General features: G+C 67.8%; 81 protein-coding genes and 15 pseudogenes (2 of these 96 only partly in view). 47 read left to right on the top strand and 49 right to left on the bottom strand.

All coding sequences use genetic code 11. From position 1 onward, the window contains the following. Positions 1–310, bottom strand: a pseudogene (locus BLV72_RS03420) (integrase core domain-containing protein); it reaches 781 nt to the left of the window's first position. A 132-nt stretch (positions 311–442) separates the two neighbouring features. Here BLV72_RS03420 and BLV72_RS03410 point away from each other — a divergent pair. Both BLV72_RS03410 and BLV72_RS03405 read left to right on the top strand, forming a co-directional pair. Next, entirely contained in the window at positions 443–736 is a 294-nt protein-coding gene (locus tag BLV72_RS03410; protein ID WP_208905513.1) for a hypothetical protein, read from the top strand. Beyond that, the gene (locus BLV72_RS03405) at positions 721–1,128 is read left to right on the top strand and encodes a hypothetical protein (RefSeq protein WP_167746291.1); all 408 of its coding nucleotides are present in this window, start codon (positions 721–723) and stop codon (positions 1,126–1,128) included. The genes BLV72_RS03410 and BLV72_RS03405 overlap by 16 nt, the downstream gene beginning before the upstream one ends. A 241-nt stretch (positions 1,129–1,369) precedes the next feature. On the opposite strand, the gene BLV72_RS03400 is transcribed toward BLV72_RS03405, so the two are convergent. Together BLV72_RS03400 and brxD are read right to left on the bottom strand one after the other, a co-directional pair. Further along, entirely contained in the window at positions 1,370–3,508 is a 2,139-nt protein-coding gene (locus tag BLV72_RS03400) for a DEAD/DEAH box helicase (protein WP_093460199.1), read from the bottom strand. After that, positions 3,508–4,829: pseudogene (gene brxD / locus BLV72_RS03395) on the bottom strand (BREX system ATP-binding protein BrxD). The gene BLV72_RS03400 and the pseudogene brxD overlap by 1 nt, the downstream one beginning before the upstream one ends. Positions 4,830–5,091: 262 nt before the next feature. Here brxD and pglW point away from each other — a divergent pair. Genes pglW through pglZ form a run of 4 tightly spaced genes read left to right on the top strand, consistent with a single transcriptional unit; the run spans position 5,092 to position 19,891 of the window. Further along, the gene (gene pglW / locus BLV72_RS03390) at positions 5,092–9,612 is read left to right on the top strand and encodes a BREX system serine/threonine kinase PglW (protein WP_093460198.1); all 4,521 of its coding nucleotides are present in this window, start codon (positions 5,092–5,094) and stop codon (positions 9,610–9,612) included. After that, positions 9,609–13,232 (top strand): BREX-2 system adenine-specific DNA-methyltransferase PglX, encoded by a 3,624-nt coding sequence (gene pglX, locus BLV72_RS03385; RefSeq protein ID WP_093460197.1) that lies wholly within the window; start codon positions 9,609–9,611, stop codon positions 13,230–13,232. Before pglW ends, pglX begins: the two co-directional genes overlap by 4 nt. A 15-nt stretch (positions 13,233–13,247) precedes the next feature. Further along, the gene (gene pglY / locus BLV72_RS03380; protein ID WP_093460196.1) at positions 13,248–17,087 is read left to right on the top strand and encodes a BREX-2 system ATPase PglY; all 3,840 of its coding nucleotides are present in this window, start codon (positions 13,248–13,250) and stop codon (positions 17,085–17,087) included. After that, a complete protein-coding gene (pglZ, locus tag BLV72_RS03375; protein WP_093460195.1) occupies positions 17,087–19,891 on the top strand; it encodes a BREX-2 system phosphatase PglZ in 2,805 nt (934 codons plus the stop codon). Before pglY ends, pglZ begins: the two co-directional genes overlap by 1 nt. 1,162 nt (positions 19,892–21,053) lie before the next feature. Here the strand turns inward: pglZ and BLV72_RS03370 are convergent. From BLV72_RS03370 to BLV72_RS03355, 3 genes and pseudogenes are all read right to left on the bottom strand, one after another. Then, positions 21,054–21,263 (bottom strand): annotated as a pseudogene (locus tag BLV72_RS03370) (transposase); the annotation flags it as partial. A gap of 482 nt (positions 21,264–21,745) precedes the next feature. Then, positions 21,746–21,985: a hypothetical protein gene (locus BLV72_RS03360; RefSeq protein ID WP_093460193.1), complete on the bottom strand. Its 240-nt coding sequence runs from the start codon at positions 21,983–21,985 to the stop codon at positions 21,746–21,748. 1 nt (position 21,986) lies between these two features. Further along, a complete protein-coding gene (locus BLV72_RS03355; RefSeq protein WP_237298759.1) occupies positions 21,987–22,520 on the bottom strand; it encodes a flavin reductase family protein in 534 nt (177 codons plus the stop codon). 176 nt (positions 22,521–22,696) lie between these two features. Here BLV72_RS03355 and BLV72_RS03350 point away from each other — a divergent pair, with 176 nt between their 5' ends. From BLV72_RS03350 to BLV72_RS03340, 3 genes and pseudogenes are all read left to right on the top strand, one after another. Then, a complete protein-coding gene (locus BLV72_RS03350; RefSeq protein ID WP_203348397.1) occupies positions 22,697–23,134 on the top strand; it encodes a nuclear transport factor 2 family protein in 438 nt (145 codons plus the stop codon). Between the two features lie 62 nt (positions 23,135–23,196). Next, the gene (locus tag BLV72_RS03345; protein ID WP_093460192.1) at positions 23,197–24,360 is read left to right on the top strand and encodes an LLM class flavin-dependent oxidoreductase; all 1,164 of its coding nucleotides are present in this window, start codon (positions 23,197–23,199) and stop codon (positions 24,358–24,360) included. A gap of 245 nt (positions 24,361–24,605) precedes the next feature. Beyond that, positions 24,606–25,104 (top strand): annotated as a pseudogene (locus tag BLV72_RS03340) (integrase core domain-containing protein); the annotation flags it as partial. A 47-nt stretch (positions 25,105–25,151) separates the two neighbouring features. Here the strand turns inward: BLV72_RS03340 and BLV72_RS03335 are convergent. Further along, positions 25,152–25,571 (bottom strand): PIN domain nuclease, encoded by a 420-nt coding sequence (locus tag BLV72_RS03335; protein WP_014059307.1) that lies wholly within the window; start codon positions 25,569–25,571, stop codon positions 25,152–25,154. After that, positions 25,568–25,780, bottom strand: coding sequence for a type II toxin-antitoxin system VapB family antitoxin (locus BLV72_RS03330; RefSeq protein WP_014059306.1), 213 nt, complete (start codon positions 25,778–25,780; stop codon positions 25,568–25,570). Before BLV72_RS03330 ends, BLV72_RS03335 begins: the two co-directional genes overlap by 4 nt. Positions 25,781–27,463: 1,683 nt before the next feature. Here BLV72_RS03330 and BLV72_RS03325 point away from each other — a divergent pair. Further along, positions 27,464–27,760, top strand: a complete 297-nt coding sequence (locus tag BLV72_RS03325; protein ID WP_093460191.1) for a hypothetical protein — start codon at positions 27,464–27,466, stop codon at positions 27,758–27,760. A gap of 383 nt (positions 27,761–28,143) precedes the next feature. Here the strand turns inward: BLV72_RS03325 and BLV72_RS03320 are convergent. Continuing rightward, a pseudogene (locus tag BLV72_RS03320) lies at positions 28,144–29,240 on the bottom strand (integrase core domain-containing protein). A gap of 123 nt (positions 29,241–29,363) precedes the next feature. Beyond that, a pseudogene (locus tag BLV72_RS03315) lies at positions 29,364–30,475 on the bottom strand (ISAzo13 family transposase); the annotation flags it as partial. Positions 30,476–30,666: 191 nt separating this feature from the next. On the opposite strand from BLV72_RS03315, the pseudogene BLV72_RS49515 reads away from it, so the two are divergent. Continuing rightward, positions 30,667–30,934: pseudogene (locus tag BLV72_RS49515) on the top strand (integrase core domain-containing protein); the annotation flags it as partial. A gap of 327 nt (positions 30,935–31,261) precedes the next feature. Here the strand turns inward: BLV72_RS49515 and BLV72_RS03300 are convergent. From BLV72_RS03300 to BLV72_RS03275, 5 genes are all read right to left on the bottom strand, one after another. After that, positions 31,262–32,020, bottom strand: coding sequence for a hypothetical protein (locus tag BLV72_RS03300; RefSeq protein WP_093460190.1), 759 nt, complete (start codon positions 32,018–32,020; stop codon positions 31,262–31,264). An 11-nt stretch (positions 32,021–32,031) separates the two neighbouring features. Continuing rightward, positions 32,032–36,513: a putative T7SS-secreted protein gene (locus tag BLV72_RS03295; protein WP_093460189.1), complete on the bottom strand. Its 4,482-nt coding sequence runs from the start codon at positions 36,511–36,513 to the stop codon at positions 32,032–32,034. Next, positions 36,510–37,064 carry a hypothetical protein gene (locus BLV72_RS03290; protein WP_093460188.1) on the bottom strand — a complete coding sequence of 185 codons (555 nt, stop codon included), beginning with the start codon at positions 37,062–37,064 and terminating at the stop codon, positions 36,510–36,512. The genes BLV72_RS03295 and BLV72_RS03290 overlap by 4 nt, the downstream gene beginning before the upstream one ends. Next, a complete protein-coding gene (locus tag BLV72_RS03285; protein WP_093460187.1) occupies positions 37,051–37,401 on the bottom strand; it encodes an SseB family protein in 351 nt (116 codons plus the stop codon). The genes BLV72_RS03290 and BLV72_RS03285 overlap by 14 nt, the downstream gene beginning before the upstream one ends. 1,442 nt (positions 37,402–38,843) lie before the next feature. Further along, entirely contained in the window at positions 38,844–39,419 is a 576-nt protein-coding gene (locus tag BLV72_RS03275) for a TetR/AcrR family transcriptional regulator (protein ID WP_093460185.1), read from the bottom strand. A 176-nt stretch (positions 39,420–39,595) separates the two neighbouring features. Between BLV72_RS03275 and BLV72_RS03270 the strand changes: the two genes are divergently transcribed. Both BLV72_RS03270 and BLV72_RS03265 read left to right on the top strand, forming a co-directional pair. Further along, entirely contained in the window at positions 39,596–40,621 is a 1,026-nt protein-coding gene (locus BLV72_RS03270; RefSeq protein ID WP_093460183.1) for an NAD(P)-dependent alcohol dehydrogenase, read from the top strand. Continuing rightward, positions 40,618–41,877 carry an NADH:flavin oxidoreductase/NADH oxidase family protein gene (locus BLV72_RS03265; RefSeq protein ID WP_093460182.1) on the top strand — a complete coding sequence of 420 codons (1,260 nt, stop codon included), beginning with the start codon at positions 40,618–40,620 and terminating at the stop codon, positions 41,875–41,877. Before BLV72_RS03270 ends, BLV72_RS03265 begins: the two co-directional genes overlap by 4 nt. 592 nt (positions 41,878–42,469) lie before the next feature. Here BLV72_RS03265 and BLV72_RS03260 read toward each other — a convergent pair. Then, positions 42,470–43,567 carry an integrase core domain-containing protein gene (locus tag BLV72_RS03260; protein WP_093460180.1) on the bottom strand — a complete coding sequence of 366 codons (1,098 nt, stop codon included), beginning with the start codon at positions 43,565–43,567 and terminating at the stop codon, positions 42,470–42,472. 615 nt (positions 43,568–44,182) lie between these two features. Continuing rightward, a complete protein-coding gene (locus tag BLV72_RS03255) occupies positions 44,183–46,258 on the bottom strand; it encodes a glycoside hydrolase family 36 protein (protein ID WP_093460179.1) in 2,076 nt (691 codons plus the stop codon). 430 nt (positions 46,259–46,688) lie between these two features. Between BLV72_RS03255 and BLV72_RS03250 the strand changes: the two genes are divergently transcribed. The 6 genes from BLV72_RS03250 to BLV72_RS03225 all read left to right on the top strand — a co-directional run bounded on the left by BLV72_RS03250 (position 46,689) and on the right by BLV72_RS03225 (position 53,067). Beyond that, positions 46,689–47,477 carry a GntR family transcriptional regulator gene (locus BLV72_RS03250; RefSeq protein WP_043236804.1) on the top strand — a complete coding sequence of 263 codons (789 nt, stop codon included), beginning with the start codon at positions 46,689–46,691 and terminating at the stop codon, positions 47,475–47,477. Positions 47,478–47,675: 198 nt separating this feature from the next. Then, positions 47,676–48,971, top strand: coding sequence for a D-tagatose-bisphosphate aldolase, class II, non-catalytic subunit (locus tag BLV72_RS03245; RefSeq protein WP_093460177.1), 1,296 nt, complete (start codon positions 47,676–47,678; stop codon positions 48,969–48,971). Continuing rightward, positions 48,968–50,131, top strand: a complete 1,164-nt coding sequence (locus BLV72_RS03240; RefSeq protein WP_093460176.1) for an SIS domain-containing protein — start codon at positions 48,968–48,970, stop codon at positions 50,129–50,131. The genes BLV72_RS03245 and BLV72_RS03240 overlap by 4 nt, the downstream gene beginning before the upstream one ends. Before the next feature lie 49 nt (positions 50,132–50,180). After that, positions 50,181–51,173, top strand: coding sequence for a BadF/BadG/BcrA/BcrD ATPase family protein (locus BLV72_RS03235; RefSeq protein ID WP_014059471.1), 993 nt, complete (start codon positions 50,181–50,183; stop codon positions 51,171–51,173). After that, positions 51,170–52,120, top strand: a complete 951-nt coding sequence (locus BLV72_RS03230; protein WP_093460174.1) for a DMT family transporter — start codon at positions 51,170–51,172, stop codon at positions 52,118–52,120. The genes BLV72_RS03235 and BLV72_RS03230 overlap by 4 nt, the downstream gene beginning before the upstream one ends. 95 nt (positions 52,121–52,215) lie before the next feature. After that, positions 52,216–53,067: a class II fructose-bisphosphate aldolase gene (locus BLV72_RS03225; protein WP_059149134.1), complete on the top strand. Its 852-nt coding sequence runs from the start codon at positions 52,216–52,218 to the stop codon at positions 53,065–53,067. 355 nt (positions 53,068–53,422) lie between these two features. On the opposite strand, the gene BLV72_RS46430 is transcribed toward BLV72_RS03225, so the two are convergent. Both BLV72_RS46430 and BLV72_RS03215 read right to left on the bottom strand, forming a co-directional pair. After that, entirely contained in the window at positions 53,423–53,596 is a 174-nt protein-coding gene (locus tag BLV72_RS46430) for a hypothetical protein (RefSeq protein ID WP_208905512.1), read from the bottom strand. A 219-nt stretch (positions 53,597–53,815) separates the two neighbouring features. Then, positions 53,816–54,070, bottom strand: a pseudogene (locus BLV72_RS03215) (integrase core domain-containing protein); the annotation flags it as partial. Between the two features lie 119 nt (positions 54,071–54,189). Here BLV72_RS03215 and BLV72_RS03210 point away from each other — a divergent pair. From BLV72_RS03210 to BLV72_RS03200, 3 genes and pseudogenes are all read left to right on the top strand, one after another. Then, positions 54,190–55,246, top strand: a pseudogene (locus tag BLV72_RS03210) (integrase core domain-containing protein). A gap of 176 nt (positions 55,247–55,422) precedes the next feature. Beyond that, complete coding sequence (locus tag BLV72_RS03205; RefSeq protein ID WP_093460173.1) at positions 55,423–55,938, top strand: ArsR/SmtB family transcription factor; 516 nt, start codon at positions 55,423–55,425, stop codon at positions 55,936–55,938. Between the two features lie 3 nt (positions 55,939–55,941). Next, positions 55,942–57,036 (top strand): serine hydrolase domain-containing protein, encoded by a 1,095-nt coding sequence (locus BLV72_RS03200; RefSeq protein ID WP_093460171.1) that lies wholly within the window; start codon positions 55,942–55,944, stop codon positions 57,034–57,036. 225 nt (positions 57,037–57,261) lie between these two features. Here the strand turns inward: BLV72_RS03200 and BLV72_RS03195 are convergent. The 7 genes and pseudogenes from BLV72_RS03195 to BLV72_RS03165 form a co-directional block, all read right to left on the bottom strand. Continuing rightward, positions 57,262–57,648, bottom strand: a pseudogene (locus BLV72_RS03195) (integrase core domain-containing protein); the annotation flags it as partial. Between the two features lie 7 nt (positions 57,649–57,655). Then, positions 57,656–58,753: an IS630 family transposase gene (locus BLV72_RS03190; protein ID WP_244320625.1), complete on the bottom strand. Its 1,098-nt coding sequence runs from the start codon at positions 58,751–58,753 to the stop codon at positions 57,656–57,658. Between the two features lie 87 nt (positions 58,754–58,840). Next, on the bottom strand, positions 58,841–60,466 hold the full coding sequence (locus BLV72_RS03185; RefSeq protein ID WP_093460168.1) for an alpha-amylase family protein: 1,626 nt from the start codon (positions 60,464–60,466) through the stop codon (positions 58,841–58,843). Positions 60,467–60,471: 5 nt separating this feature from the next. Then, the gene (locus tag BLV72_RS03180) at positions 60,472–61,308 is read right to left on the bottom strand and encodes a carbohydrate ABC transporter permease (RefSeq protein WP_093460167.1); all 837 of its coding nucleotides are present in this window, start codon (positions 61,306–61,308) and stop codon (positions 60,472–60,474) included. Continuing rightward, a complete protein-coding gene (locus tag BLV72_RS03175) occupies positions 61,305–62,294 on the bottom strand; it encodes a carbohydrate ABC transporter permease (RefSeq protein WP_093460165.1) in 990 nt (329 codons plus the stop codon). The genes BLV72_RS03180 and BLV72_RS03175 overlap by 4 nt, the downstream gene beginning before the upstream one ends. 1 nt (position 62,295) lies before the next feature. After that, positions 62,296–63,597: an ABC transporter substrate-binding protein gene (locus BLV72_RS03170; protein ID WP_093460164.1), complete on the bottom strand. Its 1,302-nt coding sequence runs from the start codon at positions 63,595–63,597 to the stop codon at positions 62,296–62,298. An 85-nt stretch (positions 63,598–63,682) separates the two neighbouring features. Then, complete coding sequence (locus BLV72_RS03165; RefSeq protein WP_093460162.1) at positions 63,683–64,927, bottom strand: aminotransferase class V-fold PLP-dependent enzyme; 1,245 nt, start codon at positions 64,925–64,927, stop codon at positions 63,683–63,685. 240 nt (positions 64,928–65,167) lie between these two features. Here BLV72_RS03165 and BLV72_RS03160 point away from each other — a divergent pair, with 240 nt between their 5' ends. Continuing rightward, positions 65,168–65,866: a FadR/GntR family transcriptional regulator gene (locus BLV72_RS03160; RefSeq protein ID WP_093460161.1), complete on the top strand. Its 699-nt coding sequence runs from the start codon at positions 65,168–65,170 to the stop codon at positions 65,864–65,866. A gap of 75 nt (positions 65,867–65,941) precedes the next feature. Here BLV72_RS03160 and BLV72_RS49510 read toward each other — a convergent pair whose 3' ends face one another. Both BLV72_RS49510 and BLV72_RS03150 read right to left on the bottom strand, forming a co-directional pair. Continuing rightward, positions 65,942–66,346, bottom strand: coding sequence for an integrase (locus BLV72_RS49510; protein ID WP_244320624.1), 405 nt, complete (start codon positions 66,344–66,346; stop codon positions 65,942–65,944). A gap of 872 nt (positions 66,347–67,218) precedes the next feature. Then, a complete protein-coding gene (locus tag BLV72_RS03150; protein ID WP_093460159.1) occupies positions 67,219–67,824 on the bottom strand; it encodes a dihydrofolate reductase family protein in 606 nt (201 codons plus the stop codon). A gap of 30 nt (positions 67,825–67,854) precedes the next feature. Between BLV72_RS03150 and BLV72_RS47740 the strand changes: the two genes are divergently transcribed. Next, positions 67,855–68,022, top strand: coding sequence for a hypothetical protein (locus BLV72_RS47740; RefSeq protein WP_167746290.1), 168 nt, complete (start codon positions 67,855–67,857; stop codon positions 68,020–68,022). Positions 68,023–68,207: 185 nt separating this feature from the next. Here the strand turns inward: BLV72_RS47740 and BLV72_RS03145 are convergent, their stop codons facing one another. Genes BLV72_RS03145 through BLV72_RS03135 form a run of 3 tightly spaced genes read right to left on the bottom strand, consistent with a single transcriptional unit; the run spans position 68,208 to position 72,792 of the window. Next, entirely contained in the window at positions 68,208–69,818 is a 1,611-nt protein-coding gene (locus BLV72_RS03145; protein ID WP_093460158.1) for an N-acyl-D-amino-acid deacylase family protein, read from the bottom strand. 50 nt (positions 69,819–69,868) lie between these two features. Next, positions 69,869–71,296, bottom strand: coding sequence for a Na+/H+ antiporter NhaC family protein (locus BLV72_RS03140; RefSeq protein ID WP_093460156.1), 1,428 nt, complete (start codon positions 71,294–71,296; stop codon positions 69,869–69,871). After that, on the bottom strand, positions 71,287–72,792 hold the full coding sequence (locus BLV72_RS03135) for a type III PLP-dependent enzyme domain-containing protein (protein WP_093470113.1): 1,506 nt from the start codon (positions 72,790–72,792) through the stop codon (positions 71,287–71,289). The genes BLV72_RS03140 and BLV72_RS03135 overlap by 10 nt, the downstream gene beginning before the upstream one ends. A 145-nt stretch (positions 72,793–72,937) precedes the next feature. Here BLV72_RS03135 and BLV72_RS03130 point away from each other — a divergent pair, with 145 nt between their 5' ends. Then, complete coding sequence (locus BLV72_RS03130; protein ID WP_208905511.1) at positions 72,938–73,771, top strand: Lrp/AsnC family transcriptional regulator; 834 nt, start codon at positions 72,938–72,940, stop codon at positions 73,769–73,771. Beyond that, complete coding sequence (locus BLV72_RS48650) at positions 73,771–73,962, top strand: hypothetical protein (protein WP_208905510.1); 192 nt, start codon at positions 73,771–73,773, stop codon at positions 73,960–73,962. Before BLV72_RS03130 ends, BLV72_RS48650 begins: the two co-directional genes overlap by 1 nt. Positions 73,963–74,052: 90 nt before the next feature. On the opposite strand, the gene BLV72_RS03125 is transcribed toward BLV72_RS48650, so the two are convergent. Next, on the bottom strand, positions 74,053–74,640 hold the full coding sequence (locus BLV72_RS03125) for a helix-turn-helix domain-containing protein (RefSeq protein WP_093460155.1): 588 nt from the start codon (positions 74,638–74,640) through the stop codon (positions 74,053–74,055). Here BLV72_RS03125 and BLV72_RS51855 point away from each other — a divergent pair. From BLV72_RS51855 to BLV72_RS47735, 3 genes and pseudogenes are all read left to right on the top strand, one after another. Then, a complete protein-coding gene (locus BLV72_RS51855; RefSeq protein WP_167746261.1) occupies positions 74,579–75,070 on the top strand; it encodes a hypothetical protein in 492 nt (163 codons plus the stop codon). The two genes, BLV72_RS03125 and BLV72_RS51855, sit on opposite strands and share 62 nt — an antisense overlap. 266 nt (positions 75,071–75,336) lie before the next feature. Next, positions 75,337–76,926 (top strand): annotated as a pseudogene (gene cimA, locus BLV72_RS03115) (citramalate synthase); the annotation flags it as partial. A 388-nt stretch (positions 76,927–77,314) separates the two neighbouring features. Then, on the top strand, positions 77,315–77,458 hold the full coding sequence (locus tag BLV72_RS47735; protein WP_167746289.1) for a hypothetical protein: 144 nt from the start codon (positions 77,315–77,317) through the stop codon (positions 77,456–77,458). Between the two features lie 81 nt (positions 77,459–77,539). Here the strand turns inward: BLV72_RS47735 and BLV72_RS03110 are convergent, their stop codons facing one another. From BLV72_RS03110 to BLV72_RS03100, 3 genes are read right to left on the bottom strand one after another with little or no spacing between them, the layout of a single operon-like run. Further along, positions 77,540–79,084 carry an FtsX-like permease family protein gene (locus BLV72_RS03110; RefSeq protein ID WP_093460152.1) on the bottom strand — a complete coding sequence of 515 codons (1,545 nt, stop codon included), beginning with the start codon at positions 79,082–79,084 and terminating at the stop codon, positions 77,540–77,542. After that, a complete protein-coding gene (locus BLV72_RS03105) occupies positions 79,081–79,803 on the bottom strand; it encodes an ABC transporter ATP-binding protein (RefSeq protein ID WP_093460150.1) in 723 nt (240 codons plus the stop codon). The genes BLV72_RS03110 and BLV72_RS03105 overlap by 4 nt, the downstream gene beginning before the upstream one ends. Continuing rightward, positions 79,800–80,342: a PadR family transcriptional regulator gene (locus BLV72_RS03100; protein ID WP_280143001.1), complete on the bottom strand. Its 543-nt coding sequence runs from the start codon at positions 80,340–80,342 to the stop codon at positions 79,800–79,802. Before BLV72_RS03100 ends, BLV72_RS03105 begins: the two co-directional genes overlap by 4 nt. 133 nt (positions 80,343–80,475) lie before the next feature. Between BLV72_RS03100 and BLV72_RS51850 the strand changes: the two genes are divergently transcribed. Continuing rightward, positions 80,476–80,943, top strand: coding sequence for an alcohol dehydrogenase catalytic domain-containing protein (locus tag BLV72_RS51850; RefSeq protein ID WP_167746288.1), 468 nt, complete (start codon positions 80,476–80,478; stop codon positions 80,941–80,943). Beyond that, positions 80,841–81,479, top strand: a complete 639-nt coding sequence (locus tag BLV72_RS03090; protein ID WP_167746287.1) for a zinc-binding dehydrogenase — start codon at positions 80,841–80,843, stop codon at positions 81,477–81,479. The genes BLV72_RS51850 and BLV72_RS03090 overlap by 103 nt, the downstream gene beginning before the upstream one ends. Before the next feature lie 191 nt (positions 81,480–81,670). Here BLV72_RS03090 and BLV72_RS47170 read toward each other — a convergent pair whose 3' ends face one another. The 3 genes from BLV72_RS47170 to BLV72_RS03075 all read right to left on the bottom strand — a co-directional run bounded on the left by BLV72_RS47170 (position 81,671) and on the right by BLV72_RS03075 (position 83,191). Next, positions 81,671–82,003, bottom strand: coding sequence for a hypothetical protein (locus tag BLV72_RS47170; RefSeq protein WP_143059735.1), 333 nt, complete (start codon positions 82,001–82,003; stop codon positions 81,671–81,673). Next, the gene (locus BLV72_RS03080; RefSeq protein WP_093460144.1) at positions 81,969–82,262 is read right to left on the bottom strand and encodes an AAA family ATPase; all 294 of its coding nucleotides are present in this window, start codon (positions 82,260–82,262) and stop codon (positions 81,969–81,971) included. Before BLV72_RS03080 ends, BLV72_RS47170 begins: the two co-directional genes overlap by 35 nt. Before the next feature lie 320 nt (positions 82,263–82,582). Then, on the bottom strand, positions 82,583–83,191 hold the full coding sequence (locus BLV72_RS03075) for a TetR/AcrR family transcriptional regulator (RefSeq protein ID WP_093460143.1): 609 nt from the start codon (positions 83,189–83,191) through the stop codon (positions 82,583–82,585). Positions 83,192–83,223: 32 nt separating this feature from the next. On the opposite strand from BLV72_RS03075, the gene BLV72_RS03070 reads away from it, so the two are divergent. Beyond that, positions 83,224–84,540 (top strand): M14 family zinc carboxypeptidase, encoded by a 1,317-nt coding sequence (locus BLV72_RS03070; protein WP_244320621.1) that lies wholly within the window; start codon positions 83,224–83,226, stop codon positions 84,538–84,540. A 7-nt stretch (positions 84,541–84,547) separates the two neighbouring features. Here the strand turns inward: BLV72_RS03070 and BLV72_RS51440 are convergent. The 5 genes and pseudogenes from BLV72_RS51440 to BLV72_RS03040 all read right to left on the bottom strand — a co-directional run. Further along, positions 84,548–84,783: pseudogene (locus tag BLV72_RS51440) on the bottom strand (IS630 family transposase); the annotation flags it as partial. Positions 84,784–85,152: 369 nt separating this feature from the next. Beyond that, positions 85,153–85,239, bottom strand: a pseudogene (locus BLV72_RS51845) (integrase core domain-containing protein); the annotation flags it as partial. A gap of 115 nt (positions 85,240–85,354) precedes the next feature. Beyond that, positions 85,355–86,648, bottom strand: a pseudogene (locus BLV72_RS03050) (membrane-associated oxidoreductase). Between the two features lie 140 nt (positions 86,649–86,788). Then, entirely contained in the window at positions 86,789–87,181 is a 393-nt protein-coding gene (locus BLV72_RS03045; protein ID WP_093460140.1) for a hypothetical protein, read from the bottom strand. Beyond that, positions 87,178–88,047, bottom strand: a complete 870-nt coding sequence (locus BLV72_RS03040) for an IS5 family transposase (protein WP_093470109.1) — start codon at positions 88,045–88,047, stop codon at positions 87,178–87,180. The genes BLV72_RS03045 and BLV72_RS03040 overlap by 4 nt, the downstream gene beginning before the upstream one ends. A 391-nt stretch (positions 88,048–88,438) precedes the next feature. Between BLV72_RS03040 and BLV72_RS03035 the strand changes: the two genes are divergently transcribed. Beyond that, on the top strand, positions 88,439–89,107 hold the full coding sequence (locus BLV72_RS03035; RefSeq protein WP_244320619.1) for an HD domain-containing protein: 669 nt from the start codon (positions 88,439–88,441) through the stop codon (positions 89,105–89,107). Between the two features lie 332 nt (positions 89,108–89,439). Here BLV72_RS03035 and BLV72_RS51840 read toward each other — a convergent pair whose 3' ends face one another. Continuing rightward, positions 89,440–89,799, bottom strand: coding sequence for an RNA polymerase sigma factor (locus BLV72_RS51840; protein ID WP_425288349.1), 360 nt, complete (start codon positions 89,797–89,799; stop codon positions 89,440–89,442). A gap of 237 nt (positions 89,800–90,036) precedes the next feature. Between BLV72_RS51840 and BLV72_RS49495 the strand changes: the two are divergent. Further along, positions 90,037–90,555: pseudogene (locus tag BLV72_RS49495) on the top strand (SDR family NAD(P)-dependent oxidoreductase). 88 nt (positions 90,556–90,643) lie between these two features. Here BLV72_RS49495 and BLV72_RS47730 read toward each other — a convergent pair. After that, positions 90,644–90,787 (bottom strand): hypothetical protein, encoded by a 144-nt coding sequence (locus BLV72_RS47730; RefSeq protein WP_167746286.1) that lies wholly within the window; start codon positions 90,785–90,787, stop codon positions 90,644–90,646. A gap of 473 nt (positions 90,788–91,260) precedes the next feature. On the opposite strand from BLV72_RS47730, the gene BLV72_RS03015 reads away from it, so the two are divergent. After that, positions 91,261–91,977, top strand: a complete 717-nt coding sequence (locus BLV72_RS03015) for an HAD family hydrolase (protein ID WP_167746285.1) — start codon at positions 91,261–91,263, stop codon at positions 91,975–91,977. 417 nt (positions 91,978–92,394) lie between these two features. Here the strand turns inward: BLV72_RS03015 and BLV72_RS03010 are convergent, their stop codons facing one another. The 4 genes from BLV72_RS03010 to BLV72_RS02995 form a co-directional block, all read right to left on the bottom strand. Continuing rightward, the gene (locus BLV72_RS03010; protein ID WP_244320617.1) at positions 92,395–93,492 is read right to left on the bottom strand and encodes a VOC family protein; all 1,098 of its coding nucleotides are present in this window, start codon (positions 93,490–93,492) and stop codon (positions 92,395–92,397) included. 862 nt (positions 93,493–94,354) lie between these two features. Continuing rightward, positions 94,355–95,410 carry an ROK family protein gene (locus BLV72_RS03005; RefSeq protein WP_093460133.1) on the bottom strand — a complete coding sequence of 352 codons (1,056 nt, stop codon included), beginning with the start codon at positions 95,408–95,410 and terminating at the stop codon, positions 94,355–94,357. After that, positions 95,407–96,528: a sugar phosphate nucleotidyltransferase gene (locus tag BLV72_RS03000; protein WP_093460132.1), complete on the bottom strand. Its 1,122-nt coding sequence runs from the start codon at positions 96,526–96,528 to the stop codon at positions 95,407–95,409. The genes BLV72_RS03005 and BLV72_RS03000 overlap by 4 nt, the downstream gene beginning before the upstream one ends. A 4-nt stretch (positions 96,529–96,532) precedes the next feature. Continuing rightward, positions 96,533–97,774, bottom strand: a complete 1,242-nt coding sequence (locus tag BLV72_RS02995) for a sedoheptulose 7-phosphate cyclase (RefSeq protein ID WP_244320616.1) — start codon at positions 97,772–97,774, stop codon at positions 96,533–96,535. Positions 97,775–99,471: 1,697 nt separating this feature from the next. Between BLV72_RS02995 and BLV72_RS02990 the strand changes: the two genes are divergently transcribed. From BLV72_RS02990 to BLV72_RS02930, 12 genes are all read left to right on the top strand, one after another. Beyond that, positions 99,472–100,410 carry an SDR family oxidoreductase gene (locus BLV72_RS02990; RefSeq protein WP_228052439.1) on the top strand — a complete coding sequence of 313 codons (939 nt, stop codon included), beginning with the start codon at positions 99,472–99,474 and terminating at the stop codon, positions 100,408–100,410. A gap of 93 nt (positions 100,411–100,503) precedes the next feature. Next, complete coding sequence (locus BLV72_RS02985) at positions 100,504–101,997, top strand: trehalose-6-phosphate synthase (RefSeq protein ID WP_093460128.1); 1,494 nt, start codon at positions 100,504–100,506, stop codon at positions 101,995–101,997. Between the two features lie 23 nt (positions 101,998–102,020). After that, the gene (locus BLV72_RS02980; protein WP_093470107.1) at positions 102,021–103,295 is read left to right on the top strand and encodes an aspartate aminotransferase family protein; all 1,275 of its coding nucleotides are present in this window, start codon (positions 102,021–102,023) and stop codon (positions 103,293–103,295) included. Further along, positions 103,292–104,293 (top strand): alcohol dehydrogenase catalytic domain-containing protein, encoded by a 1,002-nt coding sequence (locus BLV72_RS02975; protein WP_244320615.1) that lies wholly within the window; start codon positions 103,292–103,294, stop codon positions 104,291–104,293. The genes BLV72_RS02980 and BLV72_RS02975 overlap by 4 nt, the downstream gene beginning before the upstream one ends. Positions 104,294–104,456: 163 nt before the next feature. Next, the gene (locus tag BLV72_RS49490; RefSeq protein ID WP_244320614.1) at positions 104,457–104,942 is read left to right on the top strand and encodes an SPASM domain-containing protein; all 486 of its coding nucleotides are present in this window, start codon (positions 104,457–104,459) and stop codon (positions 104,940–104,942) included. 89 nt (positions 104,943–105,031) lie between these two features. Beyond that, complete coding sequence (locus tag BLV72_RS47165) at positions 105,032–105,514, top strand: hypothetical protein (protein WP_143059734.1); 483 nt, start codon at positions 105,032–105,034, stop codon at positions 105,512–105,514. Between the two features lie 1,132 nt (positions 105,515–106,646). Beyond that, on the top strand, positions 106,647–108,485 hold the full coding sequence (locus BLV72_RS02955; RefSeq protein WP_093460124.1) for a glycoside hydrolase family 15 protein: 1,839 nt from the start codon (positions 106,647–106,649) through the stop codon (positions 108,483–108,485). A gap of 525 nt (positions 108,486–109,010) precedes the next feature. Beyond that, a complete protein-coding gene (locus BLV72_RS02950; RefSeq protein WP_093460122.1) occupies positions 109,011–110,279 on the top strand; it encodes a glycosyltransferase in 1,269 nt (422 codons plus the stop codon). Between the two features lie 152 nt (positions 110,280–110,431). Further along, the gene (locus BLV72_RS02945; protein WP_244320613.1) at positions 110,432–111,646 is read left to right on the top strand and encodes an MFS transporter; all 1,215 of its coding nucleotides are present in this window, start codon (positions 110,432–110,434) and stop codon (positions 111,644–111,646) included. A gap of 842 nt (positions 111,647–112,488) precedes the next feature. Next, positions 112,489–113,880: a phosphohexomutase domain-containing protein gene (locus BLV72_RS02940; protein WP_093460121.1), complete on the top strand. Its 1,392-nt coding sequence runs from the start codon at positions 112,489–112,491 to the stop codon at positions 113,878–113,880. Between the two features lie 14 nt (positions 113,881–113,894). Continuing rightward, positions 113,895–115,253, top strand: a complete 1,359-nt coding sequence (locus BLV72_RS02935; RefSeq protein WP_093470103.1) for an ABC transporter substrate-binding protein — start codon at positions 113,895–113,897, stop codon at positions 115,251–115,253. Between the two features lie 24 nt (positions 115,254–115,277). Beyond that, positions 115,278–115,343 carry the 5' portion of a carbohydrate ABC transporter permease gene (locus tag BLV72_RS02930; RefSeq protein ID WP_093460119.1) on the top strand. It continues 1,308 nt past the right edge of the window, so the window shows 66 of its 1,374 coding nt (coding positions 1–66); the start codon lies at positions 115,278–115,280; its stop codon lies off the right edge, out of view.

The raw sequence follows: 115,343 nt of genomic DNA, 5'->3' as shown, positions 1-115,343 counted from the left end.
CGCGTCGCTTGGGTACGCAGGTCGTGGCATGGCGTCGCCTGAGCAGATTGCGATGCCAGCGCAACACTGTGTCGGGGCGGACCAGCAGCAGAAGGTGCCGCAGTCTGTCTTTGGGGAGGTGGTGGAGCAGGCCGGCGAGGATGGCGCGGTCGCTGTCGGTGAGGGCCGGTTTGCCGACCTGGCGCTGGAGGACGAGCAGTTGGTGCCGGAGTACGAGGATCTCGATGTCCTTGTCTCTGTCGCTCATCGGCAGGAGGCGTAGGAAGGCAAGGGCGTTGGTCGCGGTGAGGTAGGCCAGGCGCAGCAGCACGACAGATCATGATGCCGCCAGGACCCTGAGCGGGTGAAGGCACCCGGCGTGAAGGTCGAGGAGAACTGGAGATCCGCGATCAGTCTCCCGATCTGCGTGGATGATTTATCGGCACCCGCAGTGCCACCATGGGTGGCACCCCTGGTCGCCCCGGCGGTCGACCTGTCCATCCTCGGCCTGCTGCTCGGTATCCGGTACCTCGCCCTGCACGGTGCACCGGTGGACCAGTTGCGTCCGGCCCGGCGGTTGCTGGTGCTCTCCAGCGGCATGACCCTGGCACTGAACACGGCCGACCCGCTGATCGCAGGAGACCTGGGCAAGGCCGCCTTCGACGCGGTCGGCCCAGTCCTTCTGATCGGCTGGGCCGAGGTCGGACCCGGACTCCTCCACGCACTCGCCACCACAGCGACGTGGTCAAGGAGCTGACGGCCCGTGGGTGTAAGCGGGTGATGACCGGCGTCTACCTTGAGCAGCCCGGCCCACACTCCACGCCCGACAACCCCGTCCTGGTGTCGATCCAGGTGTTCCCGTTCCCAGATGCGGCCACGGCCGAGGACATGTACAACTACATCAACGGCGGCGCACGCTGGAATCTCACCACGTGGTGCACCCAGAGCGGGGTGGGCGCCAAGCCGTGTATCCCCGGCATCAGCCACGGCTTGCGTTACGAGTCCAACCAGATTTCTCACCGTTATGTGATTGCTGCCGTGGCTGACCGCACAGACCTCAGCAACGACCGCTCCATCGCCCCCTGGCTCAGCTCGGCAGCAGGCGAGGCAGCCAACTCGGCTGGCCCACAGAACCAGAGCGGCCAGTGAACTCGTTTCATCCTGATTCATGCAGGTCGGCGGGGCTGGCGTGAGTCTCGTCAGGGGCGCTCGTGCTGGTCAGGGGCTGCTCTTCAGTCCGTGATCGTCTGCGGGCCGCGGAGGGTCTCGCTTCGAGTGAGGACCAGGAGGGCCCGGCCGAGGTGGGTCGCCTGCTCGGGGGGAGGCGGGCAACCTGCAGCACATGACGTACGTCGTGCGGAGCCTGCCCGGCGGTTGAGCCGCCGCCCCGTCACTGCCGTGTCTCCCAGCGCACCGCCTCGTCAAGGACAAACCGGGCCCCGTCGAAGTCCGCCAGACGGGCGGCGACGGTGCGTGCGGCGAGGTGCTCGGGCAGGGCGGCCGAGAACTTCAGGCCCTGTACGGCGCGGGGGTTGACCTCGGGTAGGACCAGGCGGTCGGCGAGGTCGGCGCGGGCAGCCTGCCAACTCTGCGGTGTCGTTGCCGCACTGAGGCGGATCCGGGCGTCGTCGGGCTGTTGTACGGGGTCGGCGAGGGCCCCGAGGGAGGCGATGAGAGTGGCGTTGGCGCGGAAACCGGCCCAGGTCCACCACTCGAGTTTGTCGCCCTCGCGGAGCAGGAGTGTCCCGTGCGCGTCGACGTGCGCGGCGCGGTTCTCGCGGAGTTCGGCGAGGCGTGCTTGTGCGCGCCGGGTGAGGCGGACGGGCGGGTTCGCGCCGAGGAGTACGTCGCGCATGGCGCGGGTGAGCGGGAAGGAGAGGCCGCTGAGCCCGTAGCTGTCCCAGCGGGCGCGGCCGCCGCCTTCGGCGGGTTCGACGAAGGCACGTCTGCGGTTGAAGTCGACATGGCCGACCTGCCAGCTGCGTCCGCCGAGGAGCAGCAGGCGCGGCCCCTCACGCTGTTCGAGCAGAAGCCGGGGGTCGATGGTGCCGAGGTCCTTGCGGCCGAAGTAGACGGTGAACTGCGGCGGGGCGGTGAAGGCCGCGGTGAGGGCCATGAAGTGGCGGCGGCCGAAGTGCTTCTCGGCCTGGGGGCCGATGAAGAGGAGCCCTTCGTCGGTGTCGAGGAAGCCCCCGCCGACCAGGTACTTCATGATCGGCGTCGCGCTCCTGTCGAAGGGGGCGAGACCGTTCCACTCCTCGTGCCAGGTGCGGTCGCCGAGTGTGTGCTGCTGCAGGGCCGCGGCGAGAATCTGCTGGGCGACGAGGTGGCGCGGCTGTGGCGGCGGGACGACGGGCTCGATCCAGTGGCGGCCCCACAGCAGGAGCAGTGCTGCGGCTTTCAGGAGGGCGGCCTCTTCGGTGGCGAGGAAGAGGGCATTGCGTATGGTCCCGGTGCGCCGTCCCGTGCGGCCCAGGCGTTGCAGGAAGGCGGCGACGGTGTCAGGCGCGCCGATCTGGATGACCCGGTCCAAGTCACCCACGTCGATGCCGAGTTCAAGGGTCGAGGTGGAGACGATCACGCAGTCGCGGGCCTCGGCGAAGGCTTCTTCGGAGCGGCGCCGCTCGTCGAGGGAGAGGGAGGAGTGGGAGAGATGCGTCGTCACGCCGCGGAGGCGGAGTTTTTCACCGAGTTCCTCGACCGATGCGCGGGAGTCGCAGAAGACGAGACGCTTTTCGCCGCCGTGGAGGAGGGAGATGAGTCTGGCCGCGTTGTCGAGGGAGCCCACGTAGTCGAGTTCGATGTCGCCGGGTGGTGGGGTGTTTCCTTCGGGCGCCTTGAGATGAACGCCGGGTGCGACGACGCGGCCCGTGCGCTCGTGTGGTTGTGCCCCTTGCAGCCAGTGCAGCAGGTCCTCGGGGTTGCCGACGGTGGCGGACAGACCGATGCGCTGGATGCGCCGCCCTACGAGGCGCTCGAGGCGTTCGAGCACGGCGAGCAGGTGCCAGCCGCGGTCGTCCGATGCAAAGGCGTGCACCTCGTCGACGACCACGGCCCGCACCCCGCCGAGTATGTGCTTGTGGTCGGTCTTCTTGCTGATGAGCTGCGCTTCGAGAGATTCGGGGGTGGTCAGGAGGATGTCGGGGCTTTCGACCCTCATCCGCTTGCGGGCGGATTCCCTGGTGTCGCCGTGCCACAGCCCTGCCGTACGGCCCAGCCATCCCGCGTAGGTCTCGAGGCGCGGTTCGAGGTTGTTGAGGAGAGCTTTGAGGGGGGCGAGGTAGAGCACCGACGTGCCCTGCCAGTCGCTGTTTTCCATGGCCGCGAGCAGCGGGAAGGAGGCCGCCTCGGTCTTGCCGCCCGCGGTAGGGGCGAGCAGCACGGTGTCCTCGCCGTCCATCAGCGGGTCGATGGCGGCCTTCTGCAGGGGGCGCAGGTCGGGCCAGCCGAGGGTGTTGACGATGTGGTGCAGGAGTACGGGATGCAGGCGATCCACCGCATCTGGGCGCTCCGCCCGGTCCGATGCCATCACAGCTCCAGGCCGATGTCGTCGGCGGCCGCCGCGTTGCGTTCTACATCCGTCAACTCGTTCCGGGAAACGGTGAGTTGGTAGTGGATCCGCGGGTCGAACTCCTCGAACTGGTCGATCCGGTCGAGGACGTCCCCGACGAGCTTCTTCAGGAAGATCCGCGGGGCGACGCCGACCTTCCCGCCCAGGTGCCCGCCGACGGCCTTGGCGAGGTCGCCGATGTAAGCCTCGTCGGCCACCTCCCGGATCCGTACCGGATCGCCTGCTCCGGCGGCGTACAGGTCCCGGACCTTAAGCCCGAGCTGGACGAGGCGCTCCCCGGTGAAGCCCGGCAACCGGATCTGTACGGCGCGCGGGTTGTCGAAGCGCGGGTCGGTCGAGAAGTCGGTGGCGAGCCGCTGCGCGAGGGGGCGAGTCGCTGCACACCCTGCGGCCCGTCGTAGAAGGCCGGGGTGCCGGTGATCACCAAATAGAGGCCGGGGAACCGTCCGGAGTGCACCTCGTCGATGAGCTGGCGCAGCGCGTTGAGGGCCTTGTCGCGGCCGTCGGAGCGGACCCGCTGCAGCGTCTCCACCTCGTCGAGTACGACGACGAGGCCGGCGTGACCGGTGTCGCGCAGGACAGTGAGGAGTCCTTGGAGGAAGCCGAGGGCTCCGAAGTGGTCGAGGTCACCACGCACCCCGGCCGCCTTGCGCGCCGCGGCGGACACGTGTGGCTGGCCGCCGAGCCAGGCGAGGACGGCGGCGGCCGATGTATCGTCGCCGGCTTCGAGCGCCTGTCGGTAGCCGCGCAGCGCGGCGGCGAAGGCCGGCGCGTGCCGGGAGACCTCGGCGAGCCGTGCCGACATCAAACGGTCCACGGCGTCGGCGAGCGCGTCCTTGGCGACACCGTCGGCAAGGGCGTCCTCCTCCAATGCGTAGAACCAGCCGTCGACAACCTGCTGAAGCGCGCTGGGTGGAAAGGCCGCGGTGGTGAGCCGCTCGATGAGCCGTCGGTAGACGGTTTCGAGCTTGTGCAGCGGCGTCTCGTTCTCCGACACCTGGATCTCGCAGACGGCGAACCCGCGGGCCTTGCCGCGCTCGGCGAGCCACCGGGTGAAGAACGTCTTGCCGGAGCCGTACTCGCCGCGCACCGCTTTGAAGACAGAGCCGCCGCCTGCGACGGTTTCCAGCTCCTCGTCCAAAGCGGGGGTGAACCGGTCGAGGCCGGTCGCGAGCAGATCGAGCCCCTGCTCGGGCACGGCTCCCCGCCGCAGTGCGTCCACGACGCCTCGTCGCCGTACGGCGCTGACCTGACCACGTACGTCATTCACGGGCACCATCCTCGCAAACCTGACCCTCCTGCTGCCCGGGAGTCGGTGTGCGCGAGGAGTTCGGTACCGCGATCGCAGGGCCGAAAGGCCCCTGTGCGCGATGAGCGGAAAAGGGCTGGGGGATGGCGATCGCGCCCGTACAATCCAATAAACTAACAATCCATCAGGGTGGGCTGTCGGGACGGCGGACACGAGCTGCTCGGTGCAACCGTTCACCACCCACCGGGGTCAGCCCTGATGGCAGAGCGCGGGGGATCGGAGAGCCAGGCTGATGAAGAAGGGTCGCTGGACGGCCGTCGCTCCTTCCGAGTACCCCCACGAGCAGGCGGCCCTCGAGAGGATCCTCACGCCTCTGCGGGACGACGGTCCGTGGCGGGCGTGGTCCAACTTCACCTTCGTCAGCCAGACGGGTCACGTTCGTGAGGTCGATCTCCTGGTCGTGACGCCGGGTGGCGTGCACATGATCGAGCTGAAGAGTCTGCACGGCCGGGTGGAACGGCGTGGCGGCCAGTGGGTGCAGATCCCGCCGGGGAACCGACGCGGGTACGGGAAGGGCCTCGGCGATCCACTGCGCCTCACCAACCAGAAGTCCAAGGAACTGGCTTCCCTGCTGCGCAGGTACGGCGCGAAGGTGTACATCACCGAGGGTGTGTGCTTCACCGAGGACGGCCTCGACCTGGCGCTGCCGCCGCACGAGTTGAACGCCCACATCTACAACGGCATCCCGGCCCTCCTCGCAGAGCTCCAGCTGCCGCCGCGCGAGGACCGGTTCAGGATCTCGTCCCAGGGCAGCGTCGACATCGGCAGGACGCTCGCGAAGGTCGGTATCCAGCAGGTTGTCCGGGAGGCGAAGGTCGGCCCGTTCATCCTGGACAAGCGGCCCTTCGACACGGGTGCCACCTGGGCCGATTACGCGGGCAGACACGAGCAGCTGTCCGAGACCGTGCGGGTACGGGTCCATCTGCGGCCCCGTAATTCGAGCAGCGAGGCGCGCAAAGCGCTGGTCGAGGCGGCGAAGCGGGAGGCCGGCACACTGAAGCGGATCCACCACCCCGGTGTGGTGCGCATCCGGGACTACTACCCCTCCGACCATGAAGCGGGCCCGGCGCTCACCTTCGATCACCATCCGGAGCGGCTACACCTGGACGAGTTCCTCGACCGGTGGGGCGGGAAGCTGGACCTGGAGGATCGGCTCGCACTCGTCCGCCAGATCGCCGAGGCGATCAAGTACGCGCACGCCAAGCGGCTCTATCACCGCGCCCTCACCCCACGCTCGATCCATGTCATCCCCCGCTCCAAGGGCGCGGCAGGGCGTGAACTGAGCGAGGAGGAGCGCTGGCGGCGGCCCTTGGTGCAAGTCTCCGACTGGCAGCTGGCCTCGCGTACGATCACCTCCAGTGGAGTGACCCTGGAGCCGTCCACGGTGTCGGGCGGAAGCGTCGATGACGCCTCGGACCCTTACTTGGCGCCGGAGTTGACCGCTCCGAAGGCCGATCCGGCGCGCATGGACGTGTACGGCATCGGCACGCTCGCCTATCTGCTCACCACCGGCAGCGCTCCCGCCGCGACCCGCGCGGAGCTGCAGGCTCGCGCGGAGAGGGGCGAGCGGCTCGCCCCGTCGGCGGTCAAGGACGGCATCCCGCCGTTCCTGGACGACCTGATCGATGCCGCCACCGCCCAGCAGCCGGACCAGCGGCTGGACGCGGTGGGCGACTTCCTGGAAATGCTGGCGGCGGTCGACGAGGACCTCCGGCCCGCCGCCGTACCGGACGACGAGCAGCCCCGGCAGGAGGAGCCCGCCGACGACCTCGATCCGCTGGAGGTCCCGCCCGGCACGCTGTTGCAGGGACGTTGGCGGGTACGCCGCCGCCTCGGTACCGGCTCGACGGCGCGCGCCCTCCTCGTACTCGACGAACAGCAAGGGAAGAACGACGCGTTCGCGGTGCTGAAGGTGGCGCTCGACGACGACAAGTCGGAGGCGTTGCAGCGCGAGGCGGAAACCCTCGGCCGACTGCGGGACTCGAGCATCATCCGGCTGCTCGTGCCCGGCACGTTCACCGTGGGCGGGCGTACGGTCCTGGCCACCGAGTACGTCGGCAACATCAAGGCCGAGGCCGACGACAAGCGCGACGACCGCACCGCGCGGGACGAGACCATGGCGCGCGTCCTGGGCCGCCAGGGCCGCCTCACCATGGACGACCTGGAGCGCTACAGCGACAACCTCTTCAACGCCCTCTACTACCTGGAAGGCGAGAGCGTCTGGCATCGCGACATCAAGCCGGACAACATCGCGATCCGGATCCGTCCCAACGGCACCAAACAGGCTCTGCTCCTCGACTTCTCGCTGGCCGCCGTCTCGGCCCGCGAGACCGGCGCGGGCACATCCGGTTATCTCGACCCGTTCGTCGGCACGGTCATGCGGAACCTGTACGACGACGCCGCGGAGCGGTACGCGCTCGCCACGACGCTGCACCAGATGGCGTCGAACGAGCTGCCACAGTGGGGCGACGGGTCCGTCACCCCGCGGATGACGGACCCGAAGGAGTGGCCGTACCCGACGATCGCGTCGGAGGGCTTCGAGGACGAACTGCGCGACGGGCTCACCGAGTTCTTCCGCAAGGCGTTGAACAGGAATGCGAAGCAGCGCCACAAGGACCTGCGGGACATGCGGACGTCCTGGCAGAGGGTGTTCCAGGACGCGCAGCGGCTGGCCGCCAGCGCCGGACACGAGTCGCTGAGGCGGCAAGGACAGAGCTCCGCACCGGACGGCGAAGCCGACACCGCCGAGCTGCGCGACCAGCTGGCCGAGGTCGCCACCCGTGACACTCCTCTGGTGCGTGCGGGTCTGACGCCGTCCGCGTACTCGATCCTGCGGGACATGAAGCTCACCACGGTCGGTGAGTTCCTCGACCGGGCCAGCCAGACGTTCATCAATCGGCCGGGGCTCGGCGCCCGGACGCGTACGGAGATCCAGCGCCGGCAGAAGGAGTGGCGTGCCCGCCTTGGCTCGCGGCCCGAGCCGGAACCGGAGCCGCAGTCGTCGCCGGAGGAGAGGACGCCGCTCGAGGCGCATCTCGAGCGCATCGTCGGGGTGGTCTCCGACACCCAGGACATCGACCATCTCCTGGCCCGGATCGTCCCGCCTGCCGCCGGCCGGACCAAGCGGCTGCACGACGTGGCCGTGCAGCTGCTGCGTGCGCCCGGCGCCGACGGGACGCTACCGGACCTTCCGGTGTGGCCGCGGCAGTACGACGCCGCACAGGCCGTCGGATTCGCCAACCAGGCGTCGATCTCGGGCGACTTGAAGAAACTCCGCAAGCGCTGGGCGGAGGACGAGGGCCTGCTGGAGGCGCGAGCGGCGGTTCTGGAGCAGCTCCGCGTGCTCGGCCGGGTCGCCTCCGTGGACGCCCTCGCCGGCTGGCTGCTCGGCACCCGCGGTTACTCCCTGGGAGACCCGGAGGTACGCAGGGCCGCCGCCTTCGCCGTGCTGCGTGCGCTGATCGAACGCGAGCAGCACCTGCCCGGCGACGACAGGGCTTTCCTGCACTTCGCCCCGTACAAGGCGACCGATCCGGTACGCCGCGCGGGCTTCCTCGCGCTGGAGGTCGACCCCGACAACGAAGCCGACGGCCCCGACACCCCGGCCGCACCCGCGCTGCTGAGCTATGTGAAGCGGCTCGGCGACGCCGCCGACCGGCTCGCGGGACGGGACTCCCTGCCCGGCTCGAGCACGGTCCTCGCCGAGCTGAGTGCCGTGAGGCTGCCCGAGGGTGACTTCTCCTGGGACGACCGGCGCGTCGCCAACCTCGCCGCCCAGGCGAGCCAGAACGCCGCGCTGTCGCCGCGGCTCGAGATCTACCCGCGCGACCTGGGCCTTGTTCGCGCCCTGCGGCTCACCCAGGCGGGTCTGGTCCGCATCCTGCCGGGTCTGCCCGAGAAGCAGCAACCAGGGCTGCCCCTGCGCGAGGTCCTCGAACGGGTCAATGACCGCTTCCCTGCTCTGGCGGCGCTCGCCGGGATGAAGGACAGGCCCGAGGAGCTGCTCAAGGCGCTGCGCGAGGCGGGGTTCGACCTCAAGTACGTAGCCGACAAGAAGGCGTTCCTGCCCCGGAAGTTCGAGGCGGTCCAGTCGTACACCTCGGCCCTCAGCGGCAGCGGTTCCGGTACCGGAGGTCCGCTGGATCGGGAGTCGACCGCGGCGCGGGCCGATGCGCAGCTGGCGGGCGCCGCGCGGTGCGACGGGTTCCGGGTGCTGACCGTGCGCGCGCGCAGCGCCCCGGTGGTGGGACGGGAGCTGCACCGCCAGTACGGGGCGCGGGCGGTGTCGGTGACCGAGTTGTTCCTGAAGGGGCTGCGGGGCGACCTCACGCCGGGGCGCGCGATGCCGAAGTGGGAGGTCGTCGTCAAGGCGGACGCCCTCCCGGCCGGGCAGCGGCCGACGGGGTTCACGAACCTGGTGGCGGCGGTGTGGCAGGCCGTACAGGGAGCGTTGGAAGGGGAGTTGGCAACGGGATACGAGGCTGACGCCGCCGACCGGACCCCCGTCCTGCTCACCGACGCCGCCGTCTTCGCCCGTTACGACGGCATGCACGTCCTCGACCGGCTGACCGCACTGGCCAGGCGCGGGGGTCGCCCCCTGTGGGTCCTTGTCGCCCAGGACGACGAGACCGCCGTCCCGAAGCTCGCCGGACGCCCCGTCCCGTACCTCGAGGCCCAGCAGGAGTGGATTCCCGTTCCCAAGTCCTGGACCCGCATGCACGAACCGAACGCCCTCGAAGGAGCCACCGCGTGATCGACCGCAAGACGCTGCTGTCCGACCTGCAGGCACAGGTCAAGGCGGCGGAGACGGATCTCGAGGGCCAGGTGAAGCGGGAGGACGCGGTACGCGACCGGCTCCGTGCCGAGTACGAAGCATCGAAGAAGGTCGGCCGTACGGCGGCGACCTGGCAGTCCTGGCTCGGCGAGCGCATCACACAGGTGGCGGTGGCGTGGGTGCTCGGAACCGTCTTCGTACGGTTCGTCGAGGACAACGGCCTGGTGCCGGAGCCGTACATCACCGCGCCCGACATCGCCCGGCGCGAGGTCGCGCAGGCGCGGTACGACGAGTACGTGGACAAGGCCGAGGACCCCACGTACCGGGGCTGGTTCGAGCGCTCCTTCGAGGAGCTTGCGGAAGGGCCGGCGGGGGCTCTGTTGTTCTCGGACCACAATCCGCTGCGGCAGATTCCGCTCTCGCACGAGGGGGCGGGGGCGCTGCGGGACTTCTGGCAGCGGACGCGGGACGACGAGGCGGGGACGTCGGTACTGGTCCACGACTTCACGGACCCGCTGCCGGACGACGGCGACGGGACGGAGGGGTGGGACACCCGGTTCCTGGGCGACCTGTACCAGGACCTGAGCGAGGCCGCCCGGAAGAATTACGCGCTGCTGCAGACCCCGGAGTTCGTGGAGGAGTTCATCCTCGACCGAACGATGAACCCGGTGGTACGGGAGCGGGGCGGCGTCGAGGGCCTGAAGATGATCGACCCGACATGTGGGTCGGGGCACTTCGTGCTCGGCGCTTTCCGGCGACTGGTGCGGGAGTGGGCCGCGCGACGGCCGGAGCTGGACGCGCATGCGCGGGTGCGCGGGGCGCTGGAGTCGGTGCACGGGGTGGACATCAACCCGTTCGCCGTGGCGATCGCGCGGTTCCGGCTGCTGATTGCGGCGATGGCGGCGGCCGGGGTGCGGACGCTGGGGGAGGCTGCAGGCTATGACTGGCCCATGCAGTTGGCGGTGGGTGACTCCCTCATCAAGCCGCGGCAGGTGACGGACCAGCTGTTCACGGCCGAGGCCGACCCGTTGGCCGAGTTCAAGTACGCGACCGAGGACATTCAGGAGCGCCCGTACCTTCTGGATGAGGGCCGGTACGACGTGGTTGTGGGCAACCCGCCGTACATCACGGTCAAAGACAAGCAACTCAACAAACTCTACCGGGAGTTGTACGACGCCTGCCAGGGAACGTACGCGCTGTCGGTGCCCTTCGCTCAGCGCTTCTTCGAGCTGGCAAAGAAGGGCGGGGGTGACGGCAAGGGGTACGGCATGGTCGGCCAGATCACGGCCAACTCTTTCATGAAGCGAGAGTTTGGTACGGATCTAATCGAGTCTTTCTTCCGTGACAAGGTGGAACTGACCGAGGTCATCGACTCGTCCGGCGCGTACATCCCGGGGCACAGCACCCCGACGGTGATTCTCATTGGCCGCGACCGCGACTGGACGCAGGGGCGTGGCGACACGATCCGTACCGTGCGGTCGGTGCAGGGCGAGCCTTCAACTCCGGAGAATCCGGAGATGGGATTGGTCTGGCGGGCGATTGTTGACCAAATTGATTACCCTGGAGTCAAGAGTGACTGGGTTTCGACAGCAGACCTCTCGCGCGATCGATACTTTTCCGAGGCGCCGTGGATTCTAGTTGACGGTGGACGGGAGCTATTTGAAGGTGTGTACGCACTAAGTCCAGCAAAGCTTGCGTCTCGAGTCCTGCGCATCGGATATTACGGGGATACGCATGCAGACGATGCGTTTATGTACCCGTCTCACTCTCTGCAAGGGTGTGCCGAGGGGGAATTCGTCGAGCCCATTGTGACCGGATCGACGGTTCGCGATTACGTATTCAAAACCGGAGATCTCGTCATTCACCCGTACAGCGATCGACGCAAGCTGGTTGACATCAGCAAGATGCCTTCCATCGCAAAGAGACTGTGGTCGCAGCGCACCGAACTGGGAAATCGCTCTATGGGTGGTGGCAAAACATACTTCACTCAGGGACGTTCATGGTGGCAATGGCACCAGATCCCCAAAGACTCGGAAGCGAGCAGTTGGTCAATCGCCTTCGGTGAGGTGGCGACACACAACCACTTCGTTCTTGGTAGGGGTGGTGAAGTGTTCAGTCGAACTGCGCCACTCGTCAAGCTGCGTGAAGAAGCAACCGAGGAAGAACACCTTCAGTTGCTCGGTGTACTCAACAGCTCCACAGCTGCTGTGTGGCTGAAACTGGTGTGTTACTGCAAAGGGAACGCCACTGCCTCCAGCGGCATCGCCGACCAACCGTGGTCATGGAACTACCAGTTCAATGGGGTGAACGTTAGCGATTTTCCCCTCCCGCCGGTGTACCCCACTGCTCTAGCTGTCGAACTTGACGCCCTCGCCCAGCAACTCGCCGCCACCACCCCCACCGCCGTTGCCACTGCAGCCACCCCCACCGCCGCATCCCTCCGCGAAGCCCGCGCCACGCACGAAGCCACTCGCGCCCAAATGATCGCCCTCCAGGAGGAGTTGGACTGGCAGGTCTACTCCCTCTACGGCCTCACCGATATCGACCTGCGCCCTGCCAACCCGGCCGACGTCCCGCCTCTCGCCCTCGGTGAGCGCACTTTCGAGATCGTGCTGGCCCGTGCCATCGAGCGCGGCGAGGCATCCTCCGAGTGGTTCACGCGGCACAACTCCACACCCATCACCGAGATCCCTGCCCACTGGCCCCAGGCCTACAAGGACATCGTCAACCAGCGCATCGCCATGATGGAGTCGAACTCCGCCATCGGCATGGTCGAGCGCCCCGAGTACAAGCGGCGCTGGGCCACCGACGGCTGGGACGCCATGCAGAAGCAGGCGCTCCGTGCCTGGCTGCTGGACCGGATCGAGGCCAAACGTGAGCTGTGGTTCGACGGTGCCGACCAGCCCACGCTCATTTCCCTGCCCCGGCTGACCGACCGCCTCCAGGAGGACGACGACTTCGCCGCCGTCCTCAGCCTCTACGCGCCCCGCGCCGACTTCGCGGAGACCCTCGCCGAGTTGTTCAGCGACCAGCACGTCCCGGCCGCCGCCGCCCTGCGCTACAAGCCCGCCGGCCTCAAGAAGCGCGCCGACTGGGAGCGGACCTGGGAGAGGCAGCGTGAGGAGGACGACGCCACCTCCGAGGAAGAGAAGCGGAAGATCCGTGAGGCGACCGCCGTGCCGCCCAAGTACACCTCCGCCGACTTCCTGCGCACCAGCTTCTGGGCTCAGCGCGGCAAGCTCGACGTACCCAAGGAACGCTTCATCTCCTATGGTGCGCAGAACGTACAGACCCCCACCCTCCTCGGCTGGGCGGGCTGGGACCACCTCCAGCAGGCGCAGGCCGTCGTCGGCTACCTCAACGAGAACCAGCTGACGCAGGACGAGCTCGTCCCGTACCTCGCCGCCCTGCTCGAACTCCAGCCGTGGCTGGACCAGTGGCACGGCGAGTACCTCCCCGACTTCGGCCAGTCGGCGGCGCAGGCGTACCACGACTTCCGTCTCGCCCTCCAGGGCGAGCTGGGGCTGACCGACGAGGACATCCGGGCCTGGCGGCCCGTGGCGGCGGCGCGCGGTGGTCGCGCTAAGAAGACGAAGTGAGCAGGGACTTAAGACATGGCAGCGAACCTCGCAAACGGCAACCTCGGCACCCCCCTCCTCCGCGAGCTGATCAACATCAAGCCGGAGGTGTCCAGCTCCGACTACGTCCTCCAGCTCGCCGACGCCACCACCCCCGACGGTGCCGAGAAGGCCCTGGCCGATTACGTCGTCACCGACGACCTCGTGCAGCACTTCAACGAGGCCCTCGGCCTCATCAAGTCGGCGGTGGACAGCCACTCCTCGAAGGCCGCGTACCTGCACGCCTCGTTCGGTGCCGGTAAGTCGCACTTCATGGCCGTACTGCACGCCCTGCTCAACCAGGCCCCGGCGGCTCGCGACAAGATCGATTTCGACCCGGTGTTCGCGAAGAACGGGTGGCTGCAGGACGGCGACCGGCGGTTCCTGATGGTGCCGGTGCACATGCTCGACGCCAAGTCGATGGAGCAGCGGATCCTCAGCGGATACGTCAAGCGGATCAAGGAGCTGGAGCCCGACGCGTCGACCCCGCGGGTCTACCGCAGCGATGCCATGTTCCGCGACCTGCAGTCCATGCGGAAGCGGCTGGGCGATGAGGATGTGATCAAGTTCCTGGCGGGTGCCGCGCCTGCCGAAACCACGGGCGAGTGGGGCGAGTTCGGGGCCGCTTTCGGCTGGACCTCCGAGCTGCTCGATGAGGCCATGGCCGCCGAGGAGCTGGAGGTCGGAGAGGAGTTCAACCCCGCTGACCCGTCCACCCCGGGGGAGCTGCGGGCCCGGCTCGCCCAGGACACGGCCAAGGTGCTGCCGGGCTACGAGGAGCGCGCCGTCGAGCAGGACGGCGGCTTCATCAGCCTCGACCGGGGCCTGTCGGTGATAGCCCAGCACGCGAAGAGTCTGAACTACGACGGGATCGTGCTCTTCCTCGACGAGCTGATCCTGTGGTTCGCCTCTCGTATCTCCTCCTCGGAGTTCGTATCCCGCGAGACGGCGAAGATCACGAATCTGGTGGAGGGTGGCGACGAACGCCGGGCCGTCCCCGTCGTGTCGTTCATCGCTCGCCAGCGCGACCTTCGCGACCTGGTCGGATCCGCTGAGGACGGGGGCCGCTACCAGCGGGCCATCGTCGACAACCTGGAGCTCGCCTCGGGCCGGTTCGACCGCATCAGCCTGGAGGACCGCAACCTTCCTCAGATCGCCCACGCGCGCCTCCTCAGGCCGCTGTCGACCGACGCGAACGCGGTGATCGGGGAGGCGTTCAAGAAGGCGAAGTCCACCAACGCCAAGTTCTGGGACGAACTCCTGGGCGGCGACGGGAACAATGTGGGCGCCACGGAGACCGCGTTCCGCTTCACGTACCCCTTCTCGCCAGCCTTCATGGATACCCTCGTCCACCTGTCCTCGGCCCTTCAGCGCTCGCGCACCGGCCTCAAACTGATGGGTGAACTCCTCGCCGCGCGGCGCAATCTGCTGCGCGTCGGCGAGCTGGTGCCGCTCGGCGACGTCTGGGCGCTGATCTCGGGCGGCGGCGACAAGCCGTTCACCGACGAGCTGCGGGCCGTGTTCGAGGAGGCCGACCGGCTGTACCGCAACCGGATGCGCCCCTACCTCCTCGACCAGTACCGGGTCACGGAGGAGCAGGTCGCGGCGTACCAACAGGACCCTGCCGCCATCGAGGACGGTGACCTCTCCCGCAGGCTCAAGCAGTTCACCGACGACGACCGACTGATGTCGACCCTTGTCCTGTCCGCCCTCGCGCCCGCCGCGCCGGCCTTCCAGAACATGACGGTCAAGCGGTTCCTGGCCCTCAACGCCGGCACCATCAAGGCGCTCCTTCCCGGCGGCGAGATCCCCGCCCTGATCAACAAGTTGAAGGAGTGGGCGGGCCGGATCCCCGAGATCAAGCTCGCGGGCGACGGCGTGGCGATGACCGTTCGCCTCGAACTGACCGGCGTGGACATCGACTCCGTCGTCCGCAACGGCCGCGAAGCCTTCGACAAGCCCCGCTACCGCCACGACGCCGCTGTCGAGCTGCTGCGCTCGGAGTTCGCGCTGACCGCGGCCAAGGGGCAGGGCGCCTTCGACGCCTTCGACACCCTCGACTTCACCTGGCGGGGCAGCAAGCGCCGTACCGAGGTCGTCTTCGCCAATATCGCCGACCGGGAGGAGACCCCCGACTCCACGCTCACTCCCACCGACGCGGAGACCTGGCGACTCGTCGTCGATCTTCCATGGGACGAGGGGGAGTTCGGGCCGCGCGAGGACCTGAACCGGATGAACAGCTTCTGGGAGCGGCACCCCGAGGTCCAGCATTCCCTCGCCTGGGTGCCCACGCATATGACGACGACGATGTATGCGGACTTCAACCGGTACGTGATCATCAAGCGGATTTTGAACAGCGGCAGTGACTTCGACAGCCGTTTCGCCGCTCACCTCGGCCCCGACGACCGGGTGCGGGCACGAGGGCTGCTCACCACGCAGGCCGACACCCTGCGCGACCGGGTTCTCGCCGCCTTCAAGCAGGCGTACGGCCTGGCGAAGAAGCAGGAGGGGGACGTCCTCGACGACTTCTCGGACCACATCGCCACCAAGCCGGGCGCGACCACGCCCGCGCTCGGACTGAGCGCCGCCCCGCGTGATGCGATCCGCGACATCGCGGGCAAGATGCTGGCCTGGCAGTACCCGGCCCACCCCGACCTCGGCGCACAGGCCGTCACGCCCGCCCAGGCGCGTACCGTCCTCGGATACATCAGCGAGGCCGCCGGGGCCCGCGAGGGCAAGGCGGAGATCGCGCGCGGAGACCAGGGGCTGATGGAGACGGTCGCACAGCCGCTCAAGCTCGGCACGATGGGGGAGAGCTACTTCACCCTCGGCGGGTACTGGCGCGAGCACTTCAACCGGCTCGCGAAGAGCGACCCGGACGCGGACATCGGCTACGGCTCGCTGACCGCATGGATGGACGAACCGCAGCGGATGGGGCTCGCGACCCACATCCAGCAGCTCGTCGCGGCCGCGTACGGCGAGATGGAGGACCGGGTGTGGGTCATCGGCGGGGCTCCCGTCGCCGACCTCAAGCTGGGCGAGATCAAGGACGGCTGGGCGTTGCGCCGCCAGCCCCTGCCCTCCGAGCCGGACTGGGAGATAGCCCGCGCGCGCTACGAGAAGATCTTCGGCAAGAAGGCCCCCGTGCAGCTGCGCGGGCGGATCGTCAACTCCTTCGCCGATCTGGTGCGTACCCACGTCGACAAGCTCTTGCCGGCCAGTCGCGAGCTGGTGGCCGAGCTGGAGCGGCGAGCAGACTTCCTCGGCCTCGACGACACCGCCGTCACAGGGCGTCTGCACACCGCACGCCGCGGTCTTGCCCTGCTCGAGGAGCTGCTCGCCGAGAAGGGCCGCGGGGCCAAGCGGGTCGTCGAGGCCCTCGCCGCGTTCGGCTTCGGCGAACTGACGCTGGAACGGCTGGGCTCATCCGTCACGACGGCGGACGCGGTGGCGTCCGCCCTGCAGAACGCCTCCTGGGACGTGCTTGAACTCGGCACGGGCATGGACGCCCTCACCACCCTCCAGGAGGACGCGCGCGAGGACCAGTTCAACAGGAAGCTGCAGGACTCCCTGCCCCGTGCCCAGCGGGCGATCACCCAGGCCCTGGCCGTCCAGCGGCAACAGCAGCAGCGGACCGAACCACCGGCTGCCACCCCGGCCTCGCCCACCCCCGACCAGGTGCCGCTGACCACCGACACCTCGCACCCGAAGGTCAAGACCACTGCCCGTACGGGCTCCGTGCAGGGCAGCGCTGCCGAGGTCGAGCAGGCCCTCCACCAGGTGGCGGCCGCGCATCCCGGCAAGGCCATCGAGATCACGTGGAAGGTGGTCGACTGATGCCTCAGGCCGGCCGGGGCCTCGCCCGCCTCACGCCCACCGCCGTCGCGAAATACCTTGCGGGTCAGCGCGCGCTGCTGAAGGGCACCCAGCAGCCGGACGGCGACACTCGCCAGGTCGTGCTCCTGCGTTCGGCACCCATGTGGGAGGAGCAGCCGATCCTGTCCTGGAACGGCGGCCGGCGCGCACGGGTGGCCACCGCGCCGTCCGTGCTCGCCGTCTACCAGGAGGCGCTCAGCCACCTCGACGCCCCCGGTCCCGGTTCGGTGGAAGACCCGTCCCTGCTCGTCCTGCTCACCGACCGGGAGGACGCCGAACTCGACCCCGGCATCCTGGTCCGCGCGTACCGATACGCCATCCAGCACGTCGACAACTGGGACCTCATCCGCGAGACCTTCACCGCCTCCGGTATCGATCCACGGCTCAGCGACGAGACCTGGGGGGTGGCCGAGGCCCTCCTCGAAGCCGCCCCCGCGGGCGGCTGGCCCGGCCTCAACCGGCAGGTCCTGTCCCGTACACACGCCCTCGCCGCCCTCGCACGGCGGCGGCTGCTGCTCGACGCGGACGCCCAGCTCGACATCGACACTCTGCTGCTGTGGAGCCGCACCTCCTCCGAAGGACCGCGTGCCTACCGCGCGCTGCGCGACGGGGAGCGGGCCGGGCTGCGGCGCTTCCTCGCTGAGGTGGACCAGGCCGGTCCGACCGCCGACGCCCTTCTGTCGATTACCGAGCACGACGAGCCATCCGTCGCTCTGCCGTTCGGGCTCGTCGCCGCCGCGCTGTGGCAGCACGCCCCGGCCGGCCCCGAGGTCTTCCGGGCGCGCGGCCGAGCGGAGAACATCCTCGGCCGCGAGTTCACCGACGAGGCCATGCGGCGCTACGGGGAATCCGCCGAGAACCTCGTCGCACGCAACGCACAGCTCCTCGCCGAGGTCACCCCGGACGCCGAACGGCTCGCCGGCCATCTGGGTGCGACCGGGGCCGTACGACACAGCCCCTACCTGCCCGCCGGACTCGAAGCGCGCCTGGCCGCCGTGGGTTCGGCGATCGCCGGCCGCGATCTCGACGCCTGCCGTACGGCGCTGCGCGCGGTGCAGGCACACCACCTTGCCGAGACGGCCCGCACCCGGATCGGCCGCGCCCGGATGGCCGTGCGCCTGGTGCAGTGGCTGGCCACCGAACCCGCATGGACACCGGACACCGTCGCGGACGCCCTGGCCCACTACAACGCAGAACTCTCCTGGGCCGACCGTGCGTTGGAGCACCTGGAGGCGGGCGGCGACACCGAGCCCGCCCTGTCCGATGCCTACGACGCGCTCGCCGCTGACGTACGTAAGGTGCGGCGCCGCATGGACCAGGCCTTCGCCGAGCAGGCTGCCGAGTGGACCGCGGCGGGTACCGCTCCCAACTCGATGCTGACGGTCGAGACCTTCCTCGAGCGGGTCGCGAAACCTGTGGTGAAGTCCCAACGACGGCTGATGCTGATCGTCGTGGACGGCATGAGCGCCGCGCTCGCGGGACAACTCGGCGAGGAACTCGCGGCGAACTGGACCGAGTACGACCCCACCGGCGAGAAGGGGATGCCGCCCACCCGCCAAGCGATGGCCGCTGCCCTGCCCACCGTCACCGCCGTCAGCCGCACCACACTCCTCACCGGCAAGCTGCAACGCGGCGACCAGAAGACCGAGAAGCGTGAATTCCCGTCCCTGCGGCTGTGGTCGGGGCACAAGGCGGCCGTCTTCCACAAGGACGACCTCCGCCCCGCCAGCACCGGTGGACGCTTCGGGCCCGACCTGGAGGCGGCCCTGACCGACGACGCGTCACACCTCGCGGTCGTCCTCAACACCGTCGACGACGTTCTGAAGAACGACGAACGCCTCGACGAGTGGGACTGGACGATCGGCGACATCGACGCCCTGACCCCACTCCTGGACGAGGCCCGCCGGCGGGGCATGGCCGTACTGATCACCAGCGACCACGGGCACGTACTGGAGCACCGGGGTGTGAAGGTCCCCACCCCCGAGGCCGTCAACGCCCGTTACCGCGTCGTCCCGGACGATGGCGCCGAACCACTGGTCAGCGAGGCGGAGACGGTACTCGCCGGCCCACGAGTGGTCGGAGGCCCCATCGTCGCCCTGTGGCCGGCCGACGCCCGTTACACGAACCGTGCCGCCGGATACCACGGGGGAGTGCACCCGGCCGAGTTCACGATCCCTGTGCTCGCGTACCTGCCGGACGGTGCGACCGAGCACATTCCACCAGGGTGGCGGCAACTCACGGACACGTACGAGCCGCACTGGTGGAAACTGGACACGACGCGCCTGCGCACGACCTCGGCACCTCCCTCCGCGGAGACCGGGACGACACAGGCGACGAAGTCCAGGCGTACCCCGAAGAAGTCCGCTCCACAAGACACGGGTCTGTTCGAGATCGCGGTGTCCCCCCAACCCTCCGAGACTGAGGGAACGCTGCTCGCCGTGGAAGCTCAGTCGCCGGTGGAGCAGCTCCTGGACGACCTCTTCGCCTCCCCAGCCCTCAGTGACCAGCTCGCTCTCCTCCCTCGCAAAGAGGACCCGGAGGGACTTCGCCAGGCCCTCGCAGCGCTCTGTGAGAACAACACCCTCCCTCTGACAGCCGTGGCCGCCGCCGCGGGCAAGCCACCGGCCCGGGCTCGCGGCTACGCCGCCGTCCTCACCCAACTCCTGAACATGGACGGAATCCAGGTCCTCGAACTCCTCCCCGACAACAAGACGCTGAAGCTCAACCCGACGTGGCTGAAGGCCCAGTTCGGGCTTGGGGAGTAGGTCCGTTGCGGGCCTCACCCTGCACGGAACCAGCTGTACAAGGCTCCTTGGCCACTGTCTTGAGCGACCGACCGAATACTGCGTTCGTGCCCTGACCACGTGCGCTGCTCAGCCCGAGGCGCTCCGATGCTCCGGCGTGAAGCTCACTTGCGGGCCGGCGTGGAACTCTGCGGATGCCGAATAATACGTCCGCCCTGGTCAGGCATCGTGTTTCCCTGCCGGAACGAGGGGTGGTCCGTGGCCGGCACGAGGACTCGAATGTCTGCAGGTGAGCTGCCCCGCGACGTGCTTGGGGGCGCGAAGAACGATGCCGCCGTTGCTCCACTGTGGCACTTGACGGCTTGCGCGTACAGCGTCGTACGGGGCTTGACGGCGCAGCAGGTCTGAGAGAGTATTAAAGTGGAGCATAAGAGGAGAATTGCCGCACCGCTGGGGGTCAAGGGGTCGCAGGTTCAAATCCTGTCGTCCCGACCAGCGTTTTCGCAGGTCGAAGGCCGTTTCCGCGGGTAGCGGAAGCGGCCTTAACCGTTTCCGGGCCGGGAGCAATGGGGAGCCCTCTGGGAGCCCTCGTGCTCCCAACTCGCAGACGTGTCAACGGTGCCCGATTCGTCCGTCACCCGATCCGGTAGACCTACGGCGCCGTACCGCGCCCCTGTGCGCCGTCGTCAACCGTAGGCCCCTGGCGTCACCCTATTGATTTCGGATGCTCTGTGCATCGAGAGGCATAAGGCCCCTTGTCGGCTCTCGACCTCCTTTCAGGGTGGGAGCACGGAGTCGCGCTCCCCATGCGACAGGGATGGGGGACTGTCGGTGATGTCGCTGAGTCGGTTTTCGCAGGCAGGTCGCACGCGGGCGTCCTGGTCGTTGCGAGCGACCTGCGTCAAGGCGAGGCAAAGCCCCTTGGCGTCCGCCGGCAGATAGGTCACTCCCAGGGCGCGAGTGCCGTATCCGGCTCTGGAGCGCTGTGGCGAGACAGGCGGCGGGGGATTCTCGGCGAAAAATAGTGTGCCAAGCGGACGAGCGCTTGCCGGAAATCCTGAAGGGTGTCTTTATTGCCGTACGGTGGTTGACCTGGGGCTTTGCGATCGTCTGAATGTGGGCATGATCAGTGACCGTGGGTCTGCGACTGCTCTACCTGATCTTCTGCCGGCTACTGGGCTGGGGTGTCCCACTCGCGCGGGCGGTAGCCGTTGCGGTGGTTGACGCGCTCGTCGCTGACCTGGCCGTACTCGGCCCCGCACAGTGTGTCGGCCTCGCCGGACATCAGGGCGTCGGCGAACGTTTTGATCATCGCGCGGAGCAGATCCGGACTCGCCGAAGCGAGACTGCCTTCGGTCAGGGCATGCAGAGGCACACTGTCAGGTGCGGTCATCGTGCTGATCTCTTTCAAGATCTTGGTCGTTCTCGAAGGATCAGCCGGTGGCCGTTTGTCCATCCGGGCCCTCACCCCGACGCCGAGGAAAACCCCCGGATCAGGCGGAACCCGGTACACCACTTCCTAGGACGCAACCGGGGCGAGAAGATGGTCACGCTCTGCGATCACCTGGGGGCCGAGAAAGTCAATAGGTGACGTCAGTACATGCTGGAGCCTTGGTTGGATTCCCGCTGACCGGGGCTCCTTCCCGCCTGTGATCGGGCGGAGCGCTCTTCCTTGGCCTCGTCGCTCTTGCGCGGCGGCGTCATCCTTGGCCAGCAGGGAGAAGCCGTCGGCTCTTCGTCCTTGACGGCCGCGAAGGGCCTCCGGGCGTGCGGGACGAGCTGCACGACGGGCGGATGCTCGGGGTGGGCGTCCGGGAGGAGGTCAGGCCGGGTCCGGCCCGGGCCGGACGATGTGTGCCTGGACGTGGCCGTCGTTCAGCCATCCCGACGATTCCGCGACGGCGAGCATCTCTTCAAGTGCTGCCGCCCATTCTCTCGTTCGGGGCCGGAGGCACGAATCCAGTCGCCGCGCACGAAGGCCGAGCCATCGGCGACATAGCCGAACTGTTCGGCCCGTTCGGTAAGTGTCTGCAGGTCGTCGGCCACCACGCTGAACCTGGTCAGGTCGTAGGGCTCGGCAAGCCGGACGTCCGCGTCACGCGCGTCGATGTACACGTCAGTACTTCGCCAGGGACCGGAAGGTGCTGGCGTGAAAGACCACCGGGGGAACTCCGGCGTGCGGTGAGAGCCGGTCGATCTTGAGCAGCGCAATGGCGTGGTCACCGGCGGGTACCTCCCGGACGATCCGGCATTCCAGCCACAAGGCCGCTCCAAGGACGAACACGGAGCCCGGCGGCTCGGCCACCCAGTCCACGGAGGCGAACCGGTCGGAGGACTTGGAGGCAAGGGCACGCGCCACAGGGCCCTGGTCTTCCGCGAGCACACTGACACCCAGGCGTGAAGCTCGTCGCAGTACCGGCCAGGTGGTCGAGGCGTGGGCGACACACACCGAGACCAGTGGCGGTTCGAGTGAGACGGAGGTGAACGAACTGGCCGCGATGCCGGTCGGCCGACCGGCAACGAGGCCGCAGACCGCCGTGACCCCGGACGGGAACCGCCCGTAGGCGCCTCGGAGTACGTCGGCGGTCAGGCCCCTGTTGTCGACGAACGTGTCCGCGGTGGTCCTTCTCTCGTTCGCTGCACCGGTCACAGTGGAACCCTTCCTGAATCAAATTCATTTCTGCCCGAGCGTACCTACCATGACGGCGAGTGCGGAAGAGGTGACGCAAGCCCTCTATTCCTGGCTGCAAGACCATTGACCCCCTACCCTGCAGGCGCTTAGATTCTCGATCCAATCGAGGCGAACTAAACTCAGTTAGGTATCCAGTGGAACAAGACGTACTGCGGCAGGCAAACATGGTGATCGCCGAGCGGTATCTCCAGGCGATCAACGACTGGGACTTCGACGTCAAACGCGAACTGCTCGCGCCCGAAGTGGTCTTCGAGATGCGGTGGGCCCCGGAGGGGTTTCCCCGGCGCCTCGACGGAGTGGAGGCCGTTATGGAGTTCCTCGCTCCACTGCCTGAATCCATCGTCACCGAGGGGCTCTACGACATCCGCATCGAGACCCTCCACTCCGACCCTGGCCAGGTCATCACCTTCTACAAGAGCGACATGACCATGGTGCGGCCCGTCGAGTACAAGAACGAGTACGTCACCTGCTTCACCGTCCGGGACGGCAGGATCGTCCACTTCGTGGAGTACTACGACCCAACCCCACTGGTTGTCGCCTTCGGCGGCAGCGTGACGCCGCCCTCGCTCTGACACCCGCGCACTCCGTTGTCGCTCCTGTCCGTCAACGCTCACCAACGAGAGGGCCATCAACCATGTCCACATCCCACTTCCCGACCAACTTCGGCGTCTTCATGGCTCCCTTCCACAAGATCGGCGTCAGCCCCACCGTGCTCTTCGAGCGGGACCTGGCCGTCATCGAACTGGCCGACCGTCTCGGCTTCCAGGAAGCCTGGCTGGGGGAGCACCACTCCGGGGGCCACGAGCCGATCGGATCCCCGGAGTTGATGCTCGCCGCGGTCTCGCGCACCACACGCACCATCAAGCTCGGTACAGCGGTGAACTCCCTGCCGTACCACAACCCGTTTCTGCTCGCCGAACGCCTGGTGACACTCGACCACCTCACCCATGGACGTGCGATCATGGGCTTCGGGCCAGGCCAGCTGATCTCGGACGCCTATATGCTCGGCATCGATCCGTCCACCCAGCGAGACCGGATGCTTGAGGCGGCCGCGGTCATCATGCGACTCCTGCGCGGCGAGACCGTCACGGAGAAGAGCGACTGGTTCGACCTGCACGAGGCCAAACTGCAGCTGCGCCCCTACACCGTCCCCGAACTCGACGTGGTCGTCGCCGCGGTCACCTCACCCTCGGGCCCCGTGACCGCCGGCAGGCTCGGTATCGGCATGATCAACCTCTCCGCCAGTTCACCGGCAGCCTTTGAAGCACTCCGCACGCATTGGAGCATCGCGGAGAAAGAGGCCGCGAAGCACGGTCGGACCGTGGATCGCAGAAACTGGCGCCTGTCCGCCATCACCCACATCGCCGAAACCGAGGAGCAAGCCCGCGAGGACTGTGCCCACGGCTTCGAGGAGATCTGGAACTACCTCTCCCACATCTCGCCGCTGCCCGCTTCGGACAAGCCGGACGTCGAGGGAATGATCGACGACGCGATCGAGACCGGGTCGGTCCTGATCGGGACGCCGGACACGGCCATCGAGCTCATCCGGAAGCTGGCGGACCAGACCGGCGGCTTCGGCAGCTTCGTGATGACGCTGACCGACTTCACCACCTTCGAGAAGCAGAAGCGCGCGGTCGAACTCTGCGCCGAGTACGTCATCCCGGAGTTCCGGGGGCAACTGCAGCCCATCCGTGAACACAACGCCTGGGTACGCGACAGCGAGTGGAAGACCGAGACCGTGGCAGCGATCAACGCCGCTTCCCAGAAGTATGCCCAGCAGACAGCCGAGGCTCGCTGACCCTCACGGAGAAGGCATCCATTGCCGGACCACGAAAAGTTAGCCTCCCTGTTTCGGTTGGGTCGGCTGAGCTGATTTGATCGGCGCTGGGTTGTGGTTGTCGGCTGCTTCTTGCCTGGTGTGCATGGGTTGGGCCCGACGCTCGGTCGGGTGCTCCGGGTTCCTCGGGTCGTGGGTGGTCAGGGACAAAGCTGCTGGTCAGGTGGCCGGTCTTGGCAGGGTCGCGAGGCGGGCGAAAACGTCCGTCAGTCATCGAGCACGCCACCCGGCGAGTCCGGATCCTCGGCGCCACAGCACACCCCACCGCAGCCTGGGTCGTGCAGCTCGGGCGCAACCTCGTCATGGACCTGGAGGACGCAGGCAAGCACAGTCCGGTTCCTGATCCGTGACCTGGACTCCAAGTTCACCTACGCGTTCGACGCAGTCATGAGCGACGCCGCAATCAGCGTCGTCAAGACCAGTGTCCGAACCCCCAGAATGAATGCCATCGCGGAACGCTGGATACAGACCTGCCGACACGAGCTACTCGACCGCACCCTCATATGGAACCAGCGACACCTGCTGCACGTGCTCCGCGAGTTCGAAGCGTTCCACAACAGTCATCGCCCCCACCGAACCCTGGATCAGGCCAGTCCGCTCCGCCCCCTCCCCCAACCGATCACCGAACCAGCTCAGATCAGACGCCTGGAGATCCACCGACAAGATCGGCTCGGTGGCACCCTCCACGCGCACCATGCAGCCTGACCTGGGCGGATGATTATTCGGCACCCGCAGCGTCCTGGGCAGTGAAGTCAGTGGTCCGCTGTGCCTGCCTCCGTGACCCACTTCATGGGCTGGCCTGTTATGGCGGCGATCATGTCGTAGTCCTGGTCGTAGTGCAGCACGGTCACCGCATGTCGTTCGGCTGCTGCGGCGATCAGCAGGTCAGGCATGGACAGTGCGCGGTGGTTGCCTTTGGTGATGGCCTGTCGCTGGATGTCTTTGGCCCGGTCCCACACTTCGTCGGGCATCGGCAGGTAGTCGAAGCCGGACAGGAACCAGTGCAGGCGCTTCGCGTCGTTGTCGTTGCGTGCGGAGTACATCACCTCCATCTCGACCGGTCCGCACACAGCCAGTACGCCATCCTCGTGGAGTGGGTCGAGGACCTCGGCCACCTTCGGCTTACGCCATCGCTGGAGGGCGGAGTTGTCGATCAGGAAGCGCTCACTCACGCCACGTTCCTGCTGTCGGGCTCCGTCCGGCTGTCGTAGGTCAGGTCCAGGTCACCGGACTTGATCGCGTCGATGCCCTCCTGTCGCAGCCGACGCTTGACAGCTTCCTCCATGGCCATGCGCACAGCCTTGGCCTTCGTCTTCACGCCGTACAGGCGCATGGCGTGTTCCACCATCTCATCGTCGAGATCGATCATGGTGCGCGACATCGAAAACTCCTTTCGTCGGGGACGGCGGCCTTCAAAATGATAGCAGTATGAGGCGTTGAAGTGGTGTCGTTTGAGGGTTGATGGTCATGCGGGTGTCGCTGCGGCCTTGCGCGCGCGCAAAGCCGCATAGCGGGCTCCGTTTGATGATCAAGCCTGCGGCCTGGGCGTATGAATGGCTGGCACTAACAGTGTTCGTTGAGTGCGCCGCACCCCGTAGATCGTCCAGGGGTTCGGTTTCCTCGACTCCTGCTCCGGGAGCGCGTGGGACGACTCCCGCGAGGCGCTGAGGATGTTGGGCGGGTGTGATTCCAGGCTGGTGATGTCGGAAGAGGAGCGATCGGATTCGGGGCGGTTGTAAGTTCCCCGGGGGCGTTGTGTGGAGTGAAGGTGTGCGGTTCATGACGGCATCCGGGTCGGCGGATGGTCATGGTGTTGGAGTGAAGCGTTGCGGCGGCAGGGGGGACGTGTTCGGGGGTCGGGCGTTGGGAGCGGTGTTCTCTTGCTCTGTACGGCGGTGTACGGCTTCGAGGCGGTCTGCTACAGACCGATACCGATCGTTGCGGAGAGTTGCCGCGCGGCTGGGGGTCAAGGGGTCGCAGGTTCAAATCCTGTCGTCCCGACCAGCGTTTTCGCAGGTCGGAGGCCGCTTCCGCGGGTAGCGGAAGCGGCCTTGACCGTTTCCGGGCTGGGAGCAATGGGGAGCCCTCTGGGGGCCCTCGTGCTCCCAACTCGCAGACGTGTCAACGGTGCCCGATTCGTCCGTCACTCGATCCGGTAGATCTACAGCGCCGTACTGCGCCCCTGTGCGCCGCCGTCAACTGTAGGCCCCTGCGGTCACCCCATCGATTCGGATGCTCGGTGCATCAAGAGGTATAAGGACCCTTGTCGGCTCTCGACCCCCTTCTGGGGTGGGAGTACGGAGTCGCGCTCCCCATGTGACAGGGGGACGGGGGACTGCTCGTGATCTCTCTGGGTCGGTTTCCGCAGGCAGTGGGCACGCGGGCATCCTGGTCGCCGTGGGCGGCCTGCGCCAAAAAGCGGTAAAGCCCCTTGGTGTCTGCCGGTAGACGGGTCACTCCCAGGGCGTGAGCGCCGTATCCGGCTCTGGAGCGCCGTAGGGGGATAATAGCGGGGGACTCTGCGGTCAAAAATAGTGTGCCAAGCAATCGTATGAGCGCGGTGTCGTCGTGGCGCGGTCTCTTGGGTGACCTGCAAGGCGGATTATGGTCTGTTCGGCTGCGGCGGGCTGCTCAGACAAGCGGCTGATCTGCTCGCGCAGTTGTTCCGCTGTCTCACGGGCGGCCTGCCTCTCGCGCTTCGATCTTCTCCAGCAGGCCCCCCGCACCAGAGCCTTCGAAATCTCGCAGAACATCCACTGAGACCCCGGGCCGGACGCTTGTGGGACTCCGTTTGCGGCCGCCAGCTCGGACGAGTGGTAGCAGCCTGTGTAGCACGCCCCACATGCCTGTGAAAACCACCGCATCTCTGCGTGGCCAGAGCGGGCTACCGCTCTGCGATGTAGGCATTTTGGGCATGTCGCGCTCGTCGGAGCCTAAAGGCTTTCTGGTTCCTGAGTTCATCCTGAGGTCTGGGGGCCTGCGTCGGGCGAGGGGAGCCGTTGTCGCTGGCAGTTGTAGGTATTCCGGGCACGAGTCGGTCGGTGTCTGAGAGTTCGAGTGCTCGGTGGAGGCCATCGATGGGGGGCGAGTCGTTGTCGGTGACGATGATCTGCAGGCGGTCCAGATGTTCGGTTGCCACTTGGAGCAGGGCGGCGTACATCTTGCGCAGCCGTTCCAGGTCGATGCCTTCGTGGCCGACGTTGCTGCTGATGCCGTCAATGATCAGAAGGTTGGGCAGAGGGTTGCCATCGTCATCGAGCGCCATCTGCTGGTGGGCCAGGGCATGGGCCACATTGACGAGGACTTCAACGCCTTGGGACTGGAGGTCGCCGAAGGATCGCCCGTCGATCACCGGCTGTAGGTGTCGCGGTTGATACGGGAGCCGGGTCGGTTGTCGAAGCGGGGCGCGTCGAAGCTTCGCAGGGTGGCTTCGAAGGCGGCGTCGAGTGCGTCCAGGCGCTCGTACACGGCTGCGTTGCTGTGACGAGAGGCGGCAATACGGTCGTTGAGTTCTTCTTGTTCTCTCTCCAGCTCGGCGATGCGTTCGTTTTGTCCTTGAAGTCGTTCATGCAGGGCCAGGGCGTCGTCGAGGCGTGCGAGGTTTCTTCCAGCCGCGCTTGCTGGGCGGCCACCGCGCGGATGCGTTCGGTCTGATCGGTGAGATAGGTGGCCGTGGCACGGTCGAGTTGTTCACCGAGTTCGGAGCGCCGGCGGTGCGCTTGCCGAATACCTCGTCTGCGCAGGTCACGTGGCATGTCTGTATTCGTGGAGGATGCCGCGAAGGCGGTCGTGGCGTCGTATGTCGAGGTGGCTGAGCTTGTCCGGGTCGTCGATTGGTGTGGGTAGTGGGTGTAGCGGTCGGGTGTTCGCGATGGCCTGGTGCGGTCGATGGGAGTTGTAGAACTCCTCGAACTCCCGTAGGGCGTGGAGGAGGTGGCGTTGGTTCCAGATCAAGGTCCGGTCCAGGAGTTCGTGTCTGCAGGTCTGCACCCACCTTTCCATGATCGAGTTCATTCTCGGCATCTGATGCCGGTGAGGACGACCTCGATGCCCGTGTCTTTGAGGAGAGCGTCGAACAGGGCGGGGAACTTCTCGTCCCTGTCTCTGATCATGAATCGCGCCCGGCATCCGACATCCTCGAGATCCATGACCAGGTTCTTCGCCGCCTGTGTGACCCAGGAGGTGGTCGGGTGTGCGGTGGCGCCCAGGATCCGGATGCGACGGCTGCTGTGTTCGATCACCGCGAGTACGTGCATCCGCGTGCCGGACAGGGTGACCGTCTCAAGGAAGTCACAGGCCAGGAGGGCGTCAGCTTGGGAACGCAGGAAGTCGGTCCACGTGCTGGAGCTCCGGTCGGGCGCCGGATCGACGCCGCCATCCTTGAGGATCTTCCAGACGGTCGAGGCGGCCACCTTCACTCCCAGCACGAGCAGCTCGCCGTGAAGGCGCCTGTAGCCCCAGCTTGGATTCTCCCTCGCCAGGCGCAGTACCAGAATCCGGATGGAGCGCACGGTACGGGGCCGACCGGGTCGCTTGGGCCGAGATGAAGCGGCATGACGGCGCTTGACGAGGTCGCGATGCCAGCGCAGCACCGTGTCAAGACGCACGAGCAATCGCACACGCCGCAGGGCGGGCAACGGCAGCCGGTGCAGCAGCGCCGCCAGGAACGCCCGATCGCTCGGCGTGAACCGTGCTCGATCACTACCGAGTTGGCGTTCGAGCACTGTGATCTGATGGCGGAGGGCCAGGATCTCCGCATCTTTGTCCCGGTCGCTCTTCGGCAGCGGACGCAGCAGCGCGAACGTGTTGGTCACTCCCAGGTAGGCCAGTCGCAGTAGCACGGTCGATCATCATGACGCGTGGACTGCCGGCTGCGCGAGAGCGCCGACTAGAGCGACGAGGCCGACCACCGCCAGCCGAGTGCAGGCGTCCGACCAGGGCGGATGACATTCTCGGCAAGCGCAGGGGTACTGGCTGGTGTCGAGTTCGGCATGCACCCTCAGGCCCGGCTTGGTGGTGGTGGCGGCGATACTCTGGACGATGACTTCGTGGCTGGTCAGGGGCCTGCCGCGCCAGTTCATGGTGATGTGGGAGAACAGCCTGTGCTCGATCCGGTTCCACTTCGATGTTCCGGGAGGCAGGTGGCAGACCGTGATCGCCAGGCCGGACTCGCTGGCGAACTGGGCGACCTCAGTCTTCCAGGTGCGGGTGCGATAGCCGTTGGAGCCGCCCGCGTCGGCGGTGATCAGCAGCCGGTCGGCCGTCGGGTAGGTAGTCCGTCCGGCGCCGTTCCACCAGCGTCGGATCGATTCGACGGCGAACGCGGCGGTGTCGTGGTCGGTGCCCACGTTGACCCAGCCGGTGTTCGCGGCGACGTCGTAGATGCCGTAGGGCACAGCCTTGCCCAGCTCGCGGTCGGGGAAGTCGTGGGTGCCGACCCGCACCGGCTCGCCCTTCGGCTCCCATTCACGGCCGTTGTTCTTGAAGAGGCCGACCAGTCCTTCTTCTTCGTGTCCACACTGATCACCGGAGCCCCGCTGTCCCGGTGGCTCCGGGCCTGCTCGTTGAGGTAGCAGAACTGGACATCCCGGTCGGGATGCTGCTTGCCCTCCAACGTCTTGGCGTTGCTCTGCAGGCTGAAGCCCTCCTCACGCAGGAGGTCGCCCACCGTGTCCGCGGAGATCCGGTGGCCCTGCCGGGTCAACTCCGCCGCGAGCTTGCGGGTGGATCTGGTGGTCCAGCGCAGCGGCGACATGGGATCCCCGCGGACGTCGGGCTCGACCAGGGCGAGCAGCGCGGGCCGAAGGAGAGGATCCAGATCAGCGGTCCGCTTGCGGCCACCACCGGCCCTGCGGGCCCGCTCCAGCGGAGGCTCCCCGGAGTCGAGTTCCCGCACTCCCGACGACACAGTCGCCTCCCGGACGCCAGCGGCACGAGCGACCGCCCTGATCCCGCCGTGACCGAGCGACCGGGCCTCCGCCCCTATCAGCAGACGCCGCTGCCGCTCGTCCAGATGCGGCAGGATCGCCTCGAACTTCGCTGCCAACACCACCCGTTGCACTTCCAGCCCACCCATACCAGATCAACGATCAGCCGAACGGGAAGCCACGGGTTATAGATCTGCACGCCCTAAGAGGAGGCAACCAAGCAGTCGGCAGAAGATCAGGTAGAGCAGTCGCATACCCACGATCACCGATCATGCCCATACTTGGACGATCGCAAAGCCCCAGGTCAACCACCGTACGCCAATAAAGACACCCTTCAGCCGCCGGCATCGCCGCCTCGATCGGATCAGTCGGAGACGCCTACGACAATGCCCTGATGGAGAGCACGATCGGTCTGTTCAAGATCGAGCTGATCAAACCCCGGCGGCCCTGGAAGACGCTGTCCGAGGTCGAACTCGCCACCCGCTGAATACGTTGACTGGTACAACCACCGCAGACTCCACGGTGAGATAGGCCACGTCCCACCGGTCGAGTACGAAGCCACCTACTACACCGAACTCACGAATCCCCAGGTCACAACCACAACCTGAGATCTCTACCGAACCCGGGGCGGTTCACATCTTGCCGCCGCGAGCGCCAGCCTCGCGAGAGCACCCGCTCGGGCGACTCCGCCGGTCGACCTCCCATACACCGCGCACACCACCTCTCACCAGGGCGGATGATATTTTCGGCAAACGCAAGGTCACCACCGATCCGGTGCCTCTGCGGATGAACAGCAGCAACCGCCTGCCCTCGTCGTCATCAATCTCCCGGACCCGCACACGCTCAGCCACGTGAACATTCTGGCCGTCCGGCGCCGCCCAGCGCAGCAAACCAAGCGACGCGTCACGGCGGGGCCAACGTTGCCTGATGCGGCACTAGGAATCGTAGTCCTCGATCAGACGACTGATGACCCGGTGCATGATGGTCGCGCGGTTCCGGTCGTCCTGTTGGTCGTGTAGGGCGTGCTCGATTGCCCGGAGCCTGCGCCAAGTGTCTGCGTCCTGGTCCATGACCTCGTCGATGAGCGGCGCGGTGACCAGGTTGAGACACTCGGCCAGCCGGAGCCGGGTGGTGTGAGAGGGCGGCGTGGCCTCAGGGTCTGCGAAACCATCTGTCAGATACCGCGCGGGATCGGTGAGGCTCCAGCCGGCTACCCCGCCTTCCTTGACAAGGAGGCTCACGTCGGGGGCGATGCCGATCAGGGCGTCCGGCTCTCCGTCGAGAGCACTGAGGTCCCGGTAGCACCGCAACTCGGACGCTTCAGGATCGCAGCAGAAGATCGTTGCCTGGGGGAGGGCGAAGTTCTGCGTGGTGTCCGTACGCAGCCCGCCGGGCAGTCTCTGTGGCATGTGGGGCGCATTGTGGCAGAGGGGGGAGGGAGCGGATTCCCGGGGCACGTAGAACGTGGCGTGGGACAGCTCCCGGCTGCCCTGGTCGAACCGGAACTCGTCATTCTCCGACCACAGCCACTGCATGCTGCCGAAGGTGTGGGCCAGATGCTGCTCGCGCTCGTTCGGGCCCGTATACGATGCGACGATCACCTGAAGATCAATGAAATCGAATCGCGGAGTAAATGTCAGCGGGTTCCGTGTGGTTTCAGCATTCACGGTGTCGCCGACCGAGAACCTCACCATGAATGTCGTCCTTATCGGATCTGCTTGGCGGGCGCCATGTGGCCACCCCTGGTGTCCGGGATTTTACCGTTCACGATGTCGTCATGGGTTACCGGGTGTCCGGGATCGGTAGGTGATCCGCCCAGCGCTTCGGCTCCGGATTCGCCCTTGACCCCGGATGGGCCGTAGCCGGTGATGACATCGCCTGCGCCAGCACCTGCCCCCTTTGTGACCACGATGTCATCGCCTTGCCTGAAAATGAGATTTCCGCGGTTTCCTTCGGATAGGTATACCGCGTCCGGGTTCTTCAGGATCTCCAAGACTCGTTCGTCGTTGTCGAAATGTGGATGGTAGTTGGTGGACTTTCTCAGCTTGCCCTCTTGGGCGCGCTCGATGATCTTGTCCACGGCAGCCTTGGCCTTCGCTACAGGGCACTTGGGTGCGAGGCCGAGCGGGTCGCTCCACGTATACGGGTTGTGCACGTAGGCGCCGGGATTGGATGCCGGTTTGAGACCGAGGGGGTCCTGGGTGATGTAGCGGGCGGTTTCCGGGTCGTAGTAGCGGAAGTGGTTGTAGCTTAGGCCGGTTTCCGGGTCTGCGTATTGGCCGGGGAAACGGAGCGGGCACTCCAGGTCGTTTCGTGGTGCGGGCAGAGGTGTGCCCCAGACGGTGGTGCGGAGTTGCCAAACAAGCGTGCCGTCGGGAGCGACTAGTTCGGTGGGCGTGCCGACCAGGTCCGTGATGATCGCGTGGAACCGGGTGTCGTATTCGGACTGGGGGGTGTCGGAGAACGCAAGGGGTGAGTGGGTGTTATGCGGAACGGCTGCAGGTCCCTGGTGGGTGGATTGGGATATCGGGCGGTCGGTTCCGGGCGCGTAGTCCCAGGTCGTCGCTGTTCCATCCGAGGTAGTTTGTTCAACCAGGCGAGTAGTGTCCCAGGCGAAGTGAATGTCCTTGGTGACCGTGCCATCGTTTTGGAGGAGCCGTTTTGAGGTGCGGCGGCCGAGGGGGTCGTAGGTGTACTGCCATCGGTCGCCCTTCGGGGTGGTGACCTTGGTGAGGCGGTTTTCGGCGTTCCAGACGTACGTCCAGGTACGGGTCTGGCCGTTGAGCAGCTTGCGGGTGCGGCGGACCAGGCGGCCGACAGCGTCGTGTTCGTAGATGGTGCGCCCCGCACGGCGGATGATGGTGCCTTCGTAGACTCGGTCGCCCGCCGCGGCGTGGTCGGGTGCGGTGGCGTGGGTTTGGTTGCCTGCTATGTCGAAAGCGTACTTCTCCGTCCAGCCGTGTGCCTGGACTCCCGTCACTCGTCCCATGGGGTCGACCGTGAAGTTGCGTGTCCCGGTGGTGAGTTCGCGGACTTGGGTGACGTATCCGTCAGGACGGTAGGTGTAGGTGCGGTGCTGGAGCAGGTCATGAGGCGAGACAGCGAGGCTTTGGGCCGTAAGGCGATTCGCTACGTCCCAGCCTTGGGTGAGGGCGACTTCTCCTGTGGTGCGTTGAGTTTCACGGCCAGCGGCGTCGTGCGTGAAGGTGAGGGTGTGGCCGGCGGTGGTGAGGGTGGATGGGCGGCTTGCTGCGTCCCAGGACCAGATGGAGGTCAGCCCCGTGGGGGTGGTGCGAAGAGTGCGTCGGCCCAGGGCGTCGTATCGGTGGGCCGTTGTGTGGCCGTTGATTGTCTCCGAGATGATGCGCCCGAGTTGATCGTGTTTCCGGATTAGTTCCGTGGTTGGTGTTGCCGCATGGACCAGGGCGCCGTTTGCGTCATAGGTGTAGGTCGTCTGCTCGCCGGTGGTCTCATCGTTCTGCGCGATGATGCGTCCGGCGGCATCGAGGGTGTACCGCAGGGTTTCGCCGAGAGCATTGGATCGGGCGGTGAGGCGCCCCGCGGCATCGCGCTCGTAGGTGTGTGTCGCGCCGTTGAAGTCGGTCTCCGTAACCAGATGCCCTGCGGCGTCGTACGTGTACTGCCACTGCTTGCCCTGGGAGTTGGTGACGGTGGTGAGGCGTAGTTCGGTGTCGTAGGTGAAGGCGTAGTGGGCGCCGTCGGGGTCGGTGCGGGTGGCGGGCTGATCGAAGTGGGTGTGGGTGTAGGTGGTGGTGTGTCCAGCTTGGTCGGTGTGCTGGGCGAGGTTGCCTTCGGTGTCCCATTGCCATATTTCGCGGTAGCCGTCGGGACTCTCGCGCCAGGCAGGTTTGCCTTCGATGGTCCAGCCGTGGCGGGTGGTGTGACCTAGGGGGTCGGTGATGGCCGTAACCTGGCCGTGGGGGCCTCGGTGGAAGTGGGTGGTGTGGCCCAGGGCGTCGGTGATCGCTGAGAGGTGGCCATTCCCGTCGTATGCATAATGAGTCGTGGCACCTGTTGGATCGGTGGTAGCCGTGCGAGCTCCGCGGTCGTCGTAAACGTGACGCCATACTGAGCCGCCGGGCTCGCGAATCTCGACAGGTAGCCCTTGGCCGTCGTAAGCGGCTTCGGTCACGGTGCCATCGGGGCGCTCGACGGCGATCAGTCGACCCTGGTCGTCGTAGCGGTAGCGGGTGATGTGGCCCAGGGGGTCGGTCACGGCGATGGGGTGGCCGTTGGATTCGTCCCATTCGGTGCGGGTGGTGTTGCCCAGCGGGTCGGTCTCGGCGATGACCTTGTACGCCTCGTTGCAGACATAGGTGGTGGTGTTGCCCTGGGAGTCGGTGTAGCGGGTGGTTCGGGCTTGCGTGTCGTAGTGCAGGCGGCCGGAGAGGATGCCGTCCGGTCCGATGCCGCGCAGTACGCGGCCTCGGTGGTCGTAGACGTAGGCATAGGTAGTGCCGTTGCGGTCCGTCCATGATGTGACGCGGTGTTCGTCGTCGTATTGGTACCGCAGCGCCTTGCCGGTGGAGTTGATGACCTCTGCCAGGTCCCCGGCTTTGGTGTAGCCGAAGGAGATCAGGGTGGTGCTGTGTTCATGGGTTTCGCCGTGCAGCAGGCGCAGGGCCGTGATCCGCAGCAGTTTTGGATCGGTGTCGACCGCGATGTGATAGCCACCGGAGTGCACGATTCCCGTGGGGGCGCCTTGTGGGTCGTAGGTGACGTCGATGCGGTCGCCTGCGCCGGTCCGGTCGGTGATCGCCGTCAGAGCCAGCTCTCGGCCGCCTCCTGGCAGTGGGGCGAAGTGGAGGGTTCGGTTGCGCTCCGGGATGGTGATGGTGAAGGTGCCGTCCGGTTTGCCGTCCCAGCACAGTGGCCAGCGGGGGCCGGAGGTGGGCGGTGTGGGGACGTCGGGTTCCGGGATCGGGTAGGTGAGGAGCATGCCGTCGTCGGTGATGTAGACGACGCCGGCGTCGTCGATCTCCAGGCGTTGGTCGAGTGTGCCGGCCCAGGTGTGGCCGAACCAGCCCCCGCACGGGTGCCCGGAGACGTAGTGCCGTTCCAGGATCAGCGGCAGGGCGCCGGGCAGGGTGATGTCGGTGTCGGACATGACCATCTCGCCGGTGGCCACGTCGATCGGCTCGCCGGTTTTGGGTCGCTCCTCGTTGGGCGTGTTGTTCTTGTCCGGATTGGCGTCGGTGCGCTTGCGGGCGCTGCCGTCGCGGCGGAGTGCGCGTTCGCGGTTGAGTAGGCGTTGGGTGGCGTTCTTGGCTGCGTTGGCGCCGCGGCGTGCGGCGCCGGTGCCGCCGGTGGCCAGGGCGAGGAGGAGGTCGGGGGTGAGTTGGCCGGCGGCGCGGGCGGGGTTGCGCTGCCATTCGTCCCAGTTGGTGACGGCCTTGGCGAACTCCTTGGGGTGTTCGGCGGCGTAGGCGACGCCGTCCACGGTGCTTGCCAGCCGCAAGCCGAGCCCATCGGGCCCGTCGTGGACGAGGTCGTCGAAGTCGTCGTACCAGCTGCCCAGTGTGTCGGTGGTGCCGCCGGCGTAGTCCCCGAGGGTCTGTTTGAACTTGTCCCAGCCCTTGGGGGCCGGGGGTTTGTGCGGGGCGTTCTCGGCGGCTTTGTCGAGTTTGCGTTTGGCCGCGTCGATGACGAGTTGGAGCTCGCTCTCCAGCGTGTCCAGTCGGCCGTAGCAGCTCTCCAGGGCGGCCAGGCCCGGGTCGTCCTCCGGTGGACGTTCCGGCAGCGGATCGTCCTTCCGGTCGACGGCGGCGTTGTAGTCGGTGACCTTGTTCCAGTAGCGCTTGGAGGCGGCCCGGGCGTCGTCGGCGTCCTCGATGATCGGCTTGACGCGGTTGTGGACCGAGCGCAGCTTTTCGGCGTAGTCGTCCAGGGCATTCGCGGCCGCTTTGAAGTAGGTCTGGGCGGATTCCAGTTCCCTGGGGAGCTTCCGGGTGGCGTCCTGGAAACCCTCCGCACCTGCCCCGGTCCAGTCCATCAGGGACAGGACGTCCAGCTTGTCCTGCCCGTCCTTGAACGCGCCGGCGTACGCGCGCAGCTTGACCGCCAGGTCCTCGATATCCGACGGGCTGCCGTAGATGACCTCTGATGGCTTGGCACCCGGCGGTATCCGCTCGGCCGTGCCACCCTCTGTGGCATCGCGCTGGGTCATGCGATCGTTCCCTTCGACCCGCCGTCGACTTCCCAGCCGCCGTCATAGCGCTTGCGGGGGTTGGTGGGCACGTCCTGGGTACCGCCGGTCCCGCTGTCGTCGAGCCACGGCTCCTGATAGATCTCAGGCGGCGGGTCGAACTTCGGCCGGGACCCCGCCTGCCACGCCTTCAGACCTGCTTCACCGAAGGGCAGCTTGGCCATGTTGTCCGCGGTCGGAGAGAAGTCCTTGATGCGCAGCAGATCGGCCATGATGTAGGCGGCGATGACCTGCCGGAGTGTCTCGACCACGGTCTTCGTATGCTCGGCCACCTGCCCCATGCCGAAACCCCAGGACGAGAGCATCTTCTCGGCCGAGTCATAGATGTCGAAGTCGGCCGAGTTCTGGATGGTCTCGGCCAGCGTCTTCCAGTCGCCCTTGATCTTGCGGGCGGCGACGACGGACTCCTCCAGCGGCTGCAGTACCTTACGCACCGACGCGATCTCAATCCTGTAGCCATCACCCGGCTTCGGGCCACCGGAGCTCGATGCTCCCCCGTCATGTTCCGTCATCGTGCCCTCCCTGCCCGTACGTGGGCTGAAGTGCTCCGGTGTCCAGTACGAACGCCCGTGGGCCCAGCGGGTCCACCAACGCGCGCATGCCCTCGGGCAGCAGTTCCGCCAGATCTTCCACGGTGGTCGACGCCCATCCGCACGGCCCGGCGAACAGCGCGAGCCGGTCCAAGGAGGTGAAAACCGGCACCACCGGCCCGTGCTCCGTATCCGAGACCAGGAAGCCCGGCTCATCCGGCCGCTGAGAATACAGCCGCGCCGAACGCAGCGCCGCCAACCGCTCCGAACGAGGTCTCGACGCGGCCATTTCGTCACGGATCAGATCACGTAACGACAACGCTTCCCTCCCCGGCCCACTCGGGTCGTCACTGAATGAACACCCGCCGCGAATCCTCGCACACACGTCCCACATTTCCTGTGAGTCCACGCCTGCGGGGGCGCACAGGGTTGCCACTTGACGACTGCAGCGTATGACCCCGTATGGAGCTTGACGGCGCGCCAGGTCCGCGAGAGTCTAAAGTGGAATATAAGAGAAGAATTGCCGCGCGGCTGGGGGTCAAGGGGTCGCAGGTTCAAATCCTGTCGTCCCGACCAGCGTTTTCGCAGGTCGGAGGCCGTTTCCGTGGGTAGCGGAAGCGGCCTTAACCGTTTCCGGGCTGGGAGCAATGGGGAGCCCTCCGGGAGCCCTCGTGCTCCCAACTCGCAGACGTGTCAACGGTGCCCGATTCGTCCGTCACCCGATCCGGTAGACCTACAGCGCCGTACCGCGCCCCTGCGCGCCGTCGTCAACCGTAGGCCCCTGCAGTCACCCCATCGATCCGGATGCTCTCTGCATCGAGAGGCATAAGGAGCCCTTGTCGGCTCTCGAGCACCTTTCGCGGTGGGAGCACGGTGTCGTGCTCCCCATGCGACAGGGGGAGGGCGGACCGGCGAGGATCTCTCCGGCCAGTTTTCGCAGGCAGCTCGCGCGCGGGTGTCTTGGCCGCAGTGGAGGGCTTGTGTCAAGACGTGGCAAAGCCCCTTGGTGTCCGCCGGTAGATAGGGCACTCCCAGGGCGTGAGTGCCGTAGCGGAATCTGCGGCGCTGTAAAGGGACAGTCCGCAAGGGGTGTGGCCATGTAAATAGTGTGCCAAGCGGCTATTATCCTGAGGCGTTGTGTCTCATTGCAGTGAGCGGGAGCAACAGGTGGGATGGCGGGCGTCGTGAAGGGTGTGGGTGTCGAAAACGGTGTCACCCTATGCGACCTGCGTGTATTCATGGATGAGGCCGTCGAGTCGATCGCGTCGAAGGACTCGAGTGTTGTCGGTGGCGGTAGGTGGTCCGGGTTCGGTGAGTCGGTCCGGCGCCTGTGGGTGCCGGAAACGCCAGGGTCCGGTCGGGTGTCGGGTGATGCCGGCGATGTGCACCCGCCGGGTGCCGTGGTTGATGAAGAACAGTACGAACCAGCGCCGCAGGAAGACCGTATCGATGTGGAACAGGTCGGTGGCTACGATTGCGGAGGCTCCTGGTCGAGGCCGTTCGGGTTCCGTTCCCAGTGGGCAAGGTGCTGCGGGAGGCGATCGCCACGCTACACACGGGCATCGCCGCTAACGCCCCGGCGATGCAGCTCACTTACCGCCCGGCCCTCGCCGCAGTCAACGCCCGGGCGGCCTGCCCACACCAAGCCAGGCCCCACGGACTCGACCTGCAGCCTGTGCGCCGCCCCCGTGACGGCCGGGGAGACCATCGGCCGGATGTCGCTTTGTCAGTAGGCCGGACGAAGCCGCTACCCGATAGGACTCAACTCCCTCTGAGCGTGGTGCGGTCGAGAGCGCGATCGATGATGTCGGTGATGAACGCGGGGGTCACCGCTTCGCCCTCGTAGGTCGCGCGGACGAGGACTGCGCCTACCAGCATGGCCAGGCAGGGCTCGACATCACCGGGCTGAAGGTGCGCGCCGAGGATGCCGCGGACTCCGGTCGTGGCGGTCTGGTAGAGGCGGTCTCGGAGGTCTCGCGCGCCTTCGTCGTGGCCGGCGCGTTCGATGACGCTTGCCATCAACCGGTCGTATCGGCCTTCCGACAGTGTCAGCGCAAGCGCAGTCAGCGAGTCATGAAGGTCTTCGTGGAGATTTCCGCTGGTCGGCGGATGGGTGGCGTCGTCACAGATCTGGGCGATCGCATCCCGCATGAGATCGACGGGTGTGGGCCAGTGCGCGTAGATGGTCGCCTTCGAATATCCGGCTCTCCGGGCGACCTCGGCGTGTGTCGTCGCCTCCCAGCCATCTTCCAGCAGTGACGCGGCACTCGCTCTGATGACGTCGCGCCGCGTGCGTGCCACGCGCGGATCTTCGGGCCCAACGGACAACTTTGCCATTCCTCGAGGGTAGCCCCTCTCAGCCCGGCAGATCACTATTGAACTCAGAGTGCAGTAGTGTTTCAGTGGTCCAATACTTGGTCGGGATGGCCTCAGCGTGGGCTCACCCTGCGCGCACCGCCCGGCTTCCTCCCGCACCGTCCCGCAGACCGGTGCTCTCTCGAAAGGGCTCCTCGATGACTTCCCATGTAGTGCCGCACACCCAACAGGCGATCGTGCAGAGCCACTACGGAGCGGTTCGTGACGTGCTCGCACTGTCAGAGGTGGTTCCCGTCCGCGCTCCAGGGCCTCGGGAGGTGCAGGTTCATGTCCGGGCGGCAGCGGTCAACCCCATCGACTGGCAGATGATCGAGGGGAACCGGCGCCTCATCGCCCGCCGTCGCTTCCCGTTCACGCCGCTTTTCGACCTTGCCGGTGTCGTCACCGCAGTCGGGGATCAGGTCACCTCGTTCCGCCTGGGTGACCGGGTGCATGCCGACAACGAGATCGACGGGGGCGGCGCCTCGGAGTACGTCAATGTGTCAGTGGAGCTTCTCGCCCACGCGCCGGCGGGGCTGGACTTCGCCGAATCAGCCGCGCTCCCGCTTGCGGCGCAGATAGCGATGACCTGCCTGGACCGCGGTCAGGTCGCGGCCGGAACCCGCGTCGCGGTGATCGGAGCGTCCGGAGGCGTCGGTCACCTCGCTGTCCAGATGGCACGCGCGGCCGGGGCTTTCGTAGTCGGTGTCTCCAGCGCACGCAACCAGGAGTTCGTGCGGTCCATGGGGGCGGACGAGGTCATTGACAGGAATGAGACCGATGTGTCGTCCAGCTTCGGCGCGGACTCGTTCGATGTGGTGATCGACTGCGTCGGCGGCCGCGAGCAGTGGATTCAAGCTCAGCGAGTTCTGCGTCCGGGAGGGCGCTTCGTGACGATCGCGCGCGACGAGGACGGCGTGGTCACACTCGCCTCCGCAGTCCAACTCGCATCGACGATCGCCGCTCGCAGGCTACGGGGCGCGGGCCCGCGAGGCACGAAGTACATTCCTGTCTTCCTCAAGGCTTCCGGGGCCCTGCTGCGGCGTGTGAACGAATTGGTGGACGACGGCCGGGTCCGCGTGCACCTTTCTCGGTCCTTCCCGCTGACGCTGGAGGGCGTGAACGCGGCGATCGACGAGAGCCGCGCGGGACGGGCCACCGGAAAGCTGGTGCTCCAGCGATGACGTCCGAGTTGCAGATCGGCAAGCGAGCCACTGCTCCGGAGCTCACCTCACCGCTCCGATTGTCCAGCGGTATCACTCTCCCCAATCGTCTTGCGAAGGCAGCGATGGAGGAGCAGCTCGCGGGCAGGAGAAGCCATCCCGACAGCCGACTCGTGACGCTCTATCGCACCTGGGACGCGGGTGGTGTGGGAATGATGCTGACGGGACACGTCATGGTTGACCGGTCGGCCGTGGCACAGCCGGCCGATATCGTCCTGGACGCCACCAGCGACCTCGCACCCTTCCGGGAGTGGGCGGCGGCGGCGCGGACGAGTTCGCTCTGGATGCAGATCAACCACCCGGGGCGAGTCGTCCGGCGAGACACCGGATCGCGGGCACTGGCGCCCTCGGCGGTCCCCGTGGACGTAGGCCCGCTTTCGAAATTCTTTCCCCCGCCAACGCCGATGACGGCGAGCGACATCCGGGACACCGTGGAACGGTTCGCGGTCACAGCGGAACTCGCGGACCGGGCGGGGTTCGCCGGTGTCGAGATCCACGCCGCGCACGGGTATCTCCTTGCTCAGTTCCTCTCCCCGCTGGTCAATAAGCGGACCGATCAGTGGGGAGGCTCCCTCCACAACCGTGCCAGGCTGCTCCTCGACGTTGTGGCGGCTGTCCGCGCGCGCGTGTCACCGAATTTCGGCGTTGCCGTCAAGCTCAACTCGGCGGACTTCCAACGTGGTGGCTTCGACCTCCAAGACGCACGCCATGTCATCGAGTGGCTGAGCGACAGTGTCGACTTCGTCGAGCTGTCAGGCGGGAGCATCGAGTCACTTGCCACGGCCGGTCATCCGGCAGACGAGCGGACCCTGGAGCGCGAGGCATACTTCCTCAAACTCGCCGGGGAGCTCGTTACGGACGCCTCGGTTCCCCTCATGCTCACCGGCGGGATCCGCCGGGCACGGGTCGCGGAAGCCGTGCTGGCGCGCGGATTCTCTCTCGTCGGTGTCGCGACCGCGCTCGCGCAACAGCCCGATGCCCCCCTCGGCTGGCTCGCGGGCGAGGACGGCGAGGTCCCAGCCCCGCGATCCTCTCTCCGATCCAAATCACTTCGCGCGGCGGCGATACAGGCAAGCATCACCTCGCAACTGCACGATCTCGGCCGCGGCCGTTCAAGACCAACCCTCGCCCCGGTCGCCGCCCTCATCGTTGATCAGTACCGGCGATCTCGCGCGACTCGTCGCTACCGTCAAGAGCACTCGACGGGACAGCAATAGGTTCGATCCCGTCTCAACCGTTTACTGATGTCCCCGTACTCGTCTGAGTGCACCACCAAGTACAGAGATACGTGCACCACTACTCAGGCCACGTTGGTGTCCCGTTCGATGGTCTGGAGGCGGTTCTTGAGCCGGTAGCTGTTGCCGTTGATCGGGACGACCCGAGGGCCTGCTGTTCCCGGACGATGACTACGGGCCCTGGCAGGGACGCTCCTGTCCGAGAACCTGGCCCGGCAGGGGCTCAACGGGCTGGTCGAACAGCTCGCCTCCGCCACCGGCCGTCACGGGCGTACCGTCAACACCCCACCGGTTCGCAGACCCGGCACGGCATGTCCAGGGCGCTCGCCGGCCGATGTGCCGGAGGAGTGGCACGGTCTGCCCCTGCTGGCTGGTGCACAACTCCCGGACCGGACAGGGGCCGCAGGTCGGCTTGGTGAAAGCGACCACGATCATCGGATAGCCGTGCTGGGTGCAGGGGCTCCAGGAGGAGCTGACCTGTCCCTGGGGGCAGGTGACCTGCTGGTACTTCCAGTCGATGGTGAACGCGTCGGCCTGGTAGCCCTGCCCTTGCCGGAAACTTCATCCGTGCAGGTCACGCTGCATGTCGGTACTCATGGAGGATGCCGCCGAGGCGATCGCGTCGACGTATGGCGAGGCGGGCTAACGTGTCCGGATCGTCGATCGGCGGGGGCAAGGAGTACAGCGGTCTGGCGTTGGCGATGCCCTGGTGTGGTCGGTGTCCGTTGTAGAAGTGCTCGAACTCGCGCAGGGTGTGCAGAAGGTGTCGCTGGTTCCAGATCAACGTCCGGTCCAGGAGCTCGCGGCGACAGGTCTGTATCCAGCGCTCCATGATCGAGTTCATTCGTGGCATCTGGATACCGCTGAGCACGACGTCGATCCCCGCGTCCTTGAGGACGGCATCGAACAGTTCGGGGAACTTCCCGTCCTGGTCCCGGATCATGAACCGTGCCCGGCAGCGGAGGTCTTCGAGGTCCATGACGAGGTTCTTCGCCGCTTGGGCTACCCAGGAGGCGATCGGATGCGTCGTGGCGCCCAGGACGCGGATCCGGCGACTGCCGTGTTCGATCACCACGAGCACGTATATCCGTATCCCCGACAGGGTGACTGTTTCCATGAAGTCACGGGCCAGAAGCGCCTCAGCCCGGGAACGCAGAAAACTGGCCCAGGTACTGGAGTTCCGCTCGGGCGCAGGATCGATGCCGGCCTCCTTCAGGATTTCCCAGACGGTGGACGCGCCCACGCTCAGCCCCAGCACGAGCAGCTCGCCGTGCAGGCGCCTGTACCCCCAGCTCGGGTTCTCCTTCGCCAGCCGCAGTACCAGGATGCGGATCGAGCGCACGGTACGCGGTCGTCCCGGGCGTTTGGGTCGGCAAGAGACGGCATGGCGGCGTGCGACGAGGTCGCGGTGCCAACGCAGCACCGTGTCGGGGCGTAGGAGCAGCCGTAACTGTCGCAGGACGTGCGGTGGCAGTCGGTGCAGCAGCGCCGCCAGGAATGCCCGATCGCTCGGCGTGAACCGGAGCTTGTCCTTGCCGAGTTGGCGTTCCAGCACGGTGATCTGGTGGCGCAGGGCGAGGATCTCCGCGTCCTTGTCCCGGTCGGTCATCGGCAGCAGGCGCAGCATCGCGAACGCGTTCGTCACACTCAGGTAAGCCAGTCGCAGCAGCACGATCGATCATCATGACGCGCTGACGGCAACTGCGCGCGAGCGCGAGCGCGAGCGACCGCGGCCAGATTTCGGGAAACCCGGAGAACCGCCCCCACCAGGGCGGATGAGGTTTCCGGCAAGGGCAGCCCCACCCGTGGTCGCCGCCGAGAAACACCGCGGACATCGCCTGCCCCGGAGTGAGGACGACTCCGCCCGGGAGGAAGACCCCCGAGGCGACCTCCTCCTGCTCGTCGCCTTCGATCTCCTGGTGCTTCACCCCACCGCAGAGCCGCCACAGCGCCGTCAACTCGGCAGTCCGTACCCGAGGCGTCGCCCTCAACTGACCGTCCGCCGCGCCCACGTCGTACGCCTTCCTCCCCCGGCACCGGCCGCAGCAGGAAGGCGTACGACGTGTGCGCGTGCTCCGCCGACCACATCCGGTCCAGCTCACCTCGTAGACGCCGCGCGCCCCGTGCCGGTCCGCCAGGTGACCGACGGTGACGCCCAGGACCAGCGCGACCTTACCGGCCATGCCGGGTCCGAGCCGCCACCTGACCTGCCGGGGGAAGCGGGGCCCGGCAAGCCTGTGGCACGCCACTCGCATGATCAAAGAGCATCGCCACGGCCGTCCGCCGATCAGCCGATGGGCTCGGCCACGATGAGCTGGAACCGCTCGAAGGACAGCTTCACGGTGTTGTGCTGAGCAGTGGCAGTTCCGAGTGACTTGCCGGTGAACGGGTCGGTCAGGCGGTACCGCGTGCGGCCCAGACCGCGCAGCTCGACCGTCCCGTCCCACTGGTCGGCGTAGAAGGCGTAGTGGAGGGTCCGCTTCGTGGCCACGACATGCGCCTCGGGCTTGTCGAAGCCGATGTCGTACAGCTCACCGCGGTACTCGCCGGTGGGCAGCATGTTCTTCTCGTACAGGGACACCCACTTGCGCCAGAGGACCTCCTTCTCCGGGGTGAGGTCGGTCGCCTTGTCCGGGGCTCCGGTGCCGGGGAGGGTGAACTTGGTCGACAGGACGGCTCCGACCCCGTAGGAGGACGCGAAGTCGTCGCCGTTGTCACTCAGTTCGACGTGGTCGACGGCGTAGCTGCTGCCCGCGCCCATCAGCGCCTTCATCGACTTGCCCTTGCTCCGGACCTGGTAGGAGGACTCCGGGTCCGAGCTGGGGTACTGGTCGACGTAGGGCAGGTTGTGGAAGGCGAAGGCGGTGCCGCAGGGGCAGAGTTCGACGAGGGCGTCGGGGTTCGCCGCGTGCGCGGCTTCGTGGATCGCCTTCCAGAACCGCGCCACGCCCTCGGTGGATTCCTCGGGGCGGGCGTGCCGGTGCTTCGGGTTGTAGCAGGGTGCGACGCTGTTGAGGTGCTGGCCGTCGATCTTGAGCCCCTCGTAGCCCCAGTCGCCGATGAACCTCTTCGCCTGCTCGACGAAGTAGTCCACGGTCGGCCGGTAGGCCGGGCAGAGCGTGTAGGCGTCCCACCAGGTGACGTCCTGCTTGTTGCCGTCGCGGTCCAGCAACAGCATGTCGGAGCGGTCCCGGATCAGGTTGCTGTCGGGGTCCGCCGCCAGCGGGGCCCACCACAGGCGCGGTCGCAGGCCGGCGTCCCGTATCTCCTTGGTGAAGGCCCGCATGTCCGCTTCGCCGCGCGGGAACTTCGTCGTGTTGATGTCCCAGTCGCCCTCGTTGGTCTGCCAGCCGTCATCGAGCACGACCCAGCGCAGGCCGACCTCGTGCGCCTTCGGCAGCGTTCCGGTGACCTGCTCGACGGTGAAGTCGCGCTCGTAGCCCCAGGCACACCAGATGGGCTCGAAGGCCGAGGCGGGGACCTTGGGAGCGCGCTGGCCGATGTCGCTCATGTAGTCGCGGTACCGCTGGAGCGGCACGAAGTGGTCGCCCGGGAGGGCGGTCAGGAACGTGGTGTCGGTGCTGAGCCGACGGCCCGGCTTCAGGGTGCGGGCGGTGTCGTCCTGGATGGCGATGCTCGCTCCGGCGTCCGTCTTGCGGACCGGCATGCGCAGGATCGTCGCCACGGGCTCGACGTGTCCGACGGAAAGGCCCGCGCCCCGGCGCCAGACGGTCGCCAGCGGGGTGCCGCCGCCGTAGTCGGAGGAGTCCATCCCCAGCGAGTTCTCCTGGACGTAGCCGTCCTTCACCGGCATCACCCAGTCGCGGCGGTCCGTGTACGTGGTGCCGGAGAAGGTATAGAAGCCGCCGGGGGTCTCCAGGAGTTCGTGGGCTCCGTTGCGCCACCCGGTGACCTTCAGTGCGGTGGAGGACCTGTTGGTGTAGGTCACCTTCATCACGATCATGCCGGTAAGACGCTCGAAGGAGGTCAGCTCGACCGTCTTGTGCACGCCTTCCTTGGACGTGCCCTCGATCGTCACCCGGACGCCCGCGCCGTGGCGGGGGTGCCGGGTGGCGCGGGTCCGGTGTCCGCGGTAGGCGAACGCCTCGATGGCCTTGTCGCCCACCAGCAGGGCTTCGCCGGCGTCGAAGCGGGTGAGGTCGACGCCCTTAAGCGCGACCCGGCTTCGCAGTTGGTCGTCGAACTCCAGGGTGATGGAGGTGTCGCCGACTCCGACGAGGTCAGGATCCGAGTTCGGTGCGGCGGCCGCGGGTGAGGCGCCCATGGCCACGGCGGGGATGGCGGCCAGGCCGGCACCCCCCAGCGCGACCTTCAGTACGCTTCGCCGGTTCATGTCCGTCATGTCGAACTCTCTTTCGGTCGTGCGTGCCCGACTGGGGCAGCTGCCTTCTGTCCGTCGTGGTGGATCGTTCAGAGTCGAGCCGCGTGCTCGCGACGAGGCGACCGTCCGTAAGGCTGGTCGATGCCTGGTCTGCTACTGGTTTTCGCAGTGGGTCGGGTGGGGTCGGGGGACGGCGTGGCGTCCGAACGGGCGCCCCGGTGCGAGGTCGCCTCCGGCGGCAGTGCGCGGCCATCCTCGGTGAGCTGCGACAACGCTGCCTCGATCACCGGAGGGTGCCCGGGGCACGGCGAAACGGAAGGTCGCTCACGGGCGACTTCTTCATCACCGGGTGGCCTGCTGCGAGAACGTAAGTGGTATTCGAGTGGCATGTCAACGGGTGGGCCGCCCGGACGAGGGTTCGCGCCGTCGATCGAATTGGTATGTTTCTGGTATGACGGATGCGAGAACGCCGATGCCCAGAGGTCTGTTCGGGGATGATGCCCTCCCGTTGTACGAGCGCACGGCCACGCAGTTGCTCGAGGACCTGCGCGCCGCTGCTGCCCGCCCCGGCGACCGGCTGCCCTCCGAGCGGGCTCTGGTCGAGCGGTACGCCGTGTCGCGCGTGACGCTGCGAGCGGCCCTCGCGCAATTGGAGTCACGGGGCATCGTGCGGCCGTCGTCGTCGCGCGGGTGGTTCGTCGCCGAGCTCGGTCTGCTCCCCGAGGCGACGATGACGTCCGGCTCGGCGGCCCCGCAGGTCCAGGGGTTCGCCGACTATGCCCAGGCCAACGGCTTGACGACGGCCGGCAAGGTGCTCTCCGCCACCGTCCGCCCGGCCACGGTGTCCGAGGCCGAGCAGCTCCGGATCGCTCCGGGCGCCGACCTCTTCGACCTCCACCGACTGCGCTTCCTCGACGGTCTGCTGGTCGTGCTCGAGCACAACCGGCTTCCTTTGGCGGCCTGCCCGGCCCTGGCCGAAACCGACTTCAACACGGCCTCGCTCTACGCCACCCTGCGCGCCGCCGACCCGCCGCAGCTGCCCCGCGTCGCCGACTACTCGGTCGAGGCCCGCCACCCGACGCCACGGGAGATCGAGCTGTTCGAGATCGGGGAGACCATGCCGATGCTCGTCGCGACCCAGCTGACGTCGAACCAGGAATCACGCCCGATCGAACTGACCGTCCAGGTCTACCGGGGGGACCGCTACCGGTTCCGGGCCTCCATCACCAATCAGGGCTGATTGATCACCGCAGGTCACGGAGACTCTCCTCCTGCACCACGTACCAGCTGCGGGGCGGACGTGATGCGCGGTATCGAATACCAGATGCATACCAAAATAAGACTATTGACGGACACTAATGAGACCAGTACCGTCCCCTCTGGGCTCCGGGCCAACGTGGCGGAAGGGCTCAAATGCACGTTGAGTAAGGGGTTGGCAATGCAGAGCCCATTGAGCGAGGTGGTCCGGCGCCAGAAGGCCGGACAGCCGCAGGGCATCACCTCGGTGTGTTCGGCTCATCCACTGGTCATCGAGGCAGCCGTGGTGCAAGCACGGGAGAGCGGCGGTCATGTACTGGTGGAGGCGACCTCGAACCAGGTTGACCAGTACGGCGGTTACACGGGCATGCGGCCCGCGGACTTCCGCGACCTCGTGTACCGCATCGCCGCCGAAAGTGGTCTGCCACTGGAGCGCGTGATTCTCGGCGGCGACCACCTCGGACCGAACCGGTGGCAGTCCCTGACGCCCGACGAGGCGATGGAGCGGGCCGACGCCCTGGTCGCCGCCTACGTGGCGGCGGACTTCACCAAAATCCACCTGGACTGCAGCTTCGCCTGCGCCGGTGACCCCGTACCGCTGACCGACGACGTGGTCGCCGAACGCGCCGCGCGGCTGATCCGCGTGGCCGAGGAGACGGCCGGCCCCGAGCGGGCCGAGCGGATCCGGTACGTGATCGGTACCGAGGTGCCCACACCCGGCGGCGCGCACGAGACGCTCGGCGCGCTCGTCCCGACCACGCCCGAGGCGGCGCGCACCACTCTGGAGCAGCACCGCAAGGCCTTCGCCCGGCACGGCATCGACGAGGTCTGGAAGCGCGTCATGGCCCTCGTCGTCCAGCCGGCCGTCGAGTTCGACCACCTTCAGGTCGTCGACTACCGGCGGGAGCTGACCGAGGAACTGCGCAAGGTCCTCGACGACGAGCCCACCATGGTCTACGAGGCCCACTCGACCGACTACCAGACCGCCGAGGCGCTCACCGCGCTGGTCGAGGACCACTGGGCGGTCCTCAAGGTGGGCCCCGGACTGACCTTCGCCCTGCGCGAGGCGCTGTTCGCCCTCGCCGCGATCGAGGACGAACTGGTGCCGGCCGCCGAGCGGTCACGGCTTGCCGAGGTCGTCGAGCGGCGGATGCTCGCGGAGCCGGCCACATGGGAGGGCTACTACCCGGGCGGCGCCGCCGAGCAGCGCCTCGCACGCCGCTACAGCTACAGCGACCGGATGCGCTACTACTGGCCCGACCCCGAGATCGAAAAGGCCCAGGCCCGGCTCCTGGACAACCTCTCGGCCGTGGACATCCCCCTGCCGCTGCTCAGCGCACATCTTCCGCTCCAGTACGCCCGTGTCCGCCACGGCGAGCTCGCCGCCCGGCCGCGCGACCTGGCCGTGGACCACGTCCGCGATGTTCTGCGCGACTACGACCGCGCCTCCCGCCCGAACCAGAAGGAGCACGTGTGACCACGCCCTCCGGCACGCTGTCCTTGGACGACGGCGCTGCCCACACCGTCCGCGAGATCGCCCAGCAGCCCGCGCTGTGGCGCGAGGTCGACCGGATCGTCTCGGCCTCCCGGGACTCGCTGGACCCCTTCCTGCGTCCGCTCGTCGCCCGCGGCGACCTGCGCGTGGTGCTCACCGGCGCCGGCACCTCCGCCTTCGCCGGCCAGGTGCTCCAGCCCGCCCTGGCCCGGCGTCTGGGACGGCGCGTCGACGCGGTTGCCACCACGGACCTCGTCGCCGACCCCCGCGGCTGTCTCGCCGAGGACGTGCCCACGCTGCTGGTCTCCTTCGCACGGTCGGGCGACAGCCCCGAGTCCGTGGCCGCCACCGCGCTGGCCGACCAGGTTCTCTCCGAGGTGCACCACCTCGTGATCACTTGCAACGAGCAGGGCCGCCTGGCGCGCGAACACGCGGAGCTGCCGAAGTCCCACGTGCTGTTGATGCCGCCCGGGTCCAACGACCGCGGCTTCGCCATGACGTCGAGCTTCACGTGCATGACACTCGCGGCACTGCTCGCCCTGGGCGGCACCGCCTACGACGGCGTCGCCGAACGCCTGGCCCGGGCAGCCGAGTCGATCACCGACAGCAGCGCTGTCGACCGCACCGTCGGCGCCCTCCTGGAGAGCGCGCCCGAGCGGATCGTCTTCCTCGGCAGCGGCCCGCTGAAGGGCCTCGCCGAGGAGTCGGCGCTGAAGGTGCTCGAGCTCACCGGTGGGACGCTCATGGCCGTCGCGGAATCCTCGCTGGGATTCCGGCACGGTCCCAAGGCGGTGCTCAACGACCGTTCGGTCGCGGTGGTGTACATGTCAAACGACCCGTACACCCGCAAGTACGACCAGGACATCTATGCGGAGCTGCGCGGAAATCTGCCCGCCGGCAGCGTCGTCACGGTCTCCGCGGACTCCGGCGCGGGAACGGAGGGCACAGGCACCGACGCCTGGCCGCTTCCGGGCCTCGATGGCGTCGAGGATGTCGCCCTGGCGCTGTCCGCCGTGGTGTACGCCCAGCTCATCGCCCTGCGTGCCTCTCTGGCCCGGTGCCTGCGGCCCGACAACCCGTTCCCCTCGGGTGAGGTCAACCGCGTGGTGCAGGGCGTGACCTTGCACTCCTTGCACAACTGATCAAAGGCATCGACGGCGCGGTTCGAGGGCGCCGGACGGAGGTACAACGATGTTCCTAGGTGTCGACGGTGGCGGTACGAAAACCGCATTCTGCATGGTCGACCGGTCCGGACAAGTCGTGGCGCGAGCGCAGGCGGCAAGTTCGTACTACTTCTCCCACGGCATCGAGCTTGTCGAGCGTGTGCTGAAGGAAGGCGTCGAAGCTGTCTGCGCGGCGGCCGGGCTGACCCCTGCCGACATCGAGTACGCCTTTTTCGGGCTGCCCGGTTACGGGGAGGCGGCCCGCGATCTGCCCGTCCTGAACGCGACCCCGCGAGCGGTGCTCGGGCACGACCGCTACGCCTGCGACAACGACATGGTCTGCGGCTGGGCCGGTTCACTGGGCGCGGTCGACGGCATCAACGTCATCAGCGGCACCGGTTCGATGACCTACGGCGAGCGGCTGGGCCGGGGCGTGCGCGTCGGTGGCTGGAGCGAGATGTTCGGCGACGAGGGATCGGCGCACTGGATCGCGGTCCGGGGCCTCAACGCCTTCTCACGGATGGGCGACGGACGGCTCCCCGAGGGCCCCCTGGCCGAGGTGTTCCGGCGCCACCTGGATCTCGCGTCCGACCTCGACGTGATCGATGTCGTCCACAACCAGTGGCAGGGCGACCGGAGCCGGATCGCCGCGCTCAGCCGCTCGGTGGCCGAGGCGGCCGCTCTGGGCGACGAGGCCGCCACGGAGATCCTCACCGACGCCGGCCGGGAACTCGCCCTGCTCGTCGAAGTCACCCGCGAGCGGCTGGAGTTCGGCCCGGACGAGACCGTACCGGTCTCCTACTCCGGCGGCACCTTCGGCGCCCACACGGTTCTGGAGGCGTTCGCCTCCGGACTGAAGAATCGTTTTACCAACTATGAGCTGCGACACCCTCTCTACGAGCCTGTCGTAGGCGCCGCCCTGTACGCGGCAAAACTCGCCGGAACCCCGCTCGACCAGCCCGCGCTCGACGCGCTGCGCATGGCCCCCGGGACCCCTGCCTCAGGAGAGGACGACCGATGAACAGAGGCACAAAGAGCTGGATCGTGTACGCGTCGCTGCTGGTCCTGTTCTGGGGTGTGTGGGGCGCCTTCTCCAGCGAGCCGAACAGCAGGTACGGCTACCCCAACGAGATGATCTACATCATCTGGGCCTTCACGATGCTCATACCCGCGTACTTCGCGATGCGCGGCAACACGTTCGACCGCCGGCCGATCGCCGCCGTGTACGGACTGATCGCGGGACTGACCGGCGCAGGCGGCCAACTCTTGCTGTTCCACGCGCTCGCCAACGGCCCGGCGTACCTCATCTTCCCCCTGGTGTCGCTCTCCCCGGTGGTCACCGTCCTCATGGCGATGGCGCTGCTGCGGGAGCGGATCAACCGGCTCGCCCTAGTGGGTGTCGTCGCGGCACTGGCGGCGATCGTGCTGCTCAGCATTCCCAGCGGCAAGGACGACTCGAACTCGCACGGCCCGTGGCTGCTGATGGCCATCCTGATCTGCGTCGCCTGGGGCGTGCAGGCGTTCTGCATGCGCAAGGCCGCGGTGGTCGGGGTCAACGACGCGACGACCTTCGGCTGGATGACCATCAGCGGACTGCTGCTGGTTCCGGTGGCGTTCGTGATGATGGGCGAATTCCCGTCCGACGCTCCGTGGCAGGCGCCCGCGCTCACCGCGGTGACGCAGGTCCTCAACGCGGTCGGCGCGCTGTTCCTGGTCATGGCGTTCAGCCGGGGCAAGGCCACGGTCGTCGCCCCCATCACCAACGCACTGGCACCGGTGCTGACCATCGTGCTGTCCCTGGCCGTCTACCAAACGCTCCCCAACGTATGGGGCGCCCTCGGTATCGTGCTGGCCCTCGCAGGCTCGACCCTGATGGTCTACAGCGACGAGAAGAGCGGCGAGAACTCCGTGGCCCCGGGCGCGGCGGACGACGGCGCGGACGTGAGTCCGGCCCCGCAGAAGTCCTGATCGCCCACATATCCGTACCGGCCGAACCACGCAGCAATACGGGCCGACACCGGCCCGTACTCACCGAACCGACATGAAAGCGAGGGGACACCTTTATGCCCCTGGTTCCCACGCGCGAACTCGTCTCGAAGGCCGCCGCCGCAGGCCGGGCCGTCGCGGCGTTCAACGTGATCACGCTGGAGCACGCCGAGGCGATCACCGCCGGCGCAGCCGCCGCGGGCGCCCCGGGGGTGATCCTGCAGATCAGCGAGAACGCCGTACGGTTCCACGGCGGCCGGGTCGAGCCGATCGCGCGGGCCGCGGCCGAGGTCGGCAAGGCCTGTGACGTCGACGTCGCACTGCACATGGACCACGTGACGGACATGCGGCTGCTGCGCACGGCGGCCGACGCGGGGTTCTCCTCCGCGATGTTCGACGCCGGGGCGCAGCCGTACGCCGAGAACCTCGCCGCCACCCGCGCCGCGGCCCAGTGGGCCCACGGCGCGGGCCTGTGGCTGGAGGCCGAACTCGGCTATGTGGGCGGCAAGCCCGACGCCCCCGCGAGCGCCCACGCGGCCGGGGTGCGCACCGACCCGCAGGAGGCGGCGCGCTATGTCGCGGACACCGGCGTGGACGCCCTGGCCGTCGCCGTCGGCAGCAGCCACGCGATGACCGAACGCTCCGCGACCCTGGACCACGCGCTCATCGAACGCCTGCGGGAGGCCGTGCCCGTACCTCTGGTGCTGCACGGTTCGTCGGGCGTCGGCGACGACGATCTGCGACAAGCCGTCCAGGCGGGCATCGTGAAGATCAACATCGGTACCGCTCTCAACGTCGCGTTCACCGGCGCGGTCCGCGAAGCGCTGGGGGCCCGGCCCGACCTGACCGACCCCCGCCCCTACGTCGCCCAGGGCCGGGAGACGATGGCGGAGACGGTCCGGGTCCTTCTCGGTGTGGTGAGTGGCTGAGCGGGCCCGAAGCTTTCCCGCACCTGATGTCGCCTGGTCGGTGACGGGTTCCGTGCGTCGTGGGCACCGCCCCCGTGCTGTGATCATGAGTATTCGAGGGTGTCTGGGGTGTGCGGCTGTCACCCTGCGTAGTGCGGTCTACCGCAGTGGGGGTGCAGGCAGCGTGATGCCCCCTTCGAGTGGTGAAGGGGATGCATCAATGATCGCGACAAAGGCCGGTTTCCTTAACGGGCGATCGTCGGCTACGTTGCACCGCCGCTGGCGGGCCTGAGTCTCGCGGACTGGCCCCATTGACCTGGCCTACCTCGTTCCCGTAGTTGGCTGTCGGGCAGCGTCAGCGGAAGCGCCAGGGCGACTACGTCGGCGCACCAGAAGTTTCGCGGGGCGCGTAGGCGATGACGGCTTGCAGCGCGATGTCCACGGCGGCGTGCAGTTGTGCCCGTGTGGCGCCTGAGGCACTGTGCACGGCCATGCCCTCGCTGACCACGGTGACATTGCCCTTGCCAGAAATCTCATCCGTGCAGGTCACGCTGCATGTCGGTATTCGTGGAGGATGCCTCCGAGGCGATCGTGCCGACGTATGTTGAGGCGGGCTAATGTGTCCGGCTCGTCGATCGGCGGGGGCAAGGGGTGGACCGGTCTGGCGTTGGCGATGCCTTGGTGTGGTCGATGTCCGTTGTAGAACTGCTCGAACTCGTGCAGGGCGTGGAGGAGGTGCCTGTGCCGTTCGGAAACTCGTCGTTCCCGGTCAGGCGGCGTATCTGTACTCGTTGATCACGCCGCCGAGTATTCGGGTGCGCAGAACCCGGTGAGCGGACAGGCCGACCATGGACGTCGGGTGCTCCTGGAGGAGGGGAGGGAGCTGCCCACGAGCCTGGTGGGGGCGATGACCGTTGTAATGCCGGGCGTAAGCATCGAGGACCTGGCGAGCGTGCGTCTCGTTCCAGATCAAGAGGTGGTCGAGGGCCTCGCGGCGCATGGTGCCGATGACACGTTCGCAGTGCTGCGGGTGCCGGTAAATCATCCACGCAGGTGAGAGCTTGATCAGAGATCTTCGACTTTGGCCGATGCTCACCCCGGCGTCTTCACCTGTACAAGGCCCCGACGGCATCATGATCTGTTGTGCTGCTGCGCCTGGCCTATCTCGCCGCGACCAACACCCTGGCGTTCCTACGTCTCCTGCCGATGAGCGACAGAGACAAGGACATCGAGATCCTCGTGCTCCGGCATCAACTGCTGGTCCTGCAGCGTCAGGTCGGCAAGCCTGCCTTCAATGACAGTGATCGCGCTGTCCTCGCCGGCCTTCTGCACCACCTGCCCAAAGACAGACCGCGGCACCTTCTGCTGCTGGTCCGCCCCGAGACGGTCTTGCGCTGGCATCGGGAGCTGCTCAGGCGGTGCCATACCGCGACCTGCGTGTCCAAGCGGCGCGGACGCCCCCGCACCATCCGCTCGATCCGTGCCCTCGTCCTGCGTCTGGCCAGGGAAAATGCCTCGTGGGGGTATCGCCGGATTCACGGCGAGCTCGCCGCGCTGGGGATCAAGGTCGCCGCCTCCACGGTCTGGGAGATCCTCCGCGAGCACGGCATCCCACCCGCACCCGAACGGCAGAGCACCACCTGGGCCGACTTCCTCCGCAGCCAGGCCGAGGCCCTTCTCGCCTGCGATCTCTTCGAAGTCCGCACGCTGACGGGGGCGCGCCTGTATGTCTTAGTCGTCATCGAGCACACCACCCGTCGCATCAGGATCCTCGGTGTCACCGCACATCCGACCGGGGACTGGATAGTGCAGCTCGGACGCAACCTCCTCATGGACCTCGAAGACGCGGGCAGCAGGGCACAGTTCCTGATCCGCGACCGCGACTCGAAGTTCACAGCCGCGTCGTCACCACCGGCATTCGGATACCACGGATGAACTCGCTCATGGAGCGCTGGATACAAACCTGCCGCAGCGAACTCCTGGACCGGACCCTGATCTGGAACCAGGGTCACCTCCTCCACGCCCTGCGCGAGTATGAATCCTTCTACAACGAGCACCGCCCGCACAGAGCCCTGCAACAAGCCGCTCCCTGCCGCCCGCTACCCACGCCCATCACCCAACAAGCCCAACTCGCCCACCTGGCAGTCCACAGACGACCCGACTCAGCGGAACCCTCTACGAATACCAGCACGCGGCGTGAACTCGGCGCCCGCAAAGCGTGGCCGCAGGGCCCTGACCAGCAGTGATGGCCGCATCGTCGGTCATCGGTGTCCTACGCCTGTGGGACGAGGCGGCGTTGGTGGACCTGGATGGGATCGCGGTGCTGTCGTAACGATCCCCTGGCTCTGTTATTCCGTAATAACGTAACCTCGACCCATGGCCGATGAGTCCCTCGATGAGCGGGTCGCCGCGCTCGAAGAGCGGGTGACGCGACTGGAGTCCGCGCCGCCGGAGGCAGACCGGGACGAGGTGTTCTGGGCGCTCGAGGGGCTGCGCCGACGGCTCACGGGGCAGGGGCAGGTGCTGTTCACCGGCGCGGTCGACCTGCCCAACGGCGAGCACTACGAATGGCAGCAGGGCGCGGCGGCGCACGGGCTGCTCGACGCGGACTGGTCCGAACACGCCGCGGCGTACGCCGCGCTGGGCCACCCGGTGCGGCTCACCCTGCTGCGGGCGGTGCTGCGCGGCACCCGCTCCGCGGCCGAGCTGCAGGAGACCGCCGGGCTGAACACCACCGGCCAGCTCTACCACCACCTCAAGCAGCTCACGGCGGCCGGCTGGCTCCAGGCCGAGGGACGCGGCCACTACCAGGTGCCTCCGGGCAGGGTGGTGCCGCTGCTCGTGCTGCTGTCCACCGTGGTGCCGACAGGAAACCGAACGACGGGGGAGTGACCCATGGACCGACGGAAATTTCTTACCGTGGCGACGGCGGCGACGGGCGTATCGCTGTTGCCCGGGACCGCCGCCGCGGCCGACGGGACCCTGCCCGCGCGGGTACGGCGTCAACTGGACCGGGCGCTCGCCGCCGGCAGTCCGAGCGCGGTCTGCGGGGTTATCCACGGCGGACGTCCCTACGTGGCGGGCGCGGCCAAGGACGGGGAGGTACCGGCACCGGACGGCCGGACCGTGTTCCAGCTCGGCTCGATCGGCAAGACACTCACCGCCACCGCCCTGGCCCGCGCCGTCTGCGCGGGCGAGACCCGCCTCGACGCACCGCTCGTCCTGCCCGCCCGCTTCCCCGTCCCGCGTAAGGGCCCCCGGCGGATCACCCTGGCCGATCTGGCGACCCACACCTCCGGTCTGCCCTCGCTGCCGCCCAACCTCCTCGCCGGAGCGGATCCCTACGATCCGTACGCCCGCTACACGCTGGACGACCTGGCCGCCGGGCTCGGCGAGACAACCCTGGACAGCGAGCCGGGCAGCACATACGCCTACGCGAACCTCGGCTTCGGACTGCTGGGCCAGGCGCTGGCCTTCGACGCCGTGGACGCGATGCTGTGGCGCCGGGTGGCCGCGCCGCTCCGTCTGTCGGACACCACGACGACCCTGCGGCCGGATATGGCCTCCCGCAAGGCCGTCGGGCATCTCGACGGGGAGGCCGTTCCCGACTGGCACGACCGGGTGCTCAGCGCGGCGGGCACCTCGATCTACAGCACCGCCGATGACATGCTGCGCTTCCTGGGCGCCCAACTCCGCCCGGAGCGCTCGCCCTTGCGGGCCGCCATCGAGCTGACCCAGCGGCCTCACTTCACCGTCGACCGCGACCTGCGGCTCGGCCTCGGCTGGCATCTCAGCCCGCTGCCCAGCGGCCGGACCATGACCTGGCACAACGGCAGCACCGGCGGATTCAGCACCTGCGCGGCATTCAGCCGGGAGAGCGGGACGGCGGTGGTGATGATGGTGAACACCTTCAGCCAGGAGACCGGGTCCGGGGCCCGCCCGGTCGACGAGCTCACCATCGCCCTGCTCGGCGAGCTCGACGCGGACTGAGCCGGATCCCCGCCCCCGACGCCGTGACGCCGGGGGCGGTGGATGCGGAAGGTGGCCCCACTCGCCGAGTGAACACGTCGTACCGCTTCTCGCTCCGCCCCGGGGCCCGGCGCCGTACCGCCGCCTCGGAGCTGAGGCGAGCACGAGGACAACGGTCCGGAGCACAGGTCGCAGCGGCGGTAGAGACCTGGTGCGTGTGGTCGGCCGCGACCGGACGGCACGAGGCTAGGTGTGCTGTCCGGGGAGGTTGGTGACGCGGCTGGCTGGGGTGTGGCCGCTGATTCCGGTGTGGGGTCGGTGGTAGTTGTACCAGTCCAGCCAGTCGAGAAACGCTGCCTGGCGTTCGGCTTCTGAGGTGTAGGGCCGGTGGTAGGCCCATTCGTCCAGCAGGGTGCGGTGGAAGCGTTCGACCTTGCCGTTGGTCTGGGGCCGCCAGGGGCGGGTCCAGCGAGGGCTGATGCCCAGGTCACGGCAGGTCTGCCGCCAGGTGTTCTTGGTGTAGGACCAGGCGTTGTCGGTCAGTACCCGTTCGACGGTCACGCCGCGTGCGGCGAACCATGCGGTGGCGCGGGTGAGGAAGGCAGCGCAGGTGGGCAGCCGACGGAAGGGTAGCGGACCGTCAGGCAGCCTTGGCCGGGTACTCGGTCCAGGTGCGGATGGGTGAGTCGGGGGCGAAGCTGGTCTTCGGTTCGGCGCGGGCATTTCGCCAGCGCACGTAGGCGCCGATGGCGGCGTTCTGTTCGCCATGGCTGCGGTGGTCGGTGCCGTTGAGGGCGAAGTAGCGCAGGGCGGCGAACTCGGACTCGATCCAGTTCAGCCACGATCCGTAGGTCGGCAGGAAGACCAGCTCGATGTCGTTCGCCGCGGCCCACGCGCGGACGTTCGGGTGCTTGTGAGGGGAGAAGTTGTCCGGGACGACGTAGAGCTTCTCGCCGGGCCAGCGGATGCGCAGGGACTTGAGTAGGGACAGGAACTCGCACCACCGTTTGCGGGGCCGGATGCGGTAGTACATCTTGCCGGTGGCCAGGTCGAGGACGGCAAGCATGTGCATCACGCCGTCGTAGCGGTTGTAGGTGGCCCGCAGACGACGTGGTGAGCGGTGCGGGCGCCATGCCTTGCCTTTGCGGGGCATGAGGTTGAGCGGCCCGAACTCGTCCACACAGACCACCCGGCCGTCGGTCGGCGGGGAGTCGTAGAGCGCCAGGATCCGGTGCATCTTGGCGATGAAGTCTGGGTCGTTCGAGGACTTCCAGGTCGTGCTGGTCTGCCAGGAGACCCTGCCCTCGCGCAGTATCCGTCGCAGTGTCTCGCGGCTGACGGCGGGGACCACGTTCTGCTTGACCAGGTGTTCGGCGAGCTTGGTCAGGCTCCAGGTGGAGAACGCGGAGATCTTCCAGTCGGCGGGGGACGTCCGGGCGATCAGGCAGATGTGCTCACGCACCTGGCTGCTGATCATCCTGGGGCGACCCCCGCTCCATTTCGGGTCCAGCGCCTCGAACCCCTGCTCGTTGAAGGCGTGGATGACGTCTCGCACATAGTCGGCGCTGACCTGCATCAACGAGGTGATGTCCGGAACCGACTGCCCCTGCGCGGACATCATCACCACGATCGCCCGCCGCAGCCGCACCGCATCCTTCGCGGTCCGGCTGATCCGCTGCAGCCGACGCCCTTCCTCCATGCTTACCGGCCGGACGAACACCCCCGGACGACGTCCCACGACCACCTCCACCATCACAACGTGGAAGCAGCCTGCCGCGCAACGAACGGAAGATCAATTACCCGACCAAGGATCCGAGCCAAGCCACTAGAGCGGAAGCGGCGGCCACGCACCCCAGGGCTGGGACCACGTGTACGTGCGTTCCGCGTTGCCCGTCCGCCAGCGGCGCGGGGTCGTGGTCCCGAGCCAGTCCAGCGGTTCGACGCCGCCGGGCGACCCGCCGTCCAGCGCGAGCCGGACGGCCGCGCCGAGGTCGGCATCGGTCTGCGGGGTACGGGCGGCCGGGGCGACGGAGACGAACAGCGCGGTGCCGGAACGGGCCACCAGGTCCAGGAACTGACGGTTCAGCCGCCACTCGGTGGCCGGGGTACAGGGCACGCAGTCGGCATCCACCGCATAGAAGCGGCTGTGCTGGGCCAGCCGGAAGGCGAGGGTGTTGATGCCCATCCGTCGGGTGCGCTCCCAGTGACGGCCCGAGGTGTCGTCACCGGTTCGCTGCACCTGCACCAGACCCGCCGCCAGATGTCCGACGGTGTTGCAGCCAAGCACCACGGCGTCCCCGGCCGCCTCGGCGATGGTCCGGTAGAGGCCCACCAGCACTTCGGCGGTGGTGCGGGTGCGGTCGGCGAGCCGCCATCCGGCACCGGCCATTTCGTGCGGTGTGTCCGGGTGGAAGCGGCCGAAGACGTCGTACGTGCTGAAGTCGTGCTTGATCAGCTCGAAACCCCAGGAGCGGAAGCGGGCGACATCGGCGGCGACGGTCGCCAGCGTCGCGTCCAGCGACGGGTCCAGGGGGATCCGGCCGGGAGCGCCGGTGTCCGTGCGCATCCCCTCCGTCGGCACCCGGGACAGCAGCGGCCGGAACCACAGGCCTGGCCGGGCGCCACGGTCGGCGATGCCCGCGGCCAGGCCCGCCATGTCGTCGAACAGCCCGGGCAGGCCGGTGTCCCACGGCCCTCCCGGGGCGCTTCCCCCGCCCTCCGTCCAGCCGTCGTCGACGACACAGAACGGCCGCACTGGATGGTCCCCGGCGAACTCGGCGATGGTGGCCGCGTCGCGCAGTACGGCGTCCGGGCCGAAGTCCTGGCCGTAGGCGTAGTACCAGTTGTTGCAGCCGACCACCGGCTGCGCGGGCACCAGCGGATCGGGGGACATGGCGGCGCACAGCTCCTGGAGCGCCGCGTACGGGGTGGTGTCCGCACCCGTCGCCACCCCGACCACCGTGGCGGCGGCGATCTCCCGGTCGCCCGGCAGCACAGGCAGGCCGCCGGAGCGTACGTCCAGCCACAGCGTGGTGCCGTCCTCGTCCACCGTCCAGCAGCACAGCGCCCCGGCGCGGGTCCGTACGCCTAGCCCGGCGCAGCCACCGGTCGCCGGGTCGGTGCTCAGCCAGTACCAGGGCAGGGGGCGTTCCGGCTGGACGCTGCGCCACTGCAACTCACCGTACGAGCGCTCCCACGCATCGCCGAGTACCAGGGCGGGGCGGTGACCGCCGGGGTGGTGGCGCCAGCGCAGCACCACCGTCGACAGGCCCTCCGGACCTGGCGCGGCGAGCACCAGCCGCAGGGCGCCGTATGAATCGTGTCGCGCCGTCACCTCGGCGCCGGGCACGGTCCAGTGGCCCGCCCCCGCCGGTGCGGCGGTGCGCGGGTCCCCGGACGGACCGGTGATCACATGGACGGAGTCGGGCAGCGGAACGTCGATCGCGGCCATCGGCCTCACCCCTTCACGGCGCCGGAGGTGAGTCCCTGCACGATGTGGCGGCTCGCGAAGGCGAAGAGCACCATGGTTGGCAGGATCGTGAACACGGCCGCTGCGGACATCGAGCCCCAGTCGATGTTGAAGCTGGAGATGAATCCGTTGAGGGCCGTGGGGGTCGTCTTGTTGGCGTCGCTGTTCATCAGGGTCACCGACAGGAACAGCTCGTTCCAGCAGTTGACGAAGTTGAAGATGAACGCCGCTACGATCCCCGGACGCATCACCGGGAGCAGCACCCGGAACAGCGCCGCGAACCGGGAGAGGCCGTCGATCATCGCGGCCTCCTCCAGTGCGTCGGGGATGTTCTCGAAGAAGCCGCGGAGCATCACCGTGCAGAAGGGGATACACACGGCGATGTAGACGAGGATGAGCCCGAGCCGGTTGTCGACCAGTTTCAGGTCGGTCATCAGCAGATACAGCGGGCCCAGCGCGATGAAGGCCGGGATCATCTGGGTGACCAGGGCGGCCGTCAGCAACGCGGACTTGGTGCGGAACTCGAAGCGCGCCAGCACATACGCCGACAGCATCGAGATGGCGGTGGCGACCACGCCCGCGACGGTCGCGACGATGAGGCTGTTGGTGAGATAGGTCCCGAAGTCGGCCTTGTTGAACAGCTCACTGTAGTTCTCCAGCGAGAAGTGCTCGGGCCAGTAGGCGAGGGGGAAGGAGAAGATGTCGCCCGGCGCCTTCAGCGAGGTGATGGCGATCCAGTACAGCGGGAACACGGTGAAGGCCAGCCACAGCACCAGGAAGACGATCCGGACGGCCCGGCCGACCGCGGTCTCTTTGCCGATCACGACCTCACCTCTCGCTTCTCACGGGTGGCCAGCAGGAAGAACACCGTGAAAAGCAGCAGCCCCGCGACCACGAGGAGACCGAGCGCCGAGGCCTTGCCGTAGTCGCCCTGCTGAGTGATCTTGATCATCCAGGTGGTCACGATGTGTGTCTGGTTGCTCGGCCCGCCACCGGTCATCCCGAAGATCAGATCGGGGAAGTTGAAGATCCAGATGACCCGCAGCAGCACCGTGAGCACCAGCGTGACCCGGATATAGGGGATGGTGATCTGGAAGAGCGTGCGTGCCTTCCCGGCCCCGTCCAGCGCCGCGGCCTCGTACAGTTCGTCGGGGACCGACTGGAGCGCGGCCAGGATCATGATGGCGAAGAAGGTGACGCCGTACCAGATGTTGGCGATCAGTACGGCGATCATCGCCTTGTGCGGATCGGCCAGCCACGCCACGGGCTCGTCGATCAGCCCCGCCTTCTGGAGCAGATCGTTCACGACGCCGAACTCGCTGTTGAACATCCAGCGGAACAGGATGCCGATGAGGAACCCGGAGATCGCCCAGGGGAAGAAGATCAGCGCCTGGTAGACGCCGCGGAAGCGGAACCGGCGACGCAGCCACAGGGCGAGCGCGAAACCGATCACGAGCTGGGGCACGATCGATCCGATGACCCAGGCGCCCGTATTGCCCAGCACGGTGCCCCAGTTGGGGTCGGAGAAGACACGGTAAAAGTTGTCCAGGCCCACCCAGGAGGTGTCCGTGAGATCGTTCAGATCCCAGTGGCGGAAGGCCATCTGGCTGCCCGCGATCATGGGGTAGTACGTGAACACCGCCACGAAGATCGCGGCAGGCGCCATGAAGGCGGCGATGAGCAGGCCCCGGCGGGTCGTGAACTCCCGCTTCCGGCCGCCCCGCGGCCCGTTCCGGGCCCGCGGGGCGGCTTGCTTCCGGACGGGGCGCGAAGTCTTCGGCCCGGTCGTCGTTGCGGACGTGGCGGGCATCCTACTTCTCCTGCTCCCACTTCTTGGTCCAGTACGCGTCCCAGCCCGTCAGCAGCTCCTTGGGCGATATCTTGCCGGTCACCATCTTCTGCACGTCGGCGTCGGACTTCTGCTCCCACTCGCTCCACCAGGTCACGCCGCGCGGCTGGCTGACGTTGAGATAGGTGTCGGGGTGCTTGGTCATGGTGACGTAGGACGACCACGGGCCGGTCTTGTAGAACGGGTCCTCGGTCGCCGACTTGAGGATGGGCACCAGGCTGTTCTTCTTGGTGAAGTCCGTCGACGCCTTGCCCTGGGACAGGAACTTGATCAGCTTGACGGTCTCGGCCTTGTGCTTGCTGCCCTTCGCGATGCCCCACCCGGCGGTGGCCAGCGGCTGGACCGTCTTCCCGCTGGGTCCGGCCACCAGCGGAGCGGTATCCCACTGCTCCTTCGAGATCGACTTGGACTCGGAGACCGTGGCGATGACTTCCGGATCCTGGAGCAGGAAGGCCGTGGAGCCGTTGGAGAACGCCTCGACCATCTCCGGATAGCCCCAGGACACGGATGACTTGGGCGATGCCTTCTTGAAGAGTGTGAGGTAGGTCTTGAGGGCGTCCAGGGCCTCGGGCGCGGAGAAGATCGTGCGCCCGTTCTTCAGCTTGTAGCCGTTGGCGAGGTCGACCTTGTCGGCCACGTACGCCTCGATGATGGCGGTGGCGTTGCTGTTGGCGTTGGCCCCGCCGCGGAACGCGTAGCCGTAGCGGCGCTTCGCCGGGTCATTGATGGCGGATGCCTGCTTCAGCAGCTGGTCCCAGGAGGCCGGGGGCTTGCTGAACCCGGCGTCCTTGATCAGGTCCTTGCGGTAGAAGAGGCTCAGCCCGTAGAAGCCGTAGGGGACGAAGAAGGTACGGCCCTTGGCGTCCTCGGACGCCTTGACGGCGTTCTCCGTCATGGCATTCCAGCCCTGCCAGCCCTTGAGGTCCTTCGCCATGTCGTACAGCCAGCCGTTGTTCGACCACGGGCCGACCGTGATGTCCCGTACCTCGAGTGCGTCCACGCCGCTGCCGGACTGGAGCATCTGCTGGATCTTCTGATCGGCCTGTTCGGTGGGCGGCGAGATCAGATTGACCTTGATCTTGGGGTTCTGCTTCTCGAAGTCGGCTATGAGTCCCTTGAGCAGATCGGTGCGGGAGGGGTTGGTCAGGCTCTCGACCATGTTGAGCGTGACCGTGCCGTTCGCGTTCGGACTCATGGCGGAACAGCCGGTCAGGACCATCGCTGCGGCGGTGCCGAGGGCGAGGGCTGCCGTCCTTCTCCTCATCGTGCTGACCTCTTTCTTGGGTGCGGGCCGCGCTCGGAGCGGCTTGGGGAGTCGGGGGTGGGGAGGGGAGTACGGTGTCGCGCCGCTATGGCGCGCCGTGCCGCCCGCGAGCCGCGCGGGCCCACTCAGCGAGGACGGGGACGCAGGTCTCGGCGAAGTACTCGTAGTCGGCGGCGGTGTTGTAGACGTGGGCGGACACCCGCAGATAGCCGATGCCGCCGAAGCTGGTGAAGGCCGCCTCGACACCCAGCTCCCCGGCGACCCGGTCGCGCAGCGCGTCGGCCTCGACGCGGGTGGCGCCGAGCCCCTCGGGCAGCCGCACCAGACGCATCCCGGGGACCGGCATGCCGACATCGACGCTGCTGTCGGCGCCGGTCAGCTCGGTGAACGCGGCACCGATGACCTGCGCGGCGTAACCGGCCAGGTGGTCCATATAGCGGCGGGCGTGCATCCAGCCCCAGGTGTGCTCGATGAAGCCGAGCGCCGTCGGTGCCGCCAGATAGCAGGTGGCATCCACCGTGCCCTGCTGGTCGAAGCGGTCGGGGTACGGGTCCTCTGCACCCCATGAGTCGATCGGTGGGTAGAGCCGCTCACGTAGTGGACCGCGGGCGACGAGCGCTGCGGTGCCCCGGGGCGCGCATCCCCACTTGTGCAGGTTCCCGACCCAGAAATCACAGGTCAGCCCCGAGAGCGGGGCGGGGAGCAGACCAGGTGCGTGCGCACCGTCCACGAGCAGCGGGATCCCGCGCCGCCGAGCCTCCGCGCCGATCCGCTCCACCGGCAGCCGGCGGGCGGTCGCCGAGGTGATCTGGTCCACCACGATGAGGTCCGTCGCCTCGGACAGTTCGGCGAACACGGCCTCGCACGCTTGCTCCTCGTCTGCGTCGAGGGGTACCCGCGCGGTGCGGACCCCGCCATCCCAGCGGTCGCGCGCCAGCCGCTCGGCGCCCATGGTCACGGCGCCGTAACCGTGGTCGGTGACGACGATCTCCCCGCCGCGGCGACGGTCGAGGGCGGCGTACACGGTGCTGATGCCCGCGCTCGCGTTCGGCACCAGGGCCAGGTCGTCGGCGGCCACCGCCAAGAAGTCGGCGATCTCGACCCTGGTGTCGGCGATCCGCTGAGGCAGCGCCGGGAACCACACCACCGGGGAGCACTCCATCTCCACCCGCAGCTGCTTCTGCCGCTCCTGTGCCACCAGGGGAACCGCGCCGAAGGAACCGTGGTTCAGGTGTCTCATGGCGGGGTCGAGCGTCCACGCCCGGTCGGCGGGACGGCCGTCGGCCAGCAACAGGGGGCGTGGCGCCGCGATGACATCGGTCTCGCTCACATGAGTCCCGATCTGCCGGGGTCCGGGTGTTCCGAGGGGCGTCAGAAACGAGAGAGATCTGATCGCAACCAGAACACGTATGATGACTCGGCATCCTGCATGATGGATTCCATGCAATCAAGGGGTGTAGCAGCGTGGATCATCAGATGACTTCTGATCGACACCTCTGACATATCTGATGAATCGGTACAGTGCGACGAAGGGCGCGGGACCGCGCCCCGCCCGTTCGGGAGGAATCGGATGTCCGCAGTCGACAAGGCGTTCCACGGCCTACGCCACATGATCGCCACCGGGCGCCTCAGCGCCGGAGGGCGCATTCCGCCCGAGGGCGAGCTGTGCGAGGAACTCGGCGTGTCCCGGGGGTCGTTGCGCGAGGCCGTACGGATGCTCGCGGCCCTGGGGGTGATCGAGCCGCGGCACGGCTCCGGTACTTATGTCTCCCAGCTCAGGCCGGAGGACATCATAGGTAGCCTGTCGCTCACCCTGGAACTGCTGCCGCTCTCCGGTCTGCTGGAGGTGTACGAGATTCGGCGTGTCCTGGAGTCCCACGTTGCGGCGCAGGCTGCGGCCCGCAGCACCCCGGAGACGGTGCGGGAACTCTTCGCGCTCATCGAGGCCATGGACGCCACCGACGACCCCACCGAGGCATCGGACCTCGACCACCGCTTCCATGCCGAGATCGCCACCGCGGCCGGAAACCCCGCCCTCGGCTCCCTGCTCTCGGTCTTCCGCGCCCGCTCCCGCAAGTACCAGATCTTCACCCTCCCCGAGGGCGAGCAGATGCGGCGCAAGAGCGACGAGGATCACCGCGTGCTGGCCACCGCGATCGCCGACCGCGATCCGCGCGCCGCCGCCGGAGCGGCCGAGGCCCATGTCGCCCAGACGGAGCGATGGCTGCGCGCCTTCATGCCGCCCATGGAGGAGGACTCCCCGGCCTGACACGTTGCGTTGCGTTTGACGCGTCAGACCATTGCGCGTTCGAATGCGCCTGTGGGTGCCGGAATCTGTGTCACCCTATGCGACCTGCGAGTGTTCGTGGATGAGGCCCAGGTGGCGCTCTCCGGTGATCAGGACGCGGTCGGTTGCCTCGCGTCGGCATGATGCGATCCAGCGTTCCGCGATGGCGTTCATTCGGGGCACCCGGGGCGGTGTCGGCATGACGTGCACGCCGATCGCCTGGAAGACGGCGTCGAAGCTGTCGGTGAAGTAGGTGCCGCGGTCCCGGATGAGGAGGCTGATCGACTCTGCGCGGTCACCAAGGTCCACGAGGTAGTTCCGTGCTTGCTGGGTGATCCAGGGGCCGGCCGGGTGCCGGGTGATGCCGGCGATGTGCACGTGTCGGGTGCCGTGGTCGATGAAGAACAGCACGAACCAGCGCCGCAGGAAGCCCGTGCCGATGTGGAAGAGGTCGGTGGCCATGATGGCGGAGGCCTGGGCTTTGAGGAAGGCGGGTCAGGACTGGTTGGTGCGCTGGGGGGGCGGGGTCGAACCCGGCCTTCTGCAAGATCTCCCAGACGCTCGAGGCGCCGACTTTGCGTCCCAGGCCGAGCAGTTCGCCGTGGATCCGTTGATATCCCCACCCCCCCGGTTCTCCCGCGCGAGGCGCAGGACCAGCTGCCGCAGTGCTTCCGGCTTCGGTGGTCGGCCCGGACGGCGGCGTGGATAGGTCCACTTCCGGGCGACCAGGCGTGCGTGCCAGCGCAGGACCGACCGTGGAGTGACCAGCAACGCCAGCCGTGCACGCTGCTGCTTGTTCACCATCCGGAGCAGCGCTGCCATGACAGCCCGATCGCTCCAGGAAAGTTGAGGTCGTGGCTGGATGCGTTGGGCGAGACCGAGCTGGTGCCGGAGCATCAAGATCTCGACGTCTTTCGCCGCACTCGACCGGGCCAGCAGCGGAAGCCATCGGAAGAGCTGACACGCGAGCTGATAGATCAGGCGTATCGCCACGACCCAGCATGATGCCGCAGCACTCGTCAGCTCCAGCGCTCTGGCAGATCCGAAGCCGCAGGTCACCTCGGGTGACAAATTTTCCGGCACCCACAACGTCGCACACCGCTCGGCCAGCACCCGCACCTCGCCAGTCGCCTCGTTGACGACCGGGCGCACATCTCGTCGTCGAGGGTGTCCTCAGCGTCGATGGGCGGCATGTCGGCCATCATGCCGACACCCTCACGCGGCCACGACCTGGATCGGGCGTCCTGACGTTGGCCGTTCGCCCCCTATCAGGTCTTGCTCCGCGCCCGCCGGCGCCGGCCTGGCGGCCGTCCAGACCGGCGGACGGGGCGATGTCACGCGGGGACGTCGAGCGGGGGGTGCTCGAGCACGCGGGGCTTGTACTCGACCAGCTGGATGCGGCCGTCGAAGGTGCGGTGCTCGATCATCTCGAGGGCAGCGTCCGGGTAGCCGTCGTAGATGCGTTCTTCGCCCGTGGCCCCGGTGATCACCGGGAACATCACGACCCGGAAGCGGTCGACGAGTCCGGCTCGTAGCAGGGACCGGCACAGGCTGAGGCTGCCGATCGTGCTGAGGAGCCCCGGGCCACTGGACTTCATGGCGCGGACCGCCTCGACGGCGTCGTCGCGGACGAGCGTGGAGTTGGCCCACTTCAGTGGCTCCTCGAGTGAGGAGGAGAACACCACCTTGGACGCTTGCGTGAGCTCGTCGACGGACGCCTCTTCCTCGGGCCTGAACTCGTCTTGGCCATTGGGGACCTCGCCTGCGGCGAAGCCGGACATCAGGCGGTAGGTGTTCGCTCCCATCAGGTAGGTGGCCCCGTGCTGCTCGCCGAGCCATGCGAGGTACTCCGGGCCCTCGAGGCCCCAGAACCCGGGCCATCCCTCTCCCGATGCGTGGCCGTCGAGGGAGGTGATGAAGTCGACGAGAAGCTCCGACATGGCGGTGTCCTTCCCTAGGGTGTCACGAGCTTGGACCGGCCGGGAGCCACCACCAAGACCCAGCCCTCCTTCGAGGACATGACCGCCAAGCTCCGCCGCACGATCATCGCCCACCGTTTTCGCGGCCCACACCCCCACCAGGCACAACCCGAGGAAATCCAGGCCGTCCTCACAGCCTGGGCCACCGCCGGAACCTGACCACTCAAGACAGCGAAACACGAGGGGATCCGGGGGCACTGGACAACCCGGCTCGGAAGGGAGCGAGTTCCACGATCCGGCCTACGAAGGCCCGGTCGCGCGCAGCCTCCAGCAGATCTCTCAAATAGCCGCCTTCATGTTCACCCATTCCCGCTCCTGCGGAACGCGCGGCTCGGCCACCGTGCTCAGTACGCGGTCGGCCCCGAGGGCTTCTTCCGGAGCACCTTCCCCGGCCGGTTCGCCAAGAACACGCCGTCACGGAGCACTGAACTGCCATTGACGAGGACATTGCGTACACCGCGGGCGTAGGAGAGCGGTGCCTCATAGGTGGCGGTGTCGGTGATCGTGACGGGGTCGAAGGCCGTGATGTCGGCGACCATGCCCTCGGCCAGTGTGCCGCGGTCGGTGAGGCCGAGGCGTGCGGCAGGAAGCGTGCTCATCTTGCGCACGGCCTGTGACAGGGTGAGGACACCGCGGTCGCGGGTGTACTGCGCCAGGGTGCGGGCGAAGGCTCCGAAATGGCGCGGGTGCGGGTGTCCGCCGCCAGTCAGGTCCAGTTCCCACCCGTCGCTGACGACAGCGCTGTTCGGGTGACGCAGAACGGTCTCGACGTCGGCCTCGGACATCGCGTGGTTGATGATCCACACCTCCCCTCCATGGTCGCGCAGCACGTCGAGGGAGACCTCAGCGGGGTGACGGCCCTCGGCGGTGGCGATCTCTCGGATGGAGGAGCCCACCCACTCCGAGTAGCGACCCGGAGCCATGGCGGCGAGGACGGTGCCCTCGGGAAGGAAGGTACGTCCGATCTTGGCGCGCAGTTCGGCGGCGATCGCTTCGCGTGTTTCCTGGTCCTTCAGTCGTGTGAGCAGCGCTTCCAGGCCGCCATCCAGCGCCCAGTCGGGCAACCGGGAGGTGAGCCGGGTTGAGGACGCCGCATACGGGTAGACGTCACACGCCACATCCAGACCTTCCGCGACGGCGGAGTCGATCAGGGTGAGCGCTTCGTGTACTTTGCCGTGATTGGCCGGGCCCATGGCCTTGAGGTGTGAGATCTGCAGGCGAACGCCGCTGCGGCGGGCGGTCTCGATGGCCTCGACAACGGCCTCGATGAGGTGATCTCCCTCGTCCCGCATGTGGGTGCTGTAGAGCAGTCCAGCCCGTCGTGCCTCGGTGGCGAGTGTCACGATCTCGTTGGTGCCGGCGAACGATCCGGGGGCGTAGATCAGGCCGGTGGAGAGGCCGAAGACACCCTGCTCGGCGGCTTCGGCGAGCAGCGTGCACATGGTGGCCGTCTCTTCGGATGTCGGGGGGCGCAGCTCCGTACCGAGGGCGGCGATGCGGAGGGTCGCGTGGCCGACCAACGCCGCGAGGTTGGCGCACGGGGCGGCCGCCTCCACTTCGCGGGCGAAGCCGTCGAAATCCTCCCACGGCATCTCGGCGCTGCGGCTGCCTCCGCGGGCGAGCGTCGTGTCGTGTTCGTGGCGCCGCGCGGGGTTGATCGGGAAGGGAGACGCGCCGCAGTTGCCGGTGACGATGGTGGTCACGCCCTGCCGGATGCAGGATTCGGCAGCGGGCACATCACGTATCGTGAAGTCGGCATGCGAGTGCAGGTCAATGAAGCCCGGTGCGACCACTTGGCCGGCACAGTCGATCGTCTCGCGGGCGGTGGCGCCGGGCGGGGCGTCGCCGACGAACACGATCCTGTCGCCCCGGATGCCGACATCCGCGCGCCGCCCGGGCTCTCCGGTGCCGTCCACGACGGTTCCCCCGACGGCGAGCACATCGAACTCGTACAACTCTTCTCCTCTTACATGCGAAGTGTGATGCGGGATTCGGGGCGGGCGTCTCAGACCAGCAGCGTCAGGATCAGGCCGTACATGACCGCTGCGGGGATCAGTACCTGCCAGCCGACCGACAGCAGCGTCCTGAGGCGGGTGGCCTCGGCGAAGCCCAGGGCAGACATCATGTTGGGGTTGGGGAAAGGGCCGTAGGTGTCGGCTTTGGAACCCCACAGGTAAGTCACGGCCCACATGGCGGGGGTGAGTCCGATGCTGGTGCCGAGGGGACCGAACACCTTGTTCAGCAGCACCACGTGCGCGGCGGTAGCGCCCGGGACGCCCAGCCAACCGAGCAGCGCCACCGCTACGGCGAACGACAGCACCGGCAGGTCGTGCAGCTGCGGGCCGAACCAGTCCAGGAGGACGTCGTACGGCTTGAGTTCGTTGACCATCTGGAAGAACGCGGCGAGTACCCAGAACAGCAGGAACGTCTCCACCATGCGTCCCGCGCCGCGGCAGAGCGCGTCGATGGTGCCCCTCACGGACAATCCGCCGGCTGCGGCGGTGACCACGGCCATCACTGGGAGGGCCAACAGGGGAAAGGTGGTGCCTCCCTTGCTTATCGTGGCGTAGGCGACCGAGACCACGAGGACTACCGAGAATGCCCAAGTGGCGCGCACGGTATGGGGCCCAGGGACTTGCTCGTCCGCTCCGGTCAGCTCGTCTTCGTAGAAGTCGTCGCCGCCGAGTGCCGAGCGGCGCTGCACGCGCGGCACGACGACCATCGAGAGCAGCAGGGACAGGAGGGCGAGGGGGCCCGCGGCAACGAGGACATAGGTCCCGTACCCCACTCCGGAGGCGTCCAGGATCGCGATGTTCGACCCGGCGAAGGGGGCCAGCACCAGCCCCGCACAGCCGCCCAGGAACATCATGCTGGCCGTCGCTGAGCGTGTGAAACCGGCACGTGCCGTAATGGGGATGAGGATCGGCGCGGCGATCGCCAGCGCACCGGCGAGCGTGCCGAGCGCGAAGACCAGGAGCAGGCAGGACATCATCACGCCGAGCTGGATCGCCAGTTGGCTGTCCCGCCGGACCACGCGCATGACGCCGCGGACCAGGAGGTCCGCGGCTCCTGTCTGCCGCAGTACCTCCCCCAGGCCGGAGCCCAGCAGGCAGATGACACCGATGACGGTCACCGTGTCACCGAGCGCGCTCCCAAGGAGGATGCCGACATTGGTGGGCGGACGCTGCGCGAGGACGACCCCGGCCAGCAGGGAGATCACGGTGGCCAGCAGGAGATTCATGCCGCACAGTGAGAGCACAGCATAAAGGACGATCGGGAGCAGACCCCAGATCGTGGGGGTGTGCACCAGGAAGCCGAGCACGAGCGCGGCGATCAGACCGGCCCCCGCGATGGCGTACTGCGTGACGGTCCGCGGCGAGCGGCCGTGCCGGGGCGCGGCCGCGACAGCGGGGGGCTTCTCGGTCATCGACATGGCGCGCTCCAGACCTCGTGGTCATCGCGGTCGTTGGTCGTGGTATCTGGCGGGCTGGGCGGACCGGTCAAGGAGACGGGGGGGCCGACGGCCGGTGTCGTGGCGTCCGGCCGACCAAGGGAGAGAAGGGCGTCCGCCTGGCCGACGCCGCTCTCGGCAAGGATCTCCTCAAGGGACTGCTCCGGGCGGACCGTGGCGAACCGTACGGCCGGTCCCTGCGTGGTGAAGCCGTGCACGGCGGGCCGGGCGAGGCTGTTGTACGACCATGGGGTGGAGAAGTAGTAGCCGCCGGTGTCGTGGAGCACCACGACATCCCCCGGTTCCAGTTCGGGCAGTTCCCCTCCGCGGACCACGAGATCACCGGCGAAGCAACACGGCCCCGCAACGTCTTGCACACGCGGCGTCCCGCGTTTGGTCCGCCCCTCGGCGTCGTACACCCCGACCCGCAGCGGCCACGCCTGAGGCATGAAGACGGTGCGGGTCGCGATGTGGGCTCCTGCGTGGGTCAACGCGATCCGGCGGCCGCCGGTGTCCTTGGTGTACTCCACGACCGCGGCGATGAAGCCGTTCTTGGCCACGAGCGAGCGCCCGAACTCCGTCACCAGCGAATACCGTCCGTCGAAGAGCCCCGGCACACTGGTCCTCAGCTGCTCGACATAGTCCGCGTAGGAAGGGCGGATCTCGTCGTCGTCGAAGTTGACCGGCAGGCCGCCGCCGATGTCCAGGCTGGTGACCTGCCGCCGGCCCGCAGCGGTGTTGATCTCTTCCGCGAGTTCGTACGCGGCGCGCACCCCTTCGGCGATCAGTTCCAGGGAACATCCCTGCGAACCTACGTGCACATGCACTCGGGTGAGCCAGGAGTGTGCGGCGAACGCGCCGAGGATGCGTTGCCGGGCGCCGGTGTCCTTCAGCGGAACACCGAACTTGGAGTTCAGTGACGCGGTGCTCATGGCGTCGATCGACCCGGTGCCGACCTGCGGGTTGATCCGCAAACCGCACACCGAGGAGCTGTTACCTGCCGAGAGCAGCGCCTCGATCCGGTCCAGCTCGGCGAAGTTGTCGGCGTTGACCGCTACGCCCAGGGAGAGGGCGTGCGTCAGCTCGGCTTGTGTCTTGGCCGGTGAATCCAGGACGATGCGCTCCGGCGAGAAACCCGCAGCAAGGGCTTGCGCCAGCTCACCGGGGCTGGCGACCTCGCATCCCATGCCGGACCGGGCGAGCAGCCGCAGCACCGGGACCAAGGACGCAGCCTTGGCGGCGAAGGTATGCAGGACCGGGGCATCGCCGAACGCCTCCCGCAGGTCACGTACGGACTCCCGGACGCCGTCAGTGTCGAAGAAGCCCGTGACCAGGTGGTCGGCGCCGATCAGACCTGTGCGGACCGCCTCGCGGACGACCCCGTCGCGTCGGCCGGGATCGATCCGGCGGTACGTCCCGGACACGCCCGTGCCGCTGACGCGTCCCTCCCCGCTGTTCTCGTCGTTGTGCGCATACATGTCGATCGCGACCTCCTCCGAAGCACCCGTGGCGTGCACCAGAGTCGAGGAACTCCGCGAGAAGTCGTCACATACGCTCGAAATCGTCACGTCTGCACGTTGAACGCGGGTAGGCGCGCACGCAACCATGTGATAGGGACGGGGAATGGCGCAGGATATCGTCGACGAAAGAGACCTGGCGCTGATCAACGCGCTGCAGGTCACCCCGCGCGCGTCCTGGGCTCAACTGGGGCAGGCCCTGGACTTGGACCCCATGACGGTCGCGCGCCGCTGGGCGCGCCTTTGCGACAGCGGACTGGCCTGGGTCACCTGCGTCGCCGGGCCGGCGCTGCACAGTGATTTCTGCATGGCTTACATCGAGATCGAGTGCGGTCCAGGGCGGCTGGAGGCGGTGGCGGCGGCGCTCAGCGCCGAGCGTCCCGTCCGCTATGTCCACCACATCACGGGCCCCTACGGTCTACTGGTCGTGATCGCGTTGCGGACGCCTGCGGCGGTCTCCGTCTACGTGCGCCACACGATCGACCGCCTGCCCGGTGTGCGGTCGTCCCGAGTGGAGATGCGGACCGTGGGATACAGCGAGGCGAGCCGGTGGAGGCTGCGCAGTCTGGAGCGGTCGCAGCAGCACGTGCTCGAGTCGCTCGAGGCGCTGCCCGCGGCAGTGGGCGGGGCGCGGGTGGATGTCACGGATCAGGAGCTGTACCGGCTGCTGCACGAGGACGGCCGCATGCCGTTCACCGTGCTGGCCGACCGTGCCGGGATCAGCGAGCCCACCGCGCGCCGCCGCGTCAAACGGCTGCTCGCGAGTCGGCTGCTGCGGCTGCGCTGCGAGGTGGCGCAGTCCATATCGGGCTGGCCGGTGACCGCGGTGTGCTGGGCGAGCGTCCCGCCGCAGCATCTGGAGTCCGCGGCGCGCTCGCTGACCGCGCTACAGGACGTCCGGCTATGTTGCGGCTTGACAGGGGCCGGAACCTGCTGTTGATGGTGTGGTTGCGGACGCTCGGCGACCTGCCGCGGCTGGAGGCGGCTATCACCGAACGCTCCTCCCATGTGACCATCGTCGATCGGGCCACCGTCCTTCACACCGTCAAGCAGATGGGCCGACTGCTGGATGCTGAGGGACGAAGCATCGGTAACGTGGCGCCTAATGTCGAGGTGCTGGCGGAGTCCTGACAGGCGGATCGTGCTGGCCGGTTGCCCGGCCCAGTCGGCAGCGGAGCCATGGCGCACCGGCAGAGTCCTCGGCTGCGTCCTCTGCGGGCGTCATCTCGGGGGAAGCTCACCGTCCTGTGACCGCTTGGGCCTGGCCCGCACATGCATGCGCTCTCCCTGGTGGCCGAAGAGGCTGATGATCTCTGCTTGGGCTCCGTCGGGGCTGCCGAACCAGTGGGGCAGTCGCGTATCGAACTCCGCCGCCTCACCCGCGGCGAGTACCAGGTCACGGTCAGCCAGGATCAGCCGCAGACGGCCGGCCAGGACGTACAGCCGCTCGTAACCCTCGTGGGTTTTGGGCTCGGGGGCGGTCCGTGTCCCCGGGATGATGACCTTGAAAGCCTGAAGCGAGCCCGGTTGGCGTGTCAGGGGAAGGACGGTCATGCCGTCGACCTGGCGCGCGGCAGGACGGACCCGTGGATCACCGGTCGGTGGCACGGCAATGAGGGTGTCGAAAGGGATCTGGTGTGCCTGGGCGATGGGCAGGAGCAATTCCAGGCTCGGGCGCCGCTGCCCCGACTCCAGCCGTGACAGTGTGCTCAGGTGGACAGCGACCTGGCCGGGAGTGGGGACAAGAGTGACGCCAGAAGTGATCTCCAACCCTTCAGCGGGCACGTCGACCAGGTCGTCCGCCGGCAACCCCTACAACGACATTGCCGAGACGGATGCGGCAGATGTGGAGAACACCTACACCACCCTGGTCAGCCAACTCGGCGATCTGAACCTTGCCTATCTGCACATGATCGAAAGCGCCGACCGAACACTGACCACGCGCCTGCGCAAAACCTGGCCCGCCACGTTCATCCTCACCCCGTTCATCCACCTGGCAGGCGGAGATGCCTGGGGTGGCGACCGGCGGTCCCGTCACAAGCTCGCCCGGGACATCTGCCACGGCAAGCGCGGGCAGATCATGCCGGTGTACCGCGAGAGGCAGGAGGACCACCTCGGCACGCTCGGCCGGTCTGGACGAGGACGACGAGCATCTGTGAGGCTGGCGCCGGGCATGGACATACAGCCCGCCGGGTGCAGTGGGAGGCGTCGGGCCAGAGAGGGCCTGGCCGCAGGCTAGGGAGGGAACGGGCGGACCGTATTCCGAATGTTGAGATCACTGTTCCGGTGGTGACCCCGATGTGTGAGGATCATCGCGTGCTGTACCAGCTCATTATTGGCTGCAGCGTGCCGGCAACGAGATGACCGGGAGGAGACCCCTTCCCGGCGACTCACCGCCCGCACGCAGACCTCTCGCGATCCGCGAGGGGTCTTTTTGTTTTCCGCCACCAGCCGACTTGCTCAAGTCCCCTGGCTCACAAGCCCGGCAGACAGGATCACACTGACATGGTTCACGAGACCTTTCACGTCTTCGACACCACGCTGCGCGACGGTGCGCAGCGTGAGGGCATCAACCTGACCGTCGCGGACAAGCTGGCCATCGCCCGGCACCTGGACGATTTCGGTGTGGGGTTCATCGAGGGTGGCTGGCCCGGAGCGAACCCGCGTGACACCGAGTTCTTCGCCCGGGCCCGGCAGGAGATCGCGTTCAAGAACGCGCAGCTCGTCGCGTTCGGCGCGACCCGCCGGGCCGGCGGCAGCGCCGCCGACGACCTTCAGATCAAGGCGCTGCTCGACTCCGGCGCTCCGGTGATCACCCTGGTCGCCAAGTCGCACGACAGGCACGTCGATCTGGCGCTGCGCACCACGCTGGACGAGAACCTGGAGATGGTCCGGGACACCGTCTCCTATCTATGCTCGAAGGGCCGCAGGGTCTTCGTGGACTGCGAGCACTTCTTCGACGGCTACAAGGCCAACCCCGGCTATGCCTTGGCCGTCGTGCGCGCCGCGCACGAGGCCGGCGCCGACGTCGTCATCCTCTGCGACACCAACGGCGGCATGCTGCCCGCTCAGGTCCGAGCCGTGCTCTCCACTGTCCTCGACGACACCGAGGCCCGGCTCGGTATCCACGCCCAGGACGACACCGGCTGCGCGGTCGCCAACACCCTCGCTGCCGTGGACGCGGGGGCCACCCACGTCCAGTGCACCGCCAACGGCTACGGCGAGCGGGTCGGCAACGCCAACCTCTTCCCCGTGGTCGGGGCCCTGGAGCTCAAGTACGGGAAGAAGGTGCTGCCCGACGGGGCGCTCGCCGAGATGACCCGGATCTCGCACGCCATCGCCGAGGTCGTCAACCTCACCCCATCCACCCACCAGCCGTACGTGGGCGTCTCCGCCTTCGCGCACAAGGCCGGCCTGCACGCCTCCGCCATCAAGGTGGACCCGGATCTCTACCAGCACATCGACCCCGAGCTGGTCGGCAACACCATGCGGATGCTGGTCTCCGACATGGCCGGCCGCGCCTCCATCGAGCTCAAGGGCAAGGAGCTCGGCGTCGACCTGGGCGGCGACCGCGAGCTCGTCGGCCGGGTCGTCGAGCGGGTCAAGGAGCGCGAACTGGCGGGCTACACCTACGAGGCCGCCGACGCGAGTTTGGAACTGCTGCTCCGTGCCGAAGGCCTCGGCTGCCCGGACATGTTCTTCGAACTCGAGTCCTGGCGTGTGATCAGCGAGGGCGGGAACGGCAAGCAGGGGCAGGAAACCGAAGCCGCGGTGAAACTGGTTGCGCAGGGCCGACGGTCGACGGCCGTGGCAGAGGGCAACGGCCCCGTGAACGCCCTGGACCAGGCTCTCCGCGACGCACTGCAGCACGTATACCCCGTGGTGCACCGCTTCGAGTTGGTCGACTACAAGGTCCGCATCCTGGAAGGGCACCGCGGCACAGGGGCACGGATCCGCGTTCTGATCAGCGTCACCGATGGCCACGATGTTTGGCACACCGTCGGCGTCGCGGACAACATCATCGCAGCCTCGTGCGAAGCGCTCCGGGAGTCCTACACCTACGGGCTGCTGCATGGCGCCCCGCAAGCCGTCGAGAGCACACCCGACTGCACATTGACGATCACGCTGGACAACACTCCAGGGGCCCTGCGCCGGGTCACCTCTACCCTGGGCACCATCCCGGTGACCCGACTGTCCTACGCTGCCACGGTCTCGCCTCAGGCCACAGCACGGATCACCGTGCCGCGTATCAACGCCGCCCGTGCGCGCGGCAAGCTGAACCGCTTGGTCGAGGTCCTTGCAATCGTGGACGGCACTGATCGTCTCTGAAGCGTCGTCCTCACGCCGCGCGCTCACCCCGCTGTTCTGGATACGCATCCAGAACAGCGGGGAGAAACGACCGGATCTGTCCAGCCGCCTGGGAAGAGTGGACCGACGACGCCCCGCCCTGCGCACCAAACGCCGTACGACAAGACAAGGAGCGGTGCCCGATCGCGTCGGCAAGGTCCGCGCCAAGCCCAAGGACGAGGACGAGGACGAGCTTGGCGGCTACGGCTGGGGCTACGACGGCAGTAGCACCAGCCGGGACGCAGTCGCGAGCCTCGCCGACGCCCTCGCCTTCGACTGACGACCAGCAACTCGGTGGGCCCCGGCGAAGTGGGTGATCACCGGGGCCCACCGCTGGTCCGTTCTTCCCCGAGGCCGTATGTCACCGCACGCGCAACTCCGCGGCTCGCACATTCATGCGGAGGAAGGCCAGGCTGACCAGGGTGATAGCGACGGTGGCGGCGACGGCCCCGCCCGCGAGCAAGAGGAGCTGGTGCCACGGCACATGCACGGTAACCGGCACTTTCTCCGCCGTGAGGAGCACGGTATGTGCCTTCTCATAAGCGTCGTCCTGGCAGGCGTTGGCCGGATCGCCAGGCAGCGGTATGCAGCGGCGTACTTCCATGCGTGCCGAATCGCGCGTGTCCGGCACGGCCAGGCGCGGCAGCAGCGCCCCCACGGCCACCGACAGCAGGACTATCGGGACGATAGGTGTGAGGACCTGCCAGCCGAGCGCGCGGGAGAGGATCCCGCGAGGGGTGCCAGCAGCGACAAGGGAGGCGAGAGTGCGCCTTCTGGCCGTGACGCCGTCGACGAGTGCCACCAGCAGCCCCGTGACAGCGATTGCTGCTGCCACTACGACGGCGTAGCCGATGAGTTCGTACGCTCGTTCGTAGAACGTCGACCCCGGTGGATTGTACGGCTCGCCGAGGAGTCGTGCGTACCGCCGGGTGTTCTCTTCCTGGGCCTCGACGGTTGCCACCGTCAGCGCTGAAAGCCCGGCGGCCGCGGAACCCGCGATGAGGGCGACCAGCATCGCGGAGAAGGTGCGGCTGCCAGACCACGGGTCGGCCATCAGACGCCTGCCCGCCAGGAGCCCGGCAGGTCGGCGGGCGAAGCGGTGCAGCAGGCGTCCGGTGGTGTGGGCGATCCAGCCCGTTCCCGACACGACGCCGATGCTGACGACGAGGAGGCCGCTCACGATCAGCGCGGCCATGACCAGTGTGGGCACGTCGTCGTTCCGCGGGTGCTCGGTGAAGTACCGGTGCGCCGGTTCGACGAGCGCGCACGCTCCCAGGCCCACGAGGATGAGGACGCCCGGCGTCGCGCTCGGCCGGCCCCGGCGGGTACCGCGGACGACGCCGAGCGGGGTGAGCGTCACCCTGCGCAGGGCGAGGACCGTCATCAGCGTGACCAACAGGGGTGCGCCCACGGTGATGCCCGCCATCGCCGCGGGGTGGGGGAGGACGTCCGTCGGCAGGGGACGGCGCCCGTCGGGACCGGGCGCGTCGAACAGGGCACGGCCCACGAAGTAGACGCAGAGGCCCGTCAGGGAACCCACGGCGGAGGCGATGGCGGTCTCGGCCGCCGCGATCCGGACCACCTGGCGCGGCGTCGCCCCGACCATCCGCATCGCCGCGAGCCGGCGTTCCCGGCCCGGCGCGCCGAGCCGACTGCACTGCGCGACGAACGAGAGGACGGGAACCGTCAGCAGGAGCATCCCGAACGCGACGCCGGGACGCAGCCCCTCGTCGTTCAGCAGGTCGTTGGTGTACGCCGCCGCGTGTGGCGCGGTCACAGCGAGGACGGTGGCCGCGGCGAGCAGGGCAAGTGTGCCGAGCGCGGCGCCCAACGCCGTCAGGATGATGCGGCTCCGGTCCGTACGACCACCGGCCAGTGCCAGCCGGAGCGTGGTGACCGGGCTCACCGGGAGGTCTCCGCAGCGCCCGTGGACAGCAGCGAAGCGCCCGTCCCGGACAGAGGACAGTCGTCGGCCTCGACGGCCCCGTCGCGCATCTGGATCTCCCGGTCCGCGTACGCGGCGACCGTGGCGTCATGGGTGACGAGCACGACGGTGGTGCGCCGGGTGCGGGCTGCCCGGACCATGTGCTGCAGCACGGCCTCGCTCGCAAGGGTGTCCAGAGCGCCGGTCGGCTCGTCGGCGAAGAGGACCTTCGGCTCGGTCACCATGGCGCGGCCGAGTGCCACGCGCTGCTGCTGCCCCCCGGACATCTCGCCGGGCAGACGGTCCGCCAGCTCCACCACGCCGAGCCGGTCGAGCCACTCCATGGCCGCCTCCGTAGCCGCGCGCCGACGGGCACCGCCGAGCAGCAGCGGCAGCGCGACGTTCTCCACCGCCGACAGATCCGTGACCAACTGCCCGAACTGGAACAGCACCCCGAAGTCGGTGCGCCGCATGACCGAGCGCTGGGACTCGTTGCGCTCGTCGATCCGCCTGCCGCCGTAGTGGACAGCACCGGCATCCGGGCTGAGGATGCCTGCCAGGATGTGCAGCAGCGTGGATTTGCCGCATCCGCTCGGCCCCGTAACGGCGACGATCTCGCCCTCCCGCACGCCGACCGAGATGCCGCGTAGTGCCTGTGTCGGTCCGTATGCCTTCACCACGTCGCGTGCTTCGATAATCATGGGTGCACCTCCTGGCGCAGTTCGGTGACGCGGTCCACGGCGCCCTGCATCCAGCGCAGGTCCGCGTCGAGATGGGCGATCGCCAAGTCGGCGGCCAACACGTGGGCGACGGGCAGGCGTCCGGAGGACTTCACCGCCGTCAGCTCGCGCATGCGCGCGAGGTGGGCGGCCCGCTGGGCGGCGAGGTGGCGGCGAGCGGTCGCTTCGTCCGCCACGAGCAGTGTGATGACAACCTTTGCCAGCAGCACGTTCGACAGGTGGGGCGCCGGTGGTTCGATCTGGGAGAGCCATGAGGCCAGTGCGTCCCGTCCGAGGTCGGTGACCACGTACGCCGTGCGGTCGGGTCCGCCCACGCGCTCGTGCCCGGCCTCGGCCGCCAGACCATCCCGCACCAGGCGGTTGAGCGTCGCGTACACCTGCCCGAAGGGGAGCGGCTTGGCTCCAGGCAGATGCTCGTCGTGGGCGTGCTTCAACTCGTAGCCGTGCATGGCCCGTGGGGTGAGGAGACCGAGGAGGACGCGGGAGGTGTGAGTGGACACGCCCTTTACTATTCTCTGAGAGAATAGATACTGTCAACTGCCTGCGTGATACGCCGATCGCGGCTCATCGCGGATCGGGAGGTTGTCCGACGCAGGACGTCCAAGATTCCCCAACGATCCCTGGGAGCCCAGCGTGCGGACGCTGACGTTCATCGCCAAAGGCCGACTGATCTGGTCCGATGTGCCGACACCCACCATCAAGCACGCCCATGAGGCGATCGTCGCCCCCGTGGCGGCCACTACATGCGACCTCGACCGTGCCATGATCGCTGGACACACTCCTTTCGAAGGTCCCTTCGCGCTGGGGCACGAGTGTGTTGCCCGGGTCGTCGAACTCGGCTCTGATGTGACGGGTCTTGCCGTGGGTGACCTCGTGTCAGTTCCCTGGCACGTCTCCTGCGGGACCTGCCCCCTTGCGCGGCTGGCCATCCGACCCGGTGCTCCAACACTCCCCCCTACGCCATGTTCGGTCTCCCGATCGGTGGGAAGTGGGGTGGCATGTTCTCCGAGCTGCTCCTCGTGCCCTGGGCACAGGCAAATCTGGTGCGTCTGGCCGACGGGGTCACCGCAGCCTCGGCGGCGGCGGCGTCGGACAGCCTGACCGACGCGTACTGCGCCGTGCTGCGTGGGCTGCAGATCCATCCCGCGGCACCTGTTCTCGTGATGGGGGGCCTCACCCACGGGCTCTACGCATGCGCCGTAGCGGCTGCCGTGGGCAGCAGTGAGATCGTCTACGTGGACGCGGACGACCACCGCCGTTCGATAGCCGAGTCGTACGGTGCCCAGTCCGTCGGCGACATCCGGGAATTGCACCGGAGGCAGTTCCCCGTCAGCGTGGACGCCTCGGCCGATCCCGGCGGGCTCGCCGGCGCACTGCGCGCGACTGCCGCTGGCGGTCACTGCCACAGTGTGGGCATCTATTTCCAGCCCACTGAGGTTCCGTTGATGTCGATGTATATGGACGCCGTCACTTTCACCACAGGTCGGCCCGACGTCGGCCCCCACCTCCCGGCCGTTCTCGCCTTGCTCGCCTCAGGGAGTGTCGACCCCATGCCTGCATACAGCGGAACGGTGGCATTCGACGAGCTGCCCGAAGCCCTGCTGGACCTCCCTCTGAAGCCTCTCGTCCTTGCCTGAGAGCTGTGCCGAAGAGGGGGCGCATCCCTGGGCTGCCGGGTACACCCGTGATCTGCGATTGGGGGATATTCCCAGCGGGCATCGCCCGGCGGACCATCGCCCTGGCCATGCGAATCGCCAGATCGGCACATTCCCCGCCTACTCGGCTTCGCTCGGCCGAGGGAGCGCTACGCCGTCCGCGGTACTCCGCGTCAGGAGGGTTTTTGGTCCGCCTTAGTCGACAGCCCGGTGCCCCGCAGTTCTTGCTGCCACAGCAGGTCGATCATGCGCTCGACCCCGGACACGAGATGTCGCCGGTAGGTGCTGAACGGCAGTTCCAGACGTTCCGCTGCCATCTCCTGGGTGGGAGCCCCCATGAAGTACATGACGGTCACCGCACGATGACGTTTCCCGCCGCTTCGCTCGTCGAGCAGGCCATCGGCAACGGCTGCGAGTACCTCGGGCAGACTGCGTCCGCTACCGACGACCAGACGGCTGCGGTTGAGCGGGCTATTTTTGAGCAAGGCCGGTTTGCGCGACAGCACGACCAGCTCGTCCCTCCGGCGTCGGATCCACACTCCGGCAGTCCACCTCGATCACCGTCCGGTCGGCCCTGCGAGCCTCCCTGGCGAAACGGCGCAGCAGCATCGACTTGCCGATACCACCTGGTCCGTGCATGTAGTGGGTGGGGCATGCCCAGGCGTCGCCCGCCCACCCGGCTTTGAGCAGCGAAAGCTCGGTCTGACGCCCCACGAACGCCCGATCCCGGCCGGCGTCGCTGTCGTCGATGACGCCGTCGGTCATGTCCAACGGATTTATGCCCCTTTCTCCACGGCGCGCACGCTGCCCAGGCTACGATCTGCCGCTCGTCCCTGAAGATCTGCTCCGGGCGCCAGGTGACCGATTGCCGCGCGGACTGAGCACCCTGGGGTTGCGGTGTGTTGAGCCGCACGCTCGCACCGCCGTAGAGGGATCTGTGGCAGAAATTCTTGTAGGTACGCTTCCAGCGATCGGACACGGCGCCTCGCTGAACGGTGGCAACAAGCAGATGCGACGGTCGTGGACACGGCAAGGCTCGGACCCATCGGCCGGTCCCGAGGCGGAGCGGTCAACGGCACAGGCGTTCAGGGCGGTCCGAGTACCTGGGCGGTGGCCAGCGCGCGGGCGGTTTCGGCGAAGTAGTGCTCGGGGGCCTGCTCGGCCAGGCCGAGGACAACGCGCTGGCTGAGGCCGGCGAGAAGCGCCCGCAACGCGGTCGCCAGTCGCTGGGCCTGGCGCGCCGTCACGGTGTCCCCCTGGTGCGTCCTGTCGGTGAACAGCGCCGCAAGGCGCTGTTCGTGAGCCTGGATGGACGTGGCGAGCTTGGCTTGCAGTTGGGGGTCGCGCAGGGCAACGTCCTGCAGGCTGGTCTCGAAGGACAGGTGCCGCAGTGCCTCGGGGTCCGCGCAGGTGTGTGCGTAGAAGCGGGCGAAGGCGTCGATGGCCTCCAGCAGGTCCAGGTCGGCGGGGACGGCCTGCTTGACTCCTTCGTAGTGCGGGCCGAGGTAGTCGGTGACCAAGGCGATCAGCAGGCCGTTCTTGCTCCCGAACAGCGAGTAGACAGCACCTGTGGTCAGGCCGGCCCTTTCGGCGATCTCCTCCAGCCGCGCGCGGTGGCCGTCACGGGTGACGATCTGGCGCGCGGCCTTCAGCAGCGCGCGGCGGTTGCGCTCCTTGGTCTCCGTCCTTGTCATTCTCATAATGCCATTATTACAGTAATCTCATTATGGATATTGCGTACTACATGGGCCAGGTGCCCGCCTACCCGACCTTCCCAAGCGTCGACGCCCTCCACGCCGAGCTCGCCGCCGTGGCCGCCGCCCACCCGGAGCTGACGCGAATCCGGACCATAGGGACCTCGCGGCTGGGTGAGCCCCTGCGCGTGCTGACCGTCGGCGACGGCCCGGCGGACGCACTGGTCATCGGCGGCCCGCACCCCAACGAGCCGATCGGGTTCCGCACGATCACCGCCCTGGTCGACCTGCTCTGCCGGGACGCGGGGCTGCGCGCGGCGCTGGGCTACCAGTGGCACTTCGTCGCGTGCGCCGACCCGGACGGTGCCCGGCTCAACGAGGGCTGGTACGGCAGCCCCGGCGACCGCCGCGCCTACGCCGAGCGCTTCTACCGCCCCGACCTGGCCGAACAGGTCGAGTGGACCTTTCCCCTCACCGTCGGGGACTACCGCTTCGAGCGCACGTTGCCCGAGACCATGGCCCTGATGCGGCTGATGGACGAGATCGAGCCGTCGCTGGTCTGCTCCCTGCACAACGGCGAACACCAGGGGGCCTTCTACTACCTCAACCGCGACGACGCGGCGCTCGCGCGGCAGCTCGCTGACCTCGCTGCGTTCGAGGGCCTGCCGAGCCATCACGGCGAGCCGGAGGTGCCGGGCTCCCGGCTGATCGCGCCGTCCGTCTACTCCACCCCCGCCGGGGCCGACATGGGTCCGGCGTTCGGCGCGGGCGCCGGCAGTGCCGACTATGCCGCCCGGTTCGGCGCGCTGCATCTGGTGGCCGAGGTGCCTCTGTGGACCGATGCCCGGGTGGCCGACCGGACCGGGACGGGCATCGCCTACCGGCACCTGGTCGCTACCACGACAGCGGCCCGGCGGGAGGTGTTCGCCATGCTGGAGACCGCACTGCACGCCGTCGCGGACGACTTGACCATACGATCGCCGTTCCGCCGCTCCGCCGAGGGCACCCTGCAGACCTTCCGCACGTTCGCGAAGCACACCGAGCACGCCGAAGGGCCTGCCCTGCCCGACCGCCCCGCCACGGTCGCCGAGCAGTACGACCACCGCCAAGGAGTGCACCTGGTCCGGCTCCGCCTGCTCGGGGCCTTCCTGCGCATGCTCGATGCCGAGATCGCCGCGGGCAACCCCACCCCGGCCATCCGCACCCAGCGTGCCCTGCTCGCCGAACACTTCGACCGCTGGGTGGCCGAAGCTGAAGCCGACACCTCAGGCATGCAGGTCGAAGTTCGCAAGCCGGTTGCCGTGCAACTGGGCGCCATCCTGCTCGCCGCCCAGGTCGGCGTCGCCTAGTGCCGCATCAGGCAACGTACGCCCTGTCGACCACCTCGCGTAGGCGTTCGTCGGCGGCATGCTTGTTCCGCCAGATGATGTAGCGGCGGATCATGCTGCCCTGCTCCTTGTGGCTGGTGTGGTCCGTCCCGTCCAGTGCGAAGTAGCGCAGGGCGGTGAACTGGGCCTCGATGCGGATCAGCCAGGAGCTGTTGGTCGGGGGTAGGCGAATTCGAGGTTCTTGGCCTCGGCCCAGTCGCCGACAGCAAGTTCACCGCCGCCTTCGACACCGTCTTCGCCGGCAACGGCACAGCCGTTATCCCGACTCCGCCGCAAAGTCCCCGGTCCAACGCGTTCGCCGAACGATGGATACGCGCAGTCCGTACCGAGTGCACCGACCGCCTCCTGATCACCGGTGAGCGGCACCTGCGTACTGTCCTCAACCCCCTGACGACGGCCCGAACGTCATTCCTCTTCCCGCTGCCACGGTCAGGCGCCACCACGTACTTGGCGGGTTGCTCAACGAGTACCGCACCAGGTCACCCCCGTTGCCTCATCACCCGCAGGAGTCGCCCAGTTCAGCCGCTTGATCGGAATATTGACACCCTTCGGGCGCTGCTGTATTGGCTGCCACGGGAATTTTCCGTCCAGGTCCCGGATCAGGAACCGCGCCCGGCAGCCCGCGTCCTCAAGGTCCATGACCAGGTTTTTGGCCACCTTGCGCTTGCCGAAACCCCGCCCCAGCGACACCTGCCACCCTCGGCGGAGAAGGCCTTGCCTCGTGGGTCGGTTCTCAGAGGGCGTTCTGTAAGGTTTTCGCGAGTTCTAGAGAGGGTCATTGGCGGCTGATCGCACGGGTCACGCCCGCGACGATCGCCGTCGCCAGGGTCCAGCCGGTGATGATCAGAGCGTACGACAGCCACTGGTGCCAGCCGACAGGGGCGAACGTTGACTCCTGGCCGAAGCTGACGACCGGCAGGAGCAGGTCGAGGGTGTAGAAGATGGAGTTGAAGTCAGGGGCCTCGCCCGCCTTGATGGGGCGTGGGTGGTCCAGGCCATACGCGATCGATCCGATCGCCATAAGGGACAGCAGCCAGACGGCCGCGCGCAACGGGCGGAAGCCGTAGCCGACGGTGGCGTCCTGGACGTACCCCCACAGCCGTCCGTACCAGGTGAGCGTGGTGCGTCGGCGGCGCTGCTTGGCGAGTTGGACGAGCCGGGCCGCGTCGTCGTCACCGACGTGGTGGTAGGCCGCCGTCAGCTGCTCGTAGCCGTGCGGCTCATACCGCTCGCCGTCCCGCTCCAGCATCGGAAGGCCTGCTTGCCCGTAGTGCCGTGTCGCCCGGATGCGACAGGTGGGCGTGGAGCAGGTCGAGGCGGCCCGATATGCGCGAGCCTCGGAGCTCGACCCGGCCCTGCGCTCGTACGCACCGCGCCCGTACATGGGCTCCCACGTTGAGGTTCTGTGCGTCTAGCGCGGTGCCATCGGGCTTGTTGAACTCGGCGTCTTGAACGTTGATCCGCCCGGCGACGGAGGCGCCAGTGAGCCGTACCTGTCCGTGCGCGCGCATTTCTGGTGCCCACAAGTCGTCCCCGATCGTGGCCTGGTTGAGCTGCAGCACCGGCTCGGAGTCGTCCGGCGCTGTGAACTCCGCGCGCTCCATGAACAGCGCCCCGGAGATCTGCGCCCCGCCGAGCCGCACTGGGCCCCGCATGCGGCAGTCCGTCATCCGCAGCACCCCCTCGACCCTCAAGGTCGCCGAGGTCAGACCCGGCAGAACGGACTTGCTCGGATTGAGCTGGCGCAGCTGGGCACCGTACAGGTCGGGAACACCGTCGAAGTGGCAGTGGCTCAGCCGGATGGCGGCGTCGATCGTGGCGTACTTCAGGTCCAATACGCCGGTGACCCGCGCCCCCGTGATCTTGAGCGCGGCGATCTCCCCCTCCTCCTGCGGAGCCTTGATCAGCAGCGCCCGCAGCACACTCGCCCGGACGGTCTGCTCGGAGCCCCAGGTGTTGCCGAGCGCCGGATCCGCGTTCTCGGCGGCGCGGAAGTCCACGGACTCGCCTCGCGGAAAGGCCCGCCATATACGTACCTCGGCCGGCGTCAGATCGTTGGTCTCGCTCACGGCGGGACTCTGACGTGCTGCGTTCAGGCTGTCAACAGCCGTACGGGGCGCGGCGTGCTGTCCGACGTCCTTCCCGCCCCCGCCCCGCCCGGCCCCTGCCGAGCCCGGCCCCTACCTCATCGACTGCGAGTCATTGGCGCCTAGGTTTGCGGGCGCGAGGCGGGTCGAGGAGCCAGCGGCAGGGCGAAGAGGCCGGGCCCCAGGCGTTTCAGCTTGGCCCGCCTGCCTTCGACGTGACGGGGCTCCGTCCCGGTGGCCAGCGCCTGGCAGACCTCCTTCGCGCGGAGCGTGCCGTCGGCCTTTTCGAAGGCGGCCAGGATTTCGTGGTAACCGGGCGGGAGTGGTTCGGGTGGCGGGAAACCGTCCTCGGCTGCCAGTGCCAGGATAGTTTCGCGGGTGATCTCCAGACGTTTCAAAGTGTCTTCGGCGGCGCCGAGTTGCTCGGTGAGCAGGGTGATCTGCTCGCGCAGTCGTTCGACGGTCTCGCGGACGAGCTGCCGCCGAGTGTCAATCTTGTCCAGGAGTTCCCTCATCGGCGCTCCCGCCGGTCGGGGATAGCGGACGCCAGGCGCGGGTCGCGCCAGGTCAGGGTGGAGGCGTGGGTGAGGCGGCGGAGCATGACATTGGCCATGGACCAGTGAATCCACGTCGCTGAACTCGTCGGCTTCGTCTCGTAGTCGCGCGCGAGCCGTCTGTGGAGCATCAAGGTGCCCAGGGTCTGCTCGACCACCCATCGCTTGCGTTCCGGCGCGAAGCCTCGCGCACCCACCTCGCGCTGGACGATCTCGACGTCGATGCCGAGCTGGGAGCCGTGCTCGACGACGGCGTTCTTGAACCCCGCATCCACCCACGCCTTGGTCACGGTGGGCGCGGAGGCGGCGACCTTGTCCAGCAGCACGATGCCGATGGCGTTGTCGTGGGCACTGGCGGCGACCACGACGACGGCGATGAGCAGGCCGAGGACGTCAGTGGCGATGCCTCTTTTTCGGCCCGGGCTCCTCTTTCCCACATCCAGCCCGGTCGTGTCCTTCGGCGCGTTCATCGAAGCCCGCACGGTCTGGGAATCCAGGACGACAGCGGTGGGGACCTCTCGCCGCTTCCTGCTCTCGCGCACCTGGCAGCGCAGCAGGTCGTGGATGGTCTCGGTGGTGTCGTCGTCGCGCCACTTGCCGAAGTAGTAGTACACGGTGCTCTTCGGCGGCAGGTCGTGCGGTAGGTAGCGCCACTGGCAGCCGGTGCGGGCCTGGTACAGGATTGCGTTGACGATCTCCCGCATCTCGTACTGTCCCGTGTGCCCGCTGGCCGAGGGATGTCGGGCCTTCCATGCGGTGATGACCGGCCGGATCAGCTTCCAGGCTTCATCCGACAGGTCGCTCGGGTACGGCGGCCGCTCACCCACATCCACCAGCACACCGCAGCGGCGGCGAACCGCAAGGCTGGGAAGCGGACAATCTGCCTTCAAGCACCACGAGAACTGCCCAAGACTCACAGAACGCCCTCTCAGAGGCCGCGGTGCCCCGAGGTCGGGGACGGGTCGACCGTGCAGGCCGCCGACTTCGAGGCAGCGGTGCACCTCGGCCGCCTGGTCCGTGTCTCTGGTCACGCACCCCAGTATAATAACCCGAACGGTCATTATATAATTGTCCTTCCGGTCCGCGATCAAGTCAGTCCACCCCTGTTGCGAACAAGGACCGCGAATCAGGCGTTCCACACTCGCCTCGCCACCTCGGAGCACGGAACCCAGCTCCAGCGCATACGACGCCGGCCGGAGTCCTGAGGACCGGGCAGCAGTGCGCACGGACGGCTATGCACGACAGACCATCGATGACGCCGCACGGAAAGGGAATCATCACATGCAGGTCACCTTCGGTGGAGCCATCGCCGACGCCGCACACGCGCACGTACGCGAAGTCCTTCACCCTGCGATCTTCAACCACAGCGTGCGGGTATGGCTGCTGGCTGACCACTTCGGCCGACAGCAGGGCGTTGAAGGGATGGAGCGCGAAGCGTTGGCCATCGCCTGCTTGTTCCACGACGCGGGAACAGCCGCTCCCTACGAGGGACCCGAGCGCTTCGAAGTGGAGGGTGCGGACGCAGCACGTGCCTTTCTCTCCGAACACGACTGGCCCGAACCGCTCACCCAGAGGGTATGGGAGGCCATCGCCCTTCACACTTCTCCCGGTATCGCAGAACGAATGGGTGCGTTGCCCAGGCTCGTCCGACTGGCAGTTATGGCGGACTTCGGCAGGACCGACCTGCTCACGGCGAATGGTTGGCAGACGTTGAGCTCCACCCTCAGCCGCTTCCCACGCGCGGACATTGAAATCGCACTCGGTGACGCCGTGGTCGCCCAGGCCGTGCGGGCGCCCGAGAAGGCTCCGCCCTCCAGTTGGCCTGGAGCGCTGCTCGCCGCTCACCTGGCGGACCCTGACCACATCGGTGTCAATCCCGCCTTCTGAGGCGAGCCCGCTCCACATCGCAACCCTCTGATCGGGAGCTTTTCCTTCACCACGCACACACGCGCCGGGGTGTGCGCGGTGACGTGATGTCCGCGCCCGATGACGAGCCGAGTCGACTCCGGGCTGTCCATCGATCTGCTCGATGCCGAATTGGGTATGTTCCTTAAAAAATCCTCGACGTGGACCCTGTTCCGGCTGGCCTCGGCAAGGCGGTAGGCAAGGCCCTCGCCCTGGGACCGGTGTCGCCGAAGACACCGACAACGAGCCCGAACACATGGGGAGGCCCGAGGGTCTTTCGCCGCGGCCTTCTGCACGGCGCCACCGTCAAAAGGTCACCGAGCCACCACTGGGTCCAGCACCACGATTGGTGACGGCTTGTCTTCCCCTCGTACTCCCTCATGCCGGGCTGGGTGTCCATCCACAGGTTGTAGGCGCGTTCCCAGTCGGGTGAGGCAGAAGTGACCACTCGTGGAACCGCAGAGGTTACGCGGATGACGGAAAGGCAAAGAAGACCGGGATGGCGTCAGGGTCGATCTTTTGCCGCCAGTGGCGCCAGGCCCCGATTCGTCCGTCAGCCGCTCCGGTGGGACGTCGAGCAGCGTTGCGATGTCACGTACCGGAAGATCGGCGTAGTAGCGCAACGTCAGTACCTGACGCTGGTGACGGGGCAGAGAGCCGAGCCCGTCCGCCACCGCGAGGGCCAGTGTGCGGTCCTGGCGGCAGCCCGGACATGCGCGCCATGTTCCGCGACGAGTTGCTGCGCCCAGCGGGCGGCGAGCCGGGCACGCAGCCCATCGTTGCGCGCACCGGCCCGGTGCCAGGCCGCGGCATTTCCATGCGCCCAGGCTAATGACGGCTCACGGCTGACCGATATCGTTCGGGTATTGCTGCAAACCGGACGGGTGTTGGTGCCCGGCCGCAGCGCGGGCATGCTCGCTGTCGTGAACGAGAAAACGATCGCGCTGGCCACTGGCGCGAACAAGGGAATCGGGTACGAGATCGCGCCCGGGCTCGGTGCGCGGGGCTGGAGTGTCGGCATCGGCGCCCGCGACTGGTGGAGACCAACGTCATCGGCGTCATCAGGGTCACCAACGCGATGTTGCCGTTGCTGCGCCGTTCGGCGCACCCGCGGATCGTCAACCAGTCCAGCATGTCGGCTCCCTCACACTGCAGACCACGCCCGGCGTCGATCTCGGGGGGATCAGCGGGGCCTACGCGCCGACGAAGACCTACCTCAACGCCGTCACCATCCAGTACGCCAAGGAGTTGAGCGGTACCGGCATTCTGATCAACAACGCCTGCCCTGGTTACGTGGCCACCGACCTCAACGGATTCAGTGGGGCCCGGACCCCGAGCAGGGCGCGGCGATCACCATTCGCCTGGCGACCCTGCCGGACGACGGCCCGACCGGCCGGCTTTTCGACGACAACGGGGGCGTCCCCTGGTGACCTGACCCTCGGATGCGTTCCCCGCCGATCAGGCCACCGCGCGTCGGACCCATGCGCACCCCGCGAAGATCGCTGTCGCTGGGCTTTGTCACGCAGCCTTGGCCGGGTACTCGGTCCACTGCGGGATGGGTGACTCGGGTGTGAAGCGGTCCTTCGGCTCGCCGCGTGCGTTGTACCAGCGGATGCGGGGGGCGATGGCGGCATTCCGCTCGTCGCGCGTTCGGTGGTCCATGCCCTTGAGCGAAGCAGCGCAGCGCGCGGCGGTGCCGACACAGCACCGTGTCGGGGTGTACGAGCAGCCGTGCATCTTCGCGCAACGTGCGCTGGCAGCCGGTGCGGCGGCGCCACCCTGCGGCGTTGCGAGGTGAAGTACCACGGCACGCTGGAGTCGTCGTGTCCGCGAATGGTCGGGCATGAGCCCCGTCACATTCCCTGGTGTGCGGCGGTCATGGAGCCTGAAAGGGCCTGCCACGGGGCAGGTAAGTGGGGGAGGTGATGGCCCCGCCCACCAGCCGGCACAGTCGGTGGCGAGTCGGCGCTCGGTGGCGTCCGGCCTCGTCGACGGTCGGCACGTCCCAGGCCACCGCCAGGCTCCGCGGATCTCATGAGGAATCCCGCAGGTCGAGCGAACTGACGGTAGCCCAGTAGCGCCTCGGGCGCATCAGTACCCACTTGAGATCACCTACACAAGAGGATGGTGAACCAGTGAGCGGACCTGGTGAACGAGGAGTCCAGGCGGTCCTCTTCGACTTCGCGGGGACACTGTTCGACGACACGGGCGTGTTCACGGCGTCACGGCTGGTGGCGAAGGCGGGTAACCGCGGCGTCAGGCTTGATGAGCAGGTCGCGGCGACACTGATCCGACGCACATTGGCGTACGTGGACGCGCCGGAGCGCAGCGCGGCGAAGGAGGGATGCGACCTGTCGCCCGACGCGCACCGGCGGATCTGGACCGGGCTGATCGCTGACGCCGGGCCGTTCGAGCCACCGTTGGTGGAGGCGCTCTACGACTGCCTGACCGACAACGACGCCTGGCTCCCGTACCCCGACGCGCTTCCGGTGCTCGAGGCGCTCAGTGCCGCAGGCGTGCCCACGGGCGTGCTGAGCAACATCGGCTGGGATATCCGGCCGGTCTTCGAGCGCACCGGTGTACTGGATCAGCTCGACGCGGTGGTGCTGTCCTGCGAGGTCGGGTTGGCGAAGCCCGACCCTGCCGTCTTCGACGTCGCCTGCGAGCGGCTGGGTCTTCCGGCCGGGCGGGTGCTGTTCGTTGGCGACGATCCGGTCAAGGACGGCGCGGCGGCGCGCGCCGGGTTGCCGGTGTACCTGTTGCCGAGTGAGCGTGACGTGCGCGTGCCCCGGGGGCTGACGGGAGTCCTGCGGCTCGCCGGCGTGGAGAGCGGCCGCGCGGTGGCCGCCTAGTCGGACGCTCCGGCGCCGTGGTGCCACGACGCCGGAGCACCCGCGTGCGGTGCTCTCCGCTTCTGCCCGGCACCCGCCACCCGCTCCATGCCGTCATCGGCTGACACTCCGGGCCCGCTGGTGCCGTGGCACCGGTGTCTGGCGCGCTGGACATGGCGCCGGGCACCGGTCGGTCCCGGTTCGCCGCCCTTGCCGGAGGGGACGGTGGCCTCATCCGGTGAGCTTTCCCTGCACGGGGAGGGCGGCCAGACCTGGCGCTCGTTCCTCCGCCCGCATGTGATGCCGTCGTTGACCGCTGCGACGGGCGGGGGGAGGTACTGGGCGGACCGCTCGACGCGTACTGCCCAGGGCGTTTCCGACTGCTTCAGCCACGGGGGAATGCCCTGCTCAGCAGCCCGATCGGACCACCGACACCCGTCACCGCCGGGGGTGGCGTACGGTCCATGACAGCTCATGCGCGGCCCTGCGCCGGGCAGTGGTGGTGCGTTCGTAGGGCAGTGTGCCGTCCGGCATGCGCACGACCTCCACGTACAGGCCGAAGGGGGCACGTGTGTACACCCATCGGTCGCCGGTGAGCGGCCCCTCATCGATCGTCTCCGGCTGGCCGAGCACGATGCAGCCGTGCTCGGCCAGGTAGGCGGCAGCCACGTCCACGTCGCGGACGTGTAGGGCGAGATGGTTGCCGCCGATGTCGCTGTTGCGCGGAGGGTGTGGGTTGCCGGCCGACATCCCCTCGTAGCAGGCCAGTTCGATGGTATCGGTCGGGCCCATGCCCAGCACGGCCCGCCGCACGGCACCACCGGGTGGCACACCGAGCGCCGCCGCCACGTCCGCGGGAAGGACCTTCTGCTCGTTCCGGTACAGAAGCTCGGCGCCCAGGACGTCCACGAAGAACCGCTCGGCCGCGTTGAGGTCCGCGACGGTTCTGGCGAAGTGGTCGACGCCGAGCGCGCCGGGCAGGCCACGCCGACTCCCCGTGCCGTCGTCCCGGTTGCACCATGGCCCCGGCGGGCGGCGGCGTGGTGTGCCGCCGCCCGTCTCGTACGGCAACACCTCAGGTGCGGACCGCAGTTCGATGGGTGCGTCGAACGGCGAGGACAGTCTCACCCAGTGCGTGCCCGCATCGGGCTGCCCGTCGGGGACACGGCGGACCGGGCCGAGTGGGCTCACCCCCGCTCGGCGCGTGAGTTCGTCGGCGGCCCGTGCCACGTCCATCACGTGCAGCGCGAGGTGTACGTGTCCCGCGTCGTGCGGTGCCCGTGGCGCGGAGGTGTGGTCCGGCGACTGGTAGGCGAACAGTTCGAGGTTGGTGTCGGGTCCCAGGCGGACGAGGGCGATCTCGGCGCTGGCTCGCGGGTGTACGTCGAGGTGTACGCGCATCCAGTCGTCGGCGTGCGCTAACGGCGCGAGGCGGTAGACGAGTTCGCCGCCGAGTGCCGTTACGGCGAAGTCGATCGCGGCGTCCAGGTCGGACACGGTGAAGGCCAGGTGGTCGACTCGTTGGGCGCCGGGCACCCCACGCGGCGGCGGTCCTTGGCCGTCGCCACACGGGGACAAGCCGGCCGCGGCGGAAGCCGGTGCGCACGGGCGGTCGGGGGAGATCACGGGGCTGCCTCCTCAAACTGGGTGATGCGCCGATCGCTGCTGGCCGTCTGTGCGGACCGCGGGGCGTGCAACAGGTTGCGGGCGGCCTCGCGAACCCCACGGACAGGAGCGCGAGGCCGAGGTCGCCGGCCGGCAGGGCGCTTGCTGGGCAGCTGTTCGGGGGCTCTGCTCGCGTACCACCCCGCGGTCCGTGACTCGGGGACCGATAGCGGGTCGGGAGCGCCGGCCGCGCGGGCGATGATCTGTGCCCATGCGTAGTGCGAGACCCGGCCGGATTTCCCGCGGTGCAGTAAGGGCGGCCCTTGAACCGTCAGGAGCGCGCTCGTGACGGCTACCACGTCGTCCACCAGGGCCGGAGTGGTCCAGTGGTCGCGGGTCGCGAGCACCTCGGGCCCGCGACCAATGCGTGCGCGCACCGGGCGAAGAAACACAGCCGGCCTACGGGCGCCGGGTCTGCCGGGCCATGGACAAGGCTGACCCGCAGCACCGTCAGGCCGGCCAGCTGCTGTTCCGACGCGAGCTTGCCCTGCCGTATGCGTTGGCCGGCGCCGTGGGCCTCGCTGGTTCGGGCAGCTCGGGCCCGCACGCGGCCAGTACCCGGGCGAAGCCCCCGGGCCGCCGTCACGTCGAGCCGTTCTCTCCCCCACCAGGTACCCTCGGCGAGGGTGCCGGACCTCGGCCGCGTCCTGTAGATGACCACGACGGTCCCCCCGACGGCGCCGGTCTGTGGCCCACGCGCCGCCGGTGGAGCCGCTGCCGACGATCAGCGTGGTCATGCAGGCGCCTCAAGGGTCCGGGGAGCATCGAGGTGTGCCGCCGCCAACTGGCCGATGCCGATGAGGCAGTGGTCGTCGTCGTTCTCGCCGAGCGCGAGCATGGCACGCGTCCCGTACTCGTCCAAGCCGAAGCAGCCGATCCGCACCAGTTCGTCGCCGAGCAGCGTCAAGAAGGTGTCGCCCACGGCAAGGGCGAAGCCCCCGACGAACAGGTAGCGGCGCACGCCGATCGCGGTGAACAGCAGGCTCACCGCAGACGCGAGGGGTCGCAGCGAGCGGCGCAGCGCCTCCCGCGCGAACGTGTCGCCCGCTCGGGCCGCCGCCGCGAACGCCTCGTTGGTGATGGCGTCGGGCACGCCGCCCGAGGGCCCGGCCAGCGCCGAGCGGGCGAAGGCACCGGTGTCGGCCGCCGCCGCCGCCCGCACCGCGAACAGCGCGCCGCGTCCTGACGCGATCGCCCCGAGGTGGCCGCGCCCTCCGCACTCGCATGGCGCAGCGTCCTCGGCGGGGTCGACGAGCCAGTGGCCGATCTCCCCGCCGTACCCGCGCTCGTCGCAGACGATCTCGCCGTGGCGGAACACCTTGTTCCCGATGCCCGAGCTCACGGTGATCAGGCAGAACGGTTCGGACTCGACCGAGGCGTAGCGCCAGGCCGCCGCGGTCACATCGTTGGCCACGACCACGGGCAGGCCCAGATGCCCTGCCAGCACATCGGCGACAGGCAGCCGCGCGGCGGGTCCACCCCACAGCGTCGGGCCGGCGAGGACAACTCCGTCGGATGTCATCGGCCCGGCGAAGGACACCGCCACGGCCTGAGCGGGTGGTTGACCTGGACGGGCGAGGCTGGCCGCGATCTCCCGCGTGAGCTGCTTCATGACCCGGTCCTGGAGCTCCTGCGGGGCGAGTGTGCCGTACCGGCCGAGCCCGTCGGTGGACACTCGCTGCACGTCACGCACCTCGGAGGTGCCCGCCCTGATCCGGCCCACGCGTAGGGTCGTGCCACCGAGGTCGGCCACCACGAGGTCACACGGCGCGGGTACGAGTGTCGTCATGGCGCGACCTCTTCCTGCGCCGCCTCGCACTGCTGGACAGAGCCGTCTTCCAGCACGATGGCCGACGCCAGGCGTGCCCCGTCGGGCACCTGGGCACCTGGCAGCACGACGCAGTCGGCCACGTGTGCGCCGACACCGATGCGCGCACCCGGGTACACCACACTGTTCACGATCTCGCCGTCGTTCGCCACGTCGGCGGCCACGATGCTGGCGTGCCCGCCGGGCCCGTCCAGGACGAGGCACCGCGGCACTTCGGGGGCGACGGTCAGTGGCATGTCGCTCAAGGCGAGCGTTGGCTCAGCCCGCAGCAGTCCGCGGTGGGCGCGGTGGTAGCGGTCCACGGTGCCGATGTCCTCCCAGTAGCCCTTGACTTCATACCCACGGATGAGTTCGCCGCCTGCCAGCATGGCGGGGATGACGTCCCTGCTGATGTCGTGCTGCCAGTCCGTGCCGCGCAGTTGCTCCAGGTAACGCCGCAGCGTCGCCGCGTCGAAGACGCAGAATGCGGCGAACACCAGGTCACTCGTAGGGTGATGAGGCTTTTCCTCGAAGACTGTGAGTAGGCCGTTCCGGTCGAACTCGACCATGCCGAACAGGTGCACGTATCGCCGTTCGATGCGCTGGTACGAGATGGTCAGCGCGGCCTTGGCCGCGCGGTGCTCGCGGATCATGCGGCCGTAATCGAAACGGTAGACGTGGTCCGCATGGAGCACGAGGATCTCCGAGGCCCCTGCGTCCCCCTGTCCGAAGACGTACTCGGCCTTGCTGAGCAGTGCGTCGGCTGTGCCGCGCTCCACCGGCCACGTACGCTCTGGCACCTGCTCGGGCAGCTTGCCCGGTGAGCTCCGGTACACCGCGTCGTAGGGGCCGAAGTCCACCCGAAAGCCGTGGTGAAGGCCGTTCCACACCAGGTGCAGGTCGTCCATGAGGCGGCGCTCCTCGTACTGGGACAACAGCAGAACATCCCGCAGGCCCGACCGGTGGACGTTGGCGATGCTGAAGTCGATGAGGCGGGAGGTGCCGCCGAAGGGCACCAGTGGCTTGAGCCTGCCGTGTCCCAGCGGCCCCATGCGTCGGCCTTCACCACCCGCCAGCAGTACGGTACGCACTCCATCCATGCCCTCAGACCCCCATATCCACGGGACGGCGCAGCCTCGGCTGCTGCGTTGCCCGCTCACGCTCGCCGAGTGTGAACAGCGCCTCCTCGACCTCCTGTTGGGTGACGTCGTCCACGAACACGGCGTCGCCGATCCCTCGTGGAAGAGGCAGGTGCTGCCGGCCGTCCCGATGCTTGACCGTGTCCGCGAGCGCCCCGCGCATCAGTTCCGGTGTGCACACCGGGTGGAGCACAGGCAGGTGGAGGTCGCGCATGACATCGAGGACACGGTCGAACTCGGCCGCGGTCAGGAGCCCCCGGTGGTGGGCGAGGATCGAGCTGAGGGCCATGTCGACGCAGACGGCCTCGCCGTGCAGCAACTCGGGCAGCGCCGTCATCTCAATGGTCGGTGAGAAGGAGTGCCCGAAATCCACCAGACGCTGCAGATGATCCTCCCAGAGGTTGGGCTGGAGTTCTTCCAGCATGCCCTGGACCGCCCGGCGTAGCACGGTGAGCGCCGCACCGCCGACCGCGTCCTCGCCCAGTTGCATCCGCTGCTCGACCAGGCCCGCGCCGTGCGCCGCCAGCAAATCGAACAGTTCGGCATCCTTGATCAGGGCAATCTTCAGGATCTCCGCGAGGCCATTGCGTAAATGCCGGGCATCGAGCGTGGTGAGGAAACCGGGGTCGATGAGGGTCAGCGACGAGGGGTGATAGGCGCCGAGCCGGTTCTTGTGCTCACGGAAGTTGACGCCCGTCTTGGAGCCGATGCCCGCGTCGATCATCCCGATCAGGGTCGTGGGTATCCGGATGTACGGCGTGGCCCTGCGGTACAGGCTCGCCGCAAGCCCGACGATGTCCGTGAGCACCCCGCCACCCATGGCAAGCACCGGCGCATGGCGCCGCGGCACACCGACGGCGTCCATCGCGTCCACGACCTCGAAGACGGTGTCCATGACCTTCACCGATTCGTGTGCGTCGATGACGCACAGGTGGAACTCCACGTCATGGCCCGCCAGGTAGGCGGTCAGCTGCTCACCGTAGAGGGAGGCCACCGTGGCGTCGATCACGATGAGCTGACGTACCGGCGCTGCACGGGATTTCACGGCGCGGGCGAGCGCTGGGTTCGCTGGATCGAGCAGCTGCGGCTGCACCATGACGTCGTAGCTCACCTCCTTGAGTGCGCTCACCCGCCAGGCTGCGCCGCCCTCCGTCGCGTAGCCGTGCGGACGATTGCCGGGGAGGGAAACATCCTGAGCTCGAGTCATGGTCATCGATCCTCTCGGGGAGGGAGGGGAGAAGGGAGGAGCGGTGGGCACGGGCCGAAGCAGCCGCAGGAGCAGGTCACCGCATGCGGGTCGCGGTGCGCGCGGTGAGGAGACGACTGTTGTCCAGGTGTGCACTGGGCGAACACGACTGTCATGGCGACGAGGTGACGGTACGAGAGGGCGTGGTGGGGGCTTCGGGCGAAGGCGTGACCGGCGGCGGGGGGCGGCCCCGTGGCAACGTGCCAGGGGCGGCACACTCCTGCTGGCGTCGGTCAGGGTTGTGGATGTTCGATCGCGGTGATGGGTGGGCGTTCACCCGCGGACGCGACGCTGCCGCCTGGTCAGGCTTCCTGCGCGCCGTGTCTGCGTCAAGCGGTGGACTACCGGTACGGCATTTCCCCCGCAGCTTCGGGCCAGCCGGTGGTGAGTGATCTAGGTCTTAACGATCTAAGGCCGCGCAGATAACGCTTGTCAAGAGACGCGTATGCCAAGAGACGCGCAGTCCCTTATGTCCATTTTGATTCGAGGTGTCGCCGATGTTGACTGGGGGCATTTTCTGGTCGCCGGTATGTCGTGTGAAGGGGTGTCATATGCGACCTGACAGGGTGAACTCCCATGAACACGAGAAACGCCACCGGGCTGATTGAGCCAAAGAAATCGCATCCTTGACAGCAAGTTGATCGCCGCCTGTAATGAGTGAAGATGTAAGGCGCATGAGTCACTCACGGCAAAGCGTGGAGAAAACATGCTCTCGTGGTACATGACGCACACAGCTCTTGCCGCGCTGGTTACGGGCGCGTAGCGGCGACAATTGGACTGGGCGCAGGAACGGCTTTCGCAGTGCCAACCGCCTGCAACGAACGTTTTGGCTTCTGTAACATTCCCCAGTAGCAGGGCTGACGTGAGAGCGGCAGCGAAAGCTGCTGCCGCTCCGGCGCCAACCTGTGAGAGAGGCGCGCATGTCAGCCAAGTTCTCTTCCACCCCCCAATTTGCAGGGTTGGTGGTGGACAGGCATGTGACAAGGCCTCTTGCGGGGTCAATCGTATGGTGGTGGGCGAGGGGAGCCGCCGTGCGGACGTCGCCGAACCGGCGGTCGTCTCCTCGCGAACGATGGGACCGCATCAGGACTCACTGTGAGGAACGTGGGCTGGCGGGTTTGGTGAAAAGGAGCGGCGGATAAGAGAAGGACCAGGTGCTGTCTCCGCAGGCCAAGTGATAGCACTGAGCAGGATGACCCGGCCGCCGAAATTAGGCATCTCACACTGGTCGACGCCTGCGTCGGCCGATCGCCTGAATCGGCGTGCGGACATCAAGGTCTCTTCCTACTAGGTTGCCACTTCAGGCGGGAGAGGAATCTGAAGCCACACCGGTCGGGCCTCTTCAAGCTGTCGAAGACCCGGCGTTCACGAAAAAGGGCCGCCGGTATCGTCAGGCTGTACCTGGATCCGCCCGGGTGCGCTGTCGTCCTGTCGGTCGACGCGCAAACCAGGTACGGGCACGGAAGACGAACCCACCGATGCTGAACCTTCGCCGCGACCGTGCCGTACCCACGACGGCGACACGACACCACGAATCTGCTCGGCGCGCTCGACGTCGGCACCGGCCGGGGAACCCGCGTGGCCGCGGGCGCGACGCCGCTCACCCGGCCGAAACATGCTCCGCCATGTCCGCCCGCCGCATCAGCTGGAGGAAGTACATGACTGATCTTCGCCCGTCGCCCCTCGCGCCACCCGGGTCGACGGCGGGCGCCCTGCCTGGCCGGGCCCTGGTCATCGGCTCCGGCTACCTCGCCGGGCACATCGCCGTCCGCCTTACCGGGCTCGGCGTCGAGACGGTGCTCAGCTCCCGGAGTGCCCCGGTCCTCCCCGAAAGCTGCGATATGCGCTGGGCCCAGGTCGATGTCACCTCAAGACCGCAGGTGGCCGCCCTGATGGAAGCCATCCAGCCCGACGCCGTTGTGGCCGTACACGGCCCGTCGGACATCACGTGGTGCGAGGCACATCCCGAGAAGGCATACGCCACCCACCACGGCGGCGCCCGCAACATTGCAGCCGCGCTTGACGGTCGGCCCGTCCTGTTGGTGTCGACCGACAACGTCTTCCCCGGCGAGGCGGAGAGCCACGGCGAGTCAGCACAGACCTCCCCGGCCAACGCCTACGGCCGGGCGAAGCTCGCGGCCGAGCGGGAGCTGCTCGCCACCTCCTCCGCCCTTGTCCTGCGGGTGAGTCTGGTCTACGGATGGGAGGACCGCGGTCCACGGCCCAACTTCCTCACCAGCGTCGCTCGTTCACTGATGCGCGGGGAGCGGCTGAGGATCCCCGATGACCACTGGAACACGCCCGTTCTCGTGGAGGACGTGGCCGCGTGGACGGCGACGCTGATGAGTTCCGGCCGAACCGGGACGCTGCACCTCGGCGGGCCGCGCCGCATCGGCCGAGTCGACTGGGCCAGGCACATCGCCCGGCAGCTCGGAGCGAATCCCGCGCTCATCGTGCCGACGCCGCGTGTCGGCACCGCCTACGCCTGTCGGCCGCGCAACGCCTGTCTGCACAGTGAGGTGGCCGCGCAGTTGCCCGAGCTCCAGCGTCACCGTCCGGTCGACGTCCTCGAAGCCACCCACGCCCTGACCTTCTGACGCCACCACCCGCCCTCCTCCGAACTGTATGCGCACGTTCTGTCCATCCTGGCCGGCCCGCTTCCGGCCTCTCGACCCGTGAATGGGGCACCCGTGACCGGATCTGAGATCTTCCTCGCCAGCAAACGTGCGGCGATCACCTATGACACCGACCCCACCACTGGCGAACCTCGTGCCTGGCTGGCCCCTGGCGGCACCGGGAACGTCGTCGCTGAACAGGCCGGTGTCCTCAACATCTCCTGGATAGCCAGCGCCGACTCCGAGGACGACCGCCGCGCCTCGGCGCGCAACCCCGACGGCGTGACCATGGAGCTGCACTCCGGCCGGGAGATCCTGGTCCGGCTCATCAGGCACGACCCCGATGTCTTCCGCAACGTGCAGAACTTCATGACCGCCAACCTGATGTGGGCGGCCAACAACTACGGCTGGGACCGCTGGACCCAGCCGTCGTTCGGCTCCGACGCCCGCGAAGGCTGGGCGGACTTCGGCCGCTTCACGCAGGACTTCGCTGACGCAATCCTCCAGAGCTCGGCCCAGTCGCCGGACCCCGTCTACCTCGTCCATGACTACCAACTCGTCGGGGTCCCCGCGCTGCTGCGCGAAAAGCGGCCGGACGCGCCGATCCTGGTCTTCGTGCACATTCCGTGGCCGTCGGCCGACTACTGGAGGGTGCTGCCCAAGGAGATCCGCACCGGCATCCTCCAGAGCATGCTACCGGCCACCACGATCGGCTTCTTCGCCGACCGTTGGTGTCGCAACTTCCTGGACTGCGTGGCCGATCTCCTGCCCGACTCCCGGATCGACCGCGAGGCGATGACCGTCGAGTGGCGCGGCCACCGCACCCGACTGCGCACCATGCCGCTCGGCTACAGCCCGCTCACCCTCGACGGCCGCGACCCGCAACTGCCCGACGGGACTGAGGAGTGGGCGGAGGGCCACCGGCTGGTGGTGCACAGCGGGCGCACCGACCCGATCAAGAACGCCGAACGCGCGGTGCGCGCCTTCGTCCTGGCCGCCCGGAACGGCGGACTCGAGGGAACCCGCATGCTGGTGCGGATGAATCCCAACCGACTGTACGTGCCGGCCAACGCTGACTACGTACGCCGGGTGGAGGCCGCCGTCACGGAGGCCAACGCCGAGCTGGGCCCCGACACCGTGCGCATAAACAACGACAACGACGTGAACCACACCATCGCGTGTTTCCGCCGGGCGGACCTGCTCATCTTCAACTCCACCGTTGATGGCCAAAACCTCAGCACGTTCGAAGCGCCGCTGGTCAACGAACACGACGCCGACGTCATCCTTTCGGAAGCCTGCGGCGCGGCCGAGGTCCTGGGCGAGTACTGCCGCACCGTCAACCCCTTCGATCTCGTCGAGCAATCCGAGGCTATCTCCGCCGCGCTCACAGCAGAGCCGCAACGGCGGGCAGAGGATGCCGGCCGCCGTCGCGACGCTGCCCGTCCCTGGACCCTCGAAGCCTGGGTGCAGGCCCAATTGGACGGACTCGCCGCCGACCAGGCGGCCCGCACGACAGCCGCTGAGGGCCCCGAGGCCGCGACGGCCGTCTCGGCACGAGCAGACCTCTGACCGCCATGACCACGGAGCGCGCCATGACAACGACAAAACGCCTCCCCACGCCGCAGGAAGCGGCGCAGTACCAGCTCGGCGACATCACGCTGGTAGGCGGTGAGGGCATCCGCGCCTGGGATGCCGAGGGACGTGAATTTCTCGACTGCGTCTCCGGCACCTTCAACCTGCTGCTCGGGCACAACCACCCGGAGGTGATGGCCGCCGTACGGGAACAGACCGAGCGGCTCGTCTTCGCCAGCTCGTCCTTCCAGACCGAACCCACCAACCGGGTCATCCAGGAACTGGCCGCCATCAGCCCGCCCAATCTCACGCGGGTCAACCTGCGCAGCTCCAGCGGCTCCACCGCCAATGAAGGTGCCATCAAGATGGCCCAGCTCCATACCGGCCGCCGCGACGTCATCGTGCCCTTCCGCGCCCACCTCGGCCAGAGCCTTGCGACGGCGAGCCTCAACGGCACCACCAAAATGCGCGCGCCATTCCCGTACCGCTACCCCGGCGGCCTTCATGTACCAGGGCCCTACTGTTTCCGCTGCTTCTACCGTCAGACGCCCGAGAGTTGCGGCATGCTGTGCGTCGACCGCATCGAGGACTTCATCACCTATGCCAGCTCCGGCAGTGTGGCCTGCGTAGTGATCGAGCCGATCAGCGGCGCCGGCGGCAACATCGTCCCGCCCGACGGCTACCTCCAGGAGCTGCGCCGGTTCTGCGACGAGCGCGAGATCGTGCTCATCTTCGACGAGATCCAAACCGGGTTGGGCCGCACCGGACAAATGTTCGCCGCCGACCACTTCGGTGTCCAGCCGCACATGATGACCCTCGCCAAGGGGCTCACCGGCAGCGGCCTCCCGATGGCCGCCATCCTCACCGAGGAACGCATGGCCGACTGGGACCGTAGCCTGCACAGCTTCACCTACGGCAGCCACACCCTGTCGGCTGCGGCCGCCCTGGCCACCCTGGAAATCATCCAGCGCCCCGGCTTCCTGGAGAACGTACGAGCCAGCGGCGACGTGCTCCTCGGCCGACTGCGGGACCTCCAGAAGGACCATCCCGTGATCGGCGACGTCCGAGGGGTCGGCCTGATGATCGGGGTAGAGCTGGTGGAACCCGACGGCACCCAGGCCACCGCCCGAGCCAACGCCTACCAGCGGTCGCTCCAAAGCCACGGCATCCTCACCCGTGTCTCCGAGCATGGAAACGGCAGCACCATCGAGCTGCGCCCACCTCTCATCCTCACACCTGCCGAAGCCCACACAATCGCCGACCGGTTCGGCGAGGCACTGGAGGCCATCGCATGAGAGTGACCTTGGAGGAGGGCGTGCCCCGCCTGCGCCGCTCGCCGCCGCCGCGCCCGCGCGAGGACACCGCTGTACTCGTCGACATCGAACTGGCCGCGCTGTGCCGCTCCGACCTCAAGGAGGTGGCCGGCAGCCGCCACGGTCCCAGCCAGTTCGGACACGAACTCGTCGGCACCATCCGCGAGTCCACTGTCCCCGCACTCGCCGAGGGCACACGCGTCGTCCTCGACCCGAACGTAGTGGTGGGCCGGGGCACCGGGTTCGCCGACCACATGTGGGCGGCGGGGCCGGCTGACCTGCTGCGGCAGGCCCTGCAACCGGTGCCGCACGGTCCGGCCGCCCGTCGCCTGGTCTTTGCCGAGCCGATCGCCTGCGCCCAGCACTGTCTGAGCGCCGTCAAGCGCCAGGTCGGCGACCTGCAGGGTGCTCACCTCATGGTGCTCGGTGCCGGGACCGCCGGGCTTCTCATCGCGGCGCTCGCCGCACGAGCAGGCGCCCAGGTGTCGGTCCACAACCGGAGCCGCGCCCGGATGGATGAGGCCCGCAAGACCGATCTGCTCGACGTACCCTGGCTGCTCTTCGGCGAACCGACCGCAGGCAGGGCCGACGTGGTGGTGGTCGCCACCAGCTTCGTGCTGCCCGCAGGGCTGGACGAGGCGCTACGTCTGGTCGCGCCCGGTGGTCTGGTGCTGCTGTACGGTGGCACCGCGCCAGGCGACCGGCACCCGGGGCTGGATTGCGACCTGGACCACGTGCGGCGCACCGGAACAGTCGCCGCCTGCACCTGGCAGGGCCACTTGCTTCGGGTGGCCGGCAGCTACGGCACGACCCCGCAGGATTTCGCTTCCGCGATCGGCGACCTCACCGACATCGCGGCACCTCTGCGCGCTGAAGCCCTGGTGGCCGACGAAGTGGACCTGCCAGGGCTGCTCGGACTGCTGCGGACCCCGGACGCCCTCGGACCAGGCAAGATCGTCGTCCACCCCGAACCCTCCTGACCGGACGCCCATGACGGCAGGTGCGCCCCCGGCAGCCCCTCTTCCGAGGCTGCTGCGCACCCGGGCACCGCCTGCCATCCGATCACGTGCTCGTCCGCCGGCGCCACATGGACGGCACTGAGAGAGCGAAGCGGACATCTCGAGAGAAAGCCGGGACACCAGGGTGCGTGAAATCCATGGCGTCCCCGCCCTGTGCCATTCACGGGAACAGGCCGAACGGGCCGAACAGGTCAAGGCCAGGGTTGCCGAGTGGCTGAAGCCGAGAGGGCTGGTCTTCAACGAGGACAGGACGCGTGTCGTCCACCTCGAAGAGGGCTGTGACTTCCTCGGCTTCACCATCCGCCGCTATGAGGGCAAGCTGCTGATCAAGCCGAGCCGCGAAGCCGTCAGACGGATCCGGAACAGGCTGCGTGCCGAAGCGCGGTCCCATCGCGGGGCCAATGTTGCTGCGGCGCTGCAACGGCACGCCGACGGGAACGTCAGTCCCTGCGAGTGCTTTCCGAAGTTCATGGTGGGCAACCTGTACCAGTCCTCGACAGTGGACCTGTGGCAGAGCGAACGGTTCCGCCGGGTCCGGTCCATCCTCGCCGAGACCGGCATGACGCCGGTCTGCTCCAAGTGCATTCTTCTCTACCTGAACGGAGTGTGAGCCCCATGAGCCCGCTTCTTCAGGGCCGAGGTCTTGGGGCAGCCGGTGTACGAGCAGTGAGCCACTCTCGCCCGCCCCGCGACGAGGCCGTGTACTTCGGATCCTTCGACGCCGAGCAGCACTGGCACCCCGGCGACCTCGCGACTCTGCCCCAACTGCCCGATCCGATCGCCGACCGTCTCGTGGCCTGCATGGATGAGGCGCTGGTTACCGCTGCCGCTCCGGATGACCCGCTGATCACCCGGAGACCGGTCAGTGAGGTACACCGCCGTGCCCTTGAGGCCGCGGAATTCGGTTGCGTGTATCGCCATACAGGTGGCCCGGACAGCACCGCTGACGTCGAGCACCAGCTTCTTGAGGACCCCGAACTGCAGTCTGAGAGGGGCAAGTTCAGGCGAAAATACGGTCTGTCGAGTTCGGTGACCATCTACTGGAACCGCTCCTTTGCACTGGGCTTCGGAGTCTCCGCCTCGATGTCGACCATCGCTGCGAGCGTCTGGCGGATAGTTTGCCGGAACTGGTTGCGGATCGCCTCGCTGAGCCGTGTGAGGTCGTCACCGAACACGCGATGACCCAATTTGTCCAATGACCAATCGCTCATCTCGTCCCTGACCGACAGCTGCCGGATCGGGGCCCACGAGCCGAGAATCCGGCGGACTTCTGCATGAATCTGCCTGTATTCACGCTGATTTGACGGGGTTGAAGTCCACGCTGCATCACCGACCGGTGGGCCGGCATGTCGAGGTCGTCGGCAGCCAGGGCCCCTGGCCCGAGGATCCTTTGCGGGACGCCGAGGGTCAGGTACACCCGCCGCAGGTTTCGGAAGCCAATTGGCCAATGCCATGGGCTTGTTGAGCAGGGTGCGCTCCAGCCCTCCATCAACATAGTGGACCGTCGGACCGGCCGAGTCCAGTGGTGACATGAGGCGGACACGCTGGACGACGATCTCACCGTGTACGTGTTCGAGACCCCCGGGGGCGGGACCGTTTCTGGTCCATGTGGGAGCCCATGGCACGCGGTGCGATCAGCGCCATTGTCGTGGTCGACACCCGCGAGCTGGGTTGCCTGCTTTGCCGACATCGACCTTCGAGCGCCGCCCAATTACCCTTCGTCGTCGCGGTCAACGCCTTCAACCAGGCACCCCTACACGGTACCGATCACTCTTGCGAGGCTCTCGAACTCGGTTACGCTGATGAAGATCGACACCCAGGACGACCCGGGCGCCGGCAATCCCGGGCTCATCTCCTTGCTTGATCGACTACCGCCTCCCCTCCCCCCCCACGACCGCCCGAAGAGGAGGATCACCATGCCCATGCCGGCCTCATCGCCGGTCCTTGACGACCGGCACCCCACGCGGTGCTGCGGTCGCTAGGCCCGGCAGTCCGCCTCGACGAGCACGGGATCTGGCCCGTGCCGGCCTACGCGGAGGCGCAGGCCGTACTGAAAGCCCCGGAGACCTTCAGCTCCGTCGGCAAGGTCGCGTTGACTCAACTGGCCAATGTCGAGATCCTTTTCGGACGGTACTCGCCCCGTACGGCGAGCAGCACTCCCGGCTGCACCGGGTGCTGTCCCGGCAGTCGGCCAGTGGTCTGGCGTCGCCGCACCGATCGATATCTGTGGCCGTCCCGTCGCGCGGGAGGCCGAATCAGGAAGTACTACACCGTGGTGGCTCGCCGCTGGGTCACCCCAGAAGGACGGACATTCATGGCTGGGCATATCGAGGACTACGCACTCATCGGCGACTTGGAGACAGCCGCGCTGGTCGGCCGTGACGGGACGATCGACTGGTTGTGCCTGCCCAGGCTGGACTCCCAGGCTGTCTTCGCCGCGCTCCTCGGCGCCGAGAACAACGGCTCCTGGAGCATCGGCCCGGCGGAGTCCAGCGGCCTGAGTCCAACGGCCGACCGTCGCACCTACCGCGGCGAATCGCTGCTCCTGGAATCGGAGTGGGACACCCCGACCGGTACCCTGCGCGTCACCGACTTCATGCCGCCGCGTGAGGGTGGGGCTCCCCGTGTGATCCGGGTCGTCGAAGCCGTCCGCGGCACCGTCACCGTCGCGTCGACCCTGCGCCTGCGGTTCAACTACGGCAAGGTTGTGCCCTGGGTCCACAGGACCGATGACGGCCGGGTCCGCGCGGTAGCGGGCCCCCACGCGGTGTGGCTGGACACCGAAGCGGAGACGCACAGCGAAAAGCTCACCACCCACTCCCGCGTCACGCTCGCCGAGGGCGAGCGCGTGGCGTTCACCTTGAGCTGGCAGCCGTCGTACGTCGGCCCGCCCGGTTGCCTCGACACCGATCAGGTCTTCCAGATACAGGAGGACACGGAGAAGTTTTGGGCGGACTGGGCCTCCCACTGCACCTACAACGGCCCCTACCGCGACGCTGTGATCCGCTCCCTGATCACACTGAAGGCCCTGACGAACCCGTTGACCGGAGGGATCGTCGCTGCGGCGACCACCTCGCTGCCCGAGGAGCTCGGTGGCGTCCGCAACTGGGATTACCGCTACGTCTGGCTCAGGGACGCCGCGATCACCATGTCGTGCCTTCTGCGGGCGGGGTACCGCGACGAAGCCCGTGCCTGGCGGGACTGGCTCCTGCGCGCGGTCGCCGGTGACCCCGAGAACCTCCAAATTATGTACGGAATCGCCGGGGAACGGGAGATACCCGAGACCACGCTGCCCTGGCTGGTCGGCTACGAGAACTCGACCCCGGTACGCATCGGCAACGACGCCGCCAACCAGCGCCAACTCGACGTGTACGGCGAGGTGATCGAGGCCTTACTCCTGGCGGCACACCTCGGCCTGGAGCGCGACGAGACCAGCAACACCCTGCTGTTCAAGCTCGTCCAGTTCGTCGAAGCCCACTGGCACGAGCCCGACAAGGGCATCTGGGAAGTCCGCGGCCCCGACCGGCACTTCGTGCACTCCAAGGTCATGGCCTGGGTCGCGGTCGACTGCGCCATCAAGCTGATCGAAGGCGGCCACGCGGACGGCCCCGTGGATCACTGGAGGATTCTGCGTGACACGATCCACCAGGACGTGTGCGAGAACGGATACGATCCCGACCGCAACACCTTCACCCAGTCCTACGGCAGTCAGGAGCTGGACGCCGCTCTGCTGCTGATCCCCCAGATCGGTTTCCTGCCGGCCGACGACGAGCGCGTCATCGGCACCATCGAGGCAATCCAGCGGGAGCTCTCCACCCCCGACGGGTTCCTCCACCGCTACCCGACCGAGGGGGACAGCGCCGGCAACGACGGTCTGGACGGACACGAGGGGGCGTTCCTCGTCTGCGCGTTCTGGCTGGTCGACGACCTGGCGATGATCAACCGTGCCGACGAGGCGCGTAACTTGTTCGAGCGTCTGCTGGCCCTGCGTAACGACCTCGGTCTGCTGGCCGAAGAGTGGGACCCGCACCAGCAGCGCCAGGTCGGGAACTACCCGCAGGCCTACTCCCACATCGGCATCGTTGATGCCGCCCTCTCCCTCGAGAACCCGAGCCAGCGGCATCCGCTCGCCCTGAGGAGTGCGAAGCGATGACGTCCTGCCGATCACAGTTCACCGCAAGCTGCTCGCGATAGTCGAGCAGATGTCCTTCCTCCCCATCCTCACGCAGCACGGCGCGGCCCCTCCGGTCGCCACCTTCCGTGAGGATGGGATCACCATGGTCCCCAGCAGTGGTCCATTTGCGCACCCCCTGCTGAACGTCATCTTCAAGGCCCTGCGCCGAGTCAGCCTCCCTCCATTGGCCAGCACCCGGATCGCCCAAGCCGTCTTCCCCGACCTGCAGTTCGAACACGGCCGCACAAAACTGAATCAGAATGACGAGCCATCACGAGAAAGTACCGAGAAGAGTTCAGCTTCTCGGCGCCTCGATCACGGGCAAACCCACCACGCGTGGACCGGGTCCCCGTGGCCAGAGCCAACCTGGCGATGAGCGCGTCTGATGCCCTCTCGCCTTCCAGCGGCTCCCGTTGAAGGGGGCGATAGACCCGGCCACCCTCCTCTCGGCAGGTATGCCTAACCCGACCCCAAGCCCCTTCAGTTAACGCAAAGGTGACCTCCATGCCCGGTGCGACGTCTGACGTGCCACTGCTCTCCATCGTCATCCCGACTTACAACCGAGCCGCCCTCCTCGACCGGACGTTGAGCACGCTGGCCCGCCAGACGTCGGCGCCCGAGAACTTCGAGGTCGTGGTGTCCGACGACGGCTCGAACGACAGCACCCGCGACGTGGTGCGGTCCTATGAGGACCGGCTACGCATGCGGTACGTCTTCCAAGAGGACCTCGGGTACCGAGTCGCCAGCGCGCGCAACGGTGGCGCGCGCCTGGCTTCTGCGCCACTGCTGGCCTTCGTCGACACAGGTGTCCTGGCGGGGCCGCAGTACGTTGAGGCGGTACTCGCCGCCCACGCCGCACCGGCGCCCGCCCAGGTCGTCTTCGGCTACACCTACGGTTACGATCCGCAGAATCCACACCCCGAACTCCACTCTCTCGTCACTGACTTCCCCCCGGAGGAGGCCGTGAGAAAGGTGGCGGGCGCGTCCTGGTTCCAGGACATGCGGCTGCCGGAATTCGTGGCAGTTGACTTCGACCTCAGCCGTATGGTCATGCCCTGGCTGTTCTTCTGGACCCTCAACGTGTCGATGCCGGCAGCCGACTTCTGGCGGGTCGGTGGGTTCGACGAGGACTTCACCGGATGGGGCGGGGAGGACATCGAACTCGGCTTTCGGCTGCACAATCACGGCCTCCCCATGACGATCTCGCGTGAGAGCTGGGGGATCGAGGCGCCGCACGAGCGCACCCACGAGGCGAACGTCTCCACCCTCCTGCGTAACTGTGATCTGTTCATCCGCAAGCACCCCTCCCTGCTCCCCGAGCTCTTCTGGGCCGTGACCACCAGGGGCATCTATGGCTCAGTCGAGACTGAGCGGCTTCGTTTCGAGGAGTGGGCGAACCGGGCTCGCGGGCAACGAGTCTCAGCCGAGATCGAGTCGGGGTTGGACACCCTGCCGCCGCTGGAGCGCACCCGGCGGGTAGCGGTGTTCGGAAGCGGCACGGAGGGTCTCCCCGCCGCGCCGCCGAAGAATGTCGAACTCTTCCTGTGCGATTTCGATGAGGGGGTGCTTGCGCGACAGGAGGGCCGTGGCGGTGACGCCGTTTCGACGTGGCATCTGTCCGGGCTGCGTACCCCCTGGCCCGATCAGCACTTCGACCTCGTGATCATCACCTCGCGTATGGACGAACCCCGGCAGGCGTGGGGCGAGGCGATTACCAAGGAGGCACGCCGGATCGCGGGCTCGGTCGTTGAGCCGTCCCGTCAGGGCGACTGACGGCCGCATCGACGGCGACTTGCCCAGACCTGTGGCGCGCTGTCCACCTGCGGTGGCTGTGCGCCATTCCTGGCTCCCCGAACCCTCCTACGCCGACCACCCGGGCGGGTGGCGCAACGCTACAAGAGCGAGAAGAGCTGAACACCTACACCATGACCGATCGCGTTTTACATCGCTCGCGTCTTCGGATCTCCGTCGTCTTCGCCGCCCACGGCGCAGCCGTGGGGGCGTTCGCCACCCGCATCCCCTGGCTACAGCAGCACCTCGGCCTCAGTGACAGCACTCTCGGCGTGGCGCTCCTTGCCCCGGCCTTGGGCTCGTTCGTGGCGGTACCCTTCACCAGCCGCCTGGTCCACCGCTTCGGTAATCTCCGTTCCCTGACCTGCCTGCTCCCGCTGTGGTGTGCCTCGCTCATCCTGCCGGCACTCGCGCCGGACCTGCCCGCCCTGTGCCTGGCCCTGGGGATGTTCGGCGCCACGTCGGGCATGATGGACGTCCTGATGAACGTGCAGGGGGTACAGATCGAGCAGCGCCTGCACCGACCCATCGTTGCCAGCCTGCACGGCATGTGGGCTGTGGGAGGACTGGTCTCCTCAGGCTGCGGCGCACTCGCCGCCGGCGCCGATATGGACGCCCGCTTGCACTTCGCTGTCACCGCCGCGGTCCTGGCGGGCATTGGTCTGCTGGCCGCCAGGCACCTGCCGGAGGCGGACCCGACTGAGGCCCGGCAGCCACCGCCTCGCTTCGCGCTCCCCCCGCTGGCCACCCTCCCCATCGGCATCCTTGGTTTCTGCGCCGTGTTCGCCGAGGGCGCCAGCGGAAACTGGAGCGCGGTGTACCTGACCTCGACCGCGAACGCGTCCGAGGGGATCGCCGCGCTCAGCTACACCGGGCTCAGCTTCACCCTGGCGCTGGCCCGGCTCTCCAGCGGCTTCGTCGTCACCCGTCTCGGACCGGTTCGCACGGTCCGGCTGAGCGGCGGGTTCGCGGCGCTTGGCGGCATGCTGGTCGTACTGGCCCGTACCCCACCAGTCGCTATCGCCGGGTTCGCCCTGATCGGCACCGGCGTCGCCGTTGTGCTGCCCCTCTCCCTCAGCGCTGCCGGCCGGCACGGGGGCGACCCAAGTCGGCACATCGCAGGCGTCGCCACCTTCACCTACACCTCCTCCCTCCTTGCCCCGTCGGTGACGGGCGCCGTCGCTGATGCCGCCTCCCTACCAGTGGCCTTCGCACTGGTCACCGCGTTCGCGGCGTGCCCGCTGTTCCTCGCGAGCATGCTCGCGAGACCGGTCCAGTCGCCCAGGGAGAGAGAACGTGCCGCAACGGGTGGACCTCTCCTCCTGACCCAGGGCGACTCTGCTGTGTGATGCACGGTGAGGGGCGCGTCGAGGAGATGATTGTTCATGTGGTCGCTGTCCTGCTGTGAGCCAGTGGTCGATGTAGTCGGTGTGCAGCCGTCGCAGCCACTCCTCAACCCCTGCCTTGATGGTGGCGGGCGCAAGGGCCTTGTACCGAGAGTGGTCACCGACCTTGGTGGCGATGTCGACGTCGGAGCGGTTGCTGTTCATCTCAGGGTCGCTGGCTTCGTCGACCACACCGGCGGCGCCACCCTGCTGTTAGGGCGGGGCGGCGTCGGCAAGAGCGTCTTTCTCGCTCACGCTTGCCGATCCGGTATGGCCTACCTCGGCAGCACGCGTCTGCTGGTCCGCGGAGGCGGCGCGTTCGGTGTGCCCTCGGTGATGCGGGTCCGCGGTGACACGTGCTTCGGCGGCTTCGTCAAGGGAAACCGCCTGCCACATCATCTCCGGTCGGATGAGTACCGCCTGGATCCCACCACGGCCTCGGCCGCGTTCGTGCCGATGCTTGCCCCGGTCGGAATCTGTGCATCGACAACTACCGGCCGGACGGCCCCGATCGCATCGAAGAGATCTTTGAGCTATTCTCGGCGTTCGTCGACCAGTTCGGCTGGGCTGTCACCGGTTACGGACTCAAGGGCGACCTGCTGGCACACCTCCAGAGCGATGTCGAACGCTTCGCCGCCTGCCGGCGAATGCAGACCGCGCTGCGGGACCTGGCGGCACACAGCCGTCTCTTCGTGATCGACACCCACACGCACCTTCCGCGTGGACGTGACGCCATGCCGGCGACACTGACTTCGTGAAGGACGCACACCTGCCAACGCTCGGTACATCCACTCACTAAGGAAGACATGCGCAGGTCTTTCTCCTACATCAAGCCCTACGACGTCCGCGGTCTGGTTCCCGACGAACTGGATGAAGAGGATGTCCGGCGGATCGGCGCCGCCTTCGTCCATCTCCTGGACACACAGAAGGTTCTACTCGGTCGGGACATGCGTGTGTCATCGCCGCGGCTGGCCGATGCTTTCAGCGCGGGAGCCCGCGAGCAGGGGGCCGAGGTGGTGGACCTCGGCCTGGTCTCGGTGGACATGGTCTACTACGCGTCCGGTGCTATGGCGTTGCCCGGCGCGATGATCACTGCCAGTCACAATCCGGGTGAATACAACGGCATCAAGTTCTGCCGCGCGCTGGCCGCCCCGTTCGGAGCGCAAAGTGGCCTGGACACACTGCGCGAAACCCTGCTCCGGGGCGTTCCCGATGGGCGGCAGGAGCCCGGCACGACGAGCCAGCTGGACGTCACCACCGACTTCGGCGACTGCGTGCGACGGCTCGTTCCCCTCTCCGCCGGCCGTCCGCTCCGGGTGGTCATGGACGCGGGCAACGGCGTGGGCGGTCTGGCCGCCACAGCCGTCCTGGACGACAGACTCCGCCGCGATGCCGGAATCACAGTGGATCCGCTCTGCTTCGAGCCCGACGGCGGTTTCCCGAACCATCCGGCCAACCCCCTCGAATTGGAGAACCTCACGGACCTGCGACAGCGGGTGGTCGAGACCGGCGCGGACCTGGGCGTAGCCTTCGACGGAGACGCAGACCGCTGTTTCGTGGTCGACGAGCGGGGCGAACCTGTGACCGCCTCGACCCTCATGGCCTGGCTCGGGTCGCTGCGGCTCGACAAACACCCCGGAGCCGTGGTGGCGGTCAACGCCATCGCATCCCGCTCGGTCCGCGATGCCGTCGAGGAGAAAGGCGGCAGCCTGGTGCGCGGCCGGGCCGGCCACTCTTTTATGAAGGAGTTGATGAGCACCCACGATGCGGTGTTCGGCGGCGAGCACGCTGGCCATTACTACTTCAGGGAGTTCTGGAACGCCGACTCCGGCATCCTCGCCGCACTGCACGTGCTCGCGGCCCTGCGTGCCCAGGACCGCCCGCTGTCCGTGGTGCTCGAACCCTTCGTTCGCTACCACCCCTCGGGTGAGCTCAGCATCAAGGTCCAGTCTGGGGAGCAGGTCGTGCGGCGGGTTCGCGAGCACTATCACGACCGGCCCTGCGACTGGGTGGACGGACTAAGCCTCTACTTCGAGGACGAGTCCTGGTTCAGCCTGCGCGTCGCCAACACCGAGCCGGTCGTCAGGCTCAACGTGGAGTCCCGAACCGAATCGAGAACGCGTCAACTGCGCGATGAAGTTCTCTGTCTGATCGAACACCAACACACTAGGCCTGGACCATCATCATGCGACAACTGACCGTCGACACGGGGATGCACGTATCGCTTCCTGCGAAGCGTTCGACACGAGCTGCGGTGGCCCTGCTGGCGGCGGGAGCACTCATGCTCACCGCCGCGGGCTGCGGCGGTGACGACGGAGACACGGTAAGCGGCGGTCCGCCGCCGAACACCGTGAAGCTGCCGAATCTCAAGGGGCAGAAACTCCAGGTCACCGCGGTATGGACGGGCACCGAGCAGGAGAACTTCACCAAGGTGCTGAAGGAGTTCGAGAAACGCACCGGCGCCAAGGTCTCCTTTGTGCCCAGCGGTGACGACATGGCGGGCTTCGTCGGCTCGAAGGTCGCGGGCGGCGCCCCGCCGGATGTCGCGATGGTCGGGCAGGTCGGCGTGATGCGCGAGTTCGCCCAGAAGGGCTGGGCCAAGCCGCTGGGCGCCGAAGCCGGCGCCGAGCTGGCCAAGAACTACGCCAAGGGCTGGCAGGACCTCGGCTCGTACGAGGGCAAGCCCTACGGGGTGTATTTCAAGACCAGCAATAAATCCCTGCTCTGGTACAACACCTCCGCGTTCGACTACGCGGGCGCGAAGGTGCCGAAGACGTGGCGGGAGTTCCTGGCGCAGGCTCAGTTGATCTCCGATTCCGGCACCGACGCGGTCGCGATCGGCGGCCAGGACGGCTGGACGCTCACCGACTGGTTCGAGAACGTCTATCTCTCCCAGGCGGGCGCGGAGAAGTACGACCAGCTCGCTCAGCACAAGATCAAGTGGACCGATCCGTCGGTGAAGAAGGCGCTCGAGACGCTCGCCGAGCTGTGGGGCACCAAGGGTCTGGTCGCGGGCGGCCGGAGCGGTGCGCTGCAGACCGCGTTCCCGGACTCGGTCACCAAGGCGTTCGGCAACAAGGCGGAGCCGGACGCGGGGATGGTCTTCGAGGCCGACTTCGTCGCCGCCAACGTCGCCGACGCGGGCGCGGAGCTGGACCGGGACGCGAAGGTGTTCCCGTTCCCGGCGGTGGGCGGTAAGGCACCGGTGGTGACCGGCGGAGACGTCGGCGTGGCGCTGACGAACAGCAAGGCGGCGCAGGCGCTGCTCACCTTCCTTGCCTCCCCGGACGCCGGGACGATCTGGGCTCAGTCCGGCGGGTTCATCTCGGCGAACAAAAACGTCAAGTTCAGCGCCTATCCCAATGCCTCGATGCGCAAGATCGCACAAGCGCTGATCGCGGCGGGCAATGACTTCCGGTTCGACATGTCCGACCAGGCTCCCGCCTCCTTCGGTGGCAAGCCGGCCCAGGGCGAATGGAAAGCGCTCCAGGACTTCCTCAAGAACCCGAGGAATGTCGAAGGCATCCAGCGCCGGCTCGAAGCGGATGCCGCCAAGGCGTACAAGAACTGACCACTGGACCGGGAGAACCACATCATGTCGACCGCGACAGCGGACGGTGCGGCCACGCCTGGCCGGGCATCGTCCGCCCCACCGGCAAAG

This window comes from Streptomyces melanosporofaciens (assembly GCF_900105695.1).
Classification (GTDB): domain Bacteria; phylum Actinomycetota; class Actinomycetes; order Streptomycetales; family Streptomycetaceae; genus Streptomyces; species Streptomyces antimycoticus.
The sequence above is the reverse complement of the archived record's forward strand: the minus strand, read 5'-3'. Positions and strand labels throughout refer to the sequence as shown.

Excerpts from the sequence above, each read along its gene's own strand:
- BLV72_RS03345 (WP_093460192.1), top strand. The coding sequence starts at position 23,197 with ATGTCCACATCCCACTTCCCGACCAACTTCGGCGTCTTCATGGCTCCC.
- BLV72_RS02940 (WP_093460121.1), top strand. The coding sequence starts at position 112,489 with ATGCGCAGGTCTTTCTCCTACATCAAGCCCTACGACGTCCGCGGTCTG.
- BLV72_RS03330 (WP_014059306.1), bottom strand. The coding sequence starts at position 25,780 with ATGTCGCGCACCATGATCGATCTCGACGATGAGATGGTGGAACACGCC.
- BLV72_RS03265 (WP_093460182.1), top strand. The coding sequence starts at position 40,618 with ATGACGTCCGAGTTGCAGATCGGCAAGCGAGCCACTGCTCCGGAGCTC.
- BLV72_RS03135 (WP_093470113.1), bottom strand. The coding sequence starts at position 72,792 with ATGTATGCGCACAACGACGAGAACAGCGGGGAGGGACGCGTCAGCGGC.
- BLV72_RS03170 (WP_093460164.1), bottom strand. The coding sequence starts at position 63,597 with ATGAGGAGAAGGACGGCAGCCCTCGCCCTCGGCACCGCCGCAGCGATG.
- BLV72_RS02935 (WP_093470103.1), top strand. The coding sequence starts at position 113,895 with ATGCACGTATCGCTTCCTGCGAAGCGTTCGACACGAGCTGCGGTGGCC.
- BLV72_RS02980 (WP_093470107.1), top strand. The coding sequence starts at position 102,021 with ATGACAACGACAAAACGCCTCCCCACGCCGCAGGAAGCGGCGCAGTAC.
- pglZ (WP_093460195.1), top strand. The coding sequence starts at position 17,087 with ATGCCTCAGGCCGGCCGGGGCCTCGCCCGCCTCACGCCCACCGCCGTC.
- BLV72_RS03270 (WP_093460183.1), top strand. The coding sequence starts at position 39,596 with ATGACTTCCCATGTAGTGCCGCACACCCAACAGGCGATCGTGCAGAGC.
- BLV72_RS03300 (WP_093460190.1), bottom strand. The coding sequence starts at position 32,020 with ATGGTGAGGTTCTCGGTCGGCGACACCGTGAATGCTGAAACCACACGG.
- BLV72_RS02990 (WP_228052439.1), top strand. The coding sequence starts at position 99,472 with ATGACTGATCTTCGCCCGTCGCCCCTCGCGCCACCCGGGTCGACGGCG.
- BLV72_RS02955 (WP_093460124.1), top strand. The coding sequence starts at position 106,647 with ATGGCTGGGCATATCGAGGACTACGCACTCATCGGCGACTTGGAGACA.
- BLV72_RS03070 (WP_244320621.1), top strand. The coding sequence starts at position 83,224 with ATGGATATTGCGTACTACATGGGCCAGGTGCCCGCCTACCCGACCTTC.
- BLV72_RS47730 (WP_167746286.1), bottom strand. The coding sequence starts at position 90,787 with ATGGACCACCGAACGCGCGACGAGCGGAATGCCGCCATCGCCCCCCGC.
- BLV72_RS03130 (WP_208905511.1), top strand. The coding sequence starts at position 72,938 with ATGGCGCAGGATATCGTCGACGAAAGAGACCTGGCGCTGATCAACGCG.
- BLV72_RS03245 (WP_093460177.1), top strand. The coding sequence starts at position 47,676 with ATGCAGAGCCCATTGAGCGAGGTGGTCCGGCGCCAGAAGGCCGGACAG.
- pglW (WP_093460198.1), top strand. The coding sequence starts at position 5,092 with ATGAAGAAGGGTCGCTGGACGGCCGTCGCTCCTTCCGAGTACCCCCAC.
- BLV72_RS03230 (WP_093460174.1), top strand. The coding sequence starts at position 51,170 with ATGAACAGAGGCACAAAGAGCTGGATCGTGTACGCGTCGCTGCTGGTC.
- BLV72_RS03400 (WP_093460199.1), bottom strand. The coding sequence starts at position 3,508 with ATGGCATCGGACCGGGCGGAGCGCCCAGATGCGGTGGATCGCCTGCAT.
- BLV72_RS02945 (WP_244320613.1), top strand. The coding sequence starts at position 110,432 with ATGACCGATCGCGTTTTACATCGCTCGCGTCTTCGGATCTCCGTCGTC.
- BLV72_RS03080 (WP_093460144.1), bottom strand. The coding sequence starts at position 82,262 with ATGACCGACGGCGTCATCGACGACAGCGACGCCGGCCGGGATCGGGCG.
- BLV72_RS03150 (WP_093460159.1), bottom strand. The coding sequence starts at position 67,824 with ATGTCGGAGCTTCTCGTCGACTTCATCACCTCCCTCGACGGCCACGCA.
- BLV72_RS03255 (WP_093460179.1), bottom strand. The coding sequence starts at position 46,258 with ATGACGGACATGAACCGGCGAAGCGTACTGAAGGTCGCGCTGGGGGGT.
- BLV72_RS03045 (WP_093460140.1), bottom strand. The coding sequence starts at position 87,181 with ATGAGGGAACTCCTGGACAAGATTGACACTCGGCGGCAGCTCGTCCGC.
- pglY (WP_093460196.1), top strand. The coding sequence starts at position 13,248 with ATGGCAGCGAACCTCGCAAACGGCAACCTCGGCACCCCCCTCCTCCGC.
- BLV72_RS03225 (WP_059149134.1), top strand. The coding sequence starts at position 52,216 with ATGCCCCTGGTTCCCACGCGCGAACTCGTCTCGAAGGCCGCCGCCGCA.
- BLV72_RS02950 (WP_093460122.1), top strand. The coding sequence starts at position 109,011 with ATGCCCGGTGCGACGTCTGACGTGCCACTGCTCTCCATCGTCATCCCG.
- BLV72_RS02975 (WP_244320615.1), top strand. The coding sequence starts at position 103,292 with ATGAGAGTGACCTTGGAGGAGGGCGTGCCCCGCCTGCGCCGCTCGCCG.
- BLV72_RS03290 (WP_093460188.1), bottom strand. The coding sequence starts at position 37,064 with ATGACGGAACATGACGGGGGAGCATCGAGCTCCGGTGGCCCGAAGCCG.
- BLV72_RS03140 (WP_093460156.1), bottom strand. The coding sequence starts at position 71,296 with ATGTCGATGACCGAGAAGCCCCCCGCTGTCGCGGCCGCGCCCCGGCAC.
- BLV72_RS02995 (WP_244320616.1), bottom strand. The coding sequence starts at position 97,774 with ATGACTCGAGCTCAGGATGTTTCCCTCCCCGGCAATCGTCCGCACGGC.
- BLV72_RS48650 (WP_208905510.1), top strand. The coding sequence starts at position 73,771 with ATGGTGTGGTTGCGGACGCTCGGCGACCTGCCGCGGCTGGAGGCGGCT.
- BLV72_RS03090 (WP_167746287.1), top strand. The coding sequence starts at position 80,841 with ATGTTCTCCGAGCTGCTCCTCGTGCCCTGGGCACAGGCAAATCTGGTG.
- BLV72_RS03075 (WP_093460143.1), bottom strand. The coding sequence starts at position 83,191 with ATGACAAGGACGGAGACCAAGGAGCGCAACCGCCGCGCGCTGCTGAAG.
- BLV72_RS49510 (WP_244320624.1), bottom strand. The coding sequence starts at position 66,346 with ATGGCCACCGACCTCTTCCACATCGGCACGGGCTTCCTGCGGCGCTGG.
- BLV72_RS03275 (WP_093460185.1), bottom strand. The coding sequence starts at position 39,419 with ATGGCAAAGTTGTCCGTTGGGCCCGAAGATCCGCGCGTGGCACGCACG.
- BLV72_RS03295 (WP_093460189.1), bottom strand. The coding sequence starts at position 36,513 with ATGACCCAGCGCGATGCCACAGAGGGTGGCACGGCCGAGCGGATACCG.
- BLV72_RS03175 (WP_093460165.1), bottom strand. The coding sequence starts at position 62,294 with ATGCCCGCCACGTCCGCAACGACGACCGGGCCGAAGACTTCGCGCCCC.
- BLV72_RS03000 (WP_093460132.1), bottom strand. The coding sequence starts at position 96,528 with ATGGATGGAGTGCGTACCGTACTGCTGGCGGGTGGTGAAGGCCGACGC.
- BLV72_RS03160 (WP_093460161.1), top strand. The coding sequence starts at position 65,168 with ATGTCCGCAGTCGACAAGGCGTTCCACGGCCTACGCCACATGATCGCC.
- BLV72_RS03005 (WP_093460133.1), bottom strand. The coding sequence starts at position 95,410 with ATGACGACACTCGTACCCGCGCCGTGTGACCTCGTGGTGGCCGACCTC.
- BLV72_RS03105 (WP_093460150.1), bottom strand. The coding sequence starts at position 79,803 with ATGATTATCGAAGCACGCGACGTGGTGAAGGCATACGGACCGACACAG.
- BLV72_RS03185 (WP_093460168.1), bottom strand. The coding sequence starts at position 60,466 with ATGGCCGCGATCGACGTTCCGCTGCCCGACTCCGTCCATGTGATCACC.
- BLV72_RS03200 (WP_093460171.1), top strand. The coding sequence starts at position 55,942 with ATGGACCGACGGAAATTTCTTACCGTGGCGACGGCGGCGACGGGCGTA.
- BLV72_RS03250 (WP_043236804.1), top strand. The coding sequence starts at position 46,689 with ATGACGGATGCGAGAACGCCGATGCCCAGAGGTCTGTTCGGGGATGAT.
- BLV72_RS03235 (WP_014059471.1), top strand. The coding sequence starts at position 50,181 with ATGTTCCTAGGTGTCGACGGTGGCGGTACGAAAACCGCATTCTGCATG.
- BLV72_RS03205 (WP_093460173.1), top strand. The coding sequence starts at position 55,423 with ATGGCCGATGAGTCCCTCGATGAGCGGGTCGCCGCGCTCGAAGAGCGG.